This window comes from Peribacillus huizhouensis, assembly GCF_014138605.1.
Lineage (GTDB): Bacteria > Bacillota > Bacilli > Bacillales > DSM-1321 > Peribacillus > Peribacillus huizhouensis.
In genome coordinates, this window is record NZ_JACJHX010000001.1 from 115,343 (window position 1) to 230,685 (window position 115,343).

Annotated in this window: 109 protein-coding genes (2 of these 109 running past the window's edge); 2 read left to right on the forward strand and 107 right to left on the reverse strand. The window is 37.6% G+C overall.

What is annotated here, in order from left to right; all coding sequences use genetic code 11:
• The 79 genes from rseP to HNP81_RS00900 form a co-directional block, all read right to left on the reverse strand.
• Positions 1–265, reverse strand: partial view of an RIP metalloprotease RseP gene (gene rseP, locus HNP81_RS00510; protein WP_182501535.1) — the 5' end (the start) only. 995 nt of this gene lie to the left of the window's left edge; 265 of the gene's 1,260 nt are visible here — the first part of the coding sequence; it begins with the start codon at positions 263–265; its stop codon lies off the left edge, out of view.
• Positions 266–287: 22 nt separating this feature from the next.
• Positions 288–1,439 carry a 1-deoxy-D-xylulose-5-phosphate reductoisomerase gene (locus tag HNP81_RS00515; RefSeq protein ID WP_182501251.1) on the reverse strand — a complete coding sequence of 384 codons (1,152 nt, stop codon included), beginning with the start codon at positions 1,437–1,439 and terminating at the stop codon, positions 288–290.
• A 31-nt stretch (positions 1,440–1,470) separates the two neighbouring features.
• Positions 1,471–2,262 (reverse strand): phosphatidate cytidylyltransferase, encoded by a 792-nt coding sequence (locus HNP81_RS00520; protein WP_182501252.1) that lies wholly within the window; start codon positions 2,260–2,262, stop codon positions 1,471–1,473.
• 25 nt (positions 2,263–2,287) lie between these two features.
• Positions 2,288–3,061 (reverse strand): undecaprenyl pyrophosphate synthase, encoded by a 774-nt coding sequence (gene uppS / locus HNP81_RS00525; protein WP_034302016.1) that lies wholly within the window; start codon positions 3,059–3,061, stop codon positions 2,288–2,290.
• Between the two features lie 500 nt (positions 3,062–3,561).
• A complete protein-coding gene (gene frr, locus HNP81_RS00530; RefSeq protein ID WP_028392823.1) occupies positions 3,562–4,119 on the reverse strand; it encodes a ribosome recycling factor in 558 nt (185 codons plus the stop codon).
• Between the two features lies 1 nt (position 4,120).
• Complete coding sequence (gene pyrH, locus HNP81_RS00535) at positions 4,121–4,843, reverse strand: UMP kinase (protein WP_028392824.1); 723 nt, start codon at positions 4,841–4,843, stop codon at positions 4,121–4,123.
• Positions 4,844–5,016: 173 nt separating this feature from the next.
• Positions 5,017–5,898, reverse strand: coding sequence for a translation elongation factor Ts (tsf, locus tag HNP81_RS00540; RefSeq protein WP_182501253.1), 882 nt, complete (start codon positions 5,896–5,898; stop codon positions 5,017–5,019).
• 309 nt (positions 5,899–6,207) lie between these two features.
• On the reverse strand, positions 6,208–6,921 hold the full coding sequence (gene rpsB / locus HNP81_RS00545) for a 30S ribosomal protein S2 (protein WP_028392826.1): 714 nt from the start codon (positions 6,919–6,921) through the stop codon (positions 6,208–6,210).
• Between the two features lie 158 nt (positions 6,922–7,079).
• Positions 7,080–7,685: a hypothetical protein gene (locus HNP81_RS00550; protein ID WP_182501254.1), complete on the reverse strand. Its 606-nt coding sequence runs from the start codon at positions 7,683–7,685 to the stop codon at positions 7,080–7,082.
• Positions 7,686–7,965: 280 nt separating this feature from the next.
• Positions 7,966–8,733: a FliA/WhiG family RNA polymerase sigma factor gene (locus HNP81_RS00555; RefSeq protein ID WP_028392828.1), complete on the reverse strand. Its 768-nt coding sequence runs from the start codon at positions 8,731–8,733 to the stop codon at positions 7,966–7,968.
• A 329-nt stretch (positions 8,734–9,062) separates the two neighbouring features.
• Positions 9,063–9,560: a chemotaxis protein CheD gene (locus HNP81_RS00560; RefSeq protein ID WP_182501255.1), complete on the reverse strand. Its 498-nt coding sequence runs from the start codon at positions 9,558–9,560 to the stop codon at positions 9,063–9,065.
• Positions 9,553–10,191, reverse strand: a complete 639-nt coding sequence (locus HNP81_RS00565) for a chemotaxis protein CheC (protein ID WP_028392830.1) — start codon at positions 10,189–10,191, stop codon at positions 9,553–9,555. The genes HNP81_RS00560 and HNP81_RS00565 overlap by 8 nt, the downstream gene beginning before the upstream one ends.
• 4 nt (positions 10,192–10,195) lie before the next feature.
• Positions 10,196–10,669: a chemotaxis protein CheW gene (locus tag HNP81_RS00570; RefSeq protein ID WP_182501256.1), complete on the reverse strand. Its 474-nt coding sequence runs from the start codon at positions 10,667–10,669 to the stop codon at positions 10,196–10,198.
• Between the two features lie 322 nt (positions 10,670–10,991).
• Positions 10,992–13,046, reverse strand: coding sequence for a chemotaxis protein CheA (locus HNP81_RS00575; RefSeq protein ID WP_028392832.1), 2,055 nt, complete (start codon positions 13,044–13,046; stop codon positions 10,992–10,994).
• Positions 13,047–13,064: 18 nt separating this feature from the next.
• The gene (locus tag HNP81_RS00580; protein ID WP_182501257.1) at positions 13,065–14,162 is read right to left on the reverse strand and encodes a protein-glutamate methylesterase/protein-glutamine glutaminase; all 1,098 of its coding nucleotides are present in this window, start codon (positions 14,160–14,162) and stop codon (positions 13,065–13,067) included.
• 9 nt (positions 14,163–14,171) lie between these two features.
• Positions 14,172–15,038: a MinD/ParA family protein gene (locus HNP81_RS00585; protein ID WP_182501258.1), complete on the reverse strand. Its 867-nt coding sequence runs from the start codon at positions 15,036–15,038 to the stop codon at positions 14,172–14,174.
• The gene (gene flhF / locus HNP81_RS00590; protein WP_182501259.1) at positions 15,031–16,203 is read right to left on the reverse strand and encodes a flagellar biosynthesis GTPase FlhF; all 1,173 of its coding nucleotides are present in this window, start codon (positions 16,201–16,203) and stop codon (positions 15,031–15,033) included. The genes HNP81_RS00585 and flhF overlap by 8 nt, the downstream gene beginning before the upstream one ends.
• Positions 16,200–18,236, reverse strand: coding sequence for a flagellar biosynthesis protein FlhA (flhA, locus tag HNP81_RS00595; protein WP_182501260.1), 2,037 nt, complete (start codon positions 18,234–18,236; stop codon positions 16,200–16,202). Before flhA ends, flhF begins: the two co-directional genes overlap by 4 nt.
• A 91-nt stretch (positions 18,237–18,327) precedes the next feature.
• Complete coding sequence (gene flhB, locus HNP81_RS00600) at positions 18,328–19,410, reverse strand: flagellar biosynthesis protein FlhB (protein WP_028392837.1); 1,083 nt, start codon at positions 19,408–19,410, stop codon at positions 18,328–18,330.
• A gap of 1 nt (position 19,411) precedes the next feature.
• The gene (fliR, locus tag HNP81_RS00605) at positions 19,412–20,188 is read right to left on the reverse strand and encodes a flagellar biosynthetic protein FliR (RefSeq protein WP_028392838.1); all 777 of its coding nucleotides are present in this window, start codon (positions 20,186–20,188) and stop codon (positions 19,412–19,414) included.
• A gap of 3 nt (positions 20,189–20,191) precedes the next feature.
• On the reverse strand, positions 20,192–20,461 hold the full coding sequence (fliQ, locus tag HNP81_RS00610; protein ID WP_028392839.1) for a flagellar biosynthesis protein FliQ: 270 nt from the start codon (positions 20,459–20,461) through the stop codon (positions 20,192–20,194).
• A 12-nt stretch (positions 20,462–20,473) separates the two neighbouring features.
• A complete protein-coding gene (fliP, locus tag HNP81_RS00615) occupies positions 20,474–21,139 on the reverse strand; it encodes a flagellar type III secretion system pore protein FliP (RefSeq protein ID WP_028392840.1) in 666 nt (221 codons plus the stop codon).
• Positions 21,132–21,803, reverse strand: a complete 672-nt coding sequence (locus tag HNP81_RS00620) for a flagellar biosynthetic protein FliO (protein WP_182501261.1) — start codon at positions 21,801–21,803, stop codon at positions 21,132–21,134. The genes fliP and HNP81_RS00620 overlap by 8 nt, the downstream gene beginning before the upstream one ends.
• Positions 21,804–21,822: 19 nt before the next feature.
• Positions 21,823–22,185 carry a chemotaxis protein CheY gene (gene cheY / locus HNP81_RS00625; RefSeq protein ID WP_028392842.1) on the reverse strand — a complete coding sequence of 121 codons (363 nt, stop codon included), beginning with the start codon at positions 22,183–22,185 and terminating at the stop codon, positions 21,823–21,825.
• Positions 22,186–22,203: 18 nt separating this feature from the next.
• Positions 22,204–23,409 (reverse strand): flagellar motor switch phosphatase FliY, encoded by a 1,206-nt coding sequence (gene fliY, locus HNP81_RS00630; RefSeq protein WP_028392843.1) that lies wholly within the window; start codon positions 23,407–23,409, stop codon positions 22,204–22,206.
• The gene (gene fliM / locus HNP81_RS00635; protein WP_028392844.1) at positions 23,399–24,397 is read right to left on the reverse strand and encodes a flagellar motor switch protein FliM; all 999 of its coding nucleotides are present in this window, start codon (positions 24,395–24,397) and stop codon (positions 23,399–23,401) included. Before fliM ends, fliY begins: the two co-directional genes overlap by 11 nt.
• Before the next feature lie 55 nt (positions 24,398–24,452).
• Positions 24,453–24,884, reverse strand: a complete 432-nt coding sequence (gene fliL, locus HNP81_RS00640; protein ID WP_028392845.1) for a flagellar basal body-associated protein FliL — start codon at positions 24,882–24,884, stop codon at positions 24,453–24,455.
• Complete coding sequence (locus HNP81_RS00645) at positions 24,874–25,098, reverse strand: flagellar FlbD family protein (RefSeq protein WP_084552440.1); 225 nt, start codon at positions 25,096–25,098, stop codon at positions 24,874–24,876. The genes fliL and HNP81_RS00645 overlap by 11 nt, the downstream gene beginning before the upstream one ends.
• A 140-nt stretch (positions 25,099–25,238) precedes the next feature.
• Positions 25,239–26,456 (reverse strand): flagellar hook protein FlgE, encoded by a 1,218-nt coding sequence (locus tag HNP81_RS00650; protein WP_182501262.1) that lies wholly within the window; start codon positions 26,454–26,456, stop codon positions 25,239–25,241.
• Between the two features lie 73 nt (positions 26,457–26,529).
• Entirely contained in the window at positions 26,530–26,916 is a 387-nt protein-coding gene (locus tag HNP81_RS00655; RefSeq protein WP_028392847.1) for a TIGR02530 family flagellar biosynthesis protein, read from the reverse strand.
• A gap of 11 nt (positions 26,917–26,927) precedes the next feature.
• Complete coding sequence (gene flgD, locus HNP81_RS00660; RefSeq protein ID WP_182501263.1) at positions 26,928–27,575, reverse strand: flagellar hook assembly protein FlgD; 648 nt, start codon at positions 27,573–27,575, stop codon at positions 26,928–26,930.
• A 9-nt stretch (positions 27,576–27,584) separates the two neighbouring features.
• Positions 27,585–28,868, reverse strand: a complete 1,284-nt coding sequence (locus HNP81_RS00665) for a flagellar hook-length control protein FliK (RefSeq protein WP_182501264.1) — start codon at positions 28,866–28,868, stop codon at positions 27,585–27,587.
• 5 nt (positions 28,869–28,873) lie between these two features.
• On the reverse strand, positions 28,874–29,491 hold the full coding sequence (locus tag HNP81_RS24415) for a MotE family protein (protein ID WP_051405049.1): 618 nt from the start codon (positions 29,489–29,491) through the stop codon (positions 28,874–28,876).
• 11 nt (positions 29,492–29,502) lie between these two features.
• On the reverse strand, positions 29,503–29,943 hold the full coding sequence (fliJ, locus tag HNP81_RS00675) for a flagellar export protein FliJ (RefSeq protein WP_182501265.1): 441 nt from the start codon (positions 29,941–29,943) through the stop codon (positions 29,503–29,505).
• A 3-nt stretch (positions 29,944–29,946) separates the two neighbouring features.
• A complete protein-coding gene (fliI, locus tag HNP81_RS00680; protein WP_028392851.1) occupies positions 29,947–31,266 on the reverse strand; it encodes a flagellar protein export ATPase FliI in 1,320 nt (439 codons plus the stop codon).
• Positions 31,266–32,024, reverse strand: a complete 759-nt coding sequence (gene fliH, locus HNP81_RS00685; RefSeq protein ID WP_182501266.1) for a flagellar assembly protein FliH — start codon at positions 32,022–32,024, stop codon at positions 31,266–31,268. The genes fliI and fliH overlap by 1 nt, the downstream gene beginning before the upstream one ends.
• Positions 32,017–33,033 carry a flagellar motor switch protein FliG gene (gene fliG, locus HNP81_RS00690; protein ID WP_028392853.1) on the reverse strand — a complete coding sequence of 339 codons (1,017 nt, stop codon included), beginning with the start codon at positions 33,031–33,033 and terminating at the stop codon, positions 32,017–32,019. The genes fliH and fliG overlap by 8 nt, the downstream gene beginning before the upstream one ends.
• Positions 33,034–33,044: 11 nt before the next feature.
• A complete protein-coding gene (fliF, locus tag HNP81_RS00695; protein ID WP_182501267.1) occupies positions 33,045–34,637 on the reverse strand; it encodes a flagellar basal-body MS-ring/collar protein FliF in 1,593 nt (530 codons plus the stop codon).
• Between the two features lie 85 nt (positions 34,638–34,722).
• Positions 34,723–35,022 (reverse strand): flagellar hook-basal body complex protein FliE, encoded by a 300-nt coding sequence (gene fliE / locus HNP81_RS00700; protein WP_182501536.1) that lies wholly within the window; start codon positions 35,020–35,022, stop codon positions 34,723–34,725.
• A gap of 26 nt (positions 35,023–35,048) precedes the next feature.
• Complete coding sequence (flgC, locus tag HNP81_RS00705; protein ID WP_182501537.1) at positions 35,049–35,501, reverse strand: flagellar basal body rod protein FlgC; 453 nt, start codon at positions 35,499–35,501, stop codon at positions 35,049–35,051.
• Positions 35,501–35,896, reverse strand: coding sequence for a flagellar basal body rod protein FlgB (gene flgB, locus HNP81_RS00710; RefSeq protein WP_028392857.1), 396 nt, complete (start codon positions 35,894–35,896; stop codon positions 35,501–35,503). The genes flgC and flgB overlap by 1 nt, the downstream gene beginning before the upstream one ends.
• A 1,024-nt stretch (positions 35,897–36,920) precedes the next feature.
• A complete protein-coding gene (gene codY / locus HNP81_RS00715; protein WP_028392858.1) occupies positions 36,921–37,700 on the reverse strand; it encodes a GTP-sensing pleiotropic transcriptional regulator CodY in 780 nt (259 codons plus the stop codon).
• Between the two features lie 128 nt (positions 37,701–37,828).
• Positions 37,829–39,241 (reverse strand): ATP-dependent protease ATPase subunit HslU, encoded by a 1,413-nt coding sequence (gene hslU / locus HNP81_RS00720; protein ID WP_028392859.1) that lies wholly within the window; start codon positions 39,239–39,241, stop codon positions 37,829–37,831.
• A gap of 19 nt (positions 39,242–39,260) precedes the next feature.
• Positions 39,261–39,803: an ATP-dependent protease subunit HslV gene (hslV, locus tag HNP81_RS00725; RefSeq protein WP_028392860.1), complete on the reverse strand. Its 543-nt coding sequence runs from the start codon at positions 39,801–39,803 to the stop codon at positions 39,261–39,263.
• Positions 39,804–39,826: 23 nt separating this feature from the next.
• Positions 39,827–40,729, reverse strand: a complete 903-nt coding sequence (gene xerC / locus HNP81_RS00730) for a tyrosine recombinase XerC (protein WP_182501268.1) — start codon at positions 40,727–40,729, stop codon at positions 39,827–39,829.
• A 61-nt stretch (positions 40,730–40,790) separates the two neighbouring features.
• Entirely contained in the window at positions 40,791–42,098 is a 1,308-nt protein-coding gene (trmFO, locus tag HNP81_RS00735; RefSeq protein ID WP_028392862.1) for an FADH(2)-oxidizing methylenetetrahydrofolate--tRNA-(uracil(54)-C(5))-methyltransferase TrmFO, read from the reverse strand.
• 434 nt (positions 42,099–42,532) lie between these two features.
• Positions 42,533–44,608 carry a type I DNA topoisomerase gene (gene topA, locus HNP81_RS00740; protein ID WP_028392863.1) on the reverse strand — a complete coding sequence of 692 codons (2,076 nt, stop codon included), beginning with the start codon at positions 44,606–44,608 and terminating at the stop codon, positions 42,533–42,535.
• A gap of 860 nt (positions 44,609–45,468) precedes the next feature.
• Entirely contained in the window at positions 45,469–46,284 is an 816-nt protein-coding gene (gene dprA, locus HNP81_RS00745; protein ID WP_246399199.1) for a DNA-processing protein DprA, read from the reverse strand.
• Positions 46,285–46,526: 242 nt separating this feature from the next.
• On the reverse strand, positions 46,527–47,429 hold the full coding sequence (sucD, locus tag HNP81_RS00750) for a succinate--CoA ligase subunit alpha (protein WP_028392865.1): 903 nt from the start codon (positions 47,427–47,429) through the stop codon (positions 46,527–46,529).
• Between the two features lie 20 nt (positions 47,430–47,449).
• A complete protein-coding gene (gene sucC, locus HNP81_RS00755) occupies positions 47,450–48,610 on the reverse strand; it encodes an ADP-forming succinate--CoA ligase subunit beta (RefSeq protein WP_028392866.1) in 1,161 nt (386 codons plus the stop codon).
• A 298-nt stretch (positions 48,611–48,908) separates the two neighbouring features.
• Positions 48,909–49,988 (reverse strand): DUF871 domain-containing protein, encoded by a 1,080-nt coding sequence (locus HNP81_RS00760; protein ID WP_312859635.1) that lies wholly within the window; start codon positions 49,986–49,988, stop codon positions 48,909–48,911.
• Positions 49,989–50,132: 144 nt separating this feature from the next.
• Complete coding sequence (locus HNP81_RS00765; protein WP_182501270.1) at positions 50,133–51,497, reverse strand: PTS transporter subunit EIIC; 1,365 nt, start codon at positions 51,495–51,497, stop codon at positions 50,133–50,135.
• 264 nt (positions 51,498–51,761) lie between these two features.
• Positions 51,762–52,664, reverse strand: a complete 903-nt coding sequence (gene murQ, locus HNP81_RS00770) for an N-acetylmuramic acid 6-phosphate etherase (RefSeq protein WP_182501271.1) — start codon at positions 52,662–52,664, stop codon at positions 51,762–51,764.
• Between the two features lie 758 nt (positions 52,665–53,422).
• Positions 53,423–53,722 carry an EscU/YscU/HrcU family type III secretion system export apparatus switch protein gene (locus HNP81_RS00775; protein WP_028392870.1) on the reverse strand — a complete coding sequence of 100 codons (300 nt, stop codon included), beginning with the start codon at positions 53,720–53,722 and terminating at the stop codon, positions 53,423–53,425.
• Positions 53,719–55,563, reverse strand: a complete 1,845-nt coding sequence (locus HNP81_RS00780) for a TP0910 N-terminal domain-containing protein (protein WP_182501272.1) — start codon at positions 55,561–55,563, stop codon at positions 53,719–53,721. The genes HNP81_RS00775 and HNP81_RS00780 overlap by 4 nt, the downstream gene beginning before the upstream one ends.
• A gap of 24 nt (positions 55,564–55,587) precedes the next feature.
• Positions 55,588–56,367 carry a ribonuclease HII gene (gene rnhB / locus HNP81_RS00785; RefSeq protein WP_235179165.1) on the reverse strand — a complete coding sequence of 260 codons (780 nt, stop codon included), beginning with the start codon at positions 56,365–56,367 and terminating at the stop codon, positions 55,588–55,590.
• Positions 56,368–56,778: 411 nt separating this feature from the next.
• A complete protein-coding gene (gene ylqF, locus HNP81_RS00790; protein WP_182501273.1) occupies positions 56,779–57,648 on the reverse strand; it encodes a ribosome biogenesis GTPase YlqF in 870 nt (289 codons plus the stop codon).
• A gap of 18 nt (positions 57,649–57,666) precedes the next feature.
• Positions 57,667–58,221, reverse strand: coding sequence for a signal peptidase I (gene lepB / locus HNP81_RS00795; protein WP_182501274.1), 555 nt, complete (start codon positions 58,219–58,221; stop codon positions 57,667–57,669).
• 402 nt (positions 58,222–58,623) lie between these two features.
• On the reverse strand, positions 58,624–58,971 hold the full coding sequence (gene rplS / locus HNP81_RS00800) for a 50S ribosomal protein L19 (protein WP_028392874.1): 348 nt from the start codon (positions 58,969–58,971) through the stop codon (positions 58,624–58,626).
• A 129-nt stretch (positions 58,972–59,100) separates the two neighbouring features.
• The gene (trmD, locus tag HNP81_RS00805; RefSeq protein ID WP_028392875.1) at positions 59,101–59,835 is read right to left on the reverse strand and encodes a tRNA (guanosine(37)-N1)-methyltransferase TrmD; all 735 of its coding nucleotides are present in this window, start codon (positions 59,833–59,835) and stop codon (positions 59,101–59,103) included.
• Positions 59,835–60,350 carry a ribosome maturation factor RimM gene (gene rimM, locus HNP81_RS00810; protein ID WP_182501275.1) on the reverse strand — a complete coding sequence of 172 codons (516 nt, stop codon included), beginning with the start codon at positions 60,348–60,350 and terminating at the stop codon, positions 59,835–59,837. The genes trmD and rimM overlap by 1 nt, the downstream gene beginning before the upstream one ends.
• Positions 60,351–60,360: 10 nt before the next feature.
• Positions 60,361–60,747, reverse strand: a complete 387-nt coding sequence (locus tag HNP81_RS00815) for a YlqD family protein (protein ID WP_028392877.1) — start codon at positions 60,745–60,747, stop codon at positions 60,361–60,363.
• Between the two features lie 786 nt (positions 60,748–61,533).
• A complete protein-coding gene (locus tag HNP81_RS00820) occupies positions 61,534–61,764 on the reverse strand; it encodes a KH domain-containing protein (protein ID WP_182501276.1) in 231 nt (76 codons plus the stop codon).
• Positions 61,765–61,773: 9 nt separating this feature from the next.
• Positions 61,774–62,046: a 30S ribosomal protein S16 gene (rpsP, locus tag HNP81_RS00825; protein ID WP_028392879.1), complete on the reverse strand. Its 273-nt coding sequence runs from the start codon at positions 62,044–62,046 to the stop codon at positions 61,774–61,776.
• A 109-nt stretch (positions 62,047–62,155) separates the two neighbouring features.
• Positions 62,156–63,496: a signal recognition particle protein gene (gene ffh, locus HNP81_RS00830; protein WP_028392880.1), complete on the reverse strand. Its 1,341-nt coding sequence runs from the start codon at positions 63,494–63,496 to the stop codon at positions 62,156–62,158.
• A 12-nt stretch (positions 63,497–63,508) separates the two neighbouring features.
• Positions 63,509–63,841 carry a putative DNA-binding protein gene (locus tag HNP81_RS00835; protein WP_028392881.1) on the reverse strand — a complete coding sequence of 111 codons (333 nt, stop codon included), beginning with the start codon at positions 63,839–63,841 and terminating at the stop codon, positions 63,509–63,511.
• Between the two features lie 279 nt (positions 63,842–64,120).
• On the reverse strand, positions 64,121–65,107 hold the full coding sequence (ftsY, locus tag HNP81_RS00840) for a signal recognition particle-docking protein FtsY (protein ID WP_028392882.1): 987 nt from the start codon (positions 65,105–65,107) through the stop codon (positions 64,121–64,123).
• A gap of 68 nt (positions 65,108–65,175) precedes the next feature.
• Positions 65,176–68,742: a chromosome segregation protein SMC gene (gene smc / locus HNP81_RS00845; protein WP_182501277.1), complete on the reverse strand. Its 3,567-nt coding sequence runs from the start codon at positions 68,740–68,742 to the stop codon at positions 65,176–65,178.
• Positions 68,743–68,793: 51 nt separating this feature from the next.
• Positions 68,794–69,525, reverse strand: coding sequence for a ribonuclease III (gene rnc, locus HNP81_RS00850; protein ID WP_028392884.1), 732 nt, complete (start codon positions 69,523–69,525; stop codon positions 68,794–68,796).
• A gap of 691 nt (positions 69,526–70,216) precedes the next feature.
• Positions 70,217–70,450, reverse strand: a complete 234-nt coding sequence (gene acpP, locus HNP81_RS00855) for an acyl carrier protein (RefSeq protein ID WP_028392885.1) — start codon at positions 70,448–70,450, stop codon at positions 70,217–70,219.
• Positions 70,451–70,556: 106 nt separating this feature from the next.
• Positions 70,557–71,300 carry a 3-oxoacyl-[acyl-carrier-protein] reductase gene (gene fabG / locus HNP81_RS00860; RefSeq protein ID WP_028392886.1) on the reverse strand — a complete coding sequence of 248 codons (744 nt, stop codon included), beginning with the start codon at positions 71,298–71,300 and terminating at the stop codon, positions 70,557–70,559.
• A gap of 1 nt (position 71,301) precedes the next feature.
• Positions 71,302–72,243 (reverse strand): ACP S-malonyltransferase, encoded by a 942-nt coding sequence (gene fabD / locus HNP81_RS00865; protein ID WP_028392887.1) that lies wholly within the window; start codon positions 72,241–72,243, stop codon positions 71,302–71,304.
• A gap of 27 nt (positions 72,244–72,270) precedes the next feature.
• Entirely contained in the window at positions 72,271–73,248 is a 978-nt protein-coding gene (gene plsX, locus HNP81_RS00870) for a phosphate acyltransferase PlsX (protein ID WP_182501278.1), read from the reverse strand.
• Positions 73,245–73,829, reverse strand: coding sequence for a transcription factor FapR (gene fapR / locus HNP81_RS00875; protein ID WP_028392889.1), 585 nt, complete (start codon positions 73,827–73,829; stop codon positions 73,245–73,247). The genes plsX and fapR overlap by 4 nt, the downstream gene beginning before the upstream one ends.
• A gap of 513 nt (positions 73,830–74,342) precedes the next feature.
• Entirely contained in the window at positions 74,343–76,391 is a 2,049-nt protein-coding gene (gene recG / locus HNP81_RS00880; protein ID WP_028392890.1) for an ATP-dependent DNA helicase RecG, read from the reverse strand.
• The gene (gene sdaAA / locus HNP81_RS00885) at positions 76,388–77,272 is read right to left on the reverse strand and encodes an L-serine ammonia-lyase, iron-sulfur-dependent, subunit alpha (RefSeq protein ID WP_028392891.1); all 885 of its coding nucleotides are present in this window, start codon (positions 77,270–77,272) and stop codon (positions 76,388–76,390) included. The genes recG and sdaAA overlap by 4 nt, the downstream gene beginning before the upstream one ends.
• A 236-nt stretch (positions 77,273–77,508) precedes the next feature.
• The gene (gene sdaAB / locus HNP81_RS00890) at positions 77,509–78,171 is read right to left on the reverse strand and encodes an L-serine ammonia-lyase, iron-sulfur-dependent subunit beta (protein ID WP_028392892.1); all 663 of its coding nucleotides are present in this window, start codon (positions 78,169–78,171) and stop codon (positions 77,509–77,511) included.
• 370 nt (positions 78,172–78,541) lie between these two features.
• Positions 78,542–80,218, reverse strand: coding sequence for a fatty acid kinase ATP-binding subunit FakA (locus tag HNP81_RS00895; protein ID WP_182501279.1), 1,677 nt, complete (start codon positions 80,216–80,218; stop codon positions 78,542–78,544).
• A gap of 18 nt (positions 80,219–80,236) precedes the next feature.
• A complete protein-coding gene (locus HNP81_RS00900; RefSeq protein ID WP_028392894.1) occupies positions 80,237–80,599 on the reverse strand; it encodes an Asp23/Gls24 family envelope stress response protein in 363 nt (120 codons plus the stop codon).
• Positions 80,600–80,845: 246 nt separating this feature from the next.
• Here HNP81_RS00900 and rpmB point away from each other — a divergent pair, with 246 nt between their 5' ends.
• Positions 80,846–81,034, forward strand: coding sequence for a 50S ribosomal protein L28 (gene rpmB, locus HNP81_RS00905; RefSeq protein ID WP_028392895.1), 189 nt, complete (start codon positions 80,846–80,848; stop codon positions 81,032–81,034).
• Between the two features lie 298 nt (positions 81,035–81,332).
• Here rpmB and spoVM read toward each other — a convergent pair whose 3' ends face one another.
• The 17 genes from spoVM to HNP81_RS00990 form a co-directional block, all read right to left on the reverse strand.
• Positions 81,333–81,413 carry a stage V sporulation protein SpoVM gene (gene spoVM, locus HNP81_RS00910; RefSeq protein WP_034302035.1) on the reverse strand — a complete coding sequence of 27 codons (81 nt, stop codon included), beginning with the start codon at positions 81,411–81,413 and terminating at the stop codon, positions 81,333–81,335.
• 117 nt (positions 81,414–81,530) lie between these two features.
• On the reverse strand, positions 81,531–82,184 hold the full coding sequence (locus HNP81_RS00915; protein WP_182501280.1) for a thiamine diphosphokinase: 654 nt from the start codon (positions 82,182–82,184) through the stop codon (positions 81,531–81,533).
• A gap of 108 nt (positions 82,185–82,292) precedes the next feature.
• The gene (gene rpe / locus HNP81_RS00920; protein WP_028392897.1) at positions 82,293–82,937 is read right to left on the reverse strand and encodes a ribulose-phosphate 3-epimerase; all 645 of its coding nucleotides are present in this window, start codon (positions 82,935–82,937) and stop codon (positions 82,293–82,295) included.
• A gap of 3 nt (positions 82,938–82,940) precedes the next feature.
• On the reverse strand, positions 82,941–83,822 hold the full coding sequence (gene rsgA / locus HNP81_RS00925) for a ribosome small subunit-dependent GTPase A (RefSeq protein ID WP_182501281.1): 882 nt from the start codon (positions 83,820–83,822) through the stop codon (positions 82,941–82,943).
• Between the two features lie 23 nt (positions 83,823–83,845).
• Positions 83,846–85,855 (reverse strand): Stk1 family PASTA domain-containing Ser/Thr kinase, encoded by a 2,010-nt coding sequence (gene pknB / locus HNP81_RS00930; RefSeq protein ID WP_312859636.1) that lies wholly within the window; start codon positions 85,853–85,855, stop codon positions 83,846–83,848.
• The gene (locus tag HNP81_RS00935) at positions 85,852–86,604 is read right to left on the reverse strand and encodes a Stp1/IreP family PP2C-type Ser/Thr phosphatase (protein WP_182501283.1); all 753 of its coding nucleotides are present in this window, start codon (positions 86,602–86,604) and stop codon (positions 85,852–85,854) included. The genes pknB and HNP81_RS00935 overlap by 4 nt, the downstream gene beginning before the upstream one ends.
• A 9-nt stretch (positions 86,605–86,613) precedes the next feature.
• Positions 86,614–87,708, reverse strand: coding sequence for a dual-specificity RNA methyltransferase RlmN (gene rlmN, locus HNP81_RS00940; protein ID WP_028392901.1), 1,095 nt, complete (start codon positions 87,706–87,708; stop codon positions 86,614–86,616).
• Positions 87,708–89,057 carry a 16S rRNA (cytosine(967)-C(5))-methyltransferase RsmB gene (gene rsmB, locus HNP81_RS00945; protein ID WP_182501284.1) on the reverse strand — a complete coding sequence of 450 codons (1,350 nt, stop codon included), beginning with the start codon at positions 89,055–89,057 and terminating at the stop codon, positions 87,708–87,710. The genes rlmN and rsmB overlap by 1 nt, the downstream gene beginning before the upstream one ends.
• Before the next feature lies 1 nt (position 89,058).
• Positions 89,059–90,006: a methionyl-tRNA formyltransferase gene (gene fmt / locus HNP81_RS00950; RefSeq protein WP_028392903.1), complete on the reverse strand. Its 948-nt coding sequence runs from the start codon at positions 90,004–90,006 to the stop codon at positions 89,059–89,061.
• On the reverse strand, positions 90,006–90,488 hold the full coding sequence (def, locus tag HNP81_RS00955; protein ID WP_028392904.1) for a peptide deformylase: 483 nt from the start codon (positions 90,486–90,488) through the stop codon (positions 90,006–90,008). Before def ends, fmt begins: the two co-directional genes overlap by 1 nt.
• 356 nt (positions 90,489–90,844) lie before the next feature.
• Entirely contained in the window at positions 90,845–93,256 is a 2,412-nt protein-coding gene (gene priA, locus HNP81_RS00960; protein ID WP_182501285.1) for a primosomal protein N', read from the reverse strand.
• Between the two features lie 6 nt (positions 93,257–93,262).
• Positions 93,263–94,471 carry a bifunctional phosphopantothenoylcysteine decarboxylase/phosphopantothenate--cysteine ligase CoaBC gene (coaBC, locus tag HNP81_RS00965; RefSeq protein WP_182501286.1) on the reverse strand — a complete coding sequence of 403 codons (1,209 nt, stop codon included), beginning with the start codon at positions 94,469–94,471 and terminating at the stop codon, positions 93,263–93,265.
• 900 nt (positions 94,472–95,371) lie between these two features.
• Complete coding sequence (gene rpoZ, locus HNP81_RS00970; protein WP_028392907.1) at positions 95,372–95,578, reverse strand: DNA-directed RNA polymerase subunit omega; 207 nt, start codon at positions 95,576–95,578, stop codon at positions 95,372–95,374.
• 3 nt (positions 95,579–95,581) lie between these two features.
• Positions 95,582–96,196 (reverse strand): guanylate kinase, encoded by a 615-nt coding sequence (gmk, locus tag HNP81_RS00975; RefSeq protein WP_028392908.1) that lies wholly within the window; start codon positions 96,194–96,196, stop codon positions 95,582–95,584.
• Between the two features lie 9 nt (positions 96,197–96,205).
• Entirely contained in the window at positions 96,206–96,469 is a 264-nt protein-coding gene (remA, locus tag HNP81_RS00980; protein WP_028392909.1) for an extracellular matrix/biofilm regulator RemA, read from the reverse strand.
• A gap of 53 nt (positions 96,470–96,522) precedes the next feature.
• Complete coding sequence (locus HNP81_RS00985; protein WP_182501287.1) at positions 96,523–97,398, reverse strand: YicC/YloC family endoribonuclease; 876 nt, start codon at positions 97,396–97,398, stop codon at positions 96,523–96,525.
• A gap of 521 nt (positions 97,399–97,919) precedes the next feature.
• Positions 97,920–100,598: a calcium-translocating P-type ATPase, SERCA-type gene (locus HNP81_RS00990; RefSeq protein WP_182501288.1), complete on the reverse strand. Its 2,679-nt coding sequence runs from the start codon at positions 100,596–100,598 to the stop codon at positions 97,920–97,922.
• Positions 100,599–100,938: 340 nt separating this feature from the next.
• Here HNP81_RS00990 and HNP81_RS00995 point away from each other — a divergent pair, with 340 nt between their 5' ends.
• Entirely contained in the window at positions 100,939–102,654 is a 1,716-nt protein-coding gene (locus HNP81_RS00995; protein WP_182501289.1) for an Rqc2 family fibronectin-binding protein, read from the forward strand.
• Between the two features lie 138 nt (positions 102,655–102,792).
• On the opposite strand, the gene pyrE is transcribed toward HNP81_RS00995, so the two are convergent.
• The 11 genes from pyrE to HNP81_RS01050 form a co-directional block, all read right to left on the reverse strand.
• A complete protein-coding gene (gene pyrE / locus HNP81_RS01000; protein WP_034302040.1) occupies positions 102,793–103,428 on the reverse strand; it encodes an orotate phosphoribosyltransferase in 636 nt (211 codons plus the stop codon).
• Complete coding sequence (gene pyrF, locus HNP81_RS01005; RefSeq protein ID WP_182501290.1) at positions 103,418–104,140, reverse strand: orotidine-5'-phosphate decarboxylase; 723 nt, start codon at positions 104,138–104,140, stop codon at positions 103,418–103,420. Before pyrF ends, pyrE begins: the two co-directional genes overlap by 11 nt.
• Entirely contained in the window at positions 104,112–105,053 is a 942-nt protein-coding gene (locus HNP81_RS01010) for a dihydroorotate dehydrogenase (RefSeq protein ID WP_182501291.1), read from the reverse strand. The genes pyrF and HNP81_RS01010 overlap by 29 nt, the downstream gene beginning before the upstream one ends.
• Positions 105,050–105,832 carry a dihydroorotate dehydrogenase electron transfer subunit gene (locus tag HNP81_RS01015; protein ID WP_028392916.1) on the reverse strand — a complete coding sequence of 261 codons (783 nt, stop codon included), beginning with the start codon at positions 105,830–105,832 and terminating at the stop codon, positions 105,050–105,052. The genes HNP81_RS01010 and HNP81_RS01015 overlap by 4 nt, the downstream gene beginning before the upstream one ends.
• Positions 105,829–109,035 carry a carbamoyl-phosphate synthase large subunit gene (gene carB, locus HNP81_RS01020; protein ID WP_028392917.1) on the reverse strand — a complete coding sequence of 1,069 codons (3,207 nt, stop codon included), beginning with the start codon at positions 109,033–109,035 and terminating at the stop codon, positions 105,829–105,831. Before carB ends, HNP81_RS01015 begins: the two co-directional genes overlap by 4 nt.
• Positions 109,014–110,120: a carbamoyl phosphate synthase small subunit gene (locus HNP81_RS01025; RefSeq protein WP_028392918.1), complete on the reverse strand. Its 1,107-nt coding sequence runs from the start codon at positions 110,118–110,120 to the stop codon at positions 109,014–109,016. The genes carB and HNP81_RS01025 overlap by 22 nt, the downstream gene beginning before the upstream one ends.
• Positions 110,117–111,403, reverse strand: a complete 1,287-nt coding sequence (pyrC, locus tag HNP81_RS01030; RefSeq protein ID WP_182501292.1) for a dihydroorotase — start codon at positions 111,401–111,403, stop codon at positions 110,117–110,119. The genes HNP81_RS01025 and pyrC overlap by 4 nt, the downstream gene beginning before the upstream one ends.
• The gene (locus tag HNP81_RS01035; RefSeq protein WP_182501293.1) at positions 111,366–112,301 is read right to left on the reverse strand and encodes an aspartate carbamoyltransferase catalytic subunit; all 936 of its coding nucleotides are present in this window, start codon (positions 112,299–112,301) and stop codon (positions 111,366–111,368) included. Before HNP81_RS01035 ends, pyrC begins: the two co-directional genes overlap by 38 nt.
• Before the next feature lie 293 nt (positions 112,302–112,594).
• Positions 112,595–113,899 (reverse strand): uracil-xanthine permease family protein, encoded by a 1,305-nt coding sequence (locus tag HNP81_RS01040; protein ID WP_028392921.1) that lies wholly within the window; start codon positions 113,897–113,899, stop codon positions 112,595–112,597.
• 155 nt (positions 113,900–114,054) lie between these two features.
• Positions 114,055–114,597, reverse strand: a complete 543-nt coding sequence (gene pyrR / locus HNP81_RS01045) for a bifunctional pyr operon transcriptional regulator/uracil phosphoribosyltransferase PyrR (protein WP_028392922.1) — start codon at positions 114,595–114,597, stop codon at positions 114,055–114,057.
• Positions 114,598–114,787: 190 nt separating this feature from the next.
• Positions 114,788–115,343 carry the 3' portion of an RluA family pseudouridine synthase gene (locus tag HNP81_RS01050; protein ID WP_182501294.1) on the reverse strand. Its footprint extends 359 nt past the window's final position, so the window shows 556 of its 915 coding nt (coding positions 360–915); its start codon lies off the right edge, out of view; it ends in the stop codon at positions 114,788–114,790.

The following is a 115,343-nucleotide window of genomic DNA, read 5'->3' on the forward strand; positions in this document are numbered from 1 at the left end:
CATCTGTAACTAACCCTATACGATATCCCGGCTTTATGTCTGGATTTTCGGCATCTTCACCCGCCATACGAACATAACCGCCGAGAGGAAGAAGTCTAATCGTATAAACGGTTTCTGCCCTCTTATAGGTGAATACTTTCGGCCCGAAACCAATTGCAAATTCCCTACATAATATCCCTGCCCGCTTGGCAAATACTAAATGTCCCAGTTCATGAAAGAAAACAAGGGCTCCAAAAATAACGATAAAGGAAATCACAGTTTGCAATGTTTGCACGTGCATGTCACCTCTATTTCAGTAATGTTTGAATAAATTTTCGTGTACTTGCATCCACTTCTTGAATTGTCGTAAGATCTGGATTGTCAATCGGAGTATGACGATTTAACGCTTGTTCAATGTATGTTTCGATTTCTAAGAAAGCAATTTTTCCTTTTAAAAATTCTGCAACAGCAACCTCATTGGCAGCGTTTAGGACAGTTGGCATTGTTCCGCCTATTTTACCTGCTTCATAAGCAAATTGCAAACATGGAAAACGATTAAAATCCATCTCCGCGAAATGTAGCATTCCTATCTCTGCCAAGTTTAATCGATGACTTGTTGACAAGGGTAAGCGATCAGGATAAGTAAGAGCATACTGAATGGGTACTCTCATATCTGGTGTTCCTAGTTGCGCGATAACACTAGAATCATGAAACTCCACCATTGAATGGATAATGCTTTCTTTGTGAAGTACAACTTCAATTTTTTCATATGGAAGATTAAACAACCAATGGGCTTCGATTACCTCAAGCCCTTTATTCATCATAGAAGCAGAGTCAATTGTAATTTTTGCACCCATCGCCCAATTCGGATGGTTAAGTGCCTCATCTACAGTTACTCCTATCAGTTCCGCGCGAGAGCGGTCTCTGAAACTTCCTCCTGAAGCAGTAATAATCAATCGTTCAATATTTTTTTCTTTTTCACCTTGTAATGCCTGGAATATAGCTGAATGTTCACTATCAACTGGAAGTAGATTAACGCCAGCTTTCCTCGCTTCTTCCATTACTAAATGTCCAGCTGTCACCAACGTTTCCTTATTTGCTAATGCAATATCTTTTTTTGCTTTGATCGCTTGAAGGGTCGGAAACAAACCAACGCTTCCAATGACCGCATTCACTAGAATATCTGCTTTTTCAAAAACAGCAGTTTCTATTAACCCTTCATCACCATATGTAAAATGAATGCCTGTTCCCGCATACTCTAATTGTAAGGTTTGAGCATCTTCCTTTGCTTGAACACACACTAAACTTGGTTGAAACTCACTAATATATTTTCTAGCTAGTTCCACATTTTCCCCAACTGAAAAAGCGACAATCTCAAATTGGTCTGGATGTTGTCGAACAACATCCGCTGTTTGCTGACCAATCGAACCAGATGCACCTAAAAGACTTATATATTTCAATGTCATTCATCTCCTAAGACCAATTCAAACATTAGAGAATCTGTAAAAAATGCAAAATCGGTAAAATGAAAATCAAGCTATCAAATCGATCTAATATCCCACCATGACCAGGCAAGAGATTGCCTGAATCTTTGACACCATAATGGCGTTTATATGCTGATTGAACAAGATCACCTAGCTGACCAAAAATTGCTATAAGAATACTCATAAATATCAACTGAATCAATGTTTTATCAATCGTAGATAACATAAAAAACAGAATCGCGACAACCATTGCAGAAATAATTCCGCCGATAAAACCACCGATTGTTTTATTCGGACTGATTTCAGGCCATAATTTCCGTTTACCCATCGATTTTCCAATAAAATAGGCACCTGAATCCGTTGCCCAAATCGTAAATAGAGCAAAGAATATATACGTTAAACCATTAACATCTCTTGTTTCAAATAAGTAGTAAAATCCCATACCAATATAGATAACGGATATTACTAAAAAACCTGCATCATCAAACATAAAACGATTTTTCGATATAACAGTAGAAATGAGTAGTAATAATACTCCCCCGATAACGATTTGCGTTTTATCATATCCGGTATCTGCCAAAATTCTGCTAACGGATTCTGGGATTAGAATTAACCAGAGCATTGCAAACGAAATCACTGAAGCAAATGAATTCAGCGGCAGTTTTTTCATTCGAATCAATTCATATAAACCAATCGTAGCTAGTAGATAAACCAGTATTAGAAATGGAAGCTTGCCTAAAATAACGATGGATAAAAATACAGCAGCTGCAATAATACCCGTAATAATTCTTTGCTTCATGAATCACTTTTCCTCGCCTTCTTAACTAGACACCGCCGAATCTTCTTGTGCGCTTCTGAAAATCTTCTACCGCATCCAACAAATGTTCTTCCCGAAAATCAGGCCAGAGAACATCTGTAAACCAAAGTTCTGAATACGCAACCTGCCAAAGCATGAAATTACTTAAGCGAATTTCTCCGCTCGTCCTAATCAAAAGGTCAGGATCAGGCAGTGCACGGGTCATTAAATAATTAGAAAATTGCTCTTCATTTATGTTTTCATTAATGATACCATTTTTAACATCGTCTATTGTTTTATTAACAGCCATTAATATTTCAGCACGACTGCCATAATTCAATGCGAAATTCAAGATAAGACCAGTATTATCCTTTGTTTCTTCTATAGCCATCTTTATTGCCCGTTTTGTATGTTCTGGCAATAATTCGATTTCTCCCATCATCTCGACCTTCACATTCTTTGCGATAAGTTCAGGTAAAAATGTTCCCAAAAACTCTTCTGGCAATTTCATGATATAATCTACTTCACTTTTCGGGCGCTTCCAGTTTTCAGTGGAAAAAGCGTACACCGTTAAAATACTCACATTTAACTCACTTGTAAGTTTAGTGATCTTCCGTACAACCTTCATTCCTTCATGGTGGCCAGCTATTCTCGGTAAGGCACGTTTCTTAGCCCAACGTCCATTCCCATCCATGATAATTGCGATATGCTTAGGAACCGAAGATTTTTTTACTTGTTGAATTCTTTGAGCTAAATCGGAAGAAGCATCTTTCTTTCCAAAACGCTTCCATATTGAATACATACTTTTGTCCCCCATCAGGTAGTGCTGTTCTCTACACATTCCTATATACTATGTCGAAAATGAAAATGACAGAATCTATATTATAATATCAAAAAAAGACTGCTTCTCCTATTATTAATATGAAAAAGATTGTCCGGTTAGACGAAAATGATTAAGTAAAACATCAAACCAAGATCTAACACTCGATTTCTTAAAAAATCTCTCTTCGTATTATACACAATATACAAGCCCATTTTCATCCTTCTGTTTTCAATATGAACCGTTTGACTCTCGTTCAACCAGAATGTAGAGATTTTTTCAAAAAAAAAGCCGAAATCATTCTGCCCAATCCATTCCCTATGCCTGAAGTAAAATGATAAAGAAGACTCTGCTTGAGCTACATTATCATTCAGGGATATTGAATGGAACAGAATGTCCGGCGGTTGTTAATTACTTTGATTTAATAGTAAATATAGTTTTTAAACTATATCCAAATGAAAAAAATAGCTAATCATTTAAAATTACACTTCTAAAATTTCTTTTTCCTTGTCTTTCGTAATATCCTCAATTTTGTTAATATGGCTATCTGTGATTTTTTGGATATCATCGGAATAACCACGTAAATCATCCTCAGTAATTTCACCGTTTTTCTCAAGCTTTTTCAAATCGTCATTTCCATCACGGCGAATGTTACGAATTGCAATCTTGGCTTCTTCTGCTTCCTTACGAACCATTTTGACAAGCTCTTTTCGGCGCTCTTCTGTTAACGCAGGAATAGCAATTCTAATGATTGATCCATCATTAGAAGGATTCAAACCAAGATCAGACTTAAGAATCGCTTTTTCTATATCACCTAAGATTGTTTTGTCATAAGGCTGGATAACCAAAAGCCTTGCTTCAGGAACAGAAATTCCTGCTACTTGATTAATCGGAGTTGGTGCGCCGTAATATTCAACAGATATTCTATCTAACAATGAAGCATTAGCACGGCCAGCACGGATACTTGCCAATTCTCGCGTATAAGCCGAAATTGCTTTTTCCATTTTCGTTTTTGAATTATCAATAACTTGTTTTGCCATTTTATTTCCCCCTAACAATCGTTCCGAGCGACTCGCCCATCACAGCTCGTTTAATATTTCCTTTTTCCATAAGAGAAAAGACCATTAACGGAATATTATTATCCATACAAAGTGAAGAAGCTGTAGAGTCCATAACTTCCAAGCCTTCATTTAGCACATCTAAATAGGATAGCTGATCATATTTTACAGCATTTTTGTCTTTAGCAGGGTCTGCATTGTATACTCCATCAACATTGTTCTTCGCCATAAGAATGACTTCAGCTTCAATCTCAGCCGCACGTAGAGCCGCGGTTGTGTCTGTAGAAAAGTAAGGATTTCCGGTTCCCGCAGCAAATATAACGACTCGTTTTTTCTCAAGATGTCTAATTGCACGGCGTCTAATATAAGGTTCTGCAATTTGTCTCATTTCAATTGAAGTTTGAACACGTGTTTCAATCCCAAGCTGTTCTAAGCTATCTTGAAGTGCTAATGAATTCATGACAGTTGCAAGCATGCCCATGTAATCGGCATTTGCACGGTCCATTCCCATTTCACTTCCGATTTTGCCTCGCCAAATGTTTCCGCCACCAACAACTACTGCCACTTCAACATCCAATTCAGCTACTTCTTTTACTTGTTCTGCAATTGATTTAATGACGGCTGGATTGATTCCAAAACCTTCAGCACCAGCTAGTGCTTCACCGCTTAGCTTTAATACGACTCGTTTATATTTCGGGTTGATCATGTAGAACCTCCAACTATGTAATCTAATTCCATATTATCTTTCACACTTCATGGAACTTTAATATAGTTCACTTAATGGGTGTATCCATATTCAAGCAGTCGCTCTTTTGTTCGATTATGGTTCAAAAATAGGGAACACATTTGTGTTCCCTATTTAACCAATTCACGTTTAAATTAGTCTTTTTTAACTTGGCTCATTACTTCATCAGCAAAGTTTTCTTGACGTTTTTCAATTCCTTCGCCTACTTCAAAACGAACGAATGATTTAATGTTTCCACCTTTTATTTCAACAAATTGTCCAACCTTTTGGTCAGGGTTTTTAACGAATGCTTGCTCATTAACACAAATTTCTTCGTAAAATTTGTTAATACGTCCTTCAACCATTTTCGCAACAATTTTTTCTGGTTTTCCTTCATTTAGAGCTTGTTGAGTCAATACTTCTTTCTCACGCTCAAGTTCAGATGCATCTACTTGGTCACGAGAAACATATTTCGGATTAAGAGCAGCAATATGCATTGAAACGTCTTTAGCAGCCTCTTCATCCGTTGTTCCTTCAAGAACTGAAAGCACACTAATTCTACCACCCATATGGAGGTATGCACCAAATGCACCATTATCTGTTTTTGTAACAACTTCAAAACGACGTAAAGTTAATTTTTCACCGATTTTAGCAATAGCAGTATTGATATGATCTGCAACTTTTACTCCGTTAATTGTTTGCTCAAGAGCTTCTTCTACAGTAGCTGGTTTGTTAGCAAGTAAGTGTTCTCCCAATTCTTTTACTAGCAATTGGAATCCTTCATTTTTTGCTACGAAATCTGTTTCTGAGTTTACTTCAAGGATTACCGCTTCATTTCCATTTACAATAATTGAAGTTAATCCTTCAGCAGCAATACGGTCTCCTTTGTTAGCCGCTTTTGCAATTCCTTTCTCACGAAGGAAATCAATCGCTTTTTCCATATCTCCATTCGTTTCAACAAGCGCTTTTTTGCAGTCCATCATACCTGCACCAGTTTTTTCACGCAATTCTTTTACTAATTGTGCACTAATTGCCATAATAAAATCCTCCTCTAATTAAATACAAAATGTAATTTCGGGTTCAAATGCTAAGCGCAATATGTAATCCCAAAAAAAGGTGATAAAAGGCATTATCCTCTTATCACCTTTTTGTATGAAGGACAAGGGGACGGTGCTCCGTGAATTACATCTATGTCCAACCATTGTTAGTGTCATATTTGTTTAGGAGTAAAATTTACGAAATCTGACTCCGCTCCGCCACCTGTTAATTCAGTGTATCTAAATCAAATTGTTTGTCCTTCATACTAAGTTGGCGCAATTAAGCGTCGGTCGTATTATTAATACAAATTAAGCGTTAGCTGGCTCTGCAGCAGTTTCTTCGCCTTGTTTAGCTTCAAGAATTGCATCTGCCATTTTACCAGTTAATAATTTAACCGCACGGATTGCATCATCGTTAGCTGGGATGACAACATCGATCTCATCTGGATCACAGTTTGTGTCAACAATACCAACTAGAGGGATGTTCAATTTATGAGCTTCCGCAACTGCGATACGTTCTTTACGTGGATCAATAATGAAAATCGCATCTGGGATAGTTTTCATATCTTTAATACCGCCTAGGAATTTTTCTAAGCGATCCCATTCTTTTTTAAGTTGGATAACTTCTTTTTTAGGAAGTACTTCGAATGTTCCGTTTTCTTCCATTTTTTCGATTTCTTTAAGACGAGCAATACGTTTTTGAATTGTTTCAAAGTTTGTTAAAGTTCCACCCAACCAGCGTTGGTTAACATAGTACATACCAGAGCGGATTGCTTCTTCTTTAACAGACTCTTGAGCTTGTTTTTTAGTACCAACAAATAGAATTGTTCCACCGTTAGCAGCTAATTCTTTAACAAAATTGTATGCTTCATCAACTTTTTTCACTGTTTTTTGAAGATCGATGATGTAGATACCGTTACGCTCAGTGAAGATATACTTCTTCATTTTTGGGTTCCAGCGACGTGTTTGGTGTCCAAAGTGTACACCAGCTTCAAGCAATTGTTTCATTGAAATTACTGACATTATTAGTTCCTCCTAAATGGTTTGTTTGTCCTCCGCTTCGATCATTTCCAGACAGAAACTGTCGAAACAGCACCAACTGACTAGATCACGAAACGTGTGTATTAACACCAGTTAATAATATAGCATAGTCATAAAATACAAGCAAGCAATTTACGCGGTTATCTATTAAATCTTATTAACAGCTCAATTTCTGTTTTACCTTTATTTAATTTTTTGGCGATTTCTTCAGTGGTTAAACCCTCATGCAGCAAATTATTCACTTGATCTGAAAGGGTCGGCTTAGCCCGTTGTTCATGATTTTTTAGCTCTTGTTTTAATGACTCTTGAAAAGATGTACTTTGTTTATAGTTATCTCCATGTTCTAATGGTTTTCTTGATATCTCAAGTATATCTTCTTCGTTAATTGGTAAGTCTGGCAATTCTAACGACGAAGCATCCTCTTGTTTTACTTTCACCACTTGTCTGTTTGGACGATCCACAGCCTGTGTTTGAGAGGAAGCAGAACTGTTTCGTGAGATATTTTTTTCATTAACGTTTAATTCAGTTGTATCAACATTATTATTAGAAAGCGTATGAATTAAACGATCATTTTCTTCTTTTAATGCTAAAACAAAGGTTGCCATGGTTTCTTCCATTTCACGGGCTTTTCTTTCTTGATCTCTTTCAAAATTTGCCAACCTGTTTTGTCTCATATATAAAACAATGATTGCCATAATCGTAAAGATATTCAATATAAACATAATAAACATAATGAAACCTGACATAATATCCCTCTTATTCTAAATAGTCAATGTTGATACTTTTTATATAGGATGATTGCCTAGTTTCTTTTACAATTTTAATTTATTTAAAGGAATTTTTTTAATTCGCTTCTTCATTTTATATAGGGTTTCCTTTGTACCTGGAGTACTTCCTTTAAACTAAATAATCAACTTCAAGCAAAATTGATATACGAGAATTCGTGCCAGTTTTACGCAATAATATGGCTTTAGCATCTATCCTCACTTTTCGAGAATAAAACTATATTGACATGGTCTTATTTGTTTACTGCATAGCATTTTGCAATATTGTCCTTAGTTTGTAAATTGCTCTTGAATGAATTTGTGAAATTCTTGATGTTGATAAACTCATTACTTTACCGATCTCTGTTAAAGTAAACTCTTCTTTATAAAAAAGCTGTAGTACAAGCTGTTCTTTTTCATTTAACGTAGCAATGACTGTAGCCAGTTCTTGATACAATTCTTCTTTCAACAATCGTTCTTCTGGCATCAATGTCATTTCATCTTTAATATAATGACTCGGCCCTTCTTTATCGTCTTGATCTTGTGGGTTTTCATCCATTGACAATACATTGGCAAAGAAATTCTCATTCATCACTGTATATACTTCTTCCTCAGAAATATTTAACTCATGAGCAATTTCTGTTACGCCAATTTTTCTCATATACTTTTGTTCTAATTTTTCCACTACCACTTCAATTTTTTTTGTCTTTTCTCTTACACTCCGAGGAAGCCAATCTTCTTTCCGTAGCCCATCCAGAATAGCACCACGAATTCGGAATGAAGCATAGGTGTCAAATTTTAAATCCCGGTTAGGATCAAAACGTTCTAGTGCATCAAACAACCCCATCATTCCAAGACTTCTCACATCATCTCTGCTAACGCTTTTTGGCAAGTTAACTGAAATTCTCTGAACATGAAAGGATACAAGCGGTATGTATCTTTTCACTAGCATGTCACCTGCCTGGGGATCTTTTTTTTCAATCCAGTATTTCCAATATAACTGCTCTTCCTCGGTTGTCAGTTGAGACACGAGACCTCCTCCTAACGCTATCAAACATGTTCATTAAAACTGTCACCAGTCCTTGGTTATTAAAATAAAAGTTAGCTATGTTCTATTTCTCTATTAGACAGGATAACTAGTGAAAGGTTAGACACTCCCTATAAAAAACATATACTTTCTTATTACAAAAAAGGGCAGACGTCTATAATAGCCTTCAACTAAAGATCCATCACATTGTGAAAATTTAACTATATGATTATCTGATTATGATGAAAGGTGCTTATGCTGGGCAACTAGAGACGTTTCTCATTACAACACGTTGGTTAAAACCCTTATCAGACACCTACTAAGGATTGCTTTTACAATACTTTAGTTCCCTTATTTACCGTTCTTATGCTTAGCAAACTTGTTTTGGGATCAAATTCTATAGTTCTACCACTATTTCCACCAACATCTTCTGCCACAATTGGGATCCGTAACGCCAATAATTCTTTTTTTACCGCTTCTACATTTCTTGGTCCTATCCTCATTAAATCTGTGCCTGAAGAAAACTGAAACATTTGCGATCCACCAGCAATTTTTGCCTTGAGGTTTCTTATTGAAGCTCCATCTCGAACGATTCTGTCCACTAATTCTTTAATTGCAGTGTCTGCATATTTTGCATGATTGATTTGCCCCGTTTTTGATAAAGAAGAATCAGGAAGCATGACATGTGCCATACCCGCGATCTCCTTAGATTGATCATATACAATAACACCTACGCATGACCCAAGACCTGAGGTTCGTATGAGAGCCGGGGATTGTACAGTATTCATATCAGCAATTCCTACTTTAATAATATTGGATAGTTCAACCATGTAATGGTACTCCCAATGAATTAAAAACCACTTCATAAGCATCGGGATCTAATAGAAAAAAGAAGTGCCCATTAATGAAAGTTGAACTTTCTACAGCTTCTCCAATCGCAGTCTCAATCACGATAACAAAGTCACTTACTTGAGATAACTCAATCAACCCGGAACTAATTGTCGCACCGACCATATCAATACATAAAGCAGGGACAGATGGAAAAAGGCTTAATTTCGTAAAGTCAGATAAAGAGGATAAATATGAACCTGAAAGAATGTTTCCTAACTCCGATAAAGCAGAAAGTGCTAATTCTGGATAGGGAAGATTATCAAAGGAAAACACTTCTGTCCCTGTCATTTGTTCAATGAAGTGGGCGGCCTGCTTTAAAGGTAATATAAAGAACATATTACCTTGTACCTCCCCTTCAATTCTTAGAAAAACGCTCGCAACAACAGTTTCAGGTCCCCCAGCAAGTTCAATCATTTCATTAATTGATAGAATCCTCACACGCGGAACAATCATATTCATTTTCCTATCAAGTATGGTAGATAGAGAGGTAGCAGCATGTCCAGCTCCGATATTCCCAATTTCTTTTAATATATCCAAATGAACAGAGTTAATTTTATCAACATAGGACATCGCTTTATGCTTCTTTAACTACTGTGTCATTTATTTCATCTTGATTAAGGATTTGATCAAGATTCAACAACGTTAATAATCTTTTTTCAACTTTGGCAACTCCACTAATATATTCCATCGCTACATTGCCAATAACTTCTGGCTGAGGTTCTATACTTGCCTCAGGAATATCCAATACATCGTTCGCAGAATCTACGATTAAACCAGCCTCCATATTATCCAAACTTACGATAATAATTCTTGTTCGATCGTCATACGCTGCTTTTTCTATTTCGAAACGAGCTCGTAGATCAATAATTGGTGTAATTCCCCCCCTTAGATTGATCACTCCTTTTACAAATGGTAATGACCTTGGGACTCGGGTAATATGCATCATTTTCTCAATTCCACGAACTTTAGCGACAGGTATCACATATTCTTTATCTTTAATTTGAAAAACGATGACTTTCACCGTCTCAGAAGTGACGATTGCTTCCATATAAGAACCTCCTAAAATATATGTATTCATAGGTTAAAAGCGACAGTGCCTTTTCAAGCTTGCGAAGAAAATAAGGTTAAATCAAGAATGATTCATTTTTCACAATCATCTATTTTAAAAACAAGCTACACGACTGCAACTCGGATAGGCTATTAATCTATGAGATTAGGCATGCCTGCAGTACGATTAAGTTATCTATATAAATAAGATCGTATAGTATTTAAAAGCAATTTAAATCTATTATTGTCAAGCCTTCATAATAATCAAAATGCATCTAATTAAATCATTACTAGAAAAAAACCTTGTGCGTACTAGCATTTTTTTACTTAATTAATGCGTTACAATCTATAATTAAAGCAACTTGACCGTCACCTAAAATAGTAGCTCCAGATATTGCAAAAGCAGAGGACAAATAGTTCCCAAGAGATTTTAATACAATTTCTTGTTGACCGATAAAAGAGTCGACAACTAAACCAGCCATTTTATCTCCTTTTCTAACAATGATTACGGAATAATACCCGTCATCTCCTATGGTCTCAGGAACTTCAAATATTTCTTTAAGGAAAATTAATGGTAATACCTTACCTCTAAAATCAATCACTTGTTGATTATGACCATTCATAATATCCGTTTTATTGATAATTGCAGTTTCAATAATTGAAGATAGTGGAATCGCATATTTCTCCTGTTGAATTTCAACTAGCATAACTGAAATAATCGACAACGTAAGCGGTAATTGGATGAGAAAATCAGACCCTTTCCCTTCAACAGAATCAATCGAAACCACACCACCAAGAGCTTCAATCGTACTTTTTACTACGTCCAATCCTACTCCACGTCCAGATACGTCTGATATTTGATCAGCTGTAGAAAAGCCAGAAGCAAATATTAATTCATAAACTTGTTTATCAGTAAGTGTTGCAGCTTGTTGTTCCGTTATTACTTGGTTTGTTATGGCTTTTTTCAATACCTTGTCCCGATTTATCCCTGCACCATCATCTTTAAGTTCGATGAACACATGATTTCCACTATGATAAGCCTTTAACATAACTGTACCCTCTTCAGGTTTACCGTTCGCTTTTCGTACCTCTGGCATCTCGATTCCATGATCAAGCGCATTGCGAAGTAAATGGACAATTGGATCACCAATTTCATCTATAACAGTACGATCTAATTCAGTTTCCGCACCATGAATTTCTAAAACCACTTTTTTATGAAGATCCCTCGTTAAAGTACGAACCATTTTTGGAAAACGGTTAAAGACTGTTTCAACTGGGACCATTCTCATATTTAAGATAATATTTTGAAGGTCTCCCGTTACCCTTGACATTCTCTCAACCGTTTCGTCTAATTCCGTATTTTCTAATTCCTTCGAGATTTGTTCTAATCTTCCCCGGTCAATTACTAGCTCTTCAAACAGATTCATTAATACATCAAGACGATCAATATTAACCCTGATTGTTTTATTATGCTGCTTGCTAGCAGGTTGATTCGTTTTTTCATTTTTAGAAGCAATTGATGGAGCAACCGGTTCATTGTTACTTTTTTGATGCTCTTTATTCATGCTCACTTTATGTTCGTCTTCTTCGTTTATAGCTGATCTCAGTTCGGACAAATCTAATTTACTAACAATGACTTTGTCGACCTCAGAAACTTTCATAATTTTTTTCTGGAGAGCTTCCACAGACTCTTTCGACACGACAGTCACAGTAAAGGATTGATCAAATTGTTCCTCTTCAAGTTTATCAACGGATGGATTTGACTTAATAACTTCTCCGAGTTTCTCTAACACTTCGAATACCATAAACACGCGAGCACCTTTTAAAAGGCAATCCTCACGCAAGCTTACGTTTATTTCATAAGTTTCAAACCCTTGTTCTTTAGATTGCTGTATAACGGTCAACTCAAATTCATCATAAACACTTTTTTCAATAGATTCCCTAATTGGCATCTCAACTGCTGTAGCCGCTTCGGCTGCACCGATTGAAAGCGGGGACTCCCCTTTCTCAACCATCTCTAATTTAGCAACAACCTCACTTACATTTCTTTTTCCGTCCCCGCCTTCCGCAATGCTCATAACCATCGCTTCTAAATCATCAACCGCTAAAAAAATCACATCAAATATTTCAGAAGAAAGCTGGATTTTTCCATTACGAATTTCATCTAAGATATTCTCCATTTTGTGTGTTAAATTGGCTAAATCTTCATATCCCATCGTTGCAGACATCCCTTTTAACGTATGCGCCGATCGAAAGATTTCATTTACAATCCCTAAATCTTGAGGATGTTTTTCAAGTTCTAGTAACTGTTCACTACAAGTTTGCAGATGCTCCTTGCTTTCTTCAATAAATACTTCTAAATATTGGTTAAGATCCATAGTAATCCGCCTTTCGTATTAACAATAATTCACAATAGCTTTTGCAATATCTTCTACATCAGCGACTTTATTAATTACATTAGTCGCAATAGCCGCTTTAGGCATTCCGAAAACAATGGATGTTTTCTCTGATTCTGCAATCGCGGATAGTCTACCTGATTTACTGAGAGCGGTCAGTCCTTTGGCACCATCTATGCCCATTCCTGTCATAACAACCGCAACCTTTTCAACATCATTAATTTGGCTTGCTGATTCAAATAATACGTCAACCGAAGGACGATGCCCATTTCTTAACGGGGTTTGATCCGTTTGAATTGCCAAACTCATCCCAACTTTTTTTATTTTTAAATGATAGCCTCCCTTTGCAATATAAGCGGTTCCTTTTTTTAAAATCTCTCCATCCTCTGCCTCCTTGACGGTAATTTCCGATAAAGTGTTAAGGCGATTCGCAAGTGATTTTGTAAAGCCAGGTGGCATATGCTGTACAATTAATATAGGTGCCTCAATATTTTTAGGAAGTTGAGTTAAAACAGTTTGCAATGCTCTAGGACCCCCAGTAGAAGTTCCAATTACAATCATTTTTTTCGCAAATGGCGTCTTTTCTCTTATTTGTGGACTCAAATTATTATTATGAACTGGTTCTATTTTACTATAATTATCGGAATTTCCTTGGATAATTTCAATATTTAAGGGATTATTTTGCAACTTCGATACATTAGTTTTACTTGCAGCGACAATTTTGTTGATTAAATCTGTTTTTATTTTATATAAATCGAGTGAGATAGCACCTGATGGCTTTGCAATAAAGTCAACAGCACCTATTTCCATTGCTTTTAACGTACTATCAGCACCTTCTTTTGTCGTGCTAGAGAGCATAATTACAGCAGTTGGCGTTTGTTTCATAATAATACGTAAAGCCTCGAGTCCGTCCATAATAGGCATTTCAACATCTAATGTGATAACATCTGGTTTTTCTTTCTCAATTTTTTGAACAGCATCCCGACCATTTCTTGCTGTTCCAATTACTTCAATCCTGCTATCTTCTGCTAAAAATTCACTAATAAGCTTCCTCATAAAAGCAGAATCGTCGACGATTAATACTTTAATTTTACTCATGTTAACGCACTACCTTCCAAGAAAAAATCTTTTAATTTTCAAAAGAAAATGGCTTTGCCTATACGTTATTTTTTCTGAGAAAGAATGATTTAAGTATCGAGAAGTAATATCTATTAATGCCTTAGATATATTGGCACTTGGCTCATAAAGGATAAACGGTATTTGCTTAGATACAGCTAGCATAACCGTTCGATCATCCGGAAGATATCCCAGTGGGATAATTTCCTTTTGGAGAAATTTTCTCATGACCGTTTGTAGCCGATTCATCGTCTCTTTGCCTTGCAGTTCTTCTCCTACCCGGTTACATATTAAATGAAAGGGAATATCAGAGTTAACTGAATGAAGATATTTCATGACAGAATAAGCGTCTGTTATGGAAGTTGGTTCTGGGGTTGTTATCACAATCAATTCATCAACACACAAAAGCAATTTAGCTGTATCTTCATTAATACCAGCTCCCATATCAAATAGGATAAAGTCATATTCCTGAAGTAATTCATTAAATTGTTCTGTAAATCGGTTAAATAGCTCGTCGTCTAACGAAAATAAATTCGTTAATCCGGTTCCTCCTGCAATAATTGATATATTGTTAGGTCCAGAGGATATCGTCTCTTTAATCGTTAAACTTCCGTTGAAAAAGTCCATAATGCTATTGTTCGAATGGTATCCTAGTAAAATATCGATATTCCCCATTCCAATATCCATATCGAATAGAAGTACTCGTTTACCACGTCCCGCTAAATTTATTGCAAAATTTACCGAAAAGTTTGATTTCCCCACTCCACCTTTTCCGCTTATCACGGCCATTGTTTTGGATACATTAGACTGTTCTTGTATTGCAATAAAATTTCGTAAATTTTCAGCTTGATCATGCATAGTTTATTTCTCCAAGAATCATTTTCGCTAATAATTGAGGAGTAGCGATTTCAATGTCATCTGGTACATTTTGACCATTTGTTATATAGGCTACACCAATTTCATTTCTTATAATGAAATTCACCATCGCGCCATAAGTGGATGTTTCATCTGCCTTTGTAAAAATAACTTGTTTGATGGGGATCATTGAAAACTGGTTATAAATATCTTCCATATCTTTTTGTTTAGCTGTTAAAGATAGGACAAGATATGTTTCCATATCAACAGAAAAATCAATAATATTTTTAAGATCACGAACATAATCTGCATTGCGAAAATTTCGCCCTGCTGTATCAATAAAAACTACATCATAATGTGAAAACCGTTCAATTGCTTTTTGAAAATCTTCTAGATTATAAGCGACTTCAATTGGAACATTCAAAATTTTAGCATAAGTTTTCAATTGATCGATCGCGGCAATTCTATACGTATCCGTTGTAATAAAAGCTACTCTTTTATTTTGCTTTAACATGCAATGAGCAGCCACTTTTGCTAGAGTTGTCGTCTTACCTACTCCTGTTGGACCGACAATATTTATATATTTTTTTTCCGAATGAAATCCCCAATTTTTACTATTAGCAAACCGATTTACTAACTCTGCTTTCACATGTTTCAAAATTTCTGCTTCAGAAAAAGCCGTATGACTTTGAGACCAGTTTTCTAGTACTTTATCCATAACATCTCTTTGAACTGTTTGATTGATTTCATGACCAACTAACAATTCGTTAACGGGAAGTAAAGGTTCCGGATATGCTATGTCCGAAACCTGTTTCAATTCTTTGATCATCGCTTTTAAATCTACCAATTCTTTCATTACTTCGTTAGATTTGTGAATAGGTTCTGACTTTTGGAGCGTTGATGCCTTAACAAAACGATTTTCTTCAATTACTGTTTCCGCAGCTTTTACTGCAATCTTTTTAGTCTTTTGCTTTGTGACTTGTTTTGCCGGTTTAATTTGTGGATCAACTGCAGCATAAACTTCGATGCTTCTTTTCTTAAACATGCCTAAAAAACCACCTGTGAAAATGGGCTTAGAGTTCAAAATAACAGCATCATTTCCCAATTCTTCGCGAACCATCTTTAATGCTTCAGTCATTGAATCAGCTTGATATCTTTTTACATTCAATCCACATTCACCACCCCTATGCTTTGTACTTCTACATTAGATTCCAGCTCATTATAAGAAAGGATTGGCACATGAGGGAAATACCTTTCCGTTAATTGCCTCACATACATTCTGACTGCAGGAGAACAAAGGACAATTGGCGTTTGTTCCATTAGAGTTAATTCTTCTAATTTAGAAGCAGTAGATTCTAAAATGGCTTGTGAATCATTTGGATCAAGCGACAAAAAATTGCCATGTTCTGTTTGCTGAACCCCATCTGCAATTAGTTTTTCAATTTTTCCAGAAAGTGTAATAACTTTTAGACTCTCGCCAGGAATTGTAAATGTACTCGTTATTTGCCTTGCAAGATTCTGTCTGACATACTCAGTCAGCAAATCTGTATCAGTAGATATCCTGCCATAATCAGCCAATGTTTCAAATATAATTGGCAAATTACGAATCGACACCTTCTCACGAAGCAGCTTAGCTAGCACTTTTTGTACATCACCTATAGTCAACGGACTAGGAGTCACTTCATCAACCAGGATCGGGGCAGAATCACGCAAATGATCAATAAGCTGTTTTGTTTCCTGTCTGCCGAGTAGTTCATGTGCATTCATTTTAATCACTTCAGTAATATGCGTCGAAACTACACTTGGAGGATCAACGACTGTGTAGCCCATAATTTCTGCATGTTCTTTCATTTCTTCTGAAATCCATTTAGCAGGCAGCCCGAATGAAGGTTCAACCGTGTCAATCCCCTCAATCGAATCATCTTCAATTCCAGGACTCATAGCTAAATAATGATCGAGTAGAAGCTCCCCTCTAGCCATTTCATTTCCTTTGATCTTTAACCGGTATTCATTCGGATTCAGCTGAATATTATCACGAATTCGAACAACCGGAATCACAAGCCCCAGTTCAATCGCCAGCTGCCTTCTTATCATAACTACACGATCAAGAAGATCACCGCCTTGATTTGTATCTGCAAGCGGAATTAAGCCGTACCCAAATTCAAATTCAATTGGATCAACGCTTAGTAAACTTACAACACTTTCAGGACTCTTCATTTCTTCTGATTGCAGCCCTTCTTCTGGTTCTTGGAACTCCACTTCTTCTTTTTTAGGAGTTTTCGATATTTTATACCCGCCAAATGCAAATAATCCTGCTAACGGAATCGTTAATAAATCAGGTATCGGTGTAAACAACCCGAGTAAAAACATCGTACCAGCAGTAACATATAACAGACTAGGATAGGCAAAAAGTTGCGACATAATGTCCGAACTTAAATTCCCATTAGATGCTGCTCTTGTCACCACTATACCAGTGGCAGTCGATATCATTAATGCTGGTATTTGACTTACTAATCCGTCACCGACCGTAAGCATAGAAAAGTGAGTAGCAGCTTCACCAAATGCTAAACCTAGTTGTACAACACCAATTAAAATTCCAAAAACGAGATTGATAATTACCATAATGATACCGGCAATCGCATCTCCTTTTACGAATTTACTCGCACCATCCATCGATCCGTAAAAGTCAGCTTCCCTACCTACCTTTTCACGTCTCTCTCTAGCTTCTATTTCAGAAATCATACCAGCGTTCAAATCTGCGTCGATACTCATTTGTTTACCAGGCATTGCATCTAATGTAAATCTAGCCGCCACCTCAGATACTCGCTCTGAACCTTTAGTAATAACAAGAAAATTAATAATAACAAGAATCATAAAAACAACAAGACCTACAAGGACATTGCCTCCGACTACAAACGTTCCAAACGTTTCAACGACTCCACCGGCTTCACCATTTGACAGAATAGACCTTGTTGTTGAGACATTCAACCCTAATCTAAATAGTGTCAAAAGTAATAATAAAGACGGGAATATTGAAAATTCCAATGCTTCCTTCATATTCATAGCCATAAGCAGAACCATTAAAGCTAGTGCTATATTCACTAATATCAAGACACTTAATAACCAAGTTGGCAACGGTATAATCAGCATCGCCACGATCATTATGACTCCTGCTAATACCGGTAAATCTCTTGCAGACATATTCTTCTCTCCTATCAGAAAAGCATAAGCGCCTTTTAACAGAACCCTGCCAGAAGGCAGACTCACTTGACACCAAATTTCTTCACATTACTTATATTTTTCCCTTTGTCTTATAAACAAAAGCTAGTATTTCCGCGACCACTTTAAAGAACTCTTCAGGAATCGCCTGCCCAATCTCCACTTGATCGTAAAGTGCCCTCGCCAAAGGTCGATTTTCAACCATCACTACTTCATTTTCTTTCGCTACATATTTTATCTTTTGTGCGACAAAATCAACTCCCATTGCAATCACATAAGGCGCATCGGATTTTTGATCATCATATTTTAAGGCGATTGCATAGTGGGTTGGGTTTGTAATAACAACATCTGCGTTAGGCACTTCTTGCATCATACGTTGCATAGCCATTTCACGCTGTTTTTGTTTTATTTTAGATTTAATAAGTGGGTCGCCTTCTATATTTTTATATTCATCCTTAATATCTTGTTTAGACATTCGGATGTTTTTTTCATAGTCATATTTCTGATAAAGATAGTCTAATAGTGATAAAACCAATAAGGCGATACTCGCATAAATTCCAACCTTCACCGTTATATCGGCTAAAGTTGTCATAGCATTCCCTATTGATTTTTTTGACAATGTCATAATTTCATCCATTCTCTGCCAAATGACAAAAAAGGTAACTAAGCCTACTACTGATATTTTTAACATTGATTTTAGCAATTCTACAATTGCCCGAATTGAAAATATACGTTTAAATCCTTTAATTGGATCTAATTTTTCTAGTTTTAGTTGTATCGTTTCTGTTGAAAACATAAACCCTATTTGCATATAATTTGCTGCAACACCAGCGATTAAAGCTGCTACCAGTATAGGTGCTAAGATAAATCCCATTTCTTTTAACACTTCGGACAGTAATAATGGAGCATTTTCTTCAGTAACTTGAAGAAGCAACGAATGTTGAAAGAATTCCAATAGCAAACGAGTTATTTTTTCAAACATATAAGGGCCAACGAAAAGTAAAAGTAGAAATATAGTTAACAAGTTTATGGATGTATTAACATCCTGACTCTTTGCAACTTGTCCTTTTTTCCGTGAATCCTGCTTTTTTTTAGGAGTGGCCTTTTCGGTTTTCTCTCCGGCAAAAAATTGTAAATCCAGACGGAGCTTACTCATACTATGCCCCTCCTATCAATTGCATCAAACCTCTCATAATGACTAGTAAATATTCAAACAAATGTTGAACAACAACCATCATCATGCCCATTACAATGATTAGCACAAGAAAACTAACTAGCATTTTCAAGGGAATTCCAACAACGAAAATATTTAACTGCGGCACAGTTCTTGCTACAATTCCGAGACCAATATCGACCAAAAACAAACATCCGACAACAGGAATCGACATTTGCAAAGCAATCAAAAACATCCGGCTAAAGGCCTTGACTATAAATTCTATCAAGTTTTCATTACCAAATGGAATGAGAACTTGATCAATCGGGATAAATTGAAGACTATAATAAATTCCATCCAAAAGAAGATGATGACCGTTCGTAGCTAATAAAAATAATAACGAAATGGTGTATAAATATTGCCCTGTTAGAGGACTTTGAGTTCCGGTTTGCGGGTCAATTACATTCGCAATGGCAAAGCCCATCTGAAAATCGATAAACCCGCCGGCAATTTGAATCGCCGCCATGATCATGTATGCGACTAATCCAATCATTAAACCAACCATTGCCTCTTTTAGAACGAGTAGCATGTATGTACCATCTATCACTAGAATGGGAGAATCGATGGTATAGTACATAATCCAAGCTAGGAAAAAACCGACCCCAATTCTAAATGTGGTTGGTAAGGTACGATGTGAAAAAATTGGCATGATTACAAAAAAAGCTGTAACGCGAACTAAGATGAGTAGAAAAGCTGGAAAGTACGGCAATAAATCTTGCATGGTTTAACCTACAAATCTATTTAAATTATTGAATATTTCACTGGTATATGATAATAAATGACTTAACATCCATGGCGCTAAGAAAACAAGTCCCAACAATACAGCAACAATTTTCGGTACAAATGCTAGTGTTTGCTCTTGGATTTGCGTTGTAGCTTGAAAAATACTAACAGCTAGTCCGACTCCAAGCGCAATTAATAGCAAAGGGCCACAAACTATTAATACCGTATATACTCCTTGTTCAGCCACCTTTACAACAAAATCTTCGTTCATTTCTTCACCTACTTAAAAACTTTGTAATAGTGATTTCACAACTAAATACCATCCATCTACCAATACAAATAGGAGTATTTTGAAGGGGAGTGATATCATAACTGGTGGCAGCATCATCATTCCCATAGACATAAGAATACTCGCAACAATCATATCAATTACTAAAAAAGGAATAAAAATCATAAAACCAATTTGAAACGCTGTTTTCATTTCGCTAATAGCATAGGCCGGAACCAGCGCCGTTAATGGAATATCTTGTATCGTTTCAGGCTTTTCTACTCCTGCATAATCTAAAAATAACGCAAGGTCCTTTTGTCGTGTATGCTCACTCATGAATTCTTTAAATGGGCTAGCCGCAAGGTCATACGCTTCTTCTAAATTAATTTCTTCGGCAAATAGAGGAGTTAACGCAACTTCATTCACTTCCTGAAATGTGGGAGCCATTATAAAAAATGTCATGAATAAAGCAAGTCCAATAAGTACTTGATTCGGAGGCATTTGTTGAGTTGCTAGAGCTGTTCGGACGAAACTTAAGACAATTACAATTCTTACAAAACAAGTCATTAAAATAAGGATACTAGGAGCAAGTGATAATACAGTAAGCAGTAGGATGAGTCTTATTGAAGTAGAGACATTTGCTGGATCACTGTTATTGAATAGTTCCATAAATTCATTCATTTAGGTCTCTCTCCTTTTTATTAAGCTCACCTATTGCTTTTTTTCTTGTTTTCTCAAGTTCTTTAAGCTGTTTGTTTAATTGAGATGAAAAATCATCGAATTTATTTTCTTTCTCTCCCCATTTATCTCTCATTTTGGCTACGATATCTCTTGGAACCATCATATTATCCATTTTCTCATTATGATTTTGGATTACTTCTTCATATTCCTCTTGATTGTCAATTTCTTTTAACAGAGATATATTTTCACCAACACCTACAACAAGGATTCGCCTGCCCACTTTTACAATTTGCACTGAGCGATTAGACCCTAGAGTAGTACCGCCGAGGTTTTCAACAAAATTAGCTTTTTGAAAAGCTTTATTTCTTTTATTCATAAACCAAAGTAATCCATAAAGTAAAATTACAACAAAAATAATAGCAGCAGCTACACGAACAAAGTCTAAAATTGAAAGCCCCTTACTAGTGGAGCTTTCAATTTTTGTATTGTCCTTTTGTTTTAAAGCTTTCTCTGCTTCATTTGTATCATTTGGTTTCTCAGGCTTACTATAAGCATCTTTTACGGTTTGATTAGAAAGATCATCTGCAAATATATGACCTTGAAAACTTATCATCCCGAATACTATTATCACTAGGACAGCAATCCATTTTTTAACAGAAAACAAAATGACACCCTCTTATTTTTTAGCTTAATGTTTTATTAATTGCTTCAAGTACACGATCTGCTTGGAATGGTTTTACAATAAAATCCCGTGCTCCCGCTTGAATCGCATCAATAACCATTGCCTGCTGTCCCATAGCTGAACACATAATAACTTTTGCAGCAGGATTAATCGATTTAATTTCTTTTAATGCTGTAATTCCATCCATTTCAGGCATTGTAATGTCCATTGTGACAAGATCTGGTTGTAACTCGCGGTATTTTTCAACTGCTTGCGCCCCATCCGCTGCTTCTCCAACAATCTCAAAACCATTTTTCGACAATATATCTTTAATCATCATTCTCATAAACGCCGCGTCATCAACAATTAGAATTTTGTGAGCCATAATTTAATTTCCTCCAGTTTATCTAAGTTTTTTTAATCGGTCCGATTGACTGACAATGTCAGTTACTCGGACTCCAAAGTTTTCATCAATTACTACAACTTCACCTTGTGCAATCAACCGATTATTCACTAAAATATCAACTGGTTCACCAGCTAATTTATCAAGCTCGACAATCGATCCTGATGATAGTTCCAAGATTTCTTTTATTGACCGTTTTGTCCTACCAAGTTCAACCGTTACTTGAAGCGGTATATCCAAAAGCAGATCTAAATTTTTAGCTTCTGATTCTTGCATTTGATAGGTTTGAAAACTAGTAAAACTAGCAGGCTGCACATTTACTGGCTGAACATGAGACCCTACTCCCGATCCTAAATGCTGTGGTTCGGATTGTTGTGGAACATGATAGCTTGGCATTGTTGCAGTTCCTGGTTGTTGAGTTTCGTCATTTGTATGTTCAGAATAATACTCTTGTTCAACTGGTTCTTTTGTATGATTCGGTTGCGGATCTATCTCCTGATAAGCAAATGAGTCAGGAGCTGACTGAGCTGGATTTAATAATTCTGCAACTAATTCTTTAGCAAATTTCAAAGGTAATAACTGCATAATATTTGAATCAATTAAATTACCAACTAAAAGTCGAAAAGAAATTCTTACAAAGAGATCTTCATCTGGGATTTTGTCTCTACCTTGTCCTTCAATAAAATTAATTAATTCTAGACTTGGCGGTGAAATGTCTACTCTTTTATTAAACACAGTAGACATCGAGGTTGCTGCTGAACCCATCATCTGATTCATTGCTTCTTGAACTGCGCTTAATTGAATCTCACCCAACATTTCAGGTGGGTTAACTCCAGTTCCGCCAAGCATTAGATCTGCTATAATTGCGGCATCACTTTGTTGAATAACAAGCAAATTCCCCCCAGAAAAACCTTCTGTATAATTAACTTGAATAGCTACATATGGATGAGGAAATTCCTCTGCAAGTTTACTTTTTTCTATAATTGTTACCGTCGGTGTCGTAATATCGACTTTTTGATTTAACAAAGTAGACAGTGCAGTTGCCGAGCTACCGAACGAGATATTCCCAATTTCCCCTAAGGCATCCTGCTCCATAGACGATAGATATTCATCAATTTGCAGTTCATTTTTCTGATCAAATTGATCATCTGTGCCCTTTAATAAAGCATCGATTTCGTCTTGTGAAAGCATTCCATCACCTACCATCTTCGTCCTCCTCCTTTATGTATTCTAGAATTTGAATGGCTAATTTTTTCCCTACTTTTCCTGGCTGAGCTACAAATTTTGGAACTTCACCAATCTTAATACTCAATGGATCTTCAATTGTCTTATTCAATTGAATGACATCACCAATATCAAGAAGTAAAAAATCTTGAATTGTAATGTCGGTTTCACCTAATTCAGCTATTATCGGCAGCTCACCTGTTTTTATTCTTTCCTCTAGTACTTTAACCTCTTCAGGTAAACGTTCTTTCTTCGTATTCTGCATCCAATAATGAACGGAAAGCTTCGGAATAATGGGTTCTAATGTAACATGAGGAATACAAATATTAATCATCCCTGAAGTTTCACCGATTTGAGTATTAAGAGATATTACGACGACTGTCTCATTCGGAGAAACCATTTGCAAGAACTGCGGATTCACTTCGAAATCTGTTAATACTGGTTCAATTTCCGATATTCCCACCCATGCCTCTTGAAAATTCTCAAAGCCATTTTCAAATAGATTCGACATAATTCTTGTTTCAATTTCAGTGAGATTTTCCACTTTATTCACACTTACGCCTTTTCCGCCTAGTACCCGATCCATCATCGCATAGGCAATATGAGGATTGACTTCCATAATAATTCTTCCGTCTAATGGTGGAACCTCAAAAACGTTTAATATGGTCATCTTCGAAATCGAGCGGATAAATTCTTCATAAGGAATTTGATCGACAGAAGCAACAGTAATTTGCACATACGTTCTTAACTGAGCCGAAAAATATGTCGTTAATAGGCGTGCAAAGTTTTCATGTACTCTTGTTAAACTCCTAATTTGATCCTTTGAAAAACGTAAAGCACGTTTGAAGTCATATACTTTTACTTTTTTCTCAGATTCTTCTTTTTTTAATTCATCCGCATTCATCTCACCTGTTGAAAGTGCCGAGAGAAGGGCGTCAATTTCATTTTGGGACAATATTTCACCTGACAATTATTTCACCTCCCAAATTCCTCCTTCAAATTCGTCTAATTTCTAGGAAGGTTTCTTATTGAAGGATAGAGGAGGTTATATAAACCTTTTCAATCTTTCCTTCTTGCATAATTTCATTCAGTTTCGTCTTCATCCTATCTTGAAACTGCTCTTTGCCAGCTTTGCTTTGCAACATGTCTGATTTTAATTCAGAAAGCTCGGTAATTAAAAGGTTTTTGACTTGAAAATCCCTTTTTTCTAGCTCTATTTTTGCTTTTTTACTATCAGTTTGAATAGTCAGTGTCATCCTGACAAAATCTCCATTTGCAAGATTCGTAGTGATCTCAGGAACATTAACAGCAGTTTTAATAATCTCATCAATACTAGGCTCTTTTTCTACTTTCACATGATCATTTTTGAAATACGCAATGGCTGCTACTGAGGCAACACCTACCAACGTAACGGCAACAAGAATAATTAATAGAATTGTCAAAAGCTTATTTTTCATATTCAGAACCATCCTCCTCTCTGCTGATTCCAATTACATTGGCCAAACGGTAAAACTGTATAACAGAGTGAATGATATCTTCTTCTTTTTCCTTCACAACTAGTTTCTTCCCATTCGTAAGAGTAATCGTAGTATCTGGATGTGATTCTACAGTTTCTATGAATAAAGCATTAATTGTGTAGCTAGTACCATTTAACCTTGTCACTTTAATAATAATTTTTAGAGGATGACTCAGAAGGATCTGACCTCGTACTCCACATATAATATATAAGGATATTTAACTGTATTTATAAGGTAAATCGTTGATGTGGAGTCTGATCCATTCAATTAAATCATCCTCTTCCCTCCCTTAACTTATCGTTTTAAATTCACTAGTTCTTGAAGGATTTCATCAGATGTTGTAATAATTCTAGTATTTGCTTGAAGTCCACGCTGTGCAACAATCATGTCGGTAAATTCTTCTGATAGATCGACATTGGACATTTCAAGAGAACCAGCAGCAAGCGTACCTCGTCCGTCACCAGCAACCCCAATATTGGCTGTTCCAGAGCTGATTGATTCTTGGAATAGGTTACCACCGGTTTTTGTAAGACCGGATGTGTTGCTGAATTTTGCGATTGCAACAGTACCTAAAGTAGTGACTTGACCATTCGAATAGACTCCACTGATTTCACCGGTTTGCCCGATTGTAAAACTTTCAAGTGAGCCTTCTGTGCTACCGTTTGGTATACCCTGAGCAGTGTTAGCTTCTGCTGTCTGTGTTAGCTTAGAAAAATCTAAAGATATCCCTGAGACAATATCTGTACCATCTTTATCTTTAATTGTTGTAGATCCAGGTGTGGCATTATTCAGCGTACCATTTGGATTAAAAGTAAGTGATATCGCGCCCGATGGAAGTGAACTTTTCAATGAACCATCAGGATTAAATGGACTCTGCCCACCAATATAAACATTCCAAGAATTAGCTGCAGTTTTAATATAATGAACGTCAATTGTGTGTGATTCACCAAAGGCATCTATCACCTTCATTTGTTGTGAAAAAGATTTATTATTAATTGTGTCACTAGATAAATTCCCTGAAAATTCAACTTTATCTGTTTTAGTTGCAGGCATTACAGCATTTACGTTAACCATAACATCCCCAAGCACCCCATTGTTATCAAACGCCTGTACCTTATACCCATCACCATTTACTAACGTACCATTATTATCTAAATAAAAGTTTCCAGCTCGTGTATAAGACAAGGCATTCCCGTTTGCAACAACGAAATAACCATCGCCTGAAATCCCAAGATCAAGGGAACGCCCTGTATTTTGCAGGCTTGATTGAGTGTGGATCGTATCAATGGTTGATACTGCTGAACCTAATCCAACTTGCATTGAGTTTTTTCCACCGCGGTTGGCTGTTGACGCACTGGCACCAGATATTGTTTGGTTCATAGTGTCTGCAAATGTTACCCTGCTTTTCTTGAAACCGTAAGTATTTACATTGGCAATATTATTACCAATGACATCTAATTTTGTTTGGAAGTTTTTTAACCCGCTAATTCCTGAGTACATTGAACGAAGCATATTTTTACTCTCCTTTCATAATCGGCTGTTTCTGTCATTCCACAGCCAAGGCTTCCTTTGCAGGTCCAGCCCTTTAATCTACAAGAATCGTTCCATTGATATTTGTGAAAATGTGGGAAGCTGATTCAGCCCGATCCATGGCAGTTATGACAATGTTGTTTTTCGTATTTACTACAAGTGCAGCATTTTCGAGAACAACTAATGATTCGGTAATCCCTATTTTTTTGGCTTCATGAACTTTTTCTTCAATCTTATTCCAAGTCTTTTCATTGATTTGAATACTTCTTTGGTCTAGTCTCATTTGAGCGTGCTTACTAATTGACAGTTTACTTGAGTTAGTTTGAATAGCTGTATGAAAATGAGCAGCAAAACTTGACTTCTCATTCTTATTTGGCGATTGTTTTGATGAAACGAGTTGAGTCGGCAGATTGGATATCGGTCTGAATCCATTCATTTTCATAAATCCTCTCCTTAAGGTGAAGAAATTTTTATCAGCTGATCTGCAGTCAGTTTAGTAGATTTTTCATCTGCTAACTCATATACTGTTTTTCCGTCTTTCACTAGTACCGACTTAACAATAGCTGAAACCTCTTCATTCTCAGAACTTAAATAAGTAACTAACTTTCCGATTAATTCACTAGCAGATAATAAACTATTAGAAGAGGACGTTGCATTCAATTTAGAAATATTTCCTGGCTCTAATTTTGTTCCATCCTCAAGAATAAACGTCACTCCATTATTTTTATATTCTAACGAGGAAACAACACCCGTTCCTTCTTCGACCTTAATTTCTCCGGTCTCACCCGAATCGTCCGTATTGATTTTATGCCAAGTCACTTCTTTGCCAACAAAATTGTTATATGCTAAAAGGCTGTTTTGTTGTTGGATATCAATTAAGCTATTAATTCCTGTCCCTATGTTTGTCATTTGTTCCAATGAAGAAAAAGTCGCCATTTGTGATACAAATGCTGTGTTGTCCATCGGACTAGTTGGATCTTGGTTTTGGAGCTGAGCCATCAACAGCTTTAAAAAATCATCTTTGCCAAGTGTATCGCCTTTTGTGGTTACTTTATTTTTTGGATTGTTTGACAGTAATAAAGATGTATCGATTGTCGTCATTTTTCTCACCTACACTTCAACATTTAATAAGGCTTCTTCAAATTGATTGGTAAATTCCGTTGTTACGTCATCATCTGCAGCTTTCTGATTTTGCTGTTGGTTTTGCTGCTCAGAAGCGTCCGAATCTCTTTGATAGAATCGTTCTTGAGAGAATGTGCTAAGTTGTTGTGATATTTCTATTTTTTCTACTTGAATACCTTGACCTACAAACGAATGTTTCAATCCTGATAATTGGCTTTCAAGCATTTCTTTAGCCTGTGCTGTTGTAGTCATAATTTTAGCAATCATTACATCATTCTTTTGGATAAGTTCAATTCGCAGGGCACCAAGATGTTCAGGGTTTAACTGGATAAATAATTTTTGAGTACCATTTGCATTTGTAAAGCTTGATTTATTCAAAATCGTTTCAAATGCTTTAACAAATTGTTCTTGAGTAACTGGTTGTCCGCTTTTTTCTACAGTTAGAACAAATTGTTCTAGTTTAGACATTTGTGGAATAAAGGATTGACCAGTTTGAGTGGTTTCAAATCCTTTTATCGAAGATGGATGTACTAATTTTTTTTCATTATCTCTGTTTACACTCTCAAAGTTTTTGATATATGTATTTTGGATTAAATCTGATGCTCCACTAGCTAACAATTTATTAAACGTAGATGTTTCGGAAGACTTTTGTTGCTCACTTTCCACCATGGATTCTAGTTTTGGCAAAATTGTCTCTAACAAATGTTTCAAAGTTTTGCTGACTGCAGCTTCATTATCAGTTATCTGATTGAGGGAAATCATCGCTTCTTGTAATTTTGTAAACTTAAGAATATTTCCTACCTTATTTAAATCCAACTCGCTCCATTGATTTTCACTCATAGTTGATAAAGTAGTTAAGAATGGTAATATTTCTGTTACATCGATTTCTTCGTTCTCTGAAATCTTTTCATTCAGCATATCTAGCATCTTTTCTACATCACGCTCATTTAGCGAAACTGAATTCAATAGTTCTCCAACGATTAAGTTCTCTTCTTCTGTACTACTTTTATCTATTAATTGTGGAGGTTCAACCCCAAGAAGATTATCGGGATTGCTCAGTGCCTTCAAATCTTTGATAAGCTCATTTAATAAGGAGCGTTGTTCTTTAGTAAGCCTTCCAACATCATTTGGTTCAGCATCCTCTGCTTCTTTCGATAAAATAACTTTCCCTAATACATTGCCAAATGAATGCTCTATATCAGGCTTTTTTGAAACTGTATGATTTTTACTTGCCGAAGCTGACACTGATGCCATGATCATTCCTGCGTTCATTTGTTTCACCCCCCTTCATTTGTGCTGCTTTTAGATGCTAATAGTTTTGTAAATCTGGCTGCATCTTCTGGAGTCAATTGCTCTAGTATTGCTGCAAGCTTATCCGTTTTAATACTACTAAGAATCTTTAAGGCATCTTCATCGCCCATTTTCGAAATGATAGGTGCTGCCTTTTTAGGTGGTATCGTTTCGTACGTTTTAATAATATCTAGAAATGCACGCTTATTTATTTCTTGCGCAGCCCGCAACTCCTCAATTTCCATTTCTAATTGCTGCTTTTCAAGTTCGTTTCTTGCGATCGTTTTGTCCCTAGAGTCAATTAAATTTTCAAGCTTTATTATTTCCTCTTGGCGCTCGCTCAGCTCAGCTTCCACTTTATTAATTTGTTCTTGGAATTTTAGAATGGAATTCTCTTGTTTATTTTCATCATCCCTGTCAAAGAGTTGAGAAACAAAGGGCACCTTCTCACTTAATGCTTTTGATTTTTCAAATATATTCGTTCCAGTAAAGCTTAAATAAATGACTAGGACTAATAATGTTAACAAAAGAAAAATGAGGACAGTAAATAAAATCACTTGAAATTTATTCGACTCTACATGCTTTGTTTCGTCTATTTTCTTCACGATATCACCTACTAACCTTTACTAAGAAATTGACGAATGGAAATCTCATCCATATTCTTGTTTTCTCCTTCTTTTATTCTTTCAAGAAATTTTTGGAAATCTTTTTCTTTTATTTTTTCATATTTCTTCACTTCAATATTTTTTTCCATTAGCTTGCTTTGTTGGATGTTCATTGCTTGTCTAGCTTGAACGACTTCTTTTTGATAATGAGTAATGATATTTTCGAGATTATCCATGAATTGTTGATTATGCCGAATTTCTTGGACTGTGAGTCCTTGTGTCAGCTTTTCTTGTTGAAATTGTAGTAAGTCTTCTTTTTTCTTTAGCAGTTTATAAAGCTTTTCAGCAACTGCTTCGAACTTTTTAATCGTTTCATTATATTTTGCTAAGACATCATTTTTCTCATTTTCTTTAATGGTTAGGATTTTGTCGAATTTATATTGAAAGATCATCTTTTATTCACCTAATCCCATTAATTGTTTCAAGTTAATGACACTTTCTTCTCTTGTCATTTTTTCATGTGTGCCTTGTTTCAAATATGAAATGATTTGAGGGTGCATTTTAATTGCATCATCGATATCCTTCGATGATCCTCTTTTATAGGCTCCAATATTAATTAAATCTTCCGACTCTATGAAGGTAGCTAAAGCCGTCCGTAATTTTTCAGCTGCAAGTTTATGAGAATTATCAACAATATTATTCATCACCCTGCTAATGCTCTTTAACACATTAATCGCTGGGTATTGTCCTTTATTTGCTAGATTTCGGTCAAGAATAAAATGGCCATCCAAAATCCCACGAACTGTATCAGCAATCGGTTCATTCATATCGTCTCCGTCTACTAACACCGTATAAAAAGCAGTAATTGTACCTAATCGGTTGGTTCCTGTTCGTTCTAGTAGGCGAGGTAGTATTGAAAATACAGAAGGTGTATATCCTTTTGTAGTTGGTGGCTCTCCAACAGCTAAGCCAATTTCCCGTTGTGCCATTGCAACCCTTGTTACTGAATCCATCATAAGCATAACGTTAAGACCTTTGTTGCGAAAATATTCTGCTATGGCTGTCGCTGTTAGTGCGCCTTTAATCCGCATTAAAGCAGGCTGATCAGAGGTTGCAACAACAACGATCGAACGTGCCAAGCCTTCCGGACCAAGGTCTTTCTCAATAAACTCTCGCACTTCTCTTCCACGCTCTCCAATTAGCCCGATAACATTTAAATCTGCTGTTGTGTTCCTGGCCACCATACCGAGTAATGTACTTTTTCCGACACCACTCCCGGCAAAAATACCGACCCTTTGCCCATTGCCAACTGTTAGCAAACTATCAATCATTCTGACCCCAACATCAATTGGCTCGTCAATGGGTGGTCTTTCCATCGGATTAGGGGGATCTTGGTCTACAGGTACAGAAGAAAGTCCTTTAGGAAGCGGTGTACCATCCAAAGGAAATCCAAGAGGATCAATGACTTTGCCTATTAAACCAGCCCCTACTTTTATTTCAAGGGAGTTAGAAGTGCCTTCCACTATACTACCTGGAGATATGTCAGTCACTGTTGTGTATGGCATTAGAATGACGATCTCATCTCGAAAGCCGACAACTTCAGCACGAATCTTTTTTTCTCTGTTTTTTGTACCCGTGTAAATGTAGCAAACGTCCCCTATTGAGCTTTCTGGTCCTTGAGATTCTATCATTAGGCCAACTACACGTTTTACCCTGCCATAGTGTTTGAACGTATTCATATCTGGAATATAGGCTAATAGATCACTTGCCTTCATCATTGGCCCCTTTCTAATAGCTCGATTAGTTTATCCTTCATTTCTTTAAGCTGGCTATCGACACTAGCATCTATTCTCCCATTGGCAGACTCAATCAAACAGCTGTCTTCCGATAGTTCAGGGTCTGGATAGATAATTAAGGCCGTTTCTTTCATAAACATGGCCTGAAGATCTTCTTTTTGCTCTAGTAGTTCCTTGTAATGTACAGGATGGATATGAAGTTGGATTTCTCGATAATCTCTCGCTTCTTTAATTGTCCTTTTTACTATTGATAAAAATGCTTCACTCGATTCTTCTAGCTTCTGACCAATAATTTTTTCAGCAACAGTAATAGCCAATTCCAAAATCATCATTTCTGAAGATTCAATATGTTTTACATATTCTTGCCTTGCGGATTCAACTATACCGCTTGCCTGAGTAATCTTGTCCATCCACTCATCATACCCACTACTTCTTCCAGTTTGTACGCCTTCTGCAAAGCCCGAATCATAGGCTTGCTTCATCCATTCTGTTTTTTCATGATTTTCCCAGTACTCTTTGGCTTGCTCAATTTCTTGCAAAATGTGATTGGCGTTACTTTCAGCTTCATTAATAAGCGCTTTTGCCTTAAGCTTTGCCTCTTCAATTTGTTCAGTAATCAAATGTTCTTGAAACTTCACTTGTTCCTCAGGTGATTCTAAATTAAAATTACGAATCTTGATTTGTTTATTTTCTACTTCAGCTGACTTAGCAAACTGGGATTTAATAATTCTAGACAATAATATCATCCCCTCCGCCACGAGCTATGATGATTTCACCTGACTCCTCTAAACGGCGGATAACACCAACAATTCTTGATTGTGCTTCTTCTACATCACGCAATCGAACCGGTCCCATGTATTCCATTTCTTCCTGGAATGTTTCAACCATTCGTTTCGACATATTTCGAAAGACAATTTCTTTCACTTCATCACTTGCAACTTTAAGTGATAATTTAAGATCTTCATTATCAGATTCACGAATAACACGTTGAATGGCAAGTCCATCAAGTGTAACGATATCTTCGAATACGAACATCCGCTTCTTAATTTCTTCAGCAAGTTCAGGATCTTGGATTTCAAGTGCATCCAAGATGGTTCTTTCTGTTTGTCGGTCAACACCATTAAGAACATCAACAACAGCCTCAATCCCGCCGGTTAATGAATAATCCTGTGTAACGGTTGCAGATAGTTTTCTTTCAAGAATTTGTTCAACTTCATTAATAATTTCAGGAGACGTACTATCCATGATTGCAATTCTTCTCGCTATATCCGCCTGTACTTCCTGAGGCAGCTCCGAAAGAATTTGTCCAGCTTGAGCAGGATCCAGATAGGATAGGATTAAAGCAATAGTTTGCGGGTGTTCATTTTGGATAAAATTAAGAATTTGTGCTGGATCTGCTTTTCTTGCAAAATCAAAAGGTCGCACTTGCAAAGAAGAAGTAAGCCTATTAATAATAGTTGCTGCCTGATCATGACCTAATGCTTTTTCCAGTACTTGTTTGGCATAACCAATGCCTCCCTGAGTAATATAATCTTGCGCTAGAGCAATATTATGAAATTCTTCTAATATATCTTCTTTTTCTTGAGAATCTACTTTTCTAACACTCGAAATTTCTAGTGTAAGTCTTTCTATCTCTTCCTCGGATAAGTGCTTGTAAACAGAAGCAGATACATCTGGTCCAAGAGAAATAAGAAGGATGGCTGCTTTTTGCTTTCCAGTAAGTCCTTTTTTCTTTCGTTCTGACACCTTCATTCCTCCTAGTCTTCAGCAATCCAGCTTCGTAATAGTTTTGCAAATTCGTCCGGACGCTCTTTGGCCAATTTCTCAAGCTGCTTACGTTTTAATGTTGCTTCTGTTTCCTGTTCTTCAGATAAATCAGCAACTTCAAGCATCTCATTATCTTGCAACTCTTCAAATTCCTTTTCAATATAATCATCACGTTTTTTAGAACGAAGATATAAAATTAATAGAATAATGACAGCTACTAGTAATGCGCCCCCTACAATATAAACCCACACTGGGATTTCAGATTGCACTGGATTGTCAAAAGTAACTTTTCCGTTAAAGGGTTGTACTGAAATAGCAATTTTATTTGCCAAGTCCGTATCTGTTAGTGCTGTACCAGTATTGTCTTTATTAATAGTAGTTCTGATAACCGTGCTTAATATTTTCGTGATATCATCTTGACTTTGCTGTGAAAGAGAGTTCACATCTTTAGGGTTTGGCGGTTCAACCATCACTTGAATGCCTAGATCTCTTACCTTATATGGACTTTCCACAATTTGTTTCTTAATTCTATTCACTTCATAATTTATCGTTTCATCCATTTTGTCATAATCGCCATTTCCATTCGCACCAGCTTGATACGAAGCCAACGAATCAGAAGAGTCCTCTCCTTGAGGTACGCCTCCCGCTACTGTATTATCACCTGTATAAGTTTCATTCACCCGTTGTGCAGATATTGCAATTCCGGCCATATTTTCTTCATCTACAGGAGTTACAATGTTTTCTTCTCGGTTCTCTTGGGTAAAATCGATATCAGCGGTTACGGAAACCACTACTTTATCAGGTCCCATAATGGTCCCTAGCATGTTTTGCACTTGCCTTTGAATATCACGTTCAATTTCTTTTTTTATTTCATTTTGTGCAACAAAAGTGTTTCCAGAATTATTTTCATTTTTCAAATCAAAATACTCAAAATTCTGGTTCATAATGACGATATTCTCAGTAGGTAGATTCGGTATGCTTTTACTAACTAAATGGTATAGTGACTTAATTTGACCTTCATCAAATTTATAACCTGGTTTTGTATTAAGTACGATGGAAGCAGACGCTTCTTCTGATGTATCACTTACAAATATTCCCTTTTCAGGTAGATTAATCATTACGTTCGCATTATTTATACCATCGATGTTCTTCATCAAATTTGCCAATTCAGTTTGCATAGAATCCAATTTTAATACATTAAATTCATTATCTGTCATGCCAAGACCCGCATTTTGTGCAAAAAACGAATAATCGATGCTTCCTGAATTCGGTATTCCATCAGCTGCTAATTCAACCTTTAAAGTATCAACATTTTGCTCCGGGACCATAATCGTCGTCCCATTATCTTTAATTTCATTCGTTACTCCTCTACTATCTAAGTTTTCTTTAATGCTTCCAGTCTCTGAGGGTGACAAATTACTATAAAGTGGAACCATTGTGGTTCTTGTAAGAAGGATGGAGGATACTATAGCAATTAAGATTAAAGCAACTGTTGTGCTAATTAACATGATTTTTTGCATTTTGCTTTTGCTTCCCCAAAATGCCGTTATTTTATTTTTAAAATTGGTGATCACTTCATTCATCTTAATCCTCCGGTCACTCTTTAATGTAAGCTAAGTTTCCTTTCGTCAACCGCTCTATGTATGTTTGTGGAGTTAAAGATACTTGTCAGATATTCATTCTCATCATTTCTTGATAAGCTTCCACTGCTTTATTTCTCATTTCTAAAGTTAATTGAAGTGTTACACTTGCCTTTTGTGATGCGATCATAACTTCATGAAGATCAACATTTTCCCCTTTTGCCATTTTGACCGTGAACTCATCGGAGACAATTTGTGCTTCATTTACTTTATCCAAAGACTCCTTTAATACTGTTGCAAAGCTTTGTTGGGCTTTAAATGGTGTAGTGAGTGGTGGTTTTTGCGGGGTGATTGCCGGCAAAGATCCTTGTTTAAAAGATATATTCATTTCATTCATTACTTACTATCTCCAATCTATTTTCCAATTTCCAAAGCTTTCATTAACATGCCTTTTGATGCATTAAATACTGTTACATTTGCTTCATATGAACGCGTCGCACTCATTAGGTCGACCATTTCTCTTAACGGATCGACATTCGGCATTTCCACATATCCATCTGCATTAGCATCTGGATGATTGGGGTTATAGACCAGTTTGAAAGGTGTCTCGTCTTCAATTATTCTAGAAACATGCACTCCATTACCAGAACCTGTACTTTTCCCGATTGCATTATGTAAATAGCTTGAAAATTGACTTCCGTTCTCCTGTAGCACTACAGATTTTCTTTTGTAAGCTTGCCATTTTCCATTGACATATTCTGCCCTAGTTGTTTCAGCATTTGCCATATTAGAAGAGATAACATCCATTCTTAACCTTTGACTTGTAAGTGCTGATGAAGTCGTATTTAAACTTTGAAACATTCGAATCATCTTCCTCCTTTTATGACATTTAACAGTGAAGAAAATTTCCCACTTGTTCTTTCGATTAAAGCATTGTAATAGATCTGGTTGGATGCTAGATTGCTCATTTCTTTATCAACATCCACGCTATTACCACTATTATTGTATTGCACATTGTTTTGAACAAACACCTTTGTCATCTCAGAAGAAAGAGGTTTATAAGTAAAATGTCGTTGATTCGTTCTGTAAGCTTGAATAGAAGATTCTAAATCCGAACCGAAGGATTTAGATAGTTTTACATCTTTTGCTTTATAATTCGGTGTATCTACATTTGCAATATTTTCAGAAATAATTTTTTGTTTTGCGCTCGAATAATTCAATGCTTGTTCAAGTGTAGTAAAAGTAGAAGAAAACAGTTTCATCATATCCCCCTCCTTTGTATCAGTATTGTAAGAAAATTATTATATCTGTAATAAAAAAAATAATTGTATAATAACTATTTTAAAGAAGTAAACGAATGCTGTCTATCAAGATTCGTCATTATTCGCCATGCCAAAAGACCTATTTTAGTCGTTTTTTGTCTAATTTTGTATATAAAACTCTATTTAATGGAAATCTTTTAGCAAATCCATCCTTGTTTTTCACTATTTTACATAGTTTCGACATAAATAATTCCACTTTTGTTAATTGCCTTATTAACTATAAATAAAATCTTTTATATTTAACCGTTACTTTAGAACTATTTTCAGTGAAATATATATGAAATATTTCTATAAAATATTTCTATTGACAGGAAGATGGGTATTTTATTACAACCAATACCATTTTTATGAAATTAACTGTTACTCTAATCCTGTTTAATATGTTATTTTCATAAATTTCATTCACTAAAAGGAAATAATTGAAATTTATTACATTAATCTTTTCTATTGACAAACGTGTTTTCGCTTTTTTATCGGGAGTGTACCAATTGATACTGATCATGTTTCCAATTTTCTATAAGAAGCAATTGAGCTATATTTTAATGGAATAATTCGTATAGGAATAGGGGGGAATTGTTATTAATGTAATAAGAAATTGTAAATCATAAAATGAATTGAGATAGGCTGAAACTAAATACGGGAGGCTTTTTAAGCTCTTTAGCGGCACAAGGATAGACAATGAAAAGGGCTTAATGAAATCAACCACTAAGAAACTAAATACTTCTTTCTTCTATTATTTCCCAGTAGTCATTCAACAAAAGCATAGGAAATAAATACAAGAGTGTCGCAAAAGAAAAAGGTCAGACCCCGCAACAATTCAATACAGTATAAAGTAGTGTATGAATCACTACTTACTGATTTAATGTGCGAGGTCAGACCTTTTTGGGACACACTCGTATTATGGAACTATTTTTGACTTTCCTTAACACGAACTAGTTCAACTTATTAAAATTTCTCTAATCAATTAATTATTTTTTAATTTTTCAAGTTCAAACAAAAATTTATCGTTTAGCACTTTTATATAAGTACCTTTCATTCCTAATGAACGTGATTCAATAACGCCAGCACTTTCTAATTTTCTTAATGCATTAACAATAACAGATCTAGTGATACCCACACGGTCCGCTATCTTAGATGCAACTAGAAGTCCTTCACTACCTTTTAATTCCTCGAAAATATGTTCAATTGCTTCCAATTCGCTATATGATAATGAGCTAATCGCCATTTGTACGATCGCTTTACTACGAGCTTCTTCTTCAATTTCTTCTGCTTTTTCACGTAGTATTTCCATACCAATTACAGTAGCTCCATATTCCGCTAAAATTAAATCATCATCATGGAATTTATCTTGAAGACGAGCAAGAATCAAAGTTCCTAGACGCTCTCCACCACCAATAATAGGTACAATTGTTGTCAAACCGCTAACAAATAGTTCTTTGTTCTCGATCGGAAATGCTGTATATTCACTTTCTACATTCAAATTAGAAGATGTTTCTTGTAAGTTGAATAAGCTTTTCGTATATTCTTCAGGGAACTGTCTGTCTTTTAGCATTTGATTTAATCGATCATTTTCAATTTGCTGGTTAATGGCAAATCCTAAAAGCTTCCCTCTTCTGCTTACAACATATACGTTCGATTCGATAACTTCACTTAAACTTTCAGCCATTTCTTTAAAATTCACAGGTTGCCCAGCAGCATTTTGCAGCATAGCGTTAATTTTTCTTGTTTTTTCTAATAAATTCATTACAGTTTTCCTCCTAAATTACCTTGCTTTAATGTAGTAAGTCATTGTGTCCAAATATAGTTTAATCTAGGAGAACTATCGAGCAAACACTCTTATTTGGTATTTCTTTTGTTTCATACATTCCTAGACTAAAGAATAAATTGACTTAAATCTTTGTTCTTTACGATCGTTCCTAACTTCTCCTCCACATATTGTGGGGTAATCGTTACTTTTTCTAACGTAATTTCTGGAGCTTCAAATGAGAGATCCTCAAGAAGTCTTTCCATAATGGTATGCAGACGACGGGCTCCGATATTGTCTGTGTTTTGATTTACTTCAAAAGCTACTTCAGCAATTCTACGAATAGCTTCGTCAGAAAATTCAATTTCTATACCTTCGGTTGCCAATAATGCTATATATTGCTTAATAAGTGCATTATCTGGCTCATGAAGAATTCGCACAAAATCATCAACAGATAATTTAGTCAACTCTACACGAATTGGAAAGCGCCCTTGGAGCTCGGGAATTAAATCTGATGGTTTCGCGATATGAAAAGCGCCAGCAGAGATAAATAATACATGATCGGTTTTTACCGAACCATATTTCGTTACAACAGTTGAGCCTTCCACAATTGGGAGAATATCTCGCTGAACACCTTCTCTGGAAACATCCGCAGAGGAACTACCAGATTTCTTACTAGCAATTTTATCAATCTCATCAATGAAGATAATCCCAGTTTGTTCTGCTCTGAATACCGCTTCCTGCGTTACTTCATCCATATCAATCAATTTACCAGCTTCTTCATTTGCTAATACAATTCTCGCTTCACTTACCTTTAATTTTCGCTTTTTAGTCTTTTTGGGTATTAAACTGCCTAGTGCATCCTGCATATTCATCCCCATTTGTTCCATTCCCGAACCTTGGAGCATATCAAACATCGATGCTTGCTGTTCTTCCACTTCAACTGTTATTATTTCGTTTTCTAGTTCACCGAGCGCAAGCTTTTCTTTCACAATTTTTCGTTTTTCTTGAAGACTCAAATCTTCGGCAGAATTTTTGGATTCTTCTTCAAAAGAATCATTTGTTCCACCACCAAAAAATACTTCTAACGGATTTTTAAAATTTGATTGTTTTTTACTTGAAGGTACGAGCAACTCAATCAGGCGGTTATTTGCATTTTCTTCTGCCCGTTCTTTAACACTTTCTTTCTTTTCTTCTTTAACAAGCCGTACAGACGTTTCAACCAAATCTCGAACCATAGACTCAACATCTCTACCGACGTATCCTACTTCAGTAAATTTAGTTGCCTCTACTTTAATAAAAGGTGCACTTACTATCCTAGCCATTCTTCGAGCAATTTCCGTTTTCCCTACTCCTGTAGGGCCAATCATGAGGATGTTTTTAGGCACTACTTCATCTCGTAATTGATCTTTTAATAAGCTGCGGCGATAACGATTACGAAGAGCCACAGCTACAGCACGTTTTGCATCGCGCTGTCCGACAATGTATTGATCAAGTTTTTCTACAATCTGTCTCGGTGTTAAATTCGATTTGTTTGCCATATCACACAGCTCCTCTCACTTACAATTCTTCTACAATAATATTTGTATTGGTAAACACGCAAATTTCGGCAGCAATATTTAAAGCTGATTGAGCGATTTCCTTTGCAGTTAAATGATCACCTGAGAATTGCTTTAAAGCTCGACCTGCAGCTAATGCATAGTTACCTCCAGATCCAATGGCAAGAATGCCATCATCAGGTTCAATAACTTCGCCAGTACCCGAAACAAGTAGTAAATCATGTTGATCCATGACAATGAGCATCGCTTCTAATTTGCGCAAAATATTGTCACTTCGCCATTGCTTTGCTAACTCAACAGAAGCTCTTTGTAAATTTCCATTAAATTCTTCAAGTTTCGCTTCAAACATTTCAAATAATGTAAAAGCATCCGCAACAGAACCAGCAAAACCAGCTAATACTTTTCCATTAAAAAGTCGACGTACCTTTCTCGCAGTATGCTTCATCACTACTGAATTTCCAAGTGTAACCTGACCATCGCCTGACATGGCACATTCACCTTTATGCACAATAGCAAAAATTGTAGTTGCATGAAATTCTCCCATAACGATTCTCCTTTATAAAGCGATTATGCTCGCGGATGTGATGCATTGTAGACTTTCCTTAATTGTTCTTTTGTTACATGTGTATAAATTTGTGTTGACGAAATTTTAGAATGTCCCAATAATTCTTGGACTGTTCTTAAATCCGCTCCATTATTCAAAAGATGTGTGGCAAACGAATGCCTTAACATATGAGGATGCAATTCTATTTTCTGTGCAGCTTTTTTAATAATCGCTGTTAGTATATAACGCACCCCTCTTGGTGTAAGTGGATCTCCACGAAAATTTATTAACAAAAAGGGATGAGACTTTGCATGTGAAGTCATCACTTTTGCCCTTGCATCATGTATGTAAGTTGCTATTGCATCTTTGGCATATTGACCCAACGGCATATAGCGATCTTTTTTTCCTTTACCATGTACTAAAACGGTTCCTAGTGAAAAATCAAGATCTTGAAGCTTAATATCACAGCCTTCACTGACACGTATCCCAGTTGCATATAACAATTCCAATAAAGCAGCATCTCTCAATCCCATCGGTGAATCAAGTTCTAGTGATAAAAACAGTTGATTCAACTCTTCTTCGTATAAAAAGCGCGGTAGCTTTTGATCTTTTTTAGGAAGTGATACAAGGGAAAAGGGGTTTTCTTTCACAAACCCCTCACGCATTAAAAATTTATAAAAACTCCGCAAGCAGGACGTTTTTCTTGCAACTGATCTTTTGGAAAGATTACATTCGTATAATTTTGTCAAAAATAAGCGCGCATCAAAATATTCAACAGAATCAATCGAGTTCATGCCTTGTTCATTCATGAACAAAACAAATTCTTCGATATCCCGTTGATAACTTTCAATGGTATAGTGTGAACAGTTTTTTTCAATTTGCAAATATTCTATAAAAGAAGATAAAGCTTGATTTGCCTGTAACATTCGGTACACCTCGCAAAGGCTATTAAATAGTATCACATATTAATATCGGAGGCAAACAAATTTACAAATTCTTCACAAATTTCTGAATTGTTTCCAATGCTCTTGATGCATGCTTCTCATTGCGTTCTTTTTTCCCTCTAATTTTCTCGTCAAGCTCTGGAAAGATCCCAAAATTCGCATTCATCGGCTGAAATGTTTTTGCGTTGGTTGAGGTTATATATCTCGCCATGCTACCGATTGCTGTTTCAGCTGGGAATACAACAGGCTCTTGTCCTAATACAATTTTCGCAGCATTTATACCTGCAGCAAGTCCGGATGCAGCTGACTCTACATATCCTTCAACCCCTGTCATTTGACCTGCAAAAAATAAATCTTCACGATTCTTAAATTGATAGGTCGGTTTTAATACTTTAGGTGAATTGATGAATGTATTTCGATGCATAACGCCATATCGTACAATTTCCGCATTCTCAAGACCTGGAATTAATTGAAGGACTTCCTTTTGAGGTCCCCATTTTAAATGTGTCTGAAAACCGACAAGATTGTAAAGAGTTCCAGCTGCATCATCTTGACGTAATTGAATAACTGCATAAGGTCTTTTCCCTGTTTTTGGATCTTCAAGACCTACAGGCTTAAGTGGGCCAAATAACATCGTTTTTTTCCCTCTTGATGCCATTACTTCAATCGGCATGCAGCCTTCAAAGAATATTTCCTTCTCAAATTCCTTAAGTGGAACGGTCTCAGCAGCAATAAGTGCTTCATAAAAACGGTTGAATTCTTCTTCAGTCATTGGACAATTCAAGTATGCTGCTTCTCCCTTATCATAACGAGATTTCAAATATACCTTATCCATATTAATGCTGTCTCTTTCAATAATTGGAGCAGCTGCATCGTAAAAATACAAATATTCTTCATCCATTATTTCTTGAAGCTTAGTAGAAAGCGCTTGGCTTGTTAAAGGTCCTGTCGCAATGATTGTCGGACCTTCAGGTATTTCTGTCATTTCTTCATTCAATACCGTAACATTGGGATGATTTCTCACCATTTCTGTCACTTTGCCTGCAAATTCATGCCGGTCAACAGCCAAAGCTCCTCCCGCTGGAACCGCACATGCATCTGCAGCTAGCATGATGACTGAATTCAACTGGCGCATTTCTTCCTTTAAGACTCCAACTGCGTTTGTTAAACCATTTGCACGCAAAGAGTTACTGCAAACAAGTTCAGCGAATTTATCTGTATGGTGGGCAGGTGTTTGCTTTACAGGCCGCATTTCGTATAGATTAACTTTAACTCCACGATTAGCTAGTTGCCAGACCGCTTCACTTCCAGCTAATCCAGCCCCGATTACATTGACAACTGTTTCTTTCATTCTACGTACCTCCGCATATAAATATGAATATGAATATCAAGTATATCAAGTATATGTAAATCATGCTTTATTTTCCTAAACACTCACAATGTGAAAATGTTTCTGTTAATATCAGCAATAGTAAATTATATAACCTACAGAAACTCCTTGTCCATTGCATTTTACCTTACATATTGGAAAGATGAAAGTTTCAAGCATTATCACCAATTATTCACCAATAAATACCTCATACACTTACATTTTTGTTAATAAAAGGAGCTGCTCTTTCATTAAGCGAAAGCAAGCACCAATTATAACAAAAAACTAGATGATGTGTAATTTTATTAAATAGACGCTCTAATCCACATAAAGGAAACTGCATTCAGTAGTGGTTTTACTTCCCGTTAAAACGGGATAAAAAATTAAAAAGGTGAGCTGTTCACTCACCTTAAGAACTAATTTTGTGGTGTTTCTTTATAATCACAGTTTACACACTGTACTTGTACGCCTTTTTTCAATTTTTTCTCTACTAAAGTTCCTTCACATTTCGGACATGGTCTTGGCAGTGGTTTATCCCAAGAGATAAAGTCACACTCTGGATAACGATCACACCCATAGAATAGACGGCGTTTTTTACTTTTTCTTTCAATTATATTACCTTCATGACATTTCGGACATTTGACACCGATTTCTTTCACAATCGGTTTTGTATTACGACAGTCTGGAAAATTACTGCAAGCCATAAATTTCCCATAGCGACCCATTTTAAATACCATTGGATTTCCGCATTCCTCACAGTCTTCGCCAGCTGGTTCATCCTTGATTTCTACTTTTTCCATTTCCGCTTCCGCTTTTATTAGATGGACTTCGAATTCCTTATAAAATTCGTCAATTACTTGGATCCATTCCATATTTCCTGCCTCAATATTATCGAATTCACGTTCCATTTTAGCGGTGAATGCCAAGTCAAGTACATCCGGAAAGAATTCCATAATTAATTCTAGAACAATTTCTCCTAGCTCTGTAGGAATAAAACGTTTATTATCGAGCGATACATACCCTCTTTTTTGAATTGTATCTAAAGTTGGCGCATACGTGGAAGGGCGACCTATACCTAATTCTTCAAGAGTTTTTACAAGTCTAGCCTCCGTATACCTTGGCGGCGGCTGGGTGAAATGCTGTTTCGGTTCAATGTCTTTTGCGAAAAACGTATCACCTTCGCTCACTTCAGGCAACATATTTTCTTTTTCTTCCACTGAATCATCTGTACCTTCAACATATACTTTCATGAATCCAGGAAACTTTATTTTGGAACCATTTGCTCTAAAAATAATATCAGTATTGATTAAATCAATTGTCATCGTATCCATAACTGCAGAAGCCATCTGACTAGATACTAAGCGCTCCCAAATTAATTTATATAGGCGGAATTGGTCTCTCGACAAATATTCTTTAATAGAACTCGGATCTCTAAGCGCACTTGTCGGCCGGATTGCTTCGTGTGCATCCTGGGAATTTGTTTGTTTTTTATCCTTACGTTCTTCCATTAGAATATATTCCTGACCATATGCACTACCAATAAAACTACGGACTTCTTCCTTAGCACTATCTGAAATACGAGTGGAATCAGTTCTCATATAAGTGATTAATCCAATCGTTCCACCTTTACCTAATTCGATCCCTTCATACAATTGCTGAGCTAACATCATTGTTTTCCTTGCACGAAAATTCAACTTTCTCGCAGCTTCTTGTTGAAGAGATGATGTTGTAAATGGAGCTGCGGGATTACGTTTTCTTTCCTTTTTTGTCACCTTATTGATTTTGAATTCACTTCCGGTGATAGCATCCAATATTTGTTTAACATCATGTTCTGACTTCAGTTCAACTCGTTCTCCTGCTTTACTAAAAAACGATCCTTCGAATTGGTCTGTACCTTTTAGAAAATCGGATTTAATTGTCCAATACTCTTCTGGTACAAAGCTCTTGATTTCTTTTTCCCTGTCAATGATCATCCGAACCGCAACGGATTGAACACGTCCAGCACTTAGACCCTTTTTAACTTTCTTCCATAATAATGGACTAATATTATATCCGACCAAACGATCAAGGATTCTTCGTGCTTGTTGTGCATCCACTAAATCCATATTGATTGGACGAGGTGTTTTAAACGATTCTTTAATTGCCTCTTTTGTAATTTCATTAAACACCACTCGACAATCTGACGCAATATCTACTCCAAGACTGTGAGCTAAGTGCCATGCAATCGCTTCCCCTTCTCTGTCGGGGTCAGCTGCGAGATAGATTTTCTTCGCTTTTTTTGCAGCTGTTTTCAATTCTTTTAATACTGGTCCTTTTCCTCGGATTGTAATATATTTCGGGTTATACTCATGTTCTACATCTACACCCATTTGACTCTTCGGCAAATCACGAACATGTCCCATAGAAGCTCTTACTTTATATTTCTTTCCTAAATAACGTTCTATTGTTTTCGCTTTCGCTGGTGATTCCACTATTACTAAGTATTCTGACATTCAATAAATCCTCCTCAAGAGGTAATATAAATCTTCACTATTATTAATCATACAAAAATCATTTGTCAATCTTCTTTGATTTTTTTTATTTTATCACAGATATAAGAAACCGTTTTCATAAATGGTTCTGAAATATTCAGCCTGATGCAAAATTATACCAACATTACAAAATTATCAACATTTTTATTAAATTTTTCTTTTCAAATCATAGACATTTTCAAGTGATACTTCTAAATTAGTAGATTAAACTTTTGTTATTTCCAACGTTATTATATGATTATGCTTGTTTTTCATTATAATCACATAACTATCTTTAAGAAATAGATTTTTTTAAAAAGTGTAGCTTCAATCAGTAGGCTTTTCTTCATCCCATACTGATTGTTAGTCCCGGTCTACTGTCTTCGTCTGGGTAACCCACATCCTGTGGGTGCAAACTTTACCTCTGCATAGCTCTCGGCAAGTTTCACTATATCTCACCAATCGAGCTTTTAAGTCAAAAATCAAGACGACTGGTGTAGGAACGTCTCCTAAGATTGCTCACGTCCTGTGAGCAACGTAGACGCCATCACATCTTGTGATAGTCCGACTAACACATATTTGGAATAGGGCGTAGAGTAGTTTGCTACGAGTATTACAGCTTGATCTTGAGTTGGGCTAGTATCCGCAACTAAATTAGGCAGTTATCCCCCCACCTACCGCTTTATCGATTCCTCTAATCCTTGAGGTGGGGGGACTACCCGTTTATGCCGATAAATCAGAGGACACCTCGAAAATAGACGTCCTCCTCCATTCAAATTTTTCATTTTCACTCACTAAGATTTAGCACCAATAACAGCTGATTATAATAGAAGAAAATAGGTTTAATATCTTTCGAACTCTACGTCAATATCCGTTGCTGAAAGTACCATCTTAGCTCCTTCTTGAATTAAGAAATTGGACCCAGCTGATAAATCACTCGTAATGTTACCTGGTAGGGCAAAAACCTCACGACCTTGCTCTAATGCGTGCTTCGCCGTTATTAAAGAACCACTTCTTTCCTTTGCTTCAACAACAAAAATCCCTTTGGATAGCCCACTTATAATTCGGTTTCTTACTGGAAACATCCATGGTTCAGGACGTCTAGATGGTGGAGTTTCTGAAATAAGCAATCCATATTTGATAATATTTGTGGCCAAGTGAATATTACTAACAGGATACATATGAAAGTGGCCACCTCCTAAAATACCGATTGTCTTTCCTCCGCAATCGAGTGCTATTCGATGTGCAGCAGCATCAATTCCTGTCGCTACACCACTAATAATGACATATTCTTTCTTAAGAAGGGGTGGCAATACCCTTTTTAGGGCCGCTACACCGTACTCAGACGGTTTTCTCGTTCCCACTACCCCTAAACTATGCTCATAGGTTAACAACCTTCTATCCCCTCTTAAATAAAGAACCCAGGGAGGATCATAAATTTGTTTTAAGAGGTTTGGATAATCATCATCCGCTATCGTAACAATTTCAATATCATTATTTTTATAATGTTGAATGATTTCTTGAATATTTATGCTATGGAGGTCTTGATAAAAAGTTTGTAGTTTTGCTGAAGAAATTGGAAGAGTACTTTGCCATTTGGGAAAGGAATTCGTATAAAGAGTATTCAGTGAGGGGTCTGCCAAAAGAATCTTCTTCATGGTTTGCCATCCTACACCACGACAATGGTGCAAATGTATGATTTTATCAGTAAAATCCAATTAGATCACTCCTAATGCGGTTTTTAACGAAGGGGAACGATCGTGAAGAGATAAATGGCTGCCTCAAAAGAGAGAATTACCTCGAACTCTACAAACAGTATTGCATACATACATACGCACTGTTTTTTTCGTAGTTTCGGAATATTATCTCTTGCTTTTGAAGCAGTCCAATTTATCGATTATTAATTTGTCTTACATTGTTCGTAGATGCCCTTTTCTTTTAGGACAGTAATTAGTGTTTCACCCATGACAGATGGAGTTTCAGCGACTTTGATTCCACATTCATTCATAACGCGGATTTTTTCATCTGCTGTCCCTTTTCCTCCAGAGATGATTGCACCAGCATGTCCCATTCTTTTTCCTGGAGGGGCTGTGCGTCCACCAATGAAGCCAACAACCGGTTTCGTCATATTAGCTGCTACCCATTTAGCAGCTTCTTCTTCAGCTGTTCCACCAATTTCACCAATCATGATGACTGCATATGTTTCAGGGTCTTCATTGAACGCTTTAAGAACATCGATGAAGTTTGTTCCGTTAACTGGATCTCCGCCAATTCCGACGGCTGAAGTTTGGCCAATTCCTGCTTGTGTCAATTGATGAACGGCTTCATACGTTAACGTACCAGAACGAGAAACGACACCAACATGACCTTTTGTATGAATGTATCCAGGCATAATACCTATTTTACATTCATCAGCTGTAATAACGCCTGGACAGTTTGGTCCAATTAAGCGAGTCTTCTTGCCTTCCATATAACGCTTAACTTTCACCATATCCATAACTGGGATGTGTTCTGTAATACAGATTGCAAGATCTAATTCTGCATCTGTTGCTTCAAGAATTGCATCTGCTGCAAACGGAGCTGGTACATAAATCACGGATGCAGTGGCACCAGTTGCACGAACAGCTTCAAGTACCGTGTTAAAAACTGGCACACCTTCAACTTCAGTTCCACCTTTTCCTGGCGTTACTCCACCGACAATCTTAGTCCCATATTCCAACATTTGTTTTGTGTGAAATAAAGCCGTTGAACCAGTAATACCTTGAACAATGACTTTAGTATCTTTATTAATAAATACGCCCATTTTTGGTCCCCCCTGCCCTTTTATCCTACAAGTGATACGATTTTTTGTGCACCGTCTGCCATAGATTCAGCAGGTGTTAAATTCAAACCGGAATCTTTTAAAATTTGTTTACCCAAATCAACGTTTGTTCCTTCAAGACGAACAACAACTGGAACATCAAGTCCTAATTGTTTCGCAGCTTCAACTACTCCTTCAGCAATTACATCACATTTCATAATTCCGCCAAAAATGTTAACAAAAATACCTTTTACATTTTTGTCAGATAAAATAATTTTAAATGCCTCTGTTACTTTTTCCGCAGTAGCACCACCGCCAACATCAAGGAAGTTTGCTGGGTCTCCGCTATAATGTTTGATGATATCCATCGTAGACATCGCAAGACCTGCACCGTTAACCATGCAACCGATGTTGCCCGTCAAAGAAATATAGCTTAAATCATATTTCGAAGCTTCAATTTCTTTTGGATCTTCTTCATCAAGATCACGGTATTCTAATATATCTTTGTGACGGAATAAAGCGTTATCATCAAAGTTCATTTTTGCGTCCAAAGCCATTACATTTCCATCACCAGTTATGACTAGTGGATTAATTTCTGCAATGGAACAGTCTTTTTCAACAAAAGCAGTATATAGACCTAACATGAACTTTACAGCTTTATTGACTAATTCCTTAGGGATATTAATGTTAAATGCAATTCTTCTAGCTTGAAAGCCTGTTAAACCTACTACTGGATCAATAACTTCCTTGAAGATTTTTTCAGGCGTCTTTTCTGCCACTTCTTCAATCTCTGTTCCGCCTTCTTCTGAAGCCATTAGAACGACACGAGATGTATCACGGTCCAATACAAGACCTATATAGTATTCTTTCTTAATGTCGCAACCTTCCTCAATTAACAGACGTTTTACTTCTTTCCCTTCAGGGCCAGTTTGGTGAGTAATAAGTGTTTTCCCAAGAATTTCTGCTGCATATGTACGCGCTTCATCAAGATTTTTCGCAACCTTAACACCGCCAGCTTTACCACGGCCGCCTGCATGAATTTGAGCTTTCACAACAACAACATCTGTTCCTAATTCTTTTGCAGCTTCAACTGCTTCCTCAACAGTAAAGGCTACACGGCCATTCGGAACAGATACCCCGTATTGTCTGAGGATCTCTTTACCTTGATACTCATGGATATTCATTTCCCATCCTCCTTGTCAACTATAAAACAATTATAATGATAAAACGCAAAACTAAAATCCCATTTAACACCAATACCGATTTATGTACATGTTAAAAAGTTAGAATGAATAACATTCCTTTTAATCCATTTCATCGAATTGGCTCATATTCCTCTGTGGCTAACAGAGAAAACAAGTAATATATATAGCGTTTTCACATGGGATAAAATAGCCTGCGGTTTCATTGTATATAATGTAATTTTAATTGTCTACTTAAACGTACAAAACTTTTCTACAATTCTTTTTATTCCAAGAATAGCTAATCTAATAAAATGTTTATTATTGTGAATCCTTGACCTGATTTTATATACTTTAATAGATTTAAGTCTTGTTCAATAACTCGTCCCACTACATTTACTTTTTCATTAATTGGTAAATTTTTTTTGACAATCTGTAATTCCCCATGATAACGACCATACTGCTCATTATCAATTGTTATACTACCTATTGCTCTTTCAGTCGTATTCTCGGGATGAATGATATAATTCTTGTTCGCAGTATAAGTTCTTGAAGTTTTTGATCGGATGACGTCTCTTGCAGCATCCATCCGATTATGATGATTAAGAGCGATGATGGATTTTGTCGGTGGGTGTTGTGTATGGATTGTACTTCTTAGCGGAATTGACCCATCGACCATTTTCTCAAATTGTAAAAGGGTATCTTTTTGTAGCGAAATGTCTCCTATCGCAACTTTATCAACATTACACTCATGAATTAACTCAAGAAAAGATTGGAAGGGAGGCTCATTACGATGTTGCTCAAGTGTAGGCAATCCTTCGTTAAGTGGACCTCTTAGCAACTTATCTCCCGGAACAAATGCCATTACTTTAAATCCTAATTTCTTAAGCATGATGTTTTGTTTTATAAAGTCATTCTTATCTAGTCCTGTTTCGATACGTGGATAATAATTATGCCAGGCCTCAACTTGATTCAAATTGATGTTTGCTTTTAGTAGATCTTGAACAAAGTCAAGAGTAATTGTACTTGCATTTAACGCAATCTTCATAGTATGTGAAAGTTTAGCAACTGTAATAGGCTCCAATCCATAATCTAGCCTTAATCCATTTACTCCCCACGTCTTTATTTCTTCGATCGTATCGGGTGTGAATCCTAAGAGCTGAAAAGAAACAGGGGAAATATCGGCGACCAAGTCCATGTTGTATGTTCGTGCCTGCCTACCTAAAGTTTTCAGTAAATCTTTAAAATGAGTCGTATCATCTTCAAGGATATGCAGAGAGGTAAAAATAAACTGAAATCCAGCCTGTGACATTTCTTTTAGGTACGTTTCTTGTTCTTCATCACTTCTATTACCAAGATAAACAGAACATCCTAACATCATATTCCTCCAATACTAGTCGTTTTAATTTCAAACAAAAGAGTCAGACCACGCACCCATAATACACAGTTCAAATTACACGTACGTACAACTATGAACTGAGTAAATAGTGCGAGATCTGACTCTCTTTTGGAGACCCTCTTTCCATCACTTAATATGTTCAGCCATTTCTTCTTTAAAACCGAAAAAGTAAGTGAAAATAAAACCAAAAGCATATGCAACCAAAAGGCCTAAAAAATACATTAAATATTTGCCGTCAATTAGTGGAATGAGTGATAAACCTGATACCCCTATCCCTGTTGATGCTGTTTTTACAAATGCTTGGAAGGCTCCGCCCATTGCCCCACCAAGACAAGCTGTTAAAAAGGGGCGTCCTAGCGGCAGGGTAACCCCATAAAGTAGTGGTTCGCCAATACCTAAAAATCCAACCGGTAACCCACCTTTGATAACATTCTTCAATTTTTTATTTTTCGTTTTTACAAAAATTGCAATTGCCGCACCTACTTGGCCAGCACCAGCCATCGCTAAAATAGGCAGCAGAATTGTAACGCCAGTACTAGAGATTAATTCCATATGAATCGGCGTTAAGCCGTGATGCAAGCCAACCATTACAATCGGTAAAAATGTACCTGCAAGTATAAACCCGGCAAATACTCCACCATATTCGATAATCGCATTGATTCCATTAGTAATTCCAGCTGTAAAATAACCGCCTATTGGCTGTATTAACAATAACGTTAAGAATCCAACAAATAAGACCGTAATTAAAGGGGTAAAAATAATATCAATGGCATTTGGGATGAATTTACGAACACTTTTTTCAGTGGCAGCCATTAGCCAAGCTACAAAGATAACCGTAAATAATCCCCCACGTCCCGGTTGTAGCATTTCTCCAAACAATTCTACATTGGCAAGGGCAGGGTTAAAGATAAAGATTCCTGCTATAGCTCCCAGTGCTGGTGTTCCGCCGAATTCTTTTGCCGTATTCCAACCGACCAGTACACCTAAATAGGCAAAAATTCCTCCACCCATAAATAATAATAACTGCATCCAAGTTGCTGTAGAATCGACTCCTGCATTCTTGGCAAAATTCGCTACTCCATTTATAATACCTGAAGCAACTAAAGCAGGGATTAGCGGGATAAAAATATTTCCGATTTTTCTTAGCAAATTTTTAAAAGGGGTATTGTTTTTCGAGCGGATTTCATTATGCTTTATCGTTGCTAAATCAGAAAATTCCTGGTCATTCAACTCACCTACCGCCAGGCCTGTAAGCGCACTCATTTCTAAGGCCACTTTATTGACCAATCCTGGTCCAATGACAATCTGCAGCATTTCATCCTCAATTACTCCCATTACCCCGTCTATCGCTTTAATTTCAGTAATGTTTACTTTGCTTGTATCGTTTAACTGTAACCGCAGTCTCGTCATACAATACGCAATTTGACGAATATTTGAATCGCCACCGACTTTTTCACTTATCTCTTTTGCTAATCGTTCTTCCTTCCTCATTACTCTCCCCCACTTTCTTTACTCGTTGACAAATAAATTTTCACAAAAACATCCATTAGCCTTTGCTCCCACCCGACGATGCAAATGGTTCAGGTTTCCCAAATCGGATCACCTTATGAAGATGGAGGTGTGGAGCTGATTTTGCGAAGCACTGGCCCTTATTCCCAAAAAAATATTCAACTCCATTTCAACTTTTAGGAGTTGTTTCAGTCTATGATGTCGACAAAGAAAACATGTATTAGGAGAGTTCAATTTTTACTAGTATTATTTTTTTGTTAAGTCTTCGATTGCTTCTTTTAATTTTCCATTATGTTTATTTAATGTTACTTGTACACTTTTTCCCTTAACCCCTGTCACGATGGCTAGAATAGCAGCTTTGACAGAACCATAGCTTCGTAAAGCATCGTCTGCGTCTGTTATAGAAATACCTGTTGCTTCTGCAACAATAGCTTTAGCCCGTTCACGAAGTTTTTCATTAGTTGGTTGAACATCAATCATTAAATTGCTATACACTTTATCCATTTTAATCATGCTTGCAGTTGTAAGCATATTTAATACTAGCTTTTGAGCTGTCCCTGCTTTCATTCTGGTCGAACCAGTAATTACTTCAGGTCCTGCTTCTACAAACATAGGTATATCGGCAACATTCCCCATTTCTGAGTCAGGACTGCATATTATAGCGCCCACAGTTGCCCCCAGTTCCTTCGCTTGTTTCATCGCTGATATTGTGTAAGGTGTTCGACCACTAGCAGCAATGCCAATCACACAGTCCTTCTCTGATACATGTAAACTTCTAATATCTTCTTTCGCTTGTTCTTGATCATCTTCCGCCCCTTCTACTGCATTTTGGAGCGCTCTCACACCACCGGCAATAAGACCAACTACAAGACTTGGATCAGTTCCATAGGTTGGCGGACATTCTGACGCATCAAGTACACCTAGCCTTCCACTTGTCCCAGCTCCAACATAAATTAACCTTCCACCTTTTTGGAAGGAATCAACAATTTCATCAACCATTTGAGCGATTTCTGGAAGAATAATTTCAACAGCAACTGGAACTTTTTTATCTTCATTATTAATCAGTTTAATGATGTCAACACTTGAAAGTTCATCGATATTCATCGTATTAGGATTTCTTTTTTCAGTTAATAACTTATTTAACTTCATGAACTTACTCCTCCTTTATCCCGCCTTAACGGGCAGTAATCCGACCCACCTCAAGGCTGAGAGGAATCGAAGAAGTGTAGGTGGAGGATAGCTGCCCGTAAAAGCCAGATTGGTGAGATACTGTGAAACTTACCTTTGCGATCTTCAAAGGTTTAGTTGAGGCCCACAGGATGTGGGTCACACAGACGTTGCCGCAGGACGCGGCGCACTTAGTCTGTGATTCATTATTTCGGGTTCGTAGTATCGCTTAATCTACGCGGTAGCGGAGATATTAGCGATACTAGAACGGGACTAACAATCAGCGGTGGATAAAAAAAACCACTGATTGAAGTTTCACTTTATTTCGTGGTAAAAAAATTAATTAGTATACAGTTTTATATCAAAATATATTCCGATAACTCTTTGCATATTCACCAAAATAAAAGAGTCAGACCCCACAACTACCATACACAGTCAATTTATTGTGTACGAAGTGTAAGTTCTGACTTTTATCCCTCATTAACTTAAAGTCCCCCCTACCTCAATTAAAGAAGCATAGGTGGGAATTACTGCCATTAGAAGCCTATTTAGTGAGGATTCTCAGTGAAACTTACCTTTGTTGTCTACAAAGGTTTAGTTGAGGCCCACTCGCTGGACGCGGCGTACTTAATCTGTGATTCTTTTTGGTCGTTTTACCAAATCAGTGTTGAGATTAGCGACACTTGAACGGGACTAACAATCAGTGTAGTATGAAGCCCCCCACTGATTGAAGTTTCACTTTATTGTTCATAACGTGAATATGCATTTTTTTGTTTTTCCGCTTCTTTATCCGCCTTATATACGAATGCAAACACTTCTGCAACCGCCATGTATAATTCTTCTGGTATCGTTTCATTAATATTCAGTTTACCAAGTAACTCTGCTAATGATGGATCTTCTTGAATCGGAATATTTCGCTCCTTAGCCGTTTTAAGTATGTTTTCTGCAATTTTGCCTTTTCCTTTTGCAAGTACTTTAGGAACTGATCCTTTTTTTCCATCGTATTGCAGGGCAATGGCTTCTTTTCGTTTATTATTCATATTCGTAAATCCAATCCATTATAAGTATCGTTCAGCTTTATTGAAGTTTGGGACATTTTCTTAAACTGAGCCTTTTTAGTCTCGTTATCAAAAACAATACTCGATAACTTATAGTCCATTCCTGCTAAATTTTTCTTTAGCACTGCGATAAATGGTGTAGCAAGCTCTTCAAGCATATCAGGGTGTTCATGAATAATCGAAACATTAATAACACGATTTTGAACACTCATATCAATGATTGTTTCTTCAAGGGATTCCAGTTCTAAATAAAAGATAATTCGGCAATATGCCGGATCAATCGTACCATCATTCTTTCTTCTACCCATCCATTGCATCGTTAAATCGGTTTGATGTGTCCCCATTGTTAACGGAATTTGCAATAATAGTTGTTGAAGTGGACCGTTTTCTTGAGCCAAAATTTGCTGAGCTGTAATTCGTTGAATAGCCTGCTCAGCTAAGTTTTTAACGGCAACTGGCAGATCATCCTGCAACAATTTCATTAATAATGGTTTTAACGTTTCCAATTGATGATCTGAAACTTGATTTTCCGTTGCTAAGCCATATTCAAAACCTAATCCCATTGTCGACATGATCTTTTTTAATGCAAAGGATAACGAGCCTGCATTCGAGAAATCGATTACTTTAAATTCGTTTTGTAAAATATATTTTAAAGCAATAGCTTGAGGATCCATTTTCTCCGTTACAATTTGTTCAGATGATGCAGTTTTTAGAAGAAGATCACCGATTTTGCTGCTTGCCTCTTTTACTATGTCTGGATTATTGTTTAATAGCTTTACAACTGGATTTTGTTCTTGGTTACCATTGTTTGCGCCCTTCGCTACAAAATTTGCATGAACAGCCAAAAGGAGTGTTTTTGTAAATGATGGGATATGTTGATTATGCCTTTCTCCAACATTACGTAATAATTGATTTAATTGGCTTAATATATCATTTGTTTCTATAGGCTGAATGATTTCTTGACTCGAAAGATACGATAAACTTTCCCTCACTACAGCAGCGGCATTGTTGTTTCCTGAAGGTAGGATTTTGTCTAGAAAAGCAGACAGTAGTTCTGATTCAGATAAATGATTAGGAATCAACCCAGTACTTTGCAGAAGTGTATAGGCCCCCTCCCGGACATTGGCCGGTGTTTCAGCTTTTAACCATAGCGAAAGAATTTTTTGCATGCCAGTTAATGCGATTAACTCTTCTTTAGGGCGCACTAAAGTTTCTAACAGTGCTTTTGTTTGCACTGAAGCAGGAGTATTTCTTTCATTTGTTAGTAAGTTTTGAAACAATGTTGATAGAATTAGATGCAATGGTTTTCCGTTTTCGACAGAGTGTAAAGCCATGAACACGTCATTTACAAACGGAAGTTCTTGAACAAGCATCGTTTTAATGATGGAAAGACCTTGATTCAATGTGCTAGAATGCTTTACAAACTCAAGTGACTCCCCTATAGTCTCTTTGGTAATCGGCAATTGATTTTTCAAAAAATAGTCTACTAGTACTGCGGCTTCTTTGCTATTCCCTATAAACAGATATGTTAATAACTGTTCTGCAACCTTATTACTTCCCATTTCTTTAGAAGAAATAGCTTCAAGAAGCTTTAAACGGACTTGACCTTCACCTGGTTGCACTTGAAGCCAATATCTTTCTCCGACCGTAAGTGGTACATCCAATGTTGCCATAACCAGTTGTGAACCTATCTGTACCGATGCTAGATTATTCGGAAACAACTTTGTCAATTTTCCTAGTAAAATTTGTCCACTATGAAAATTCCCTTTCTGTTGCAGTTCATCGCTCGGTCTTGTTTGCATCTGTAATTGAATCGGTTGCATTCTATCCTCCTAAAGCCATTGATTTTATTTATTGCCGAACATTTCTTTTAAAGGTGAAAAACTCTTCCTATGCCATGGAGTAATTCCAAATTGGTCTAATCCTTCTAAATGTGCTTTCGTTCCATAGCCCATATTCTTCTCAAAAGCATAATGAGGATACTGAATTGCATATTCTTTCATCATTCGATCTCGCGTCACTTTTGCCATGATTGATGCAGCCGCAATGGAGATACTTTTACTATCGCCTTTTATTATCGATAGCTGTGGGATAGGCACTTCTAATTTCATTGCATCGATTAGTAAATAGTCCGGTGTTATGCCTAGATTCGTTATCGCCATTAGCATTGCTTTCTTTGTAGCTTCATAGATGTTTATTTGATCAATTACTTCGCTTTCTATTATACCTGTACCGATAGCCACAGCTTGATCTCGAATGATTTCAAAAAAATGATTACGCTTCGTTTCTGATAACTGTTTAGAATCAGTAAGACCTGGACAGTAAAAATCTTCAGGAAGGATGACAGCACAGGCGACAACAGGCCCTGCTAGAGGCCCTCTTCCAACTTCATCAATTCCAACAACAACTGAGAAACCTTGTTTTCTAAGTTCTGTTTCATTTGTACACATTTGTTTAAATACTTCTTGTAATTGAAACTCCTTTTGATAACGATTTTTCCATTTCAATAAAAGGTCGCCTACACCTTTTCTCTCATCCATTTTACATTGATCAAGAAAAGGGTCATTTGGTTCTGTAATTGTTAACAGTTTTTCGGCAATGTCCTTTATTTTCATATTATTTGTCATTTTTATCACCTTCGTATTATTTATCGGCATCTTTATACGTTTCATAATCGATAAAGCGAGACTTCAATCAGTGGAGATTGGCTTCATCCCCCACTGATTATGGTTAGTCACATTCTAGTGTCGCAAAATCTTCGATAAAGCGACACTACCGACCTAATTCAACGAAATCAGACTAAGTACGCCACGTCCTCATGTCTTAGTTTAAGTGACCCACATCGTATGGGCACAAACTTTACCTCTGCGTAACTCTCGGTAAGTTTCACTGTATCTCATCAATCGGGCCTACCTACGTTTCCTCGATTCCTCTGAGCCTTGAGGTGGAGTTTTGACTTTCCGTTAATGCGGGACAAAACAAAAAAGCAGGAATTTGCATAAAACAGCTTGGCTGTTTATATACACTCCTGCTCATATTCATTCTTCTGTTTGTTCAATGGAATCACTAGGCTTTTCAAAGGTTAATGATCCCATCTTTTGAGAACGGATTTCACGAACAACCAGCTCGGCTGTTTTATCGTAATCAACCATTCCTCCACCTGCTAAACATCCGCGAAATTTTCCGATCGCATCAAATAGCTCAACTGTTTCTGTTGGAATTACATCAAGATTATAGCGTTCCTTTAAACGTGCAGGATATTCTCTTTCCAAAAAACGAAGACCGTATAAAGAAATTTCATGTAGATTTAATAAAGTATCTTTAATAGCTCCTGTCAACGCAAGCTTCATACCAACCTCTTGATCCTCAAATTTCGGCCATAATATACCTGGCGTGTCCAATAACTCAAGCTCTTTACCAACCTTAATCCACTGCTGTGCTTTTGTTACACCTGGTGTATTACCAGTCTTTGCAATATTTTTCTTTGCTAATCGATTAATAAGCGTCGACTTACCTACATTCGGAATACCAACTATCATGGCACGAATCGCTCTTGGTTTGATTCCTTTTGCTTTCATGCGATCAAATTTATCTTTCAGTAGCTCTTTCGATGCTGCAGTTATTTGACCAAGACCTTGTCCTTCTTGTGAATTAATCGCAATGGCTTTTTTCCCTTGAGACTGATAATAAGCAAGCCATTCCTTCGTTCTGACAGGATCGGCCATATCAGCTTTATTTAATAAAATAACTCTTGGCTTGTGTTGAATGATCTCATCTATCATCGGATTACGTGATGATAAAGGAATTCTTGCATCAACCAGCTCATAAATAATATCAACTAATTTTAGTTTTTCCGTTACTTCTCTTCTCGCTTTGGCCATATGGCCTGGGAACCACTGTATCGTCAACGGAATCCACCTTCCTAACTATTCAACCAATCTAAATTTATTAATTGGCCAATAAACTAATTTTGTTTTGCCTACCACCTTATCGAATGGTACATACCCAATATGCCGGCTGTCTTTACTTGCGCGTCTGTTATCTCCCATTACAAAGAGATGTCCGTTGGGTACTGTGTCACTTTGGGTAATATTCATTAAAGTAAATGATTCAGTTAATGGACCGCCATCTGTCAGTTGTTTCTTAAATTCATCTAAATACGGCTCAGAATAAGCTTTTCCATTAACATATAAGGTATCATCGTCATATTCAATTTTATCTCCTGGAAGACCGATTATCCGCTTTATGTAATCTTTACCTTCTGGAGCATGAAAAACGATGATATCAAAGCGATCTGGATCGCTTATTTTGTAATTGAATTTATCGACAATCATTCGCTCTTGTGTATCCAGAGTAGGAGCCATGGAATATCCATCTACGACAATTGGTGCAAACAGGAAGTAACGAATGACTAAAACTAGGAAAACAGCAATCACAATCGCCTTTGTCCATTCCCAAATCTCATTCTTTTTCTTTGCCACAATAATCCCCCCTTGTAGTGAAGCTCACTTTCATTTTACTAGCATAAAGGGAAACTTCAATCAGTGGGGGGTCTTCATCCCCCACTGATTGTTAGTCCCGTTCTAGTGTCACTAATATCTCAGTTCTACTTCGATAAAGCGGGATAAAGGAGAAGGAATACGATCAGGTATCATATATGAGGTCTATCTCACTTCGGATACAAAAAAGGAGCCTGATAAACAAGCTCCTAATTTAACCCGCATTAACGGTCGTTCCCCCAACAGGGATAAACTATCCGTAAAAGCCCGATTGATTCATCTTCTGCCACTGGGGTCTACTCCCCAATGACGGAAGGTGAATTTATATACTATTTCTGTTTAGTTCAGTTTGGTTAACACGCAAAATCAAGGAGATTTAGCGGATTAGCGGCGCATCTCTTTAATACGCGCTTTTTTACCACGAAGCTCGCGTAGGTAGTAAAGTTTAGCACGACGGACTTTACCGAAACGAACTACTTCTAATTTAGCGATTTTTGGTGAATGTAATGGGAATGCACGCTCCACACCAACACCGTATGAAATTTTACGAACTGTGAAAGTTTCGCTGATTCCACCACCGCGGCGTTTAATTACTACACCTTCAAATAACTGGATACGTTCGCGAGTACCCTCAACTACTTTTACGTGTACACGTACAGTGTCACCAGGACGGAACGCTGGAAGATCAGTGCGAAGTTGTTCTTTTGTAATTTCTTGAATAAGTTGTTGCATATTTATCTACTCCTCCCGGATGCTCTTGCCAACATTACCGTTGCAGCGGAACATCGTTATAAGACTGAACATTATTGCCCAAGTCACGAAAAATATCATATCATAATTAAGGAAAAATTACAAGTATCGTTATTTTTCTTTTTGAATCTCTGCTAATAATTTTTTTTCAATATCATTTAATGAGTAGTTTTCTAACAAATCAGGACGGCGATTCCACGTTCTTCGCAGTGATTCCTTGATTCGCCACTCATCAATTTTCTTGTGATTTCCAGAAATAAGCTCAGCTGGTACTTTCATCCCCCTAAAATCAGAAGGTCTTGTATAATGTGGGTGCTCTAGCAAGCCCGTTGAAAAAGAATCGTGGACTTGTGAGTCTTCATTTCCAAGCACACCTGGCAAAAGCCTTACAACGCTATCTATAACGACCATGGCCCCTAGCTCACCGCCAGTTAGTACATAGTCACCAATTGAAATTTCATCCGTTACAACATGTTCCCTAATACGTTCATCATATCCTTCGTAATGACCGCAAATGAAAATTAAATGATCTTCTTTCGCTAATTCTTCTGCCTTCTGTTGAGTATAACGTTCTCCTTGCGGGCACAGAAGAATGACTTTGGGTTTTGTCTCGGAATGAGCACTTAGGGCATCAACAGCATCGAAAATCGGCTGCGGCTTTAAAACCATACCAGCTCCACCGCCATATGGATAATCGTCAACCGTTGAATGCTTATTATCGGCATAATCACGAAAATTCGTAACTTGAAAAGTAACGGCATCTTTCTCATTCGCTTTTTTCAATATCGAAGAACCGAAAACACCTTCGAACATTTCTGGAAACAAAGAGAGGACATCAATTTTCATCAATCAAGCAATCCTTCCATTGGCGTAATGATGATCTTTTTGTTCGCAATATCCACTTCTTTTACAATCTGTTTAATATAAGGGATTAAGACATCTTTGCCTTTTTGACCTTTCACAACCCAAACATCATTTGCTCCAGGTGTTAAAATTTCATGGATTTGACCAATTTCTTCACCAGTATCTGTAAAAATCATACACCCAATAATTTCATGAAAATAAAACTCATTTTCATCCAATTTGCCAAGTTGTGTTTCTGGCACTTTGAGGATCCCATCTCTAAGTGATTCTACCATGTTAACATTGTAATACCCTTCAAAGGTTAATAAATCAAAATTCTTATGTTTACGATGGCTTTCAATCGTGAGCGCAATCGGTTTATCATTTCCTTTAAACAGATGTAAGACATTTTTGGGCTTGTAACGCTCATCCGCAAAGTCCGTTTTAGATATGACTCGAACTTCTCCTTTGATTCCATGTGTATTGACAATTTTCCCTACATTAAACCATTTTTCCATCTTATCACCTCTAACGAATTTCAGAGACAATTCCATCCTTAATCACAATCGTTTTTGTGTGTATGATTTCGTCCCAGTTGTCACCTATTTCAACATTTACAATACCTTGGATTTCACGTTCTTTTAGCTCGCTACCAATTGGTAATATTTCCAATTGTTCAATTTGAAATTCTATTAGCTTAATTTTATCTTGCCGTTGATTTACTTCTTTTTCAAAGTGAGTACGAAGACTAGCTGGTTGGAAATTTCTCGTTTTCTCTAATTTCTTCAATTCAAAGCGCAATTGTTCTGATTCTTTTTGAAGTTGAAGACGTTTGGATTTGTAATTTTCAAGGAGTTGATTCTTGCTGGTCTCTGTTAATACTTGATTAACGATAACTGATTTTATTATTTTCATTCCAGCGCCGCCTCCTACATATTTGTATTTCTTTCATGTACACCTATAATGGGAAACTTCTATTAGTGGGGATTTTTCATCCATCCCTCACTGATTGTTAGTCTCACATTAGTGTTGCTAATATCTTTCACTTCGTTCAATTGACAGTACGAACTAAGGATTACTGAATCACAAACTAAGTACGCCCTTTAGTCTATCGTCTGTGAGCGCATACTTTACTTCTGTGTAACTCACGGTAAGATTTACTGGATCTCACCAATCAGGCTTTTACGGCAAGTTTCTCCACCTACAACTTCTTCGAATCCTTTAAGCCTTGAGGTGGGGTCTTGACTTTCCATTAATGCGGGGTAATTTGATAAGTATGAATCTTTTCAGCGATTTCGCTTTTGTTCTATATGTAATGATATAGTGGAACTTCAATCAGTAGTTTTTTTCATTCCCACTGATTGTTAGCCCGTTCTACTGTCGCTAAATTTTCGATAAAGCGACAGTACGAACCCGATTGGTTTAACTAAACCTCTGCTTACATATCGGTAAGTTTCACTGTATCTCACCAATTGGGGACTTACAGGCTGTTTATCCTCCACCTATTTATTTCTTGATTTTCTCACAAAAATTGAGGTGGGGATATTACAGCCTATTAAACCGGGATAATCATCTTTTATATGCTTATTTTATTATACCCAATATGTAATGATGATTTCATTTATTTGGCTTTACGGTAAAGATAATTCAAGAGTAGAACTATTTTTTTATTACAAAAAAAGGAGGGGTATTAACCCTCCCTTATTCGGAAATCTCCAAATAGATTTTCTTATGCTGTGAGGATCCTGCTGCATATACTACAGTCCGAATCGCCTTAGCTACACGCCCCTGTTTTCCAATGACCTTCCCCATATCCTCCTTATGAACAGAGAGGGTGTAAAGGATGCGGTCATCTTCTTCCCGAGAGATTACTCGAACATCGTCCGGGTGATCGACAAGAGCTGAAACAATTGTTTCAATTAAGTCTTTCATCTAGGAAAATTACTTACCTAGTTTTGCATTGTGGAATTTTTCCATAATGCCTTGGTTTGAGAATAAGTTACGTACTGTATCAGATGGTTTTGCACCGTCTTGTAACCATTTAAGAGCAAGCTCTTCGTTGATTTGAACTTGTGCAGGTTGAGTTACTGGATTGTATGTCCCAACAACTTCAATATAACGTCCGTCACGTGGTGAACGTGCATCTGCAACTACGATACGATAGAAAGGAGTTTTTTTAGCTCCCATGCGTTTTAAGCGAATTTTTACTGCCATTTTAAATAAGCACCTCCGAATAGTTTCACACAAGATAATATATTATCAAATGTCTAGCATGTTTGTAAAGGTTTTTTTCTTAACAGACGTGTGTAATCTGTTAAAAACTTTACATGAACGGGAGTTTAAATCCCTTTTTCTTGCCTTTAGGCATGTTTGTAAACTGTTTCATCATCTTCTTCATGTCCTCGAACTGCTTAAGTAAGCGATTTACTTCTTGAATCGATCGCCCACTTCCCTTGGCAATTCGTTTTTTTCGACCTGAATTAATGACTTCGGGATGTTCTTTTTCTTGAAGTGTCATTGAACGAATAATCGCTTCGACATGACCAATTTGCTTCTCATCAATAGAAAGATTATCCATCCCTTTGATTTTGTTTGCTCCAGGAAGCATTTTTAGTAAATCGTCAAGTGGACCCATATTTCTCACTTGGCCAAGTTGCTCGAGGAAATCATCAAACGTAAAAGATGCTGTTCGCATTTTTTTCTCAAGTTCTTTAGCCTTATCCTCATCGACGTTCATCTGTGCTTTTTCGATTAAAGTTAGGACATCCCCCATACCGAGAATCCTTGAAGCCATTCGTTCAGGATGGAACGCTTCTAGCGCATCCATTTTTTCGCCCATACCGACAAATTTAATCGGCGTGTTTGTAACCGAACGAATAGATAAAGCTGCTCCGCCTCGTGTATCTCCATCTAACTTCGTCAATACAACACCAGTCAAACCAAGCTGTTCATTAAAGCTTTGGGCAACATTCACAGCATCCTGACCAGTCATCGCATCAACAACTAGAAAAATCTCATCCGGCTTCGTCAATTCTTTAATGTCTTTCAATTCATCCATTAAGTTTTCATCAATATGAAGTCGTCCAGCTGTATCAATCAGCACATAATCATGATGTTCTTCCTTCGCCTTTACAATCGCCTGTTTTGCTATTTCAACAGGACTGACCTGATCACCGAGGGAGAAAACAGGCATATTAATTTGTTTACCAAGCGTTTCCAATTGCTTAATTGCAGCTGGACGGTAAATATCAGCAGCAACGAGCAATGGCTTTCGGTTGTATTTCTTTCTTAAAAGATTGGCAAGCTTTCCAGTTGTTGTCGTTTTCCCCGCACCTTGTAAACCGACCATCATAATGACAGTTGGCGGACGGGTAGACACAGCAATCTTACTTTGTTCGCCGCCCATCAGCTCAGTTAGTTCTTCTTTAACGACTTTTATGACCTGCTGACCAGGAGTTAAGCTTTTGAGAACTTCCTGGCCTACCGCTCTCTCACTCACACGTTTAACAAAATCTTTGACAACCTTAAAGTTAACATCGGCTTCAAGAAGCGCTAATCTAACTTCACGCATCATTTCCTTTACGTCCGCTTCGTTAACCTTTCCTTTGCCACGAATCTTTTGCATGGTGCCTTGCAGTCGGTCGGCTAATCCCTCAAATGCCATACATACCGCCTCCTAATCTAATTTCTCAAGCTCGGAAATCGCTGTTATAAGGGTTTCATGAGACAGCGAACCTTCATTCGCCATCTTTTTCACCTTGGAAATCCATTCATTACGCTCTTGAAATTTTTGGAATAGCAATAATTTCGCTTCATATTCCTCTAGCATTGCTTCAGTTCGTTTTATATTGTCATAGACTGCCTGCCTGCTTACCTCATATTCTTCAGCAATCTCGCCTAGAGAGTAATCATCCAGATAGTAGAGGGACATATAGCTCTGTTGTTTTTCAGTTAACAATGTTTGATAGAAATCATACAGATAATTAATACGCATTGTTTTCTCGAGCATAAGTGAACCCCCTGTCTGTTAAGTGAAAACCCTTTACAAGTATATAGTTTACTTGCTTATGGTTCAGATGTCAAGCTGAAACCTTTACACATTCCTTTTTCCACATTCTTTGTATGAAGAACATGAGGACGGGGCTTCGCCGACTTGTTAATATAGACAATCTATTTATCAGATATCCTGATTTATTGAGAAAGCATCTAAAATTCCGGCTCCGCACCGCCGCTATCAGGATCGATCCTTCACACTTTTTGCCAATCTGCAGATTACCTAAGTAACATTCTAGCCTTCTTGCTCGATTAAATCAGAGAAAAGACCATACACATATTTTTCAGCATCGAATTCCTGTAAATCATCCATCTTTTCTCCAAGACCAACGAATTTAACGGGAATTTTCAGTTCATTGCGAATGGCTAGAACGATGCCTCCTTTTGCAGTCCCGTCAAGTTTTGTTAATACAATTCCAGAAACATTGGTAGCTTCTTTGAATGTTTTTGCTTGAATTAACGCATTTTGTCCGGTTGTAGCATCTAAAGCGAGCAGTACTTCATGAGGTGCCCCTGGTATTTCTCTTTCAATCACACGCTTTACTTTTTCTAATTCTTTCATCAAGTTCACTTTGTTTTGCAGTCGTCCAGCTGTATCACATATTAGTATATCAGCTTTCCTCGCCTTAGCAGATTGTACAGCATCATACATCACAGCAGCAGGGTCAGATCCTTCGCCTTGCTTAATGACTTCAACTCCTACACGCTCGCCCCATACTTCCAGCTGCTCAATTGCCCCAGCACGGAATGTATCTCCAGCAGCAAGCAAGACCGTTTTACCTTCAGACTTAAATTTATGAGCAAGCTTTCCAATTGTCGTCGTTTTCCCGACACCATTTACACCAACAAATAATATAACAGTAAGGGCGTCTTTTTGCATATTTAATGCAGATGAACCATTATCATCGCTGTTATAAATTTCAACTAGCTTCTCAGAAATGACCACCTGTACTTCTTTAGTATCTGAAATATTGCGACGCTTCACTTCCATTTTAAGTTCGTCTATTAGTTCCATCACCGTTTCAAAACCAACGTCAGCACCGATGAGAATTTCTTCCAGTTCTTCAAAAAACTCTTCATCCACTTTTCGATAACGAGCAACAAGATCATTCACTTTTCCAGCAAATGAATCTCTCGTCTTCGTTAAACCCTCTTTAAATTTCTCTGAAACTGTGTCAGTTTGTGTTGTAAATTTTTCTTTAAGTTTTTTAAAAAAACTCATCTAATCACTTCCTCTATTGATATAAAATGAAACTCCCATCAGTGGAGGTTTTGCTGCAGAATATACTTCTAGGCCTTCACTAACTCCTTCGTTTCTTCCATTCGAACAGATACAAGTTTGGAAACACCTGATTCTTGCATCGTAATTCCATACAGCACATCTGAGGATTCCATCGTTCCTTTTCGATGCGTGATCACAATAAATTGTGTCTCTTCACTAAACTTTTTTAAAAAATGGCTGAATCGAAGTACATTCGCTTCATCAAGGGCGGCTTCAACTTCATCGAGAATACAAAAAGGTACTGGACGAACTTTTAAAATTGAAAACAACAAAGCTATTGCAGTCAATGCTCTTTCTCCACCAGAAAGCAATGCAAGGTTTTGCAGTTTTTTCCCTGGAGGCTGCGCAATAATTTCTACGCCTGTTTGTAGAAGATCACTCGAATCCGTCAACCGCAGCTCAGCTCTGCCTCCACCAAACAGCGCTTTAAATACTGTTTCGAATTGATTTTGAATCGCATAAAAGGTCTCTGCAAAACGCCGCTTCATTTCATCATCCATTTCATCAATCACTTGGAAAAGAGTGTCTTTAGCTGTATGAAGGTCTTCTTTCTGCTCTAAGAGGAAATGGTATCGTTCGGAAACCCTATCATATTCCTCAATTGCTCCAAGATTGACCGTCCCAAGTTCGTCCAATGCAAGTTTTATTAATTTTACCTTTTTCCTCGCTTCATCTGCCTCAATCGTTAATGGATACTGTTCCTTCGCTCCTTCGTAGGAGAGTAAATATTCTTCACGTAAATGAATAAGTCGATTCTCAAGTTCAACGTCCAATCGATTAAGTAGAACTTCTTCATCCTTCACTGCCTCAGCAATTCCTTTATGAACTCTCTTCAGTTCCTTACTCTCATATTCATAATCGTCTAGTTGTGATTGTAAATCAACTCTTTCTTTACGTTTCTGCGCAATGAGTTTTATTGCTTCATTTTTATCAAAAAGCTTATCCTGGGCAGCTGTTTCTAGTATTTCTTCACCACTTGAACTATCTGTCATCTCATTCGTTAATAGAGATAAGTCTTCTTGATAATCTGTAACCGTACGGGTTACTTCCATAAGTGTATTAGTAATCCGGGTAAATTTTTCAGATTGATTTTGAAGTTGCTCACGCTTTGAAGCAAGCTGTACTTTTATCTCATTTGTTTCTTCAATTAGTGTTTCTTTTGACATTTGCTGAGACTGCTTTTGCTTACTTAAGGTTGCAATTTCTTCATCCAATTTATTAATTTCTTTCAAACAACGATTTAATAATTCATTAACTTCTTGAATTCGAGCTGACTTCTGACGAGATTCATCTAAAATAGCCTGCTTGTCCAAGTCATATAAATGCAATCGTTCATTAATATTTCGTTCCTGCAATTCTATTTCACGGATTTCACTTTTACATACTTGTTCTTTTAAACGGAGCTTTTCCCCTGCTTTGCGAATTTCTTCAATTTTTTCTTCTTCTACAGAAATATCTTGCTTAAGCTGTTTAACCTGCCGCTCAAGTAAAGCTGTCTTTTCTTCCATTGCCAAAAGCTTCTCAGTTAGTTCATCAAGCTCGTTTTTTCTTGATAATAGGGATGATTGTTTTTGTTTCACAGCACCTCCCGTCATTGAACCACCAGGATTGACGATATCTCCTTCAAGTGTGACGAACCGGTATTTATAAGAAGTAAGCTTCGCGAGTTCATTTGCACCTTTAAGTTCACTTGTAATAATAACGGTGCCGAGCAGGTTAGCAACAATATTCAAGTACTTTTTATCGTATTGAACTAGACTTTCAGCCGTCCCGATAAATGAAGGATGATTGCTCAATAACTGAAGCTGTGAAGACGAGAGCTCTCGCGGTTTGATGACCGATAAAGGCAGAAATGTCGCTCTGCCGAATCCATTTCGCTTCAAATAGTTGATTGCTTGTCTTGCATCATTTTCAGTATCCATGACGATATATTGCATAGAAGCCCCAAGTGCCGTTTCTATGGCTTGCTGATATTCTTTAGGCACTTTGATTAACTCAGCTACCGCCCCTTCTACCCCTTGCAATGTATCATTCTTCGCTTTTAATACTTCTTTAACACCTTGGAAAAACCCAGCATAATCATCTTGCATTTCTTCTAACATATCTTTACGGGACTTCGATTGCTGAAGGAATTGGTAAGCCTGATATAGAAGCTTTTCTTGTTTTTGATAAGATGCTTTAATTGAATCAAGCTTTTTTTGCTCTTCTCTAAAAGAAAAAACATGTTGTTCAATTTGCTGCGTCACTTCATTGAAGGCATTGAGACTGATTACTTTCTTCTTTTCAACTTCTTCACGTTCACTGAGAAATTTAGCGTTTTCCTCGTCAAGACGTGTATTTCTTGTCGTCTGCTGATTAAGTTGCTGCTGTAAGTGCTGTAATTCATTTCTTGCAGCCGCTTGCTTATTCAACCATTCAATATAATCGCTTTTCAAAGTTTCAATTGTTTCCTCGAGATTTGCGCTAAAAAGTCCAAGTGTTTTTTGATTTTCACTAAGCTCTCTCTGAAGTTGTTTAACCTCACCTTCTAAAGTCGCTAATATTTTACCTTCACAATCCTTTTCAACCTTTAAAGCGATAATGTTACTCTCACCATCTTTAATGAATTTCTCAAGTTGGTGTTTGTTTTGTGAAGCATTTTTTTTACGTTCTTTTAAAACCTCTTTACGACCTTCAAGCTTTTCAAGCTCCTCACTTGCTTTTAGCAATACTGCCTGAAGGTCATTAACTGACCCGTCAAGTGCAGAAATATAATCTCGAATACTTTCTACTTCTGCTTCTTTTTTCTGAAGTGATGTTAGCAATTCTTGCTCCTGAGTGCTGTGTTGCTCTAACTCTTGAGATAGATTACTCCATTTTTCATGAAGCGTTTCTATTTCATGAACAGTTAAAGCGACTTCAATTTGTTTAAGGTCTGCTTTTTTTTCTAAAAATTCTTTTGCAAGGGAAGATTGAATCTTTAATGGTTCTACCTGCCCTTCCAGTTCAGCGAGAATATCCTGTACTCGTGTCAAGTTTTCCTGCGTTTCAAATAACTTATGTTCTGCCTTCTTCTTTCTAGATTTATACTTTAAAACACCAGCAGCTTCTTCAAAGATCACTCTTCTTTCTTCTGCTTTACTGCTCAGAATCTTTTCTACTTTCCCTTGGCTGATGATAGAGAATGCTTCCTTGCCAAGACCAGAATCCATAAATAAGTCTATAATGTCTTTAAGACGGCAAGATTGATTATTTATTAAAAAGTCACTTTCACCTGAACGATACACTCTTCTAGTTACACTGACTTCATAAAAGTCAATCGGAAGTGTATTGTTTTCGTTATCTAATGTTAATGTGACTTCAGCGAAATTAAGTCCCTTTCTTGAATCACTTCCAGAAAAAATCACATCTTCCATTTTCGCGCCTCTTAGTGATTTTGCAGACTGTTCACCCAATACCCAACGAACAGCGTCAATAATATTACTTTTTCCGCTGCCATTGGGACCGACAATCGCAGTTACTCCAGGTACAAAATCAACAGAAACCCTTTCTGCAAAGGATTTAAATCCCACAACGTCCAATCGTTTGAGGAACATACTTTCTCCCCCTCTTTTCAACTCTACTTGTTGAATCATTCATTTTGTTTATTACTTCGTTTCTCTAAGAGTTGATAGTGCAATCTGTGCAGCACGTTGTTCTGCTTCTTTTTTTGACTTACCGCTTCCAATCCCGAGCTCTTCATTATTTAAAGACACTTTTGAAACAAATTCCCGATTATGGGCTGGTCCTTTTTCATGCATAATTTGATACTCGAGTACTCCAATCCCATCTCGTTGCACGAGCTCCTGCAATTGGCTCTTATAATCCATCACATGAGAAAAAGCACCCTCATTAATTTTAGGAAACACTACTTGTTCCAAAAACTGAACGACTTTTTCCAGTCCTTGGTCTAAATATAAAGCACCGATAAATGCTTCGAACACATCAGCAAGTAAAGCAGGACGCTGTCTTCCACCTGTCATTTCTTCCCCTTTTCCAAGCAAAATCAATTTACCGAATGATATATCATTGGCAAATGAAACAAGTGAAGGCTCACAAACGATTGCCGCTCTTAACTTCGTAAGTTCCCCTTCACTCATCATCGGATATTTATTGAATAAGTATTTGGATACTGTTAATTCAAGTACCGCGTCTCCTAAAAATTCAAGCCTTTCATTATCTTCATAGGGCTTCCGGCGATGCTCATTCACATAAGATGAATGGGTAAAAGCTTGCTTCAACAATTTTTCATCATTAAAAAGAAAGCCTGTGCTTTCTTGAAATTGTTTAAACATCGAATCTTTCATTACTGACTTTCGCTTATTTCCATTGTTTCTCATCTAAAAAAACCCTCCACTAACAACTCAATAATCCTAGCTAAATAAGAAAAGCTAAAAGCATCTTTACCGATCCCGTTTAGAAAAAGATGAGCAATTTATATAGAGACTATTTTCTCTCGATATATCTTGTTTTGCTTTTTACCTATATGGGTTAGGCTGCTGCTTTCGCTAGATGTAGATAGACTAATTAAATTATCCACAAAACAATTTTGTATACTTTCCTATACAATTAAGGGAATCCTACCAATTAATTCTCCCTTATTCAGACTCAGAATGGATTCAGTAGTATAAATAAAGTGAAACTTGACAAACTCGCACCAAGCCTATTCTGTATTATATCATAAGAAAAACGCATACGCCCATTCTATTAGGGATATCACAGCCAAAATTAAATGATGTTTTCTCGTACTAAAAATTATTCAGAAACGCTTGTTAAACACATACTATTAGTATGTAGCATAGGAATATGCGTACAATACGATTTCGTTTTTTTTTAAGAAAGCAGTACACAGCTGTAATTAGATTTCTTTTTTAGCATAAAGTGAAACTCAATCAGAGGGGATTTAACTGCCTGTAATACGGGATAAAGAAAAAGATCAGATTCCCCATTCATTATGAAACTTCAAAATGAATGGTTTATGGAATCTGATCCTTCGCTGACTACTTAGTCAGTCTCTCCGAGATTAATTCATTACATTGTGCTCTTTATGTAATTCACAGCATCTCCTACTGTTGTAAGTTTTTCTGCATCATCGTCTGAAATTTCCATGCCGAACTCGTCTTCAAGTTCCATAACTAGTTCTACTACATCAAGGGAATCCGCACCAAGATCTTCTTTGAATGAAGCTTCTAATTTAACTTCAGCTTCTTCAACATTTAATCGGTCTACTACGATTTTCGTTACGCGTTCTAATACGTCTGCCACTGCATTCACCTCCCCTCAAGCCATTATAGTGTTTTTTTTCAAAAGCGCAAGAACATTTACAAAAAAAATGCTAATGCTTTTATTATCGTATAAGAGAAAATTCTCTTTACATGACCATACCACCATCAACATGGAGTGTTTGTCCTGTCATGTAAGAACTAGCATCCGAGGCTAGAAAAGTTACAACACCGGCAATATCTTTTGGATCACCGAAGCGGGATAACGGAATTTGCGAAAGCATTGCACCTTGTACTTCTTCAGTAAGTGATTCAGTCATGTCCGTGGAGATGAATCCAGGTGCAACTGCATTAACTGTAATTCCTCTTGAAGCAAGCTCTTTCGCTGCCGTTTTCGTTAATCCAATCACGCCCGCTTTAGCAGCAACATAATTCGCCTGTCCAGCGTTTCCACTAACACCCACAATAGAAGCAATATTAATAATTCTACCACTGCGCTGTTTCATCATTGGACGAGTAACAGCTTTTGTGCAAAGGAACACACCTTTTAAATTGGTATTAATTACATCATCCCATTCAGTTTCTTTCATTCTCATTAACAAATTATCTCTAGTAATTCCAGCATTATTCACCATGATATCAATGCGTGGAAATTTTTCGGTTACGCTTTTTATCATTGCTGTCACAGAATCAGAGTTTGCCACATCACATTGAATGGCAAATGCCTCTCGACCTAACAATTTAATTTCTTCCACCACTTCATTCGCTTTCGCTTCACTTCCAGCATAGTTTACAGCAACATTTGCACCTTGTCGGGCTAGCTCAAGCGCGATTTCCTTGCCAATGCCACGCGAAGCACCTGTTACTAGTGCGTATTTTCCTTCTAATTGCATGTTATTCCCCCCTCAAAGCTTCTACAGTTTTATCTAAACTCTCGGAATCATAGACAGAATAAATCGTAACAGATCGATCGATTTTCTTAATCAGCCCACTTAAGACCTTTCCTGGCCCTACTTCGATAAATGTATCCACACCTAAAGAAAGCAATGTTTTCACACTATCTTCCCATAGAACTGGAGAGTATAATTGCTCAATTAATTTTTCTTTAATGTCATTTGCTGCGGTTACTGGTTGTGCAGTTACATTAGAGATGACAGGAACTTTAGCTTCACGAACGTCAATTTCGTCCAATACAGATTGAAGTTTAGAAGCAGCTGGCTCCATAAGCACTGAGTGGAAAGGACCACTTACATCAAGTGAAATAGCACGCTTAGCTCCTTGTTCTTTCGCATCTTTCCCTGCTTGTTCTACCCCTGTTGCGCTTCCTGAAATAACGATCTGACCAGGACAATTAATATTCGCTAATTGAACTGGTTCTCCATTTTTTGTAACAGAATCTGTAATGTCCGCTAATGTTTCACGGTCCATCCCTAAAATCGCAGCCATTGCTCCTTGACCGTTCGGAACCGCTTCTTCCATAAATTCTCCACGCTTACTTACTGTATGTACGGCATCTTTAAAGTCGATTGCCTGACTAGCAACTAAAGCAGAATATTCTCCTAAACTATGTCCTGCTGTGTAATCAGGAGAGATCCCTTCACCCTTCAATGCTTCAAACAATGCATAACTCACTGTCAAAATAGCGGGTTGTGCATGATAAGTTAATGTAAGCTTTTCTTGTGGGCCATTGAAAATAAGATCTGATAATGAGTAGTCAAGTGTTGTATCAGCAGAATGAAAAATTTGTTGTACTTTTTCATTTTGTTCATACATATCTTTCCCCATTCCAACGATTTGTGATCCTTGACCTGGAAAAACAAAAGCAATTTTCCCCATAGCTTTCTCTCCCTACATGTATTATTTTCATTCGATTGCAGTCTTAATCGTTGTTACCATTTCATTAGAAACCATAATTCTTGTCTGCCTTACTGCATTATAGATAGCATTCGCATCTGATGATCCATGCGCCTTAATGACAGGTGCGTTTAATCCAAATAAAGCTGCTCCACCATATTCAGAGTAATCCATTTGATTTTTGATTTCCTTTAGCTCTGGCTTCAGTATAGCTGCTGCCAACTTACTTTTCATATTGCTCATTAATGCACTCTTTAACATCTTAAATACACTCATAGCTGTCCCTTCAATGGATTTGAGTACGATGTTACCAGTAAACCCATCAGTAACAACAACATCTGCAGGACCTTCAAGCAAGTCTCTAGCTTCAACATTTCCAACAAAGTTAATATTAGCTTCTTTTAAGAGTGTAAAAGCTTGTTTTGTTAATTCATTACCTTTTTTCTCTTCGGTACCAATATTAAGTAGGCCAACACGAGGGTTCTGTATCCCCCTAGCTTTCGCAGCATAGATCGAACCCATAATAGCATATTGGACAAGATGTTCCGGTTTGGCATCTGCATTCGCACCGACATCAAGCAAGACAAATCCTTTACCATCGATGGTTGGCAATGTCGGTGAAAGTGCCGGCCGCTCTATACCTGGAATTCGACCGACAACGAACAGCCCTGTTGCCATTAAAGCACCTGTATTCCCCGCAGAGATACATGCATCCGCTAATCCATCTGCTACCTGCTGGGCTGCTAATACCATCGATGCCGTCTTTTTCCTTCGTACTGCACGTACAGGCTCATCTGTACTTAGAATTATTTCATCTGTATGTATGATTGTGATTCGTTCTTTATTTGTCAAATGAGCGTTGATTTGAGTTTCATCGCCAACAAAAACAATCTCGACATCCGGAAATGCTTCAATAGCCTTCATCGCACCGAGAACCGTTTCTTTCGGCCCATGATCTCCACCCATTACATCCATAGCTATCTTCATCGTTTTTCATCCTTTTCTAGCTGACATGATCGGAACATCTCGAACTCTCCCTTAAAAACCAGTTCATTCCCTACAAAACTACTTACTTCAACGAGAGAACGATCTGCTAAATGATCAGTCTTTTGCACCTTCGCCTTTGCAATAACTCTTTCATTTTCCTTTACTGAACGGGTAAACAAGATAGATGCTTTCGCTGTTAAAGCCAATTCGTCATTAATAACAGCAACAGCTAAAGAGTTTGCCTGAGCAAATAAATGATGTCCCCTTGCTATCCCGTTGCGTTGGAAAACATGTTCTTTTTTTATATCTAAAATTGAAATGGCTTGTTGATCTAAATGTATATCAATTACTTCACCAATGACTTCTTCCAACGGCAAAGCCCGTACTTCATCAGTTAATGTTTGCTCCGCTACATTTTTAATGCGCTCGCGAAGCTCAGGTATTGATAATTCAAGTCGGTCCAAACGTATAGTTTGTACGCTAACCGAAAATTTATTAGCCAGCTCCTCATCTGTAACAAAAGGATTTTCCTTTATCGTTTCGACTAACAACTGCTGGCGTTCCTTCTTATTTCTTCGCATATTGAAGGTCACCATCCATAGTATTATGACTAGGTACTAATAGTAGTATATAGATAATAAAAGCAGATTGCAAGAACAAAAGCGAAGACGAACAAGATATATGGAGAGTGGTTTTCTCTCCATATATCTTGTTTAATTTTTGACCCCGAGGGGTTAGGCGCTGGAGCTGGATGTGGCCAGACAAATTAAATTAACCACTTAAATAATTTCGTATAGTTTCCTAATCAAGAACAAAAGCGAAAGCAGATTGATCACCCTAAAATCTAGATAAGCCAAGCAAAGCTGTAAGAGGAATAGTCTTCTCCCCATCAGATTGCTTGGCTTACGGCCTTGAGGAGTTAAGTTGCCTGAATTGGACATCAAAACTCGATTTGAAATCATATACCCTATTCTACTGTACTGTCACCACTTGAGATACAAAAAAAACAAGTTATGTTACATAACCGTAACCTACGTGCGTAAATGCAAGGAAAAACACTAACACTTTTTGAAATCATGCATCTTAAAAGTCTCTCAATCTAGCTTCTCACCATTTAATACTCCAGTTTCTTCAAGACTATTTCTAAGGGATTCGTATTGCGGTTCATTCCAGAAGCTTACTGATGCAATTAATCGAGCCGCATCATCTCTCGCTACCTCAAGAGTACGATAATCATGAACCATATCAGCTACTTTAAAATCAGGTAATCCACTTTGTTTCTTTCCAAAAAAATCACCAGGACCACGTAATTCCAAATCTTTTTCTGATAGAACGAAGCCATCGTTTGTTTCCGTCATAATCTTCATCCGCTCTTTACCATTTTCTGATTTAGGATCTGCAAGCAGGATACAATACGACTGATCACTTCCCCTTCCAACACGGCCCCTCAATTGATGTAATTGGGCAAGTCCAAACCGTTCAGCGTCATAAATAACCATAACCGTAGCATTTGGAACATTCACACCAACCTCAACAACAGTTGTGGAGATAAGAATTTGGGTTTCATTTTCACTAAATTGTTTCATAACAGTTTCTTTCTCATCAGCTGGCAAGCGACCATGCATTAGGCCAACATGATATCGCCCCTCATAGTAGTGTGTGAGCATCGCATGTACATCTAGTACGTTTTGTAAATCTAGCTTTTCAGACTCTTCAATAAGCGGACAAATAACGTATGCTTGACGTCCTTTTCGCAATTCTTTTTCTATAAAACTTAATATTCGGTCGAGCATATCATGTTTTGCCCAATACGTTTCAATTACTTTTCTGCCTGCTGGCATTTCATCGATTGTAGAAACGTCCATTTCTCCAAAAACGGTAATCGCCAATGTTCGCGGAATCGGCGTTGCAGTCATGAAGAGTACATCAGGACTTTCTCCTTTTTCTCGAAGAATTCTCCTCTGCTGTACTCCAAAGCGATGCTGCTCATCGGTTATCACTAATCCTAAGTTGCAAAAATTCACTTCTTCTTGAATGAGGGCATGGGTACCAATTAGAATATCTATTTCTCCTTTTTCTAGGGCAAAAAGAAGCTCACGCCGTCTTTTCCCCTTGACCGAACTTGTAAGAAGGTCAACCGAAATTCCTACCGGTTCAAGCATAGTCTTTAAGGAATGAGCATGCTGTTCCGCCAATATTTCTGTAGGAACCATTAGCGCACCTTGATACCCTGCGGTAACAGAAGAAAAAAGTGCGATTGCAGCTACAACGGTTTTTCCTGAACCTACGTCTCCTTGAAGCAGACGATTCATTCGATAAGGAGATGTCATGTCTGAAGAAATTTCATTTACAACACGTTTTTGGGCGTCCGTTAGCGGAAATGGCAAAGACTCGATGAACATATTGACCTTATTTTCATCGTACTTTTGTTCGATCCCAAGTGATTGTTCTCTTTGCACTTTGCGCATTGCTTGCATTTTTAGCTGAAATAATAAAAATTCCTCATAAACAAATCGTCTTCTAGCTTGTTTGAGAGCTTGTTCATCTTTAGGGTAATGCATGGAATGAAGCGCACTCGGACGATCCATTAACTTATATCGGGTTAGCAATGAATCTGGCAAGTTTTCTGCAAGCATCGCTCGATATTGTTCAAAAGCATTTGTAATATATCTGCGAATTCCTTTGACTGATATACTTCCACGTACCGAGTAAACGGGTTCAAACTCTTTTTCCATCCTATGTGGACCGAAATGACATTCGTTCCCAGTTATCATTTGGCGATGACGATCCCATTTACCGGTCACAGTAATCACATCATTTATGTTCATTTTACTTTTTAAATACGGCTGATTAAAAAAAATAACCGTGATTAAATATCGACCGGTTAATAATTTTATCATAAGCCTCGACTTTTTCTTCCCGTAGTACGTGAGAGATGGTTGACTATGAAGCTTTCCTTCGACTGTAACCCGTTCGTCATGCTCTGTCGTTTCTAAATCTTTTAATCGATAATCCTCGTATCTATACGGTAAAAATTCAAGTAGGTCCAAAACAGAAACTATAGCCATTTCTTCAAGTGCCATTGCTGTTTCATTTCCAATTCCTTTAATGGCGGTAACAGGATCTAATACTGACAGATTCACTCTTGTGTTAGCGGCATACCAAAGATTTTAGCAGCTAAAGCTCGACCAGTTGGTGTATCCGCCAATCCTCCTTCACCCGTTTCTCTCAGTGCAGACGGCATCGATTGGCCAATTTTGAACATCGCACTAATTACTTCATCACAAGGGATTCGACTTTTAATGCCAGCTAGAGCCATATCAGCCGCTACCATAGCATTTGCAGCTCCCATTGCATTTCGTTTTACACATGGTACTTCCACGAGCCCCGCCACTGGATCGCAAACTAGTCCCAACATATTTTTCAGTGTAATCGCCATCGCTTCCGCACATTGCGCTGGCGTGCCTCCTGCCATTTCCACAATCGCCGCGGCTGCCATCCCTGCAGCTGACCCTACTTCAGCCTGACACCCACCAGCAGCACCCGATATGGACGCATTATTAGCTACTACAAACCCAAAAGCACCTGAAGTGAAAAGAAACTCAATTTTTTGTTCATGGCTTGGTTTTAATTTTTTTTGTACAGCAAATAATGTACCTGGAACAACTCCTGCGGACCCCGCAGTCGGTGTTGCACATATCGTTCCCATTGCGGCGTTCACTTCGTTCGTCGCAACCGCTTTGCTTACTGCATCAAGCAATACTTCACCAGAAAGAAAATTTCCTTTTTTTATATATTCCTGCATCAGAACAGCGTCGCCACCTGTTAATCCTGAGACCGATTTAACCCCTTCTAGACCCCTTTCTACCGCTTTCTCCATAACTTCAAGATTCGTTTCCATTTGTTTCATAATTTGTTCACGTGTTCTTCCGGTTATTTCAATTTCTTGTTCAATCATGATTGTAGAAATTTTTTTTTGTTGAGTTTCAGCCATTTCTACCAATTCCGCAACGTTTCGAAACATATAACATCCTCCTTATAAAGTGATACTTCAAACAGTGGGGGCTTCAACCACCACTTGCGCCTCTTCGATACCTCTAAGCCTATAAGGTGGACGCTTACTTCCGGTTAATGCAGGAAATAAGTGAATAGGTTTCCGTTAATCAGCACCATACACTTGCCATCATAACTTCTTTTTAAAATATCTTATATTTTTTATTTCCTGCTTTAATCTTTAGGTTTTGTGAGTTCTCGAGATTGTTAATCAACAATTCTCGCCACTTGCGTAATATAAGGTAGTCCTTCAATTTCCGTTATAACAGCGTCATCGATATTCTGATCTACTTCAATGACCATTAAAGCCATCTTACCTTTTTCCTTGCGTGACACTTCCATATGACCTATATTCATTTCGTGTTTAGAAAGAATATTAGCCACGTTAGCAATTGCACCAAAACGGTCATCATGCACAACTAAAATAGCAGGATGGTGACCAGATAATCGCAGTTTGAATCCATTTAGTTCAGTAATTTCAATCTTTCCGCCACCAATAGAAATACCAACTAATTCCAATTCACCTTTAGAGTCACCAATCACTAATTTTGCCGTGTTTGGATGATCAGGTACCGCTTCTTCTTCATGAAAAGAAATTTTCATTTTTTTTAAAGCTGCTAAATTTAATGATTGTTTAATACGTTCATCAAATGTATCAAAATCTAGCAAACCACCAACAAGCGCAACATCTGTTCCATGTCCCTTATAGGTCTTTGCAAATGATCCATATAAATAAATTTCAGCCCACTCTGGTTCACGTCCGAAGAGATTTCGTGCAACTCGTCCAATCCTTGCTGCACCAGCGGTATGTGAACTTGAAGGTCCTATCATCACTGGACCGATAATGTCAAATACGCTTTTATACTTCATCGATTACTCTCCTTAGATTTCAGATTCTTTATCAGCCATACCTTTTACTATTTTATTAATAAATGAAGAACAAGTTCCAATTAAGGGCATCTTCCAATGTAAGAATATTACTAACCAAAAATCACTCAAAAAAATTTTTTGAGTAAATAGGCATGTTAATGTTTTTAAAGATAAAAAAGACTGCAATACCGAGTAGGCATGCAGCTTTATTTTGACATTTAATCTTCTAATCAGCAAGTGAAAAGATTGGGATAAAGTGAAACTTCAATCAGCGAGGGGTTTTATTCTTCCCCAACTGATTAACTGTATCTCACCCTTCGAAGATTCCAGTATGATAAACCGGAATAAGTCATAGTCATTTATTAAAAAATTATTCAATCGAGAAGATGAAAGAATAGAGCGGCTGATTTCCACTATGAACTTCAATTTCGACATCAGTAAAGGTTTCATCACAGAATTCTATCAAATGGTCTACTTCGTCTTGTGTTACATCTTCTCCAAACAGGATCGTTACAATTTCAGCATCCTCATCGATCATGTTAGTCAAAAGATCTTTAGAAGTTTGAAGCTTTTCATTGCTCTTTGTTATTATCTTACCTTCTGATAATCCCATGAAGTCCCCTTTTTCAATTTCCAATCCATCAATATTCGTATCACGGACTGCATAAGTAATCTGGCCAGTTTTGACATGAGATAAGGCGTCTCCCATAGCAATAGCGTTCTCATTAATGTCGTTAGATGGATTGAACGCTAAGAGGGCTGACATCCCTTGAGGAACCGTTTTAGAAGGTACAACAACTACATAATCTCCAAGTAATTCAGCAGCTTGTTGTGCAGCCATAATAATGTTCTTGTTATTCGGAAGGATGATGATTCTTTCTGCATTTGCGTCCTCACAAGCCTTAACAATATCCTGAGTGCTTGGATTCATCGTTTGTCCACCTTCAATAACAACTGTCGCACCAATACTTTTAAATAATTCGCTAATACCTGAACCCATGGATATTGAAACAATACCATACTTTTCTTTAGCTTTTGGTCTCGATACAATATTTAAAGTACTACTTGTTTCACCAACTATAGCTGTATGTTGCTCACGCATATTCTCGATTTTCAATTTAATTAAACTACCGTATTGCTGACCATAATTCAAGCAGTCTCCAGGAGACTCTGAATGAATATGTACCTTAACCACTTCATCATCCGAAATTACTAATAAGGAATCACCAAATTGACTTAAATCATTTCGGAAGGTTTCTTCTACAAATGGTTTTTTTTCAGTTTTGGCATCTTCAAGCCTCACCATGAACTCAGTACAATAACCATATACAATATCCTCGGTATTGATGTGACTTTGGACATTCATATGGTGCTCGGCATTAACCAGTTCCTCCATCGATGGCAGGTGGTCAAGTGCATCAGGAAGATCTTCACCTTTCAATTCTGCTAAAAAACCTTCATACACAAGAACTAGTCCTTGTCCACCACTGTCTACTACCCCGACTTCTTTTAACACTGGTAACAAGTCTGGGGTGCGATTCAAAGAAGCTTTTGCTTCCTTAACAATTTCCTCCATCACTAATATGAGGTCTTCATGTTTTGCTGCTGACGTCATCGCTTGTTTTGCAGCGTCTTTTGCAACGGTAAGAATGGTCCCTTCTACAGGTTTCATTACTGCTTTGTATGCCGTTTCAACTCCAGCTTCAAATGCTTGTGCAAATTCAGAGCTATTTATTTCAGAGTTCATTTCAATTGCTTTAGAAAATCCTCTGAATAATTGAGATAGGATAACACCTGAATTGCCACGTGCCCCCATCAACAATCCTTTTGAAAGCGCAGCTCCAACTTTCCCAATATGGGCTTGTACATGATTTTGTACTTCCTTCGCACCAGAAGTCATTGATAAATTCATATTGGTTCCCGTATCTCCATCAGGAACAGGAAACACATTTAACGCATCGACTATTTTAGCATTCGCTGCGAGATTATTGGCACCTTGAATGATCATTTCGGCAAAACGTTTTCCATCTAAGCTTGTTATTGACACAAAAACTTCCTCCTCGATTTAAGGGTTCGTTACGCGAACTCCCTGTACAAAAATATTAACTGAATCTGCAGCTAATCCGACCGTTTTGTCCAGGGTGTACTTTACCTTTGATTGTACATTGTGCGCAACTTCAGAAATCTTTGTTCCATAGCTTACAATGATAAACATATCAATGTGGACTTCATCATTCTCTTGGCGTACAATCACACCTTTAGTGAAGTTCTCACGACGTAAGATCTCCGTTATGCCATCTTTCAATTGTTTCTTCGAAGCCATTCCTACTATGCCATAACAATCTACTGCAGCGCCGCCTGCCACCGTAGCAATTACATCGTTAGAAATATCAATGTGCCCAAATTTCGTTTTTAATTCAATTGACATATACGTTTCCCTCCCAAAATCTTATTAGCTATAAACATTTTACTATAATGGCAAATGTTTTAAAAGTAATTGTCATGCTGTGGAAGGTAAACCAAATGGTCCATCTTGTATGTCAAGGTATTTTTCTTGAAAGTAATGAACAGAAGTATTGCATTCTCCAGATAGGTGTGATAAATTATTAAGGTATTTCATAAGAATTAAGATACTATGAAAACCTAAGCATTAGTAGTTAGGAGGGAATTTAATATGGCACGTCAATGTGTAATCACTGGTAGAAAAACTCGATCTGGTAATAAACGCTCACACGCAATGAATGCTAATAAACGTACATGGGGGGCTAACCTTCAAAAAGTACGTATTTTAGTTGACGGTAAACCTAAACGTGTATACGTTTCTGCAAGAGCCCTTAAATCTGGTAAAGTAGAACGCGTATAATGTTAACGGCATCCTTTCAGGGGATGCCTTTTTATTTTGTCAACGCAATCCAAATCATGTATGACTTAGCTTAGACACCTCCTGCGAGTACGTTTTTTCATATATAGGAGAGGTTTTCGAAAACAATTCATTAATCTTAACTAGAAACAAAACTTATATTATATAAACGATATTTTTCTAGAGCATAGAAAATTGTATCTTAATTAAAATCAACTAATTTCACATATCAAAAAAGAAGGAGTGCCTCAAAACAAAGGGTCAGACCCTTATAAGACACCCTCTATCATTATATTTATCTTCAACCTTTCTTAAAGGCTCCAAGCATCGCTTTTACCAAGCCGCCTAAGACTTTTGGTAGCTTAATTGTATAAAATTTCATAATGCCCCTCCTCGTATACATCTGCACTTACATTCAGAAACATCACAAATTGCCAGTTATTATTTCATTAGCGGATATCGGTAAAAAATAATCCGTTTATCCTGCCAAGCATGATGATTAATCACTGCTTCTTATCACCATTAATATGCCATCAGTAAATGAAAAATTCCCATATTCAGAAATTAGTTCATTGCTTATGCATAGGGTTGAACCAACAGGTAAAGCATGATTGGTCAGCGGATATTTAAACCCTTCTAATGTAATTCCTTTCACTTCCTTTAACATTGGTAGAAAAGAAACATACCTTTTATCATTCAAAGTTTCTATAGTATATGTACCAGGTGTCTTGAAGGAAATCAAATTCTGCTTATCTACGATAAAAATGTTCAGATTATTTTTTTGCTCGAGGATTGGCGTTTTAAGCAGAAGTTGAAGATTGCCGATAAAATGATCTATTCTTCCTCCTGTTGCACCAAATACATATATTTCTTCTGGCTGTTTTGAGAGCGCCCAAGTTAAAGCAATTTCCAAATCGGTTTCGTCTTTCTCTGTCGGATATACTTCCAAATGATTCAATGTTTCCTTGATTTCTGCAAGCTCTGCTTCTGTAACAGAATCAAAATCTCCAAACGCTGCATCAGGGACAATATCATGATGCAGCAGCGTATAAACACCTCGATCAACCCCCACCCAAATGCTTGTTTTCTCTCGATATACGTTCAAATTCGGTAGTAGATCTACCGGTCCACCCGCTACAATACTAATAATCATTTGCCATGCCTCCATTTTAGAACAAAAAAACCGCTCCATCTTTGAATGGATCAGAAAAGGACTCCCCCCTTCCCGATACATCCGTTAAAGGAGTCGGTTTTTTCATTATTACCCGCGAAGTTTTTTTATTGCCAAAGCTCGATCACTTTGATTATAAATAGCTGATCCTGCTACTAAAACAGTTGCGCCATGCTCAATACATAATTTCGCTGTTTCTTCATTTACTCCTCCGTCAACTTCAATTTCAAGCTCGGGATTTAATGCATTTGCCATTTCCTTCACTTCGCTAATCTTAGGGAGTACTGCATGAATGAATTTTTGTCCGCCAAAACCAGGATTCACCGTCATCAAAAGAACAAGATCTATGTCTTCAATAATGTGTTTTATCGTTGAAACAGGAGTGGCTGGATTAAGCACTACACCTGCTTTCACACCAAAAGATTTGATTAATTGGATTGTTCTGTGTAGATGTGGACAAGCCTCAACGTGAACGGTGATATAATCCGCTCCTGCTTTTGCAAAAGCCTCCACATATCGATCAGGCTCCTCAATCATTAAATGAACGTCAAGTGGCAATTTAGTTACTGGGCGAATTGCGTCAACAATTAGCGGTCCTATAGTAATGTTTGGGACAAAATGGCCATCCATCACGTCAACGTGAATATAATCCGCTCCTCCTCTTTCGACATCCTTAATTTCTTCACCTAACTTTGCAAAATTTGCTGAAAGAATCGATGGTGCAATTTTAATCATTAGTTAATACCTCGGCTTTCTATCTTTTATTTCCTCTAATATTTGAAGATAATGTTTATATCGGTAGCTCGGAATTTCTTCTTGTGCAACTGCTTCCTTCACTGCACATTTAGGTTCTTGGTCATGCAAACAACCTCGAAACTTACATCTTTCACCTGCTTGATAAATTTCTGGAAAACAATAAGCTAACCGTTCTACTTCAATGTCCATAAATTCTAGTGAACTAAAACCAGGAGTATCAGCAACGAGACCTGAGCCTACATGAATAAGCTCCACATGGCGTGTAGTATGCTTCCCCCGTCCTAAATGGCTGGATATATCATTTGTCTCTAATGACAGTTCTGGCTTAATTGTGTTTAATAAAGAAGACTTTCCAACTCCAGATTGTCCTGCAAAAACACTTGTTTTTCCTGCTAAATGCGGGAGCAGCACTTCAATCCCATCACTTGTAATACTTGAAGTTTTAATTACGGTATAGCCAATGTCTTGATAATCTTTCATGTATTGATCCAACCTTGCTCTATCGGCTTCTTTGACGAGATCAATTTTGCTGATAATAATGATTGGTTCAATTTCATTATCTTCGATTGCAACTAGAAACCGGTCTAGCAAGGTTGTACTAAAATCTGGCTCCACTGCCGAAAAAACAAGAATCGCCTGATCTATATTGGCAATTGGAGGCCTTACTAATTCATTCTTGCGGTCTTTAATTTCTATGACATATCCATCAGTAGGATTCTCAGCTTGATACACGACTGAATCGCCAACTAGCGGAGTGATTTTATTTTTTCGAAAAACCCCTCGACCACGGCACTGAATGACTTCCTCTCCATCCAACACATAGTAAAAACCGCTCAGTGCTTTAATGATCTTTCCTTCTGGCATAGACTCACTCCTTTAATATTTCATTACTCTTTCGGATATTCCACTTTTTCATCCAGAATTACTTTACCGTCTCTGACGACTTTATATCCGGCTTTTTTATTATGTTGAACGGTAAACTCTAATGTTCGATACGCCTCAGAAATGATAAAAAATGGTGGTTCGTATGTTTCAGTCATACTATGATTCATATCTTCAATAAAAATCTGCACTTCTTGCGGTTGTCCCTCTTCTTCGGGCTCATACGGTATTGTAATGTTTACATTCACTTGCTTTGGAGGAATTTCTTCCTTTCCTTTTGATAACACAACATTGACTTGGCTTCCTTTTTTTATTTTCGTATAAGGAGCTGGATCTTGAGAAATGACAAGACCTTCACCAATTGTGTCGTGATATTCTTCTCTTACTACCTTAATCGTAATTCCCGCATCAATCTCATATTCATTTAACCCTGTTTGATTAAATTCTGTAAGATTCTTTAAAGACAATTCATCAGGCCCTTTACTAACTGTCAATTCAAGAACATTGTCAGACGGAACAAGCTCCATTTCCGAAGATAGATTTTGATCTATAATCGTACCTGGTGCACTTTCATCAAAAACTTGGTTGATAATTATATCCTTAAAACCAATTCCTGCAATTAATGATTGAATATCATCATAGATTCTGTTTGTATAGTCGGCAATAACAATCTTCTTTTTGCCGCTACTTACATACATTTTAATTTCTTTTCCTTCTTTTACAATCTGTCCTTCTTGCGGGTCAATACGAATGACATTTCCTTCCGGCACCACTTCGTCGTCCAACAAAATAGGATTCGTTACAACAAGACCATGTTCTTCAAGTTTGGCATTAGCATCATCCGCTTTTTCTCCACGTACATCAGGGATTATTACATCTTTCGGGCCCACTAGACTTGGATAAGCATATATCACTCCAGCAGTTACAGCCAGTAAAATGAAGATAGTAGAAAATAAAATAAGCGGCCATTTTTTTCGTTTCTTTTTATTTTGCTTAACTTTATTAACTTTTTTATTCCCTTTTTTCGGTTCATCTTGTTCTTCTTCTCGATAAACTGCCGTAATTTTTTCAGGCCCACGAATTATCGTTTCATCTATCCCGGACATATTATCATTCGTAATAATTGGAATAGCCTTCGTCGCGTCCATATCCTCAGGAATCACAAACGGAGTTTCGTTCTTCCGTTCAGGATTTAATGCAGATTTGATATCTTCTTCCATTTCATCAACTGTTTCATAGCGATAATAAGAATCCTTGGCAGTCGCTTTAAGAATAATATTCTCGACACTTTGTGGAATAGACGGATTCCAACGTTTTGGAGAAGGTGTTTCTGATTGAAGATGTTTCAGAGCAATTGAAACAGCCGATTCCCCTGAAAAAGGAAGTCTTCCAGTCAATAGTTCAAACATTACAATTCCAAGCGAATAAATATCTGATTTATTATTGGCCATGCCACCCCTAGCCTGCTCAGGAGATAGATAATGAACGGAGCCAAGTACTGCATTTGTTTGTGTAATATTGGTTGCACTTAGGGCAAGGGCAATGCCGAAATCAGTAATCTTTACATTCCCATGATCATCAATCAAGATATTTTGCGGCTTTATATCTCGATGTATAATCCCGTTATGATGCGCTTGAGAGATCGCAGACGTAATTTGTTTAAGAATGTCCAAAGCTTTCTCAATTGGAACTGGGTAAAACTTTTGTATGTATTGTTTAAGGGTTAGGCCCTTCACATATTCCATTACAATATAATAAATATCATCTTCTTCGCCTACGTCATAAATGCTGACGATGTTAGGATGTGTAAGACTTGTTGCAGATTGTGCCTCACGATTAAAGCGCTTGATAAATTCTTCATCATTATTAAAATCCATGCGGAGAATCTTAAGCGCTACTTCTCGTTCAAGAATCATATCTTGAGCCAAATATACATTGGCCATCCCACCGCCGCCGATCATTTCTAATAACTTATAGCGGCCGTTAATTCGCTTACCGATTAACAAAACGCTCACCTACTTTCACTATTATCAAAAAATCGAAGTAGGGCAAGGGTGATATTATCTTCTCCGCCATATTCATTCGCCATTGCAATGAAAGAGTCGGCTTTTATAGCTAAATCATCTGAATTCGTAATGATGGTGATCATTTCTTGTTCACTAACTTTATTCGATAAGCCATCAGAGCATAGTAAGAGTACATCATCTTCTTCAAAGATAATTGTGAAAATGTCCATTTCAACATTGATTTCAGTACCTAGAGCACGAAGTAAGACATTTTTACGGGGATGATTCTCAGCGTCTTCTTTAGAAATTTGCCCGCTTCTTACGAGCTCATTTACTAAAGAATGATCTTCAGTCACTTGTTTAAAACCAGATTCATTGTACAAATAACAGCGGCTATCACCAATATTGGCAATCGTCGAAAATCTATTCGTGCAAATTGCAGCTACAACAGTAGTCCCCATCCCTTGACATTCTGAATTTTCCTCAGAATATTCGAACAGTCGTCGATTGATTTCCTTTATTTTCTGTTGAAGCCATGATTCCGCTTCATTAGGCGTTAACATCGGACCTGATTCTTCTTCCCACTGCTTTTGCATATACTCAACGGTCATTTGACTTGCTACATCACCAGCACGGTGTCCGCCCATGCCATCAGCTACAATGGCAAGGCGCACTCCATGAGGATTAAGAAAGATTCCGCCATTATCTTCATTATGCTGGCGGACTTTCCCCTGATTTGTTAAAAAGATGTCATTCATCAGATTCTGTCACCTCGTCTCTTCTTTGCGCTCCTTAGCACGAAGCTGGCCGCAAGCTGCATCGATATCATGACCCTGTTCTCTACGAATCGTGACATTGACGCCTCGTTTCTTTAACGTTTTTTCGAATTCAAAAATCTGCTCACGAGGTGTTCTAACATAGTTGCGTTCTGGTACATAGTTTACTGGAATCAAGTTTACATGACACTTTATTCCTTTAATTAAATCTGCCAATTCTTCAGCATGCTCGACTTGGTCATTTTCACCGCCGAATAAGCCGTATTCAAAACTAACCCTTCTGCCCGTTTTTTCGGTATAGTACTTGATCGCTTCTATAAGATCTGGTAATTTATAGGCACGGTTGATTGGCATTAATTTACTTCTTAGCTCAGAATTCGGGGCATGCAAAGAAAGAGCGAAATTAATTTGCAATTCTTCATCCGCAAATTTATAAATTTTTGGAATAATCCCACTTGTTGACACTGTAATATGACGCGCTCCAATGTTTAAGCCTTTATCGTGATTAATATTTTTCAAAAAGCTCATCATTTCATCGTAGTTATCAAATGGTTCACCAATCCCCATAATAACGACTGAACTAACTCGTTGGTCCATTTCATCAAGTGCTTGTTGTACTTTTACGACTTGAGCAACAATTTCTCCTGCTTCTAAATTTCTTTTTAAACCTCCAAGCGTTGAGGCACAGAAAGTACAACCGATACGACAACCAACTTGAGTGGTTACACATACAGAATTCCCATATTCATGGCGCATAAGCACGGTTTCAATCGAATATCCATCATGCAATTCAAACAAAAATTTCATCGTATTACCGTCAATAGAGTTTTGTTGAACGATTGTCTTCAACGTTGTGATCGTAAAATTAGTATTAAGTTTATCACGAAGTTGTTTAGATATATTAGACATATCTTCAAAACTTGTTATCCGCTTTTTATACAACCATTCAAAAAGTTGCTCCGCACGGAAAGCTTTTTCACCATTTTCTGTTAACCACTGTTTTAATTCGTTAAGCTCCAATGAATAAATAGATGGCTTTTCTGGTTTCTTTACTGTTTTTCTTCTTGTTGTTACCGTTTCTGCCATTACAGCACCTTCTTTCTAAAACTAGCAATGAAAAATCCATCACTGCCGAAATCCTGTGGAAATACTTGCAATTTATTATCGACGACGAGCGGCTGAACGCTTTCTGGCATTCTGTCTTTTAACGTCAAATCTCTCTCAAAGTCTGGGTGTTTTTCTAAAAAAAGATTGGCTACTAAATCATTCTCTTCTTGATCGACTGTACATGTACTATAGATGAGGTTGCCACCCTTTTTTACAAGTGGTGCAGCAGCAATTAAAAGTTGATTTTGGATACTTGAAAGTTTTATTATATCATCTTTTGTTTTCGTATACTTCACATCTGGTTTTCTCCGCATTACTCCTAAACCAGAGCAAGGAGCATCTACCAGTACTTTGTCAAAACCCTCTTTATTAAATAGTTCCTGAACGTTTCTGCTATCAGATACTTCTGTTTTAATATTTCTTAGTCCCAACCTTTGAGCTTGCTCTTTAATGAGTTTGACTTTGTGTTCATGAAGATCAATTGCCACTACTTGCCCGGTAGTTAACCCTTCTGCAATATGCGTCGTTTTTCCGCCAGGAGCTGCACAACAATCAAGTACTATATCATTTCCAGATGCGTCCAATGCATGAGCAACTAGCATTGAACTTTCATCTTGAATGGAGAGAAAGCCCATTTTATAGCTTTCTGAATGTGCAAGATTTCCTTTTAAGCAGTAAATGGCTTCTTCAAGAATTGGGCTTTTTTCTACATAATAGCCTTCTTCCGTCAGCATGCTAACTAATTCACTTCTAGAGATTTTCTTAACATTTACTCTCGCTGATTGAACAGGTGCAGTTAAATTTGTTTCACACATGTCAGCTGTTTTTTCAAAACCGAATTGTTCAATCCATCTCCTTACAAGCCAACTTGGATGACTCGTTTCAATGGCTAGGCGCAAAGCTCTGTCTTCAATTTCTTCAAGTGATCGTAGGCCTTTTCTCTGTACATTCCGTAGAATCCCATTCACCATTGATGTAATGCCTTTATGCCCTCGTTTTTTTGCAATTTCAACCGCTTCATAAATAATCGCATGATCGGGTATCTTATCAAGATAAACCATTTGATAAACCGATAAACGCAACAAGTTTATTACCCAGCTAAGCGTCTTTTTTTCATTTTTGATAAAAGGCTGCAAATAATAATCGAGCGTCATTTTTCTTTGAATCGTTCCGTATGTGATTTCTGTTAGCAAACCGCTATCAGCCGATGATAATTGATGTTTGTTAATCATTGAGTTTAACAGCAAGTTGCTATATGCTTGATTCTTTTCAACGGATTCAAGGACATCTAGTGCAATATCCCTTACACCCTTTTTCGTTTGTTTCATTTTATTCTCCTAACTTTAAGCCAACCCTAATAAATGAGCCCGCTCCGCGTAAATAATCTTTTGCAGACATTTTTTTCTTGCCAGCAGGTTGAAGCTCAATAATTAAAATAGCAGTCGTATTCCCGGTACCAACAACAATACCCTCTTCAAGAACATCTATCACTACACCTGGCTGAGCCGGGGTTGTAAGCTGTATTTTTTTTGTCTTCCATACTTTAAGTGTTTCACCATTTAATAGCGTGTAAGCGACTGGCCAAGGATTTAAGCCGCGAACATGATTATATATGTCTTCACCATTTTTGTCCCAGTCAATCTTTTCCTGTTCTCGTTTAATATTAGGTGCAAATGTTGCTTCTGCATCATTTTGCTTAACAGGGGTTATTTCATTATTAAATAGTTTAGGTATAGTATCAGCAAGTAAGTCAGAACCTACTTTACTTAATTTTTCATGTAAAGTTCCAACATTATCTTCTTCTTCAATCTTAATTTCTGCTTGGGTTAAAATATCTCCAGCATCTAGTTTCTCAGCCATATACATAATGGTAATTCCGGTTTTTTCTTTTCCTTGTAAAATGGAATAATGGATCGGTGCTCCGCCTCGTAATTCTGGTAAAAGGGAAGCGTGGACATTGATACAGCCATATTCAGGAGCTTCTAACAATTTATTCGGAAGAATTTGGCCAAAAGCGGCTGTGATAATTAAATCCGGTTTTAATGCAAGGATTTCTTCTAATGACTCTTCATTGCGGATTTTTTCAGGCTGATAAACAGGGATTCCTTGTTTCACTGCTTCTATCTTCACAGGTGGAGGAGTCATTACTTTTTTTCTTCCTACTGGTCGGTCTGGCTGGGTAACAACAGCAATTACATCATAACCTTCTTTAATTACCCGCTGCAGCACAGGAACGGAGAAATCCGGTGTTCCCATAAAAATAATTTTTTTCGTCATTACGCTTCCTCCTTTTCCAGTTCCTCTTCCGTTAGATAACGGCTGACTTTAGTTGTAAAGAGCACACCGTGTAAATGGTCGATTTCATGGAGAATTGCTCGAGCAAGAAAGTCTTTAGCTTCTAATTCGTAAAAACCACCTTTACGATTTTGAGCTCTGATTTTCACTTTATATGGACGTTCAACTTCTCCATATAAATCCGGAAAACTTAAACATCCTTCAGGACCCGTTTGGTTTCCATCGACCTCTAAAATAACTGGATTAATCATTTCTATTGTTCCGTGATGATCGTCAATATCAACAACGGCAATTTGTTTCTTCACACCGATTTGCGGAGCGGCTAGACCTACCCCATCCGCTTCAATCATTGTGTCATACATATTTGTTAACAGCTTAGCCAATTTTTTATCAAAATCTGTTACTTTTTCACATTCTTGTTCTAAAATTTCATTTGGATACAAAACAATCGGTAAAATAGTCAAAACTTATAATTCCTCCTATAAAGTGAAACTTCAATCAGTGGGGTTTTTCTTCACCCCCACTGATTGTTAGTCCCGTTCTACTACGCTTTATCTCCGCTACCGCGTAGATAAAGCGATACTACGAACCCGAATTAATGAATCACAGACTAAGTGCGCCGCGTCCTCATGTCTTCGTCTGTGTGACCCACATCCAGTGGGCATCAACTATACCTTTGAAGATTGCAGGTAAGTTTCACAGTATCTCACCAATCGGGCTTTTACGGGCAGTTATCCCCTACCTACGTTTCCTCGACTCCTCTATGCCTTAAGGTGGTGGTTACTGCCCGTTAAAGCGGGATAGAAAAACACGGTTGATTCTACATCATCATTTGTGGATTTAAATCAATCGAAATATTCAAATGTTGTTGTGCGAGTTCCTGCTGATAATGATCAATAATTGTTTTAAAACATTGTCGGAGCTTTGGTTCCCGTTTGTATTTTATCAGACATTGATAGCGATATCTATTGTTAATCCGGCTAATGGGCGATGCCGATGGTCCAAGTATTAATGCTCCTTCGCTTAAACCATTTCTCATAAAGGTTGATATTTTTTCAGTTACTGAAACAGCGGTCATTAAGTCTTCATGAGAAACGGTAACGAGGGCGATATAATAATAAGGCGGATAGTGATTGGTCCTTCTTATTATCATCTCTCTAAGATAAAAGGTGTTATAATCCTGCTGACCTGATAACTCAATGCTGTAATGCTCAGGCGTGTATGTTTGAATGACAACTTCTCCTGTCAATTCATGGCGGCCCGCTCGTCCTGACACTTGAGTTAATAATTGAAAGGTCTTTTCTGAGGAACGAAAATCGGGTAGATGTAGCATCGTGTCAGCTGACAAAACACCGACTAAGGTAATATTAGGAAAATCTAATCCTTTTGCAATCATCTGTGTACCTAAAAGGATATCTGCCTTACCTTCCCCAAATGCCTGCAGGAGGCGCTCATGCGACCCTTTCCTAGTCGTCGTATCGACATCCATTCGAATCACTTTGGCTTCGGGCAATATTTTCGCCAATTCCTCTTCAACTTTCTGAGTACCTGTACCAAAGAAGCGAATATGCTCACTTTCACATTCTGGACAAGCAGCTAACATGGATTCCTCATGTCCGCAATAATGGCATTTTAATGAATGATTCGATCGGTGATACGTAAGTGAAATTTCACAGTTTGGACAATTCGCTACATATCCACAACTTCTACACATCACGAAAGAAGAATGACCTCTTTTATTTAGCATTAAAACGGTTTGTTGTTTTTTTTCTAAACGATCTTGAAGCTTCGTAAATAAAATTTGAGAAAACATTGATCTGTTGCCGTTACGCAATTCTTCTCGCATATCAACGATTTCTACTGCAGGAAGTGCATGATCATTCATCCGTTTACTTAAGGTAAGAAGTTTGTAAACATTTTTTTGCGCTCTTGCAAATGATTCAAGTGTCGGTGTCGCGCTGCCAAGGATGACCGAACAATTATGGAATTTTGCCCTTTGTATAGCTACATCTCTCGCATGGTATCGAACGGTTTCTTCTTGTTTATAACTGGATTCATGCTCTTCATCGATAATAATGATGCCCAGATTTTCAAACGGAGCAAATACGGCAGAACGAGCGCCGACCACGACTTTTACCTCTTTACGGTGAATCTTTCTCCATTCATCGTATTTCTCACCAATGGATAAGCCACTGTGCATAACGGCAACTTGTTCACCAAACCGCTCCTTAAATCGTTTTACTGTTTGTGGAGTTAATGAAATTTCGGGTACGAGCATGATTGCCTCGCCGCCTTTTTTTATCACATCGTCAATCGCTTGTAAATAAATTTCTGTCTTTCCACTGCCGGTAACCCCATATAATAAAAAAACATCATGACGATCATTCTTTATCGATTCCTTAATCGGAGCAATAGCTATTGCTTGTTCGTCCGTTAATTTGAAAAATGGTTTCTTTGCAAATGTTCGATTTTCATAAGGATCACGATACACTTCTTCATTGGATTCCACTAAAATCTCTTTATCAATGAGCGCCTTCACCGTGCCATTAGATGCATGTGTAATATCTAATAATTCCTTAAGCAATACCTTTTTTGGCGTTTCAATGAAAAAATCCAAGATATCATGCTGCTTCTTTGCTGTTTTTGGAAGTGATTTCTTTACCTGTATTAAACCTTCCTTGTTCAATGCAGGTATGATCATTCGCATCGTTTTTTTATTATTTCTGTTTTTCACATAATAAAGAACTTCTAGGTGTCCATTTCGAACCTCTTTTTGGAAAAGCGAGGCCTTATCACCTTCTATGACCTCCTTCCAGGAAAGAGCGTCTTTATTCTCCATCATTTGTAAAATGATTGGATGAACCTGATTTCTTTTTTGATCATTTATTTTAATGATTTTTTCGTATTTCGCTTTCATTGCAGATGGAAGCATAGCTTGAAAAGCGGAAATCTTATAGCATAGTGTCTCTTCTGTTAACCAATCTCCTAAAGCAAGTAGTTCATCATTTAAAACAGGATCAATATCCATCGGTTCTTTAATAGACCTAAGTTTTTTCCATTGGCTTTTTTCTTTCAAGCTAGTTACAAATCCTTGAACCATTCTTGGACCGAATGGAACTATGACTCGCATACCAGGCTGAATGATATGAACCCATTTATCTGGAATCATATAATCAAATTCACGGTCTGTTTGCTTTGCAGGGACGTCAACAATGACAGTTGCTATGTTCATGTAACATCATTCCTTTTTCAACATCTCCACAACTTCTAACAAGACTGCTTTAGCTGTTTCAGCCTTACTCATTAAAGGAAGTTCAAGATTAGTTCCGTCTTTTTTAAAAATCGTGACAATGTTTGTATCATGACCAAACCCCGCACCTTCGCTTGTTACATTATTAGCTACAATCATATCAGCATTTTTTCTTTGCAGTTTCCCTACCGCATACTCTTTGAGATTGTCTGTTTCTGCTGCAAAGCCGACCAAAATTTGCTTTGTTTTTTTCTTACCAAGCTCTAGCAAAATATCTTTCGTTCGTTCTAATTCAATAACACTATCCCCTGGTTGTTTCTTCATTTTTTTCGAATGAATAAATTTAGGTGTATAGTCACTAACGGCGGCTGATTTAATAACTACATCTGCCTCTTTATAAACTTTCATCACTTGTTCGTACATTTCTGAAGCAGTCTCAACCTGTACTGTTTCCGCTTTTTGGGGAGGCAGTATTGAAACAGGTCCAGAGATCAATTTAACCTCCGCACCTAAAGCAAGGGCTTGTTCAGCAAGAGCATAGCCCATTTTTCCGGTCGATAGATTCGTAATATATCGTACTGGATCAATATGTTCTCTTGTAGGTCCTGCTGTTATGACAATCTGTTTACCACTCAATGGTAATACTTTCGTTGTTTTTGAAAAAAATGCTGAAAGTTGTTCAACAATCGTTTCAGGTTCTTCTAAACGCCCCTTTCCTGTATAGCCACATGCTAAATATCCCTCTGATGGTTCAATGAACGAATAGCCATAGTTTTTCAAGGTTGCCATGTTTTTCTGAACAGCTGGATGGGCATACATATGAACATTCATCGCTGGAGCAATCCAGACAGGTGCAACAGTTGCTAATAATGTCGTTGAAATCATATTATCAGCTATTCCATTTGCAATCTTTCCAATTATATTAGCTGTTGCAGGAGCAATTAATATCACGTCCGCCCAATCAGCCAAATCAATATGGGCAATAACTGCTGAATTTTTTTCATCAAATGTATCTATATATACATCATGCCGTGACAAAGCTTGGAACGTTAGCGGAGTCACAAATTTTCCCGCTGATTCACTCATCATCACCTTCACTTGTGCACCTTGCTGAGTTAGTTTACTCGTTAGTGCAGCAGCCTTAAAAACCGCAATCCCACCAGTTACACAAAGAAGGATCTTTTTATTAGTAAGCATACTATTTCCCCCCAACACTTGTTCTTTTTTCATTATGAAGGATAACATTAAAAGTGCAAGCACCTTGTTTAAGGTTGAACCGCATAGTTAATTATGGACTAATCCCTAAACCAATCTGCTATACAATCTGCAGGACTTAACAAAGCTGCTTTGCTGAATAGGAGTTGTTCATGTCCCAATCTAATTGCTAAGCTCTTATCTCAAAAAAGTTGACTACTTGAGCTGGAATACTCACCGAAACATTCACCCTTATCTAACCAATCAAAGATTTTACTTAAAGCGAGGCGATTGCCGTGTCGGGATTTGCATACATTAGTTTGCCACATTGTATCAGAGCTTATGAACTTGTGAGGGTTTTATAACCGTAGCTAGATTGAGTAGTAATCGCTCCTATTTTTCTTGATTCTCTAACAAACATCATGTACACATTGTTGTTTATACCGTAATAACGGCAGTCCAGTCCCCCACCTCAAGGCTTAAAGGAACCAAGGAAGCGTAGGTGGGGATAACTGGCAGTAAAAGCCCGATTGGTGAGATACAGTGAAACTTGCCTTTGTGGTTTTCAAAGGGATAGTTGAGGCCATCAGGATGTGGGTCACACAAACAGTAGACTAAAGGACGGGACACACTTAGTCTGTGATACAGCGGACCCTAGTTCGTACTATCGATTGATCGAAGCGCGTGCTTCGATCTTAGCGACAGTACGACGGGACTAACAATCAGTATGGATGGAGCCCCACTGATTTAAGTTTCACTTTATTTAAGATGAATAGAATGCAAGAAAGGGCCGGACTTCCAAATCAATAGCTTCATCTGCCATTGTTCTGAGAAAGTCTGACCCTTGTCTGTCAAAAGTTACCATCCAGCCAAAAGCTGTTTTTGCTTTCTTACAATTAATACTTACTTTTCTTCATATTGGTTATCATACGATAAATTACCTGAATGAATTTCTTCCAGAGCACGACCCACTGATTTATAAGACACAGGCTTTTCGATTCTGCAATCATTTTTAATTTGCATTTGTCTTGCACGTTTAGCCGCAACGGATACAAGTGAATATTTAGAATCAATTTTCAGTAATAATGAGTCGATAGATGGATATAGCATAATTTATTCAACCTCCAGCATTTTTTTATAACGGGTAGATACGCGTTCACGCTTGCAATGTTCAGCAATCACAATTGCATTAATTCGCTGACAGGCATGAACTACATGGTCATTTTCAACAACATAATCATATAAATCCATTAATTCAATTTCTGCTTTTGCAGCGAGCATTCGTTGACGAATTAATTCTTCTGATTCTGTACCACGGTTGACAATTCTACTCTCCAACTCAGACAGACTAGGTGGAGCAAGGAATATAAATAATCCCTCAGGAAATTTTTCTCTAACTTGGCGAGCTCCTTGTACTTCAATTTCCAGAAATACATCTTTGCCAGAATCTAATGTTTCACGCACATAATCAACAGGCGTGCCATAATAATTACCAACAAACTCTGCATATTCTAGTAATTTCCCTTGTTCAATCAGAACTTCAAATTCTTCACGACTTTTAAAAAAGTAATCAACTCCATCTACTTCTCCTTCTCGTGGAAAGCGAGTTGTCATAGAAATTGAATATTCGAATGCTGTATTAGGTTGTGAAAAAATTTCTTTTCTTACTGTTCCTTTTCCAACTCCGGATGGACCAGATAAAACAATTAATAAACCTTTTTCTCTCATAGTGTTTCCTTACCCCTCTTCTACACTTTCATCCCGGTCATGAAGACGGGCTGCAACCGTTTCAGGCTGGACGGCAGACAAAATAACATGATCACTGTCAGTAATGATTACCGCCCGCGTTCTTCTACCGTAAGTAGCATCTATTAGTGAACCTCGATCACGTGCATCTTGGATAATTCGTTTGATTGGAGCCGATTCCGGACTCACGATTGATACTATACGATTAGCCGAAACAATATTTCCAAAACCAATATTTATGAGCTTTATAGACATTTTCGTCCCCCATCCATATCTAGTGTCGCCTCAATCAAAAGAACATAAACAGACTACTCGATATTTTGAACTTGTTCTTTCATTTTTTCAAGTAAACTTTTCATTTCGACTACATTTTTAGTTATAGTTGAATCATTTGCCTTCGATCCTATCGTATTTACTTCACGATTCATTTCCTGTACAAGAAAATCAAGTTTTCGTCCGATAGGTTCTTTGTGCTCAAGTGCGTTTAAAAATTGAATTTTATGGCTTTCAAGCCTGGTTAACTCCTCATTAATATCCGCTTTATCAGCAAAAATAGCTACTTCAGTCAATAGTCTACTTTCTTCTACAAGCCCATTAGTAAAATCATTTAGCTTTTGGGCGAGACGTTCACGATACTGATAGCTAACTGAGGGTGCATATTGTTTTAATTCATCCACTACAACTTGAAATTTTCCAAGTTGTTCCTGCAAATCATTATACAGCTCTATCCCTTCCTGAAGTCTCATTTCTTTTAGATTTTCAAGAGCTTCCATAAAGGCGGCAAATAGGACGGTCTCCATATCCTTATTTTCAGTTGGTTCCTCTTCGACTGACAACAGTTCTTCCAGTTGAAGTACCTCATGAAGGGTTACAGATGTATCAAGTTGATATTTTTCCTTCATTTGATTCATCAATGAAAAAAATTGATTAGTCAGCTCCCAATCTACCATAAGTTTCTTAGAAACAAGTCCTTCACCAATAACGGTGATAAATATTTCTGCACGGCCTCTTCTTATGCATTCATTCGCTTTTTTCTTTAATTTATCTTCAAGCACTAGAAGCTGGCGTGGTAGGCGAATCACGAATTCACAAAAACGATGGTTAACGGTTTTCATTTCTACCGTAACCTTAATTTTATCTTGTTCAGCTTTTCCTCTTCCATAACCGGTCATACTGACTACCATAGCATCACTTCCTATTTAACAAAATAATAGATGATAACAATCGAAAGGGCCGCCATTGGTTCATGTTGAACAGTTAATATATACGTCAATCAAGATTAGTCATCCTTATAGTGGATGTTCAAAAAGAATGGTAAAAATAGCTTGTGAATTACAGCAAAGCTCCGTCTCTTCAGTCTCACGTATGAATGCATACGCAAAGGTCTAGAGATGATCAGCTTCTCGGCTCTTTTTATCCTCCTTTTTGAACACGCACTTATATGTGCATATGTAATTTGGTATGGTCGTCATATAATCTATTCAAATTAAAAAGGTAATAGAGACAGACTCTACTACCTTAGTGATTATAACACAGTTTCCCCCGGTTTAACAGGCTGTAAAACCATTCACTACAATTTTTATAAGTAGATAAAAGTTTTGTTTTTGTAAATTTCCCAGCTCATAAAAACCCTATTATTCATGAACTCAGAATATAAATGTATTTCTTCTTTTCTCTAGCCGACTCTCAAAAACTACACTCTACATTACTTAGTTTTTCTTAGTAGAAACGATCCAGCAAGTAAAAAAGTTGGAATAGATGCCATGCCAATTACTAGTAACCAATCACGCATAACAATCGGCAATGTATGAAAAATCGGTTGAAACGGTGGATAATAGATGACAACAATCATCAATATTAGAGATGAGACTACTGCACCAATCAAATATTTATTACCAAACGGATTTCTAGAAAATATCGATTTTTCACTACGGCAATCAAATACATGAATTAACTGCGCTAAAACGAGTGTTGCAAACGCAATTGTCTGCGCATAAACAAGATTGTCTGGATTGTTTTTATAGACGACAATAAAAGCTATTAATGTCGCTAGCCCAATTAATATTCCACGTGAAATAATTTTCCACCCTAGCCCCCTTGCAAAAACTCCTTCATTCGGATGTCGGGGTTTGCGTTTCATTAAATCTCCCTCCGCTTTGTCAAGCCCTAAAGCCATAGCCGGCAACCCATCTGTTACAAGGTTAACCCATAGAATTTGGATGGGAACGAGAGGAAGCGGCAATGCCATTAGCATAGCAAAAAACATCACCATTATTTCTCCGACATTGGATGCAAGTAAATACCTAATAAATTTACGGATATTTTCATAAATATTTCGCCCTTCAGCAATTGCAGATTTAATGGAAGCGAAATTATCGTCAAGTAAAATTAGAGATGAGGCTTCTTTTGCTACATCTGTTCCGGTAATTCCCATAGCAATCCCAATATCAGCTGTTTTAATCGCCGGTGCATCATTTACTCCATCACCAGTCATAGCCACAATATGTCCTTTATTTTGGAATGCTTTGACGATCTTCAACTTATCTTCAGGAGATACACGAGCAAACACTGCCACATTTTCAACAACATCCTCTAGGTCGCTTGCAGACATTTCTGTCAACTGCTTTCCTTCCATCACCTTTTCTTTTCCTCGTAAAATTCCCAATTGACTAGCAATAGCTTTCGCGGTTTGTGCATGGTCGCCTGTAATCATTACCGTTTTAATTCCTGCTTCTCTGCTTTCTTTTACAGCAAGACCAACTTCAGGTCTTGGAGGGTCTATCATGCCTTGTAAACCAATAAAGACTAAATTCTTTTCTGCTTCTGCTTCATCCAGCAAAATGGTCCCAGGTGATAACGGTTTATAGCCGATCGCAATAGTCCGCAAAGCTTGACTAGCAAGACCATTAATCGCCTCTTGTACATGTTTAATATTTTCTTTCGAAAGGAATTGTGATTTCTGCGACCATAGAATCGACTCACACCGAGAAATCAGTACGTCAGGAGCTCCTTTTACTACAACAAATTGCTTGCCATTCTCGTCTTTAACAATGACGCTCATCATTTTTCTTGTCGAATCGAATGGAAATTCCTTCACAATCGTAAAATTATTCATAATCGATTCACGAGTTAATCCTGCTTTCATAGCACTTACAAGCAAAGCACCTTCAGTTGGATCTCCATCTACTACATATTTATCATCTTTTAATGCCAAATCTGCATGGTTACAAAGTAGCCCAAATGTAAGCAGCTGATGCAGAGGTTTTTCTGATTTCGGAGCTATCTTTTTGTCTCCTTCAAAAAATTCACCATCAGGCTGATACCCAGTACCTGTTACACTCCATGTTTTTCCTCCACTCCAAACATGGGTCACTGTCATTTTATTTTGCGTCATCGTTCCTGTTTTGTCGGAACAAATGACTGAGGCGCAACCTAATGTTTCAACAGCAGGGAGCTTACGTACGATCGCATTTTTTCGAATCATTCGCTGCACACCGAGCGATAATGCTACCGTAACGATAGCGGGCAGTCCTTCCGGTATTGCAGCTACTGCAAGTGAAACTCCAGACAAGAACATCGTATATAGATCATTCCCCTGCAAGATCCCTGTCGCTACTACAACAATTGTCAAGAAAATCGCTGTAAAAATAAGGATTTTCCCTAATTGTTCAAGTCTACGTTGCAACGGTGTGATCTGCGTTTCAGTAGATTGGAGTAAGTCGGCAATTTTCCCCATTGCCGTTTCCATTCCCGTTGCAACGACTACCCCTGTTCCACTTCCTCGAGTCACCATCGTTCCCATAAATGCATGATTAGCCTCATCACCGATACTTTCAACTTCATATAGAATCGCTTCGCTTAGCTTTGCAACAGGTACAGATTCTCCAGTAAGAGCAGATTCTTCAATTTCTAAAGATGCCGATTCAATGATTCTTATATCAGCACCTACCCTATCACCGCTCGTAAATTTTAAAATATCACCGACGACAACTTCTCGGGACGGTATCCTTTTCCATTCACCATCCCTAAGAACTTGTACTTGTGGCGCTGCCATTTGCTTTAACGCTTCAAGAGATTTCTCTGCTTTCCGTTCCTGAAAAAATCCTAAAAAACCATTCACTAAAATGATGGCAATGATTGCAATTGCATCGATGTATTCACCAAGAATTCCTGAAATTAAAGTCGCAGCAAGTAAAACTATGACCATAAAATCCTTAAACTGCGCAAAAAATAACAGGATAGCTGATTGTTTTTCACCCTCTTGAAGTTCATTATATCCCTTTATTTTCTGCCTCTTACTAACTTCTTCCTCATTTAGACCTAGCCGAACATTCGTTTCTAAGGCCGTCTCTATTTGTTGCGTATCCATTTCTCTGAACTTCATTAAATATCACACATCCTCCACATAGAATGAATCAATCCCTGCCCAGACAATGTAGATTAATTTCGCTTATCATACTTCTTCGTTGTAACCAAACTCTGCTATCTTTTAAGCTTTCAATAATATCCCCTTAAACTTGTCTTAATTCATGTTTATTCAGACTCGTCCTAAAACATGCTATAATTACGAAAAGTAGGAAGGTATCCCATAGCGATAGAGTATTGACCTCGCAAACTAATGTACATAGATTATATGTAGTGTTTTAATACTGTATATTGCGGTTAGTGCGGGGGCAGAACCTTTTGCAACAGGTAAAAAATAAAAATAAAGGAAGTATAAACAAATGTCGTTTGACGGTTTATTTACAAAAGCAATGACAGAAGAAATATCTTCTCAACTGAACGGTGGAAGAATCAATAAAATTCACCAGCCTTATAAAAATGAACTCATCCTTATCATTCGTGCTGGCGGGAAAAATCATAAACTCTTACTATCAGCACACCCAAGTTATGCAAGATTTCAACTTACAAAAGAAACCTATGAAAACCCAAAAGAACCACCGATGTTTTGCATGTTGCTACGCAAACATTTAGAAGGCTATACAATTGAGAACATTTACCAAGAGGGCCTTGATCGGATGCTAATGATTGAAGTAAAAGGCAGAAATGAGCTCGGGGACCTGTCACAAAAACTATTAATTGTTGAAATAATGGGACGTCACAGTAATATTATCTTAGTAGATAAAGAAAAAAACATGATTTTAGATAGCATTAAACATGTTTCCTATGCAGTAAATAGTCATCGGGCCATCTTGCCTGGACAAACCTATATTGCACCACCAGCACAGGAAAAAAAGAATCCCTTTACTGCTACAGAAGATGATGTCCTAAAAGCCATTGATTTTAATGCAGGTAAAGTGGATAAACAAATGGTGGCCCATTTCGCTGGTGTCTCACCATTATTTGCGAAAGAAGTGATTCATACAGCAGGCCTAGTAAATCGGGCTACACTCCCCACCGCTTTTTTATCATTAATAAAGAAACTTGCGAACAGTGAATATTCACCTATTATTGTGAATTCTGGTGAAAAAGAAGCATTCTATATGATAGAACTAAAACATATTCAAGGTGATAGCCATTCCTTTGCTACGTTAAGCGAAATGCTAGATCGCTATTATTTTGGTAAAGCTGAGCGAGATCGAGTGAAACAGCAAGGCAATGATCTGGAACGATTTATTGCGAATGAATTAGAAAAAAACAAAAAGAAAATTGGCAAACTTGAAAGAACTTTGCAAGAAAGTGAACGTGGAGAAGAATATCAACTGTTCGGTGAGCTAATAACTGCGAATCTTTATCAAATGAAACGTGGCATGAAAGAAATTGAAGTGATTAATTATTACGAAGAAGATGGCCGTACGGTTACCATTAGATTGAATCCACAAAAGACTCCGGCAGAAAATGCACAGAAGTATTTCTCGAAATATCAAAAAGCAAAAAATGCTGTTGTCTATGTTCAAGAACAAATTAAAAAAGCGGAAGCTGAAGTCGCCTATTTCGATCGTTTGCACCAGCAGCTACAATCTGCTTCACCAAAAGATATTGACGAAATACGTGAAGAGCTACAAGAAGAAGGCTATATAAAAAAGAAACACAAAAAAGGCATGAAAAAGCCCGCAAACCAAAAGCCACAGCTTGAACAATATTATTCAAGCGATGGCACGCAAATCTTTGTAGGTAAAAATAATAAACAAAATGAGTATTTAACAAATAAATTTGCACGTCGTGATGAAATCTGGCTGCATACTAAAGACATTCCTGGCTCCCATGTCGTCATCCGCAGTGAAGATCCAAGTAACGAAACGATCAAAGAGGCTGCAGGATTGGCGGCTTACTTTAGCAAAGCGCAAACGTCTAGTTCTGTACCGGTCGATTTCACAAAGATACGCTATGTAAAAAAACCGAACGGCTCAAAACCTGGCTTTGTTATATACGATAACCAACAAACGGTTTATGTGACACCAAGCCCAGATCAAGTCATTGGATTGAAGGTTGAAAAATAGAGTAAATTTTTATATAAAGCGATGAACAAAAAAAGGGTCTGACCTCACACTCTATATATCGTCTATTGTACGATGTACATGTTAATTAAACGACTATAGTAGTTGTGAGGTCAGACCCAAAAGCTTTCATTTATTAATTTATACGGTCATCCATGTTGTATCTGTAGGGTTTATTCTCCATTTATTTAATTTCTCAATATCATCTTCCAAAATATACCCTTCACGGCTTGCAACTTGGATTAAGCTAGAATAATCACTTAGAGAGTAAGAGCGAATATTCGCTGCTTCAAGTTGTTTTCTTCCTTCCTCTAATCCATATGTAAAGATCGATACGACCCCTAATACATCACAGCCTGCTTCACGAAGAGCCTGCACGGATTCAATCACACTTCCTCCTGTGGAAACAAGATCTTCAATGACAATTACTCTATCACCTGACCCTACTTTACCTTCTACTTGATTGCCTTTTCCATGGCCTTTTGGTTTAGAACGTACATAGCACATCGGCAGATTCATATTCTCGCTTACCCAAGCAGCATGGGCAATCGCACCTGTCGCTGTCCCAGCAATAATCTCGGTCTCAGGAAAGTGTTCTTCAATTAATGTTTGCAACCCAGTCGCGATTTGTCTACGAACATCAGGATAAGAGAGGGTTAATCTGTTATCACAATAAATGGGGGATTTAATACCAGAGGACCATGTGAATGGGTCATTCGGTTGTAAAAATACGGCTTTAATTTTCAATAATTGTTCTGCAATTTGTTCATTTAACATCTTCAATACCCTCCCAGGCTTGTTTGATCGTTTGGTAAGCGGATAGTGGATCTTCTGCTCCAGTAATCGCCCTGCCGACGACTATGAAGTTTGACCCGAGGTCTCTCGCTTTTTCCGGAGTTGCAATTCTAATCTGGTCGTGTGCATTGCCATTTGCCATACGAATACCTGGCGTCACTGTTAGGAAATTTGTGCCTAATGCAGTATGGATGTCACTTACTTCAAGTGGTGAACAGACCACTCCATCTAATCCTGATTGTTTAGCAAGTCGAGCATAATGGAGCACTGAGCGTTCCAATTCTCCTTCGATTAATTGTTCCTTATTCATCTGGCTAGTGCTGGTGCTCGTTAACTGAGTAACGGCAATACAAGTTGGTCTTTTTTTTCCGGATAGCGTCCCGGAATTTAGACCTTCCCATGCGGCCTCCATCATTCTTTGACCACCTGCAGCATGCACATTAGTCATATCTACTTCAAGACCAGCAAGTACTTTCATAGCACTTTTCACTGTATTAGGAATATCATGAAGCTTTAGATCAAGGAACACTTGATGATTATTTTCTTTTAAAAACTCTATAATAGCAGGGCCTGATTGATAATATAATTCCATCCCTACTTTTACAAATAATTTTTCTGTTTGGAATTTAGATAAAAAATCTTTCGTTTCCTTTATTCCTGGAAAATCAAGCGCGATGATTGGCAAATTGCGCATGTTTATTCCAACTCCTTCCCGTACATTCTGATATATGATTAAATCCTAATTTTTTTAGAAGAACGGGTAACTCTTCTATAATTTTGGGGCAAACAAATGGATCGGTAAAATTAGCAGTTCCGACAGCGACAGCACTTGCTCCTGCATAGAAAAACTCGATTACATCTTCAGCCGTCATGATCCCCCCCATACCAATGATTGGAATGTTTACTGCTTGACTCACTTCATAAATCATTCGTATGGCGACTGGTTTAATCGCTGGACCGGATAAACCACCTGTTTTATTGGCAAGGATTGGCTTACCAGTTTTCATATCAAAACGCATGCCCATTAATGTATTAATCATTGTCAAGCCATCGGCTCCCCCTGCCTCAACAGCTTGAGCCATTTCCACGATGTTTGTAACATTAGGAGATAGCTTCACATATACCGGAACTTCTGAGACAGCTTTTACTGCTTCTGTTACTTTTCTGGCAACGACAGGATCCGTACCGAACGTGATCCCACCTTCTTTGACATTTGGGCAGGAAATATTCAGTTCAAGGGCCTTTACATTACTTACTTTGCTGATTTCCCTAGCAACAGTTACATAATCTTCTACTTGAGATCCTGCTATATTAGCAATAATCGGTACATCAAACTGGTTAAGACGTGGTAATTCATCTTTCATAACGTTCGTTAAACCTGGGTTTTGCAATCCGATTGCATTTAGCATACCTGAAGACGTTTCGGCAACTCTTGGTGTCGGATTACCAAAACGTGGTTCGGGAGTTGTTGCTTTTACCATAATCGCACCAAGAATATTCAAATCATACAAATTCCCGAATTCTTTACCGAAACCAAAACAGCCAGATGCAGGCATAATTGGGTTTTTCAAATCTAAACCTGGTAATTGGATATCAAGCATATTCATAGAACCACCTCTCCCGCACGAAAGACCGGACCGTCACTACATACTTTTTTATATTGAAAACCTGTCGGATCATCAGCTGTATGGCAAACACAAGCAAAGCAAGCGCCGATGCCACAGCCCATCCGTTCTTCAAGTGATAGAAATACTTCTTTCGTTTCTTTGTAGGCAGACTCCAATGCACGAAGCATTGGAGTTGGTCCACAGGCAAAGATTGTTGTATAGCTATTACTTAATATATCAATAACATCTGTTACGAACCCTTTCGTTCCATGGCTGCCATCGACCGTTGTAATATATGTTTCACCCAACGCTCGGAACTTCTCTTCATAAAAAACCGTTGCAGCATTTTGAAAGCCTAGGACATGGATAACATTTACACCTAATTTCGTTAACCGTTTTGATAGTTCGTATAAAGGAGGAACACCAATCCCTCCTCCAACCAACAACGCTGTTTCTCCTGAAATCGCGACCTCTGGTGTAAAACCATTTCCGAGTGGTCCAAGAACATCAATTTCAGTGTCATTCTTTGCTTGCGACAACAGAAAGGTCCCTTTTCCCTCTGCACGATACACCATTGTAAATGTATTGTTCTCTTTGTCGATTGCCGAGATGCTAATCGGTCTTCTTAAAAGCGGTTCATACCCGTTTCCTGTCTTAATGTGTACAAATTGCCCTGGTTGATTCATTTCAGAAACAAGGCTTCCGGATAAAGTCAGCTCATAAATCGATTCGGCAATTTCTTGTTGGCTGACGATCTTCATTGCCTCATTTTTTATCATGTATAAATAACCTCCCGACTCTGAGATGCATGTTCCATTGGCTCTGCTGTAAAATTCATTGACTCGATTACACCAAGAATCGCTTCAGCTGTATCAAGGGATGTTAGACAAGGGATATTATTTTCAACGGATTCGCGGCGGATCCGGAAACCGTCACGTTCAGGCTGCTTCCCTTTCGTTAATGTATTCACAACGAGCTGTGCTTCACCCATTCTAATAACATCCAGCACATTTTTATTCTCCGAACCGATTTTATCAACGATCGACACTGGGATGTTTTCATTTTTCAGCATAGCTGCAGTACCGCTTGTTGCAATCAAGTTATAACCAATTGCATGAAAGCGTCTTGCAAGCTCTAACACTTCTTCTTTATCTTTGTCAGCCACTGTCAACAAGACTGATCCATGTTCTCTAACTTTCATACCAGATGCTACGAGCCCTTTGTACAACGCTTTTTCCAACGTAACGTCCTTACCCATTACTTCACCTGTAGATTTCATTTCAGGCCCTAAAGTAATATCAACTCTTTTTAATTTTGCAAAAGAGAAAACAGGTACTTTTACATAGACGCCCTTCTTCTCAGGCACAAGACCATTAATAAACCCTAGTTCCTCTAATGTCTTACCAAGAATAACCTTCGTAGCAAGATTAGCCATCGGAATATTCGTGATTTTACTTAAAAACGGAACTGTACGGCTAGATCGAGGGTTCACTTCAATTACATATACTTCATCTTTACTGATGACATATTGAATGTTAAGTAAGCCGATGATATTAAGTCCTTTTGCTAATTTCTCAGTATACTCTACGATTTTCTCCATTTGCAAAGCTGTAATATTCTGCGGAGGATAGACGGCAATAGAGTCGCCTGAATGGACGCCAGCACGCTCGATATGTTCCATTATTCCCGGAATCACAACTGTATTTCCATCTGAAATGGCATCTACTTCAATTTCTTTTCCTGTTAAATAACGATCAATCAAGACAGGGTGTTCCGGATTAATTTTTACCGCATGTTTCATATAGTGTAGAAGTTCTTCTTCTTTATCGACAATTTCCATCGCTCTACCACCAAGAACATAGGAAGGCCTAACTAATGTAGGATAGCCGATTTCTGTTGCAATTTTAACTGCTTCTTCGACCGAAAAGGCTGTTTTTCCTTTTGGTTGTGGAATCGCCATTTCTGATAATGCATGTTCAAACTTATCTCTGTTCTCTGCTCGGTCTAAATCTTCAAGTGATGTTCCAAGGATCGTCACGCCATGTTCCGCTAATTGTGCAGCAAGATTGATTGCCGTTTGGCCGCCAAATTGGACGACAACCCCAATTGGTTTTTCAAGATCAATCACATGCATAACATCTTCTATGGTCAGCGGTTCAAAATACAATTTGTCAGAAATACTGAAATCCGTTGATACAGTTTCTGGATTATTGTTGATAATAATTGCCTCATACCCAGCTTCTTTAATCGCCCAAACTGAGTGAACAGTCGCATAATCAAACTCTACACCTTGACCGATGCGGATTGGACCTGACCCAAGTACAACAACACTTTTCTTATCTGTCACTACAGACTCATTCTCATCCTCAAACGTTCCATAAAAGTACGGTGTCTCTGACTCGAATTCTGCAGCACATGTATCGACCATTTTGTATACAGGCATGATTCCTTTTTCTTTTCGCCACTTGTATACCGTTATTTCTTGTTCTTGCCAAAGTGATGCGATTTTTTTATCAGAAAAGCCCATTTGCTTACCTGTCAATAAAATTTCTTCATCAAACGGATTCTGCTTTAATACTTGTTCAAACTCTACGATGTTTTTTAATTTTTGTAAGAAAAATAAATCGATTTCGCTCCATTCATGAATCGTTTGAATCGTCACACCTCTTCGGAGAGCTTCGCCGATATAAAATAATCGTTCGTCGCCAGCTTTTCGAATTCTCTTTTCTATTACAGCATCATTAGTATCATCTTGTAGCTCTAAATGATGAAATCCTGCTTCTAGTGAACGGACCGCTTTTAAAATGGACTCTTCAAATGTTCGACCGATTGCCATAACTTCGCCCGTTGCTTTCATTTGTGTTCCAAGGTTCCGATTTGCTGATTCGAATTTATCGAATGGCCAGCGAGGAATTTTCGTTACGACATAATCCAAAGCTGGTTCAAAGCTTGCATAGGTTTTTCCTGTTACTGGATTCATCATTTCATCTAGCGTTAAACCAACGGCAATCTTTGCAGCTAGTTTAGCGATCGGATAGCCTGTTGCTTTTGATGCAAGTGCAGAAGAACGACTTACACGCGGGTTCACTTCAATCACATAATATTGATAGCTGTATGGGTCAAGTGCAAGCTGGACATTACATCCCCCTTCGATCTTCAGCGCTCTAATTATTTTCAATGATGTGTTTCTAAGCATTTGATATTCACGGTCACTTAATGTTTGGCTTGGCGCAGCTACGATTGAATCACCTGTATGAACTCCTACTGGGTCGAAATTCTCCATATTGCAGACAACGATAGCATTGTCATTCGCATCACGCATGACTTCATATTCAATTTCTTTGAAGCCGGCAATGCTTTTTTCTAACAAGCATTGAGTTACCGGACTACTTTTCAAACCTCCCGTTACAATTTCAAGTAGTTCGTCTTCATCAGAACAAATCCCGCCGCCTGTTCCGCCTAATGTAAAGGCAGGGCGGACAATGACTGGGTAGCCAACACGTTCTACGAATTTTTTTGCTTCTTCTAAGTTATGAATAATTTCACTGTCCGGTACAGGTTCACCAAGCTCATTCATTAAGCTACGGAATAAATCTCGATCTTCTGCTTGTTGAATCGCAGATAGTTTCGTTCCAAGAATTTCGACGCCGCATTCTTCAAGAATGCCAGCATTCGCAAGTTCTACAGCCATATTCAGTCCCGTCTGTCCTCCCAATGTCGGCAATAAAGCATCAGGACGTTCTTTACGGATAATTTTACTTACGAATTCAAGTGTGATCGGCTCGATATAAACTTTGTCAGCCATTTCACTGTCAGTCATAATCGTCGCTGGATTTGAATTAATCAAAATGACGCGGTATCCTTCTTCTTTTAAAGCCATACAAGCTTGAGTTCCTGCATAATCAAATTCTGCTGCTTGGCCGATAACTATAGGACCTGAACCAATCACAAGGATGCTTTTTATATTCGTACGTTTCGGCATAATTCTTCCCCCTTCAAGGCATGTGCTTCAATCATTTTGTAAAATTCATCAAATAAGTAATTAGCGTCTTCTGGACCTGGCGATGCTTCTGGGTGGTATTGTACAGTAAATGCTGGGTATGATTTATGCTTTAACCCTTCAATCGTTGCGTCATTCAATGCAATATGAGTCACTTCAAGGTCTGTACCCTGGATCGAGTCTGCATTTACGGTATAGCCATGATTCTGAGATGTCAAAGCAACTTTTCCAGTTCGTAAGTCTTTAACTGGATGATTCGAACCGCGGTGACCGAATTTCATTTTTTCCGTTTTGCATCCATTTGCTAAAGCAAACAACTGATGACCTAAACAAATCCCAAAAATCGGAACTTTCCCTTGTAATTCTTTTATCATTTCAATCGCACATGTTACATCTTCTGGGTCTCCAGGTCCGTTCGACAGCATGATACCATCAGGATGGAGATTTAACACTTCTTTAGCCGTAGAATTATGTGGGACAACTATTACATCAAATCCACGGTCATTCAAATCTCTTAAAATACCTTGTTTCATTCCATAATCTACAAGCACGACCCGATATCCTCTGCCTGGATTACGATATGCTGTTTTCGTCGAAACTTGTTTCACTTGGTTTACAGGCAAAACAGTTGCTTTCATTTGCTCAATAATACCTTCTGGTTTATGTTGGAGGTCGCAAATGAATCCTTTTAATGTTCCATGGTTTCGAATGATTCTTGTAAGTTTTCTTGTATCTATGCCACTTATCCCAGGAATCCCCTTTTGTTTTAAAAATTCATCCAAAGACAGTTCACTGCGCCAATTTGATGGCAGATCAGCAACTTCTTTAACGACCATACCAGCAATCGCTGGATGAATCGATTCAAAATCATCACGATTTATTCCGTAATTTCCGATCAGTGGATATGTTAAGGTTACAATTTGGCCACAGTATGACGGGTCTGACAAAATCTCTTGATACCCTGTCATTCCTGTATTAAATACAACCTCACCAATTTTTTCAGTCGAGCTACCAAATGCTTTTCCAATAAAAACCGTACCATCTTCAAGGATTAGTTGTCTTTTCATTGTGTAACACTTCCTTTTTCCCAAGCTACTTTACCTGCTGCAATTGTCATAACCGGCCATCCGGTACATGATTGACCATGAAATGGTGTATTTTTTCCTTTAGAGACAAACTCATTACGATCAATAATTTGTTCTAGTTCCAAATCAAGTAAAACAATATCTGCTATAGCTCCTTCTTTGATCTCACCATATGGAAGGGAGAATGCCTCAGCAGGTTTTTTTGTCATATAATCAAGTAACTGTCCTATTGTAAGAATTTCTGTTTTTACAAAATGTGTATATAAAAGTGGGAATGCAGTCTCTAAACCAACAATTCCAAATGGAGCGAATTCCATGCCTTCTGCTTTTTCCTTCTCATGATGGGGAGCATGGTCAGTCGCAATAAAGTCAATCGTACCGTCCAATAATCCTTCTATCAAAGCAGTCCGATCATCTTTACCTCTTAATGGTGGATTCATTTTATAATTCGTATCCAATTCTGGAATATCTTCATCACATAAAAGAAGATGATGTGGAGACACCTCAGCCGTAACATGAATTCCTGCCCGCTTAGCATCTCTAACTACTCTTACCGATTCCTTTGTACTTATATGGCACACATGATAATGACAACCCGCAGCTTCTGCAAGTAGAATGTCACGAGCAATATGTACAGATTCACATACAGATGGGATCCCCCTGAGGCCATGAGTTTCAGAAAAACTCCCCTCATGGACGCACCCTTTATTGATTAATGTTTCCTCTTCACAATGAGCAACGATTGGCATACCAATCGCTTTCGCCCGTTTCATTGCTTCAAGCATCATTCCTGCATTCTGAATCCCCACGCCATCATCAGTAAAAGCAAATGCGCCTGTTTCTTTCAAAGTAGCGAAATCCGTGAGTTCTTTTCCTGCTTCTCTTATTGTAATTGACGCATATGGTAGTACGCGCACATGTGCAGTTTCATTTATTATTGTAAGAATACTCTCAAGATGTTCCTTCGTATCAGGAACAGGACGTGTATTCGGCATCGTAGCTAGCGTTGTGTAACCGCCCTTTGCAGCGGCAAGAGTACCAGAAGCGATGGTTTCTTTATGTTCACCTCCTGGTTCTCGTAAATGTACATGAAGATCGATAAGACCTGGGGCAACAAGCATTCCTGAAGCATCAATAATGTCACAGTTTTCCACTGATAAATTTGGGCCAATTTTTGTAATGATATTTCCTTCTATTTCAATATCTGCATTAAATACTTGGTGGTTTTTATCGAGCAATACTCCATTTTTGATTAATTTCTTCATGAATATTTCCCCCTTTTTTTTCTGCTAGCACTGTTTTTAATACGGCCATTCTCATATATACACCATTTTCCATTTGCTTAAAGATCCGTGATCGCTCACATTCGACTAGTTCACTATCTATTTCTACATCACGATTGATTGGTGCTGGGTGCATGATAATGGCTCGCTTTTTCATTGTTTTTTCGCGTTTTTTTGTGAGACCGTATCTTTGTAAGTAATCATCCACCTTTTTCTCACTGTTTTGCTGATGACGTTCATGCTGAATCCGTAATAGCATAACAACATCAGCTGTGGCAATCGCTTCATCAATAGCTTCATAATTCCCCTGACCAATACCATGATTAAACCATTCAGGTGGTCCGGAGAAGACGACAGTCGCACCTAATCTAGTGAGGGCATCTGCATTCGATCTTGCTACTCTGCTATGTAATATGTCACCGATAATGGCAATTTTCAGCCCTTTAAAACTATGAAACTCCTGCTTAATCGTCATTAAATCGAGAAGGGATTGAGTAGGATGATGACCGCAACCATCACCTGCATTGATCACTGGGATTTTCAATTTGCCAACAAGTTCATTAAAGTATTGATCCGTCTCATGTCTAATCACAAGAGCCTCTACACCAATTGACTCTAATGTTTTAGCCGTATCATACAGCGTTTCTCCTTTCAGAACACTAGATGTTCCCGCATCAAAAGGAATAACTTCTAATCCAAGCTTTCTTTCGGCAACTTCAAAACTACTTTTTGTTCTTGTACTAGCTTCAAAAAATAAATTAGCAATCATGGTCTGTCCCGATGGTCTCCACGTTTCCCCATTCGCAAACCGCTCTGCTTCTACAAGCAACTGCTCAATTTCAATCGTAGTTAATTCACTCATTGTTAATAAATTTTTCATGATGGTCCCTCCCCATTTACGATTAAGCTAAAAAAAATACCCTGCCATAAAGGACAGGGTGAGGGTAGGCAAAGATAGAAGGTGTAAATTTCATTCACCTCTCTTACCTATCACACCCTTAGTAGCCTCTCTGGACTTCTTTTAAAAGGTGATAAAATCTATATAAGGATGTTCAAAAAGTCCGGTAAAAATAACTGTCGAATTTCTTCGTCGCTTTGTCTCTCCTCGAACATCTCGGCTCTTTTTATCCTCCTTTTTGAACACGCACTTTATGATATTTTTTATTAAAATGATTAATTTTCAAACATATCTCCTGAAACTTTTTCTCTTCCAGGTAAGATAAGATTTAGTAAGATGCCGACGATTGCAGATAATGCCATGCCCGATAAAGAAACTTCATCCGACAATTTTAGAAATGCACCGCCAATCCCTAATACTAGTATGACAGAAGCAATCATTAAGTTTCTTTTTTTATCAAAATCGATTTTATTATCAACCAGCATTCTCAAGCCGCTTGATGCAATAATCCCGAATAGAAGGATGGAGATGCCACCCATTACTGCAGAAGGGATCGAGCTTATAACCGCAGAGATTTTACCTACAAATCCAAAAATGATTGCCGTTACTGCTGCTCCACCGATAATGTATACACTGAATGCTTTTGTCATGGTTAGTACACCGATATTTTCACCGTAAGAGGTAAGTGGTGGCCCTCCTATGATTGAGCCGATCATAATTCCAGCGCCATCACCTGCTATCGAACGATGTAATCCAGGCTTTTCAAGGAAGTTTCGTCCTACTACTTTACTTAATACCATTTGATGGCCAATATGTTCGGAAAGAGTCACAATCGCGACTGGAACCATAATGGCGATGACTCCCCAAGAAAATGTAGGAGTGTATGTTGCAAATGGCACCATGAATTCTGGTATTTCAAACCAATTTGCTTCTCGAATTGGTTCAAAATTAACGATGCCAGCAATAATTGAACAAATGTATCCGACGGTGATACCGATTAAAATCGGTATCAAACCGAAGAAGCCTTTAAAATAAATGTTTCCAATTATCGTGACAATTAAAGTAATCAGGGCAATTGTGATATTCGTAATACTATAAATCTGATTATCTGTATTTGGATTAATATACATGGCCATATTTACAGCCGTAGGAGCTAAGCTCAAGCCAATAACCATAATAACTGGTCCAACGACAACTGGCGGCAGGATATTCATTAACCAATTTAACCCGGCTTTATAAATAATCAGTGCAACAAGCCCGTAAACCAACCCTGCAACGAAACAGCCGATCATGGCACTGCCGGGTCCACTAGATGCTTTTGCAGCAATAATTGGTGATATAAAAGCGAATGATGAGCCTAGATAAGCCGGAATCTTTCCTTTTGTAATGAGCAGGTATGCTAACGTACCTAGTCCACTTGATATGAGTGCTACCGCTGGACTAAGTCCTACTAAGAAGGGAACTAGTACTGTTGCGCCAAACATAGCGAATAAATGCTGTAAACTTAATGTAAGCCAATGCCCTAATTTAGGTACATCTTCTACATCATACATGATGTCTTTTTTCTTTACTTGTTCCATGAAACTTTCCTCCAATTTACATAAAAAAAATCCTCTTTGTCTTTTGCACAAAGAGGATTGCTTAAGACTTGATGATGCCTGTATTAAGGCATGTCACGTCTAAACATTCTCCCCTTTGTCAGCCTCTCAGGACCGCCTATTAAAAAGGGCTTTATTTATTTTTCTAATATACTTACTTGATCTTCATGATCAACTTCAGTCAAGCAGACAGATATTTTCTCTGTTTGGGATGTTGGTACGTTCTTACCAACAAAATCCGCACGTATCGGTAATTCTCGATGACCTCTGTCAATAAGTACAGCAAGTTGGATTTGTGATGGTCTTCCCATATCAACTAATGCATCCATTCCCGCCCGTACTGTTCTTCCTGTATACAAAACGTCATCAACGAGAATAACGGTTTTTCGCTCAATTTCAACCGGAATATCGGATCCATTTACGATCGGATTACCATCCGCTGTCGTTTTTGATAAATCATCGCGATAAAGTGTGATATCAAGCTCTCCCACTTTTATATCATTGCCTTCGATTTCACTAATTCTTTCTGCCAGTCGATTGGCGAGGTAAATTCCCCTTGTGCGAATTCCAATCAAAACGCAGTTTTCAATGCCTTTATTTTTCTCGATGATTTCGTGCGCAATCCTAGTCAGTGCACGGCGAATGGCTTGTTCATCTAATACGATTGCTTTTTCAGTCATTTATGTCTCCCCGCCTCACTTTATGATGGGTTTATAATCATTAAAAAATCCCCTTACCAAGAAGGCACGGGGAATTTTTTAATTGGCAATAAAAGTTAGCCAATTTATCCGTTTCCTTCTCGGTCTCACTGGACCGTTTTAAAGGTTCATAATTTACATAAACTTATCTTATCTCTATTTTATAAAGCTGTCAATTACTTTTTGATAGATAATCCAACACGTCTATAAACTCTTTTGGTAGCGGTGCTTCAAATTCTATATACTCCTTCGTACGCGGATGTACAAAGCCTAGCAATCCTGCGTGTAGAGCTTGTCCATTAATATCCAATGTTTTCCTTGGACCGTATTTCGGATCTCCAGCGAGCGGATATCCGATATATTTCATGTGGACACGAATTTGATGGGTTCTTCCTGTCTCTAATTGACATTCAACATGAGTGAAATTCTTGAATCGTTTGATTACCCTGAAATGAGTAACAGCCTTTTTTGAATTTTCATCAGTCACAGTCATACTTTGGCGATCTTTCTTATCACGACCAATTGGTGCATCAATCGTTCCAAAATCATGGGGAATCACACCGTGTACAATTGCTTGATATTTTCTAGTTACAGATTTATCAACCAACTGTTGCACAAGACTTTCATGGGCCATATCATTTTTAGCAACCATTAATAAACCTGATGTATCCTTATCAATACGGTGAACGATTCCTGGACGCATGACCCCATTAATACCTGATAAATCC

Excerpts from the sequence above, each read along its gene's own strand:
- HNP81_RS00520 (WP_182501252.1), bottom strand. The coding sequence starts at position 2,262 with ATGAAGCAAAGAATTATTACGGGTATTATTGCAGCTGCTGTATTTTTA.
- uppS (WP_034302016.1), bottom strand. The coding sequence starts at position 3,061 with ATGTATTCAATATGGAAGCGTTTTGGAAAGAAAGATGCTTCTTCCGAT.
- frr (WP_028392823.1), bottom strand. The coding sequence starts at position 4,119 with ATGGCAAAACAAGTTATTGATAATTCAAAAACGAAAATGGAAAAAGCA.
- pyrH (WP_028392824.1), bottom strand. The coding sequence starts at position 4,843 with ATGATCAACCCGAAATATAAACGAGTCGTATTAAAGCTAAGCGGTGAA.
- tsf (WP_182501253.1), bottom strand. The coding sequence starts at position 5,898 with ATGGCAATTAGTGCACAATTAGTAAAAGAATTGCGTGAAAAAACTGGT.
- rpsB (WP_028392826.1), bottom strand. The coding sequence starts at position 6,921 with ATGTCAGTAATTTCAATGAAACAATTGCTTGAAGCTGGTGTACACTTT.
- HNP81_RS00550 (WP_182501254.1), bottom strand. The coding sequence starts at position 7,685 with ATGTCAGGTTTCATTATGTTTATTATGTTTATATTGAATATCTTTACG.
- HNP81_RS00560 (WP_182501255.1), bottom strand. The coding sequence starts at position 9,560 with ATGGTTGAACTATCCAATATTATTAAAGTAGGAATTGCTGATATGAAT.
- HNP81_RS00565 (WP_028392830.1), bottom strand. The coding sequence starts at position 10,191 with ATGTCCTATGTTGATAAAATTAACTCTGTTCATTTGGATATATTAAAA.
- HNP81_RS00570 (WP_182501256.1), bottom strand. The coding sequence starts at position 10,669 with ATGGAAGCAATCGTCACTTCTGAGACGGTGAAAGTCATCGTTTTTCAA.
- HNP81_RS00575 (WP_028392832.1), bottom strand. The coding sequence starts at position 13,046 with ATGGATCTTAACCAATATTTAGAAGTATTTATTGAAGAAAGCAAGGAG.
- HNP81_RS00580 (WP_182501257.1), bottom strand. The coding sequence starts at position 14,162 with ATGAGTAAAATTAAAGTATTAATCGTCGACGATTCTGCTTTTATGAGG.
- HNP81_RS00585 (WP_182501258.1), bottom strand. The coding sequence starts at position 15,038 with ATGCATGATCAAGCTGAAAATTTACGAAATTTTATTGCAATACAAGAA.
- flhA (WP_182501260.1), bottom strand. The coding sequence starts at position 18,236 with ATGTCTGCAAGAGATTTACCGGTATTAGCAGGAGTCATAATGATCGTG.
- flhB (WP_028392837.1), bottom strand. The coding sequence starts at position 19,410 with ATGAGTAAGCTCCGTCTGGATTTACAATTTTTTGCCGGAGAGAAAACC.
- fliR (WP_028392838.1), bottom strand. The coding sequence starts at position 20,188 with ATGCAAGATTTATTGCCGTACTTTCCAGCTTTTCTACTCATCTTAGTT.
- fliQ (WP_028392839.1), bottom strand. The coding sequence starts at position 20,461 with ATGAACGAAGATTTTGTTGTAAAGGTGGCTGAACAAGGAGTATATACG.
- fliP (WP_028392840.1), bottom strand. The coding sequence starts at position 21,139 with ATGAATGAATTTATGGAACTATTCAATAACAGTGATCCAGCAAATGTC.
- cheY (WP_028392842.1), bottom strand. The coding sequence starts at position 22,185 with ATGGCTCACAAAATTCTAATTGTTGATGACGCGGCGTTTATGAGAATG.
- fliY (WP_028392843.1), bottom strand. The coding sequence starts at position 23,409 with ATGGTAGGTGATGGAATGCTTTCACAAGACGAAATCGATGCTTTATTA.
- fliL (WP_028392845.1), bottom strand. The coding sequence starts at position 24,884 with ATGAAAAATAAGCTTTTGACAATTCTATTAATTATTCTTGTTGCCGTT.
- HNP81_RS00650 (WP_182501262.1), bottom strand. The coding sequence starts at position 26,456 with ATGCTTCGTTCAATGTACTCAGGAATTAGCGGGTTAAAAAACTTCCAA.
- HNP81_RS00655 (WP_028392847.1), bottom strand. The coding sequence starts at position 26,916 with ATGAAAATGAATGGATTCAGACCGATATCCAATCTGCCGACTCAACTC.
- flgD (WP_182501263.1), bottom strand. The coding sequence starts at position 27,575 with ATGACGACAATCGATACATCTTTATTACTGTCAAACAATCCAAAAAAT.
- HNP81_RS00665 (WP_182501264.1), bottom strand. The coding sequence starts at position 28,868 with ATGAACGCAGGAATGATCATGGCATCAGTGTCAGCTTCGGCAAGTAAA.
- fliJ (WP_182501265.1), bottom strand. The coding sequence starts at position 29,943 with ATGATCTTTCAATATAAATTCGACAAAATCCTAACCATTAAAGAAAAT.
- fliI (WP_028392851.1), bottom strand. The coding sequence starts at position 31,266 with ATGAAGGCAAGTGATCTATTAGCCTATATTCCAGATATGAATACGTTC.
- fliF (WP_182501267.1), bottom strand. The coding sequence starts at position 34,637 with ATGAATGAAGTGATCACCAATTTTAAAAATAAAATAACGGCATTTTGG.
- fliE (WP_182501536.1), bottom strand. The coding sequence starts at position 35,022 with ATGAATATATCTTTTAAACAAGGATCTTTGCCGGCAATCACCCCGCAA.
- flgB (WP_028392857.1), bottom strand. The coding sequence starts at position 35,896 with ATGAAACTGTTTTCTTCTACTTTTACTACACTTGAACAAGCATTGAAT.
- codY (WP_028392858.1), bottom strand. The coding sequence starts at position 37,700 with ATGAATTTATTAGAAAAAACAAGAAAAATTAACGCTATGCTGCAAAAT.
- hslU (WP_028392859.1), bottom strand. The coding sequence starts at position 39,241 with ATGGCAAACAAATCGAATTTAACACCGAGACAGATTGTAGAAAAACTT.
- hslV (WP_028392860.1), bottom strand. The coding sequence starts at position 39,803 with ATGGGAGAATTTCATGCAACTACAATTTTTGCTATTGTGCATAAAGGT.
- xerC (WP_182501268.1), bottom strand. The coding sequence starts at position 40,729 with ATGTTACAGGCAAATCAAGCTTTATCTTCTTTTATAGAATATTTGCAA.
- trmFO (WP_028392862.1), bottom strand. The coding sequence starts at position 42,098 with ATGAAAGAAACAGTTGTCAATGTAATCGGGGCTGGATTAGCTGGAAGT.
- topA (WP_028392863.1), bottom strand. The coding sequence starts at position 44,608 with ATGTCAGAATACTTAGTAATAGTGGAATCACCAGCGAAAGCGAAAACA.
- dprA (WP_246399199.1), bottom strand. The coding sequence starts at position 46,284 with ATGAAGAAGATTCTTTTGGCAGACCCCTCACTGAATACTCTTTATACG.
- sucD (WP_028392865.1), bottom strand. The coding sequence starts at position 47,429 with ATGGGCGTATTTATTAATAAAGATACTAAAGTCATTGTTCAAGGTATT.
- sucC (WP_028392866.1), bottom strand. The coding sequence starts at position 48,610 with ATGAATATCCATGAGTATCAAGGTAAAGAGATCCTCAGACAATACGGG.
- HNP81_RS00760 (WP_312859635.1), bottom strand. The coding sequence starts at position 49,988 with ATGATGTTAGGATGTTCTGTTTATCTTGGTAATAGAAGTGATGAAGAA.
- HNP81_RS00765 (WP_182501270.1), bottom strand. The coding sequence starts at position 51,497 with ATGAGGAAGGAAGAACGATTAGCAAAAGAGATAAGTGAAAAAGTCGGT.
- murQ (WP_182501271.1), bottom strand. The coding sequence starts at position 52,664 with ATGAAGTTAAATAAGTTATTAACTGAAAAAAGAAATCCTAATACGATG.
- HNP81_RS00775 (WP_028392870.1), bottom strand. The coding sequence starts at position 53,722 with ATGAATAATAAACGAAAAGAAGCCATTGCCCTGCAATACGATGGAAAA.
- HNP81_RS00780 (WP_182501272.1), bottom strand. The coding sequence starts at position 55,563 with ATGCAACCGATTCAATTACAGATGCAAACAAGACCGAGCGATGAACTG.
- rnhB (WP_235179165.1), bottom strand. The coding sequence starts at position 56,367 with ATGACAAATAATATGAAAATAAAGGACATTGCCGAAAAACTGTTAACA.
- rplS (WP_028392874.1), bottom strand. The coding sequence starts at position 58,971 with ATGCAACAACTTATTCAAGAAATTACAAAAGAACAACTTCGCACTGAT.
- trmD (WP_028392875.1), bottom strand. The coding sequence starts at position 59,835 with ATGAAAATTGATGTCCTCTCTTTGTTTCCAGAAATGTTCGAAGGTGTT.
- rimM (WP_182501275.1), bottom strand. The coding sequence starts at position 60,350 with ATGGAAAAATGGTTTAATGTAGGGAAAATTGTCAATACACATGGAATC.
- HNP81_RS00815 (WP_028392877.1), bottom strand. The coding sequence starts at position 60,747 with ATGAAAATAATAAAATCAGTTATCGTTAATCAAGTATTAACAGAGACC.
- HNP81_RS00820 (WP_182501276.1), bottom strand. The coding sequence starts at position 61,764 with ATGAAAGACTTAATTGAAACAATTGTTTCAGCTCTTGTCGATCACCCG.
- rpsP (WP_028392879.1), bottom strand. The coding sequence starts at position 62,046 with ATGGCAGTAAAAATTCGCTTAAAACGCATGGGAGCTAAAAAAACTCCT.
- ffh (WP_028392880.1), bottom strand. The coding sequence starts at position 63,496 with ATGGCATTTGAGGGATTAGCCGACCGACTGCAAGGCACCATGCAAAAG.
- HNP81_RS00835 (WP_028392881.1), bottom strand. The coding sequence starts at position 63,841 with ATGCTCGAGAAAACAATGCGTATTAATTATCTGTATGATTTCTATCAA.
- ftsY (WP_028392882.1), bottom strand. The coding sequence starts at position 65,107 with ATGAGTTTTTTTAAAAAACTTAAAGAAAAATTTACAACACAAACTGAC.
- smc (WP_182501277.1), bottom strand. The coding sequence starts at position 68,742 with ATGTTCCTCAAACGATTGGACGTTGTGGGATTTAAATCCTTTGCAGAA.
- rnc (WP_028392884.1), bottom strand. The coding sequence starts at position 69,525 with ATGAGAAACAATGGAAATAAGCGAAAGTCAGTAATGAAAGATTCGATG.
- fabG (WP_028392886.1), bottom strand. The coding sequence starts at position 71,300 with ATGCAATTAGAAGGAAAATACGCACTAGTAACAGGTGCTTCGCGTGGC.
- fabD (WP_028392887.1), bottom strand. The coding sequence starts at position 72,243 with ATGGGGAAAATTGCTTTTGTTTTTCCAGGTCAAGGATCACAAATCGTT.
- plsX (WP_182501278.1), bottom strand. The coding sequence starts at position 73,248 with ATGAAGATAGCTATGGATGTAATGGGTGGAGATCATGGGCCGAAAGAA.
- fapR (WP_028392889.1), bottom strand. The coding sequence starts at position 73,829 with ATGCGAAGAAATAAGAAGGAACGCCAGCAGTTGTTAGTCGAAACGATA.
- sdaAA (WP_028392891.1), bottom strand. The coding sequence starts at position 77,272 with ATGTTTCGAAACGTTGCGGAATTGGTAGAAATGGCTGAAACTCAACAA.
- sdaAB (WP_028392892.1), bottom strand. The coding sequence starts at position 78,171 with ATGAAGTATAAAAGCGTATTTGACATTATCGGTCCAGTGATGATAGGA.
- HNP81_RS00900 (WP_028392894.1), bottom strand. The coding sequence starts at position 80,599 with ATGTCAATTGAATTAAAAACGAAATTTGGGCACATTGATATTTCTAAC.
- rpmB (WP_028392895.1), top strand. The coding sequence starts at position 80,846 with ATGGCACGTCAATGTGTAATCACTGGTAGAAAAACTCGATCTGGTAAT.
- spoVM (WP_034302035.1), bottom strand. The coding sequence starts at position 81,413 with ATGAAATTTTATACAATTAAGCTACCAAAAGTCTTAGGCGGCTTGGTA.
- HNP81_RS00915 (WP_182501280.1), bottom strand. The coding sequence starts at position 82,184 with ATGATTATTAGTATTGTAGCGGGTGGACCGGTAGATCTACTACCGAAT.
- rpe (WP_028392897.1), bottom strand. The coding sequence starts at position 82,937 with ATGATTAAAATTGCACCATCGATTCTTTCAGCAAATTTTGCAAAGTTA.
- rsgA (WP_182501281.1), bottom strand. The coding sequence starts at position 83,822 with ATGCCAGAAGGAAAGATCATTAAAGCACTGAGCGGTTTTTACTATGTG.
- HNP81_RS00935 (WP_182501283.1), bottom strand. The coding sequence starts at position 86,604 with ATGAATGACATCTTTTTAACAAATCAGGGGAAAGTCCGCCAGCATAAT.
- rlmN (WP_028392901.1), bottom strand. The coding sequence starts at position 87,708 with ATGGCAGAAACGGTAACAACAAGAAGAAAAACAGTAAAGAAACCAGAA.
- rsmB (WP_182501284.1), bottom strand. The coding sequence starts at position 89,057 with ATGAAACAAACGAAAAAGGGTGTAAGGGATATTGCACTAGATGTCCTT.
- fmt (WP_028392903.1), bottom strand. The coding sequence starts at position 90,006 with ATGACGAAAAAAATTATTTTTATGGGAACACCGGATTTCTCCGTTCCT.
- priA (WP_182501285.1), bottom strand. The coding sequence starts at position 93,256 with ATGAACATAGCAACTGTCATTGTTGACGTCCCTGCAAAGCAAACAGAC.
- coaBC (WP_182501286.1), bottom strand. The coding sequence starts at position 94,471 with ATGCTTACTAATAAAAAGATCCTTCTTTGTGTAACTGGTGGGATTGCG.
- rpoZ (WP_028392907.1), bottom strand. The coding sequence starts at position 95,578 with ATGCTATATCCATCTATCGACTCATTATTACTGAAAATTGATTCTAAA.
- gmk (WP_028392908.1), bottom strand. The coding sequence starts at position 96,196 with ATGAGAGAAAAAGGTTTATTAATTGTTTTATCTGGTCCATCCGGAGTT.
- remA (WP_028392909.1), bottom strand. The coding sequence starts at position 96,469 with ATGTCTATAAAGCTCATAAATATTGGTTTTGGAAATATTGTTTCGGCT.
- HNP81_RS00985 (WP_182501287.1), bottom strand. The coding sequence starts at position 97,398 with ATGGTAGTCAGTATGACCGGTTATGGAAGAGGAAAAGCTGAACAAGAT.
- HNP81_RS00990 (WP_182501288.1), bottom strand. The coding sequence starts at position 100,598 with ATGAAGTTCAGAGAAATGGATACGCAACAAATAGAGACGGCCTTAGAA.
- HNP81_RS00995 (WP_182501289.1), top strand. The coding sequence starts at position 100,939 with ATGTCGTTTGACGGTTTATTTACAAAAGCAATGACAGAAGAAATATCT.
- pyrE (WP_034302040.1), bottom strand. The coding sequence starts at position 103,428 with ATGTTAAATGAACAAATTGCAGAACAATTATTGAAAATTAAAGCCGTA.
- pyrF (WP_182501290.1), bottom strand. The coding sequence starts at position 104,140 with ATGCGCAATTTGCCAATCATCGCGCTTGATTTTCCAGGAATAAAGGAA.
- HNP81_RS01010 (WP_182501291.1), bottom strand. The coding sequence starts at position 105,053 with ATGAATATGCTTGATATCCAATTACCAGGTTTAGATTTGAAAAACCCA.
- HNP81_RS01015 (WP_028392916.1), bottom strand. The coding sequence starts at position 105,832 with ATGATAAAAAATGAGGCAATGAAGATCGTCAGCCAACAAGAAATTGCC.
- carB (WP_028392917.1), bottom strand. The coding sequence starts at position 109,035 with ATGCCGAAACGTACGAATATAAAAAGCATCCTTGTGATTGGTTCAGGT.
- HNP81_RS01025 (WP_028392918.1), bottom strand. The coding sequence starts at position 110,120 with ATGAAAAGACAACTAATCCTTGAAGATGGTACGGTTTTTATTGGAAAA.
- pyrC (WP_182501292.1), bottom strand. The coding sequence starts at position 111,403 with ATGAAGAAATTAATCAAAAATGGAGTATTGCTCGATAAAAACCACCAA.
- HNP81_RS01035 (WP_182501293.1), bottom strand. The coding sequence starts at position 112,301 with ATGAAAAATTTATTAACAATGAGTGAATTAACTACGATTGAAATTGAG.
- HNP81_RS01040 (WP_028392921.1), bottom strand. The coding sequence starts at position 113,899 with ATGGAACAAGTAAAGAAAAAAGACATCATGTATGATGTAGAAGATGTA.
- pyrR (WP_028392922.1), bottom strand. The coding sequence starts at position 114,597 with ATGACTGAAAAAGCAATCGTATTAGATGAACAAGCCATTCGCCGTGCA.